The organism is Pseudoxanthomonas sp. JBR18, from assembly GCF_028198165.1.
Classification (GTDB): Bacteria; Pseudomonadota; Gammaproteobacteria; order Xanthomonadales; family Xanthomonadaceae; genus Pseudoxanthomonas_A.
In genome coordinates, this window is record NZ_CP116339.1 from 1,951,076 (window position 1) to 2,066,418 (window position 115,343).

89 protein-coding genes and 1 pseudogene (2 of these 90 running past the window's edge) are annotated in these 115,343 nt (G+C 68.6%); 52 read left to right on the forward strand and 38 right to left on the reverse strand.

What is annotated here, in order from left to right:
• Nucleotides 1-413, forward strand: the 3' portion of a protein-coding gene (gene eutC / locus PJ250_RS08825; protein ID WP_271648209.1) for an ethanolamine ammonia-lyase subunit EutC. 397 nt of this gene lie to the left of the window's left edge; the window shows 413 of its 810 coding nt (coding positions 398-810); its start codon lies off the left edge, out of view; it ends in the stop codon at nucleotides 411-413.
• Between the two features lie 16 nt (nucleotides 414-429).
• Here the strand turns inward: eutC and PJ250_RS08830 are convergent, their stop codons facing one another.
• Complete coding sequence (locus PJ250_RS08830) at nucleotides 430-1,089, reverse strand: glutathione S-transferase family protein (protein WP_271648210.1); 660 nt, start codon at nucleotides 1,087-1,089, stop codon at nucleotides 430-432.
• An 85-nt stretch (nucleotides 1,090-1,174) separates the two neighbouring features.
• On the reverse strand, nucleotides 1,175-2,137 hold the full coding sequence (locus PJ250_RS08835) for a LysR family transcriptional regulator (RefSeq protein ID WP_271648211.1): 963 nt from the start codon (nucleotides 2,135-2,137) through the stop codon (nucleotides 1,175-1,177).
• Nucleotides 2,138-2,214: 77 nt separating this feature from the next.
• Here PJ250_RS08835 and PJ250_RS08840 point away from each other — a divergent pair, with 77 nt between their 5' ends.
• The 4 genes from PJ250_RS08840 to PJ250_RS08855 all read left to right on the forward strand — a co-directional run bounded on the left by PJ250_RS08840 (nucleotide 2,215) and on the right by PJ250_RS08855 (nucleotide 6,524).
• Entirely contained in the window at nucleotides 2,215-2,820 is a 606-nt protein-coding gene (locus tag PJ250_RS08840; RefSeq protein WP_271648212.1) for an FMN-dependent NADH-azoreductase, read from the forward strand.
• 132 nt (nucleotides 2,821-2,952) lie between these two features.
• On the forward strand, nucleotides 2,953-5,040 hold the full coding sequence (locus tag PJ250_RS08845; RefSeq protein ID WP_271648213.1) for a pyrroloquinoline quinone-dependent dehydrogenase: 2,088 nt from the start codon (nucleotides 2,953-2,955) through the stop codon (nucleotides 5,038-5,040).
• Nucleotides 5,041-5,344: 304 nt separating this feature from the next.
• Entirely contained in the window at nucleotides 5,345-6,166 is an 822-nt protein-coding gene (locus tag PJ250_RS08850) for an NYN domain-containing protein (protein ID WP_271648214.1), read from the forward strand.
• Between the two features lie 22 nt (nucleotides 6,167-6,188).
• On the forward strand, nucleotides 6,189-6,524 hold the full coding sequence (locus PJ250_RS08855; RefSeq protein WP_271648215.1) for a thioredoxin family protein: 336 nt from the start codon (nucleotides 6,189-6,191) through the stop codon (nucleotides 6,522-6,524).
• Nucleotides 6,525-6,657: 133 nt separating this feature from the next.
• Here the strand turns inward: PJ250_RS08855 and stpA are convergent, their stop codons facing one another.
• Together stpA and PJ250_RS08865 are read right to left on the reverse strand one after the other, a co-directional pair.
• Entirely contained in the window at nucleotides 6,658-7,941 is a 1,284-nt protein-coding gene (gene stpA, locus PJ250_RS08860; RefSeq protein WP_271648216.1) for a glucosylglycerol 3-phosphatase, read from the reverse strand.
• A gap of 329 nt (nucleotides 7,942-8,270) precedes the next feature.
• The gene (locus tag PJ250_RS08865) at nucleotides 8,271-8,651 is read right to left on the reverse strand and encodes a winged helix-turn-helix transcriptional regulator (protein WP_271648217.1); all 381 of its coding nucleotides are present in this window, start codon (nucleotides 8,649-8,651) and stop codon (nucleotides 8,271-8,273) included.
• A 128-nt stretch (nucleotides 8,652-8,779) separates the two neighbouring features.
• On the opposite strand from PJ250_RS08865, the gene PJ250_RS08870 reads away from it, so the two are divergent.
• Nucleotides 8,780-9,394, forward strand: coding sequence for an NAD(P)-dependent oxidoreductase (locus PJ250_RS08870; protein WP_271648218.1), 615 nt, complete (start codon nucleotides 8,780-8,782; stop codon nucleotides 9,392-9,394).
• Nucleotides 9,395-9,416: 22 nt separating this feature from the next.
• Here PJ250_RS08870 and PJ250_RS08875 read toward each other — a convergent pair whose 3' ends face one another.
• The 5 genes from PJ250_RS08875 to hemB all read right to left on the reverse strand — a co-directional run bounded on the left by PJ250_RS08875 (nucleotide 9,417) and on the right by hemB (nucleotide 14,712).
• Nucleotides 9,417-10,022 (reverse strand): TetR/AcrR family transcriptional regulator, encoded by a 606-nt coding sequence (locus PJ250_RS08875; RefSeq protein WP_271648219.1) that lies wholly within the window; start codon nucleotides 10,020-10,022, stop codon nucleotides 9,417-9,419.
• A 75-nt stretch (nucleotides 10,023-10,097) separates the two neighbouring features.
• Nucleotides 10,098-12,233 carry an ATP-dependent DNA helicase DinG gene (dinG, locus tag PJ250_RS08880; protein ID WP_271648220.1) on the reverse strand — a complete coding sequence of 712 codons (2,136 nt, stop codon included), beginning with the start codon at nucleotides 12,231-12,233 and terminating at the stop codon, nucleotides 10,098-10,100.
• A 218-nt stretch (nucleotides 12,234-12,451) separates the two neighbouring features.
• A complete protein-coding gene (aroE, locus tag PJ250_RS08885; protein ID WP_271648221.1) occupies nucleotides 12,452-13,291 on the reverse strand; it encodes a shikimate dehydrogenase in 840 nt (279 codons plus the stop codon).
• Nucleotides 13,292-13,358: 67 nt separating this feature from the next.
• On the reverse strand, nucleotides 13,359-13,709 hold the full coding sequence (locus tag PJ250_RS08890) for a hypothetical protein (RefSeq protein ID WP_271648222.1): 351 nt from the start codon (nucleotides 13,707-13,709) through the stop codon (nucleotides 13,359-13,361).
• Between the two features lie 13 nt (nucleotides 13,710-13,722).
• Nucleotides 13,723-14,712 carry a porphobilinogen synthase gene (gene hemB, locus PJ250_RS08895; RefSeq protein WP_271648223.1) on the reverse strand — a complete coding sequence of 330 codons (990 nt, stop codon included), beginning with the start codon at nucleotides 14,710-14,712 and terminating at the stop codon, nucleotides 13,723-13,725.
• Between the two features lie 243 nt (nucleotides 14,713-14,955).
• Here hemB and PJ250_RS08900 point away from each other — a divergent pair, with 243 nt between their 5' ends.
• On the forward strand, nucleotides 14,956-15,423 hold the full coding sequence (locus tag PJ250_RS08900; RefSeq protein ID WP_271648224.1) for a hypothetical protein: 468 nt from the start codon (nucleotides 14,956-14,958) through the stop codon (nucleotides 15,421-15,423).
• Nucleotides 15,424-15,489: 66 nt separating this feature from the next.
• Here the strand turns inward: PJ250_RS08900 and PJ250_RS08905 are convergent, their stop codons facing one another.
• The 4 genes from PJ250_RS08905 to PJ250_RS08920 form a co-directional block, all read right to left on the reverse strand.
• The gene (locus tag PJ250_RS08905) at nucleotides 15,490-17,277 is read right to left on the reverse strand and encodes a DUF885 domain-containing protein (protein ID WP_271648576.1); all 1,788 of its coding nucleotides are present in this window, start codon (nucleotides 17,275-17,277) and stop codon (nucleotides 15,490-15,492) included.
• Between the two features lie 249 nt (nucleotides 17,278-17,526).
• Nucleotides 17,527-17,706, reverse strand: coding sequence for a hypothetical protein (locus PJ250_RS08910; protein ID WP_271648225.1), 180 nt, complete (start codon nucleotides 17,704-17,706; stop codon nucleotides 17,527-17,529).
• Nucleotides 17,707-17,789: 83 nt separating this feature from the next.
• Nucleotides 17,790-20,009 carry a S9 family peptidase gene (locus PJ250_RS08915; protein WP_333909511.1) on the reverse strand — a complete coding sequence of 740 codons (2,220 nt, stop codon included), beginning with the start codon at nucleotides 20,007-20,009 and terminating at the stop codon, nucleotides 17,790-17,792.
• A 141-nt stretch (nucleotides 20,010-20,150) separates the two neighbouring features.
• Entirely contained in the window at nucleotides 20,151-20,846 is a 696-nt protein-coding gene (locus tag PJ250_RS08920; protein WP_271648226.1) for a glutathione binding-like protein, read from the reverse strand.
• Nucleotides 20,847-21,255: 409 nt separating this feature from the next.
• Between PJ250_RS08920 and PJ250_RS08925 the strand changes: the two genes are divergently transcribed.
• The 7 genes from PJ250_RS08925 (at nucleotide 21,256) to PJ250_RS08955 (ending at nucleotide 32,193) form a co-directional block, all read left to right on the forward strand.
• Entirely contained in the window at nucleotides 21,256-24,384 is a 3,129-nt protein-coding gene (locus tag PJ250_RS08925) for a TonB-dependent receptor (protein ID WP_271648227.1), read from the forward strand.
• A gap of 104 nt (nucleotides 24,385-24,488) precedes the next feature.
• Nucleotides 24,489-26,045 carry a tryptophan halogenase family protein gene (locus PJ250_RS08930; RefSeq protein ID WP_271648228.1) on the forward strand — a complete coding sequence of 519 codons (1,557 nt, stop codon included), beginning with the start codon at nucleotides 24,489-24,491 and terminating at the stop codon, nucleotides 26,043-26,045.
• A 14-nt stretch (nucleotides 26,046-26,059) separates the two neighbouring features.
• Nucleotides 26,060-26,767 (forward strand): SapC family protein, encoded by a 708-nt coding sequence (locus PJ250_RS08935; RefSeq protein WP_271648229.1) that lies wholly within the window; start codon nucleotides 26,060-26,062, stop codon nucleotides 26,765-26,767.
• Nucleotides 26,751-27,764 carry a cupin-like domain-containing protein gene (locus PJ250_RS08940; RefSeq protein WP_271648230.1) on the forward strand — a complete coding sequence of 338 codons (1,014 nt, stop codon included), beginning with the start codon at nucleotides 26,751-26,753 and terminating at the stop codon, nucleotides 27,762-27,764. The genes PJ250_RS08935 and PJ250_RS08940 overlap by 17 nt, the downstream gene beginning before the upstream one ends.
• A gap of 20 nt (nucleotides 27,765-27,784) precedes the next feature.
• Complete coding sequence (locus PJ250_RS08945) at nucleotides 27,785-29,293, forward strand: tryptophan halogenase family protein (RefSeq protein WP_271648231.1); 1,509 nt, start codon at nucleotides 27,785-27,787, stop codon at nucleotides 29,291-29,293.
• A 58-nt stretch (nucleotides 29,294-29,351) separates the two neighbouring features.
• Nucleotides 29,352-31,562, forward strand: coding sequence for a DNA helicase II (uvrD, locus tag PJ250_RS08950; RefSeq protein WP_271648232.1), 2,211 nt, complete (start codon nucleotides 29,352-29,354; stop codon nucleotides 31,560-31,562).
• Between the two features lie 184 nt (nucleotides 31,563-31,746).
• Complete coding sequence (locus tag PJ250_RS08955) at nucleotides 31,747-32,193, forward strand: universal stress protein (protein ID WP_271648233.1); 447 nt, start codon at nucleotides 31,747-31,749, stop codon at nucleotides 32,191-32,193.
• Between the two features lie 348 nt (nucleotides 32,194-32,541).
• Here PJ250_RS08955 and PJ250_RS08960 read toward each other — a convergent pair whose 3' ends face one another.
• The 6 genes from PJ250_RS08960 to PJ250_RS08985 form a co-directional block, all read right to left on the reverse strand.
• A complete protein-coding gene (locus PJ250_RS08960) occupies nucleotides 32,542-33,846 on the reverse strand; it encodes an NAD(P)H-dependent oxidoreductase (protein WP_271648234.1) in 1,305 nt (434 codons plus the stop codon).
• A gap of 31 nt (nucleotides 33,847-33,877) precedes the next feature.
• Nucleotides 33,878-34,441, reverse strand: coding sequence for a dTDP-4-dehydrorhamnose 3,5-epimerase (gene rfbC / locus PJ250_RS08965; protein ID WP_271648235.1), 564 nt, complete (start codon nucleotides 34,439-34,441; stop codon nucleotides 33,878-33,880).
• Nucleotides 34,438-35,484 carry an NAD-dependent epimerase/dehydratase family protein gene (locus tag PJ250_RS08970; protein ID WP_271648236.1) on the reverse strand — a complete coding sequence of 349 codons (1,047 nt, stop codon included), beginning with the start codon at nucleotides 35,482-35,484 and terminating at the stop codon, nucleotides 34,438-34,440. The genes rfbC and PJ250_RS08970 overlap by 4 nt, the downstream gene beginning before the upstream one ends.
• 5 nt (nucleotides 35,485-35,489) lie before the next feature.
• A complete protein-coding gene (gene rfbF / locus PJ250_RS08975; protein ID WP_271648237.1) occupies nucleotides 35,490-36,263 on the reverse strand; it encodes a glucose-1-phosphate cytidylyltransferase in 774 nt (257 codons plus the stop codon).
• 137 nt (nucleotides 36,264-36,400) lie between these two features.
• Complete coding sequence (locus PJ250_RS08980) at nucleotides 36,401-37,585, reverse strand: CgeB family protein (RefSeq protein WP_271648238.1); 1,185 nt, start codon at nucleotides 37,583-37,585, stop codon at nucleotides 36,401-36,403.
• A gap of 332 nt (nucleotides 37,586-37,917) precedes the next feature.
• Nucleotides 37,918-39,525, reverse strand: coding sequence for an OpgD/OpgG family glucan biosynthesis protein (locus PJ250_RS08985; protein ID WP_271648239.1), 1,608 nt, complete (start codon nucleotides 39,523-39,525; stop codon nucleotides 37,918-37,920).
• Nucleotides 39,526-39,791: 266 nt separating this feature from the next.
• Between PJ250_RS08985 and PJ250_RS08990 the strand changes: the two genes are divergently transcribed.
• The 8 genes and pseudogenes from PJ250_RS08990 (at nucleotide 39,792) to PJ250_RS09025 (ending at nucleotide 49,082) form a co-directional block, all read left to right on the forward strand.
• Entirely contained in the window at nucleotides 39,792-41,621 is a 1,830-nt protein-coding gene (locus tag PJ250_RS08990; RefSeq protein ID WP_271648240.1) for a CHASE3 domain-containing sensor histidine kinase, read from the forward strand.
• On the forward strand, nucleotides 41,621-42,061 hold the full coding sequence (locus PJ250_RS08995) for a response regulator (protein ID WP_271648577.1): 441 nt from the start codon (nucleotides 41,621-41,623) through the stop codon (nucleotides 42,059-42,061). The genes PJ250_RS08990 and PJ250_RS08995 overlap by 1 nt, the downstream gene beginning before the upstream one ends.
• 5 nt (nucleotides 42,062-42,066) lie before the next feature.
• Entirely contained in the window at nucleotides 42,067-43,578 is a 1,512-nt protein-coding gene (locus PJ250_RS09000; protein WP_271648241.1) for a response regulator, read from the forward strand.
• 4 nt (nucleotides 43,579-43,582) lie between these two features.
• On the forward strand, nucleotides 43,583-44,179 hold the full coding sequence (locus PJ250_RS09005) for a DUF938 domain-containing protein (protein WP_271648242.1): 597 nt from the start codon (nucleotides 43,583-43,585) through the stop codon (nucleotides 44,177-44,179).
• A gap of 371 nt (nucleotides 44,180-44,550) precedes the next feature.
• Nucleotides 44,551-45,645: pseudogene (locus PJ250_RS09010) on the forward strand (lytic murein transglycosylase); the annotation flags it as partial.
• Nucleotides 45,646-45,671: 26 nt separating this feature from the next.
• The gene (locus PJ250_RS09015; RefSeq protein WP_271648243.1) at nucleotides 45,672-46,817 is read left to right on the forward strand and encodes an acyltransferase family protein; all 1,146 of its coding nucleotides are present in this window, start codon (nucleotides 45,672-45,674) and stop codon (nucleotides 46,815-46,817) included.
• Nucleotides 46,818-46,860: 43 nt separating this feature from the next.
• Entirely contained in the window at nucleotides 46,861-47,610 is a 750-nt protein-coding gene (locus tag PJ250_RS09020; RefSeq protein WP_271648244.1) for an ATP-binding cassette domain-containing protein, read from the forward strand.
• Nucleotides 47,607-49,082 carry an ABC transporter permease/substrate-binding protein gene (locus tag PJ250_RS09025; protein WP_271648245.1) on the forward strand — a complete coding sequence of 492 codons (1,476 nt, stop codon included), beginning with the start codon at nucleotides 47,607-47,609 and terminating at the stop codon, nucleotides 49,080-49,082. The genes PJ250_RS09020 and PJ250_RS09025 overlap by 4 nt, the downstream gene beginning before the upstream one ends.
• Nucleotides 49,083-49,803: 721 nt before the next feature.
• Here PJ250_RS09025 and PJ250_RS09030 read toward each other — a convergent pair.
• Nucleotides 49,804-50,985, reverse strand: a complete 1,182-nt coding sequence (locus tag PJ250_RS09030) for an aminotransferase class V-fold PLP-dependent enzyme (protein ID WP_271648246.1) — start codon at nucleotides 50,983-50,985, stop codon at nucleotides 49,804-49,806.
• 65 nt (nucleotides 50,986-51,050) lie between these two features.
• On the opposite strand from PJ250_RS09030, the gene egtB reads away from it, so the two are divergent.
• Genes egtB through PJ250_RS09045 form a run of 3 tightly spaced genes read left to right on the forward strand, consistent with a single transcriptional unit; the run spans nucleotide 51,051 to nucleotide 53,610 of the window.
• Entirely contained in the window at nucleotides 51,051-52,349 is a 1,299-nt protein-coding gene (egtB, locus tag PJ250_RS09035; RefSeq protein ID WP_271648578.1) for an ergothioneine biosynthesis protein EgtB, read from the forward strand.
• Nucleotide 52,350: 1 nt separating this feature from the next.
• On the forward strand, nucleotides 52,351-53,337 hold the full coding sequence (gene egtD, locus PJ250_RS09040; RefSeq protein WP_271648247.1) for an L-histidine N(alpha)-methyltransferase: 987 nt from the start codon (nucleotides 52,351-52,353) through the stop codon (nucleotides 53,335-53,337).
• Nucleotides 53,338-53,340: 3 nt separating this feature from the next.
• Nucleotides 53,341-53,610 (forward strand): DUF3253 domain-containing protein, encoded by a 270-nt coding sequence (locus tag PJ250_RS09045; protein ID WP_271648248.1) that lies wholly within the window; start codon nucleotides 53,341-53,343, stop codon nucleotides 53,608-53,610.
• 6 nt (nucleotides 53,611-53,616) lie between these two features.
• On the opposite strand, the gene ilvA is transcribed toward PJ250_RS09045, so the two are convergent.
• Both ilvA and PJ250_RS09055 read right to left on the reverse strand, forming a co-directional pair.
• Complete coding sequence (ilvA, locus tag PJ250_RS09050; protein ID WP_271648249.1) at nucleotides 53,617-55,161, reverse strand: threonine ammonia-lyase, biosynthetic; 1,545 nt, start codon at nucleotides 55,159-55,161, stop codon at nucleotides 53,617-53,619.
• A gap of 438 nt (nucleotides 55,162-55,599) precedes the next feature.
• Nucleotides 55,600-59,313, reverse strand: coding sequence for an indolepyruvate ferredoxin oxidoreductase family protein (locus PJ250_RS09055; protein WP_271648250.1), 3,714 nt, complete (start codon nucleotides 59,311-59,313; stop codon nucleotides 55,600-55,602).
• A 163-nt stretch (nucleotides 59,314-59,476) separates the two neighbouring features.
• On the opposite strand from PJ250_RS09055, the gene PJ250_RS09060 reads away from it, so the two are divergent.
• Nucleotides 59,477-60,394, forward strand: a complete 918-nt coding sequence (locus PJ250_RS09060; RefSeq protein ID WP_271648251.1) for an AEC family transporter — start codon at nucleotides 59,477-59,479, stop codon at nucleotides 60,392-60,394.
• A 21-nt stretch (nucleotides 60,395-60,415) separates the two neighbouring features.
• Here the strand turns inward: PJ250_RS09060 and PJ250_RS09065 are convergent, their stop codons facing one another.
• The 7 genes from PJ250_RS09065 to PJ250_RS09095 all read right to left on the reverse strand — a co-directional run bounded on the left by PJ250_RS09065 (nucleotide 60,416) and on the right by PJ250_RS09095 (nucleotide 68,317).
• Nucleotides 60,416-61,240, reverse strand: a complete 825-nt coding sequence (locus PJ250_RS09065) for a hypothetical protein (RefSeq protein ID WP_271648252.1) — start codon at nucleotides 61,238-61,240, stop codon at nucleotides 60,416-60,418.
• Nucleotides 61,241-61,401: 161 nt separating this feature from the next.
• Entirely contained in the window at nucleotides 61,402-62,652 is a 1,251-nt protein-coding gene (locus PJ250_RS09070; RefSeq protein WP_271648253.1) for an ABC transporter permease, read from the reverse strand.
• On the reverse strand, nucleotides 62,649-63,890 hold the full coding sequence (locus PJ250_RS09075) for an efflux RND transporter periplasmic adaptor subunit (protein WP_271648254.1): 1,242 nt from the start codon (nucleotides 63,888-63,890) through the stop codon (nucleotides 62,649-62,651). Before PJ250_RS09075 ends, PJ250_RS09070 begins: the two co-directional genes overlap by 4 nt.
• Nucleotides 63,887-64,843: an HlyD family secretion protein gene (locus PJ250_RS09080; protein WP_271648255.1), complete on the reverse strand. Its 957-nt coding sequence runs from the start codon at nucleotides 64,841-64,843 to the stop codon at nucleotides 63,887-63,889. Before PJ250_RS09080 ends, PJ250_RS09075 begins: the two co-directional genes overlap by 4 nt.
• Nucleotides 64,840-65,820 (reverse strand): HlyD family secretion protein, encoded by a 981-nt coding sequence (locus PJ250_RS09085; protein WP_271648256.1) that lies wholly within the window; start codon nucleotides 65,818-65,820, stop codon nucleotides 64,840-64,842. Before PJ250_RS09085 ends, PJ250_RS09080 begins: the two co-directional genes overlap by 4 nt.
• Nucleotides 65,804-66,478 (reverse strand): ABC transporter ATP-binding protein, encoded by a 675-nt coding sequence (locus PJ250_RS09090; RefSeq protein ID WP_271648257.1) that lies wholly within the window; start codon nucleotides 66,476-66,478, stop codon nucleotides 65,804-65,806. Before PJ250_RS09090 ends, PJ250_RS09085 begins: the two co-directional genes overlap by 17 nt.
• 354 nt (nucleotides 66,479-66,832) lie before the next feature.
• Complete coding sequence (locus tag PJ250_RS09095; protein WP_271648258.1) at nucleotides 66,833-68,317, reverse strand: AAA family ATPase; 1,485 nt, start codon at nucleotides 68,315-68,317, stop codon at nucleotides 66,833-66,835.
• Nucleotides 68,318-68,442: 125 nt separating this feature from the next.
• Here PJ250_RS09095 and PJ250_RS09100 point away from each other — a divergent pair, with 125 nt between their 5' ends.
• From PJ250_RS09100 to PJ250_RS09135, 8 genes are all read left to right on the forward strand, one after another.
• Nucleotides 68,443-69,072, forward strand: a complete 630-nt coding sequence (locus PJ250_RS09100) for a nucleotide-binding protein (RefSeq protein ID WP_271648259.1) — start codon at nucleotides 68,443-68,445, stop codon at nucleotides 69,070-69,072.
• An 18-nt stretch (nucleotides 69,073-69,090) separates the two neighbouring features.
• Entirely contained in the window at nucleotides 69,091-69,567 is a 477-nt protein-coding gene (locus tag PJ250_RS09105) for a SixA phosphatase family protein (RefSeq protein WP_271648260.1), read from the forward strand.
• Between the two features lie 77 nt (nucleotides 69,568-69,644).
• A complete protein-coding gene (locus PJ250_RS09110; RefSeq protein WP_271648261.1) occupies nucleotides 69,645-70,145 on the forward strand; it encodes a YceI family protein in 501 nt (166 codons plus the stop codon).
• Complete coding sequence (locus PJ250_RS09115) at nucleotides 70,142-72,148, forward strand: phospholipase D family protein (RefSeq protein ID WP_271648262.1); 2,007 nt, start codon at nucleotides 70,142-70,144, stop codon at nucleotides 72,146-72,148. Before PJ250_RS09110 ends, PJ250_RS09115 begins: the two co-directional genes overlap by 4 nt.
• Before the next feature lie 30 nt (nucleotides 72,149-72,178).
• Nucleotides 72,179-72,610, forward strand: coding sequence for a hotdog fold thioesterase (locus tag PJ250_RS09120; protein ID WP_271648263.1), 432 nt, complete (start codon nucleotides 72,179-72,181; stop codon nucleotides 72,608-72,610).
• Between the two features lie 93 nt (nucleotides 72,611-72,703).
• Nucleotides 72,704-73,495 carry a lysophospholipid acyltransferase family protein gene (locus tag PJ250_RS09125; RefSeq protein WP_271648264.1) on the forward strand — a complete coding sequence of 264 codons (792 nt, stop codon included), beginning with the start codon at nucleotides 72,704-72,706 and terminating at the stop codon, nucleotides 73,493-73,495.
• An 86-nt stretch (nucleotides 73,496-73,581) separates the two neighbouring features.
• Nucleotides 73,582-74,562 (forward strand): YheT family hydrolase, encoded by a 981-nt coding sequence (locus PJ250_RS09130; RefSeq protein WP_271648579.1) that lies wholly within the window; start codon nucleotides 73,582-73,584, stop codon nucleotides 74,560-74,562.
• Between the two features lie 147 nt (nucleotides 74,563-74,709).
• Nucleotides 74,710-75,324 (forward strand): YbhB/YbcL family Raf kinase inhibitor-like protein, encoded by a 615-nt coding sequence (locus PJ250_RS09135; protein WP_271648265.1) that lies wholly within the window; start codon nucleotides 74,710-74,712, stop codon nucleotides 75,322-75,324.
• A gap of 68 nt (nucleotides 75,325-75,392) precedes the next feature.
• On the opposite strand, the gene PJ250_RS09140 is transcribed toward PJ250_RS09135, so the two are convergent.
• The gene (locus PJ250_RS09140) at nucleotides 75,393-76,232 is read right to left on the reverse strand and encodes an undecaprenyl-diphosphate phosphatase (RefSeq protein ID WP_271648266.1); all 840 of its coding nucleotides are present in this window, start codon (nucleotides 76,230-76,232) and stop codon (nucleotides 75,393-75,395) included.
• 238 nt (nucleotides 76,233-76,470) lie between these two features.
• Here PJ250_RS09140 and glnA point away from each other — a divergent pair, with 238 nt between their 5' ends.
• The 7 genes from glnA (at nucleotide 76,471) to PJ250_RS09175 (ending at nucleotide 83,951) form a co-directional block, all read left to right on the forward strand.
• Nucleotides 76,471-77,880, forward strand: coding sequence for a type I glutamate--ammonia ligase (gene glnA, locus PJ250_RS09145; protein ID WP_271648267.1), 1,410 nt, complete (start codon nucleotides 76,471-76,473; stop codon nucleotides 77,878-77,880).
• Between the two features lie 335 nt (nucleotides 77,881-78,215).
• A complete protein-coding gene (locus PJ250_RS09150; RefSeq protein ID WP_271648268.1) occupies nucleotides 78,216-78,554 on the forward strand; it encodes a P-II family nitrogen regulator in 339 nt (112 codons plus the stop codon).
• Between the two features lie 22 nt (nucleotides 78,555-78,576).
• A complete protein-coding gene (locus PJ250_RS09155; protein ID WP_271648269.1) occupies nucleotides 78,577-80,040 on the forward strand; it encodes an ammonium transporter in 1,464 nt (487 codons plus the stop codon).
• A gap of 39 nt (nucleotides 80,041-80,079) precedes the next feature.
• Nucleotides 80,080-81,186 (forward strand): two-component system sensor histidine kinase NtrB, encoded by a 1,107-nt coding sequence (locus tag PJ250_RS09160; RefSeq protein ID WP_271648270.1) that lies wholly within the window; start codon nucleotides 80,080-80,082, stop codon nucleotides 81,184-81,186.
• Nucleotides 81,176-82,600 carry a nitrogen regulation protein NR(I) gene (gene ntrC / locus PJ250_RS09165; RefSeq protein ID WP_271648271.1) on the forward strand — a complete coding sequence of 475 codons (1,425 nt, stop codon included), beginning with the start codon at nucleotides 81,176-81,178 and terminating at the stop codon, nucleotides 82,598-82,600. The genes PJ250_RS09160 and ntrC overlap by 11 nt, the downstream gene beginning before the upstream one ends.
• A gap of 127 nt (nucleotides 82,601-82,727) precedes the next feature.
• Nucleotides 82,728-83,279, forward strand: a complete 552-nt coding sequence (locus tag PJ250_RS09170; protein ID WP_271648580.1) for a superoxide dismutase family protein — start codon at nucleotides 82,728-82,730, stop codon at nucleotides 83,277-83,279.
• 51 nt (nucleotides 83,280-83,330) lie between these two features.
• The gene (locus PJ250_RS09175; protein ID WP_271648272.1) at nucleotides 83,331-83,951 is read left to right on the forward strand and encodes a superoxide dismutase family protein; all 621 of its coding nucleotides are present in this window, start codon (nucleotides 83,331-83,333) and stop codon (nucleotides 83,949-83,951) included.
• Between the two features lie 80 nt (nucleotides 83,952-84,031).
• Here PJ250_RS09175 and PJ250_RS09180 read toward each other — a convergent pair whose 3' ends face one another.
• Nucleotides 84,032-84,919 (reverse strand): hypothetical protein, encoded by an 888-nt coding sequence (locus PJ250_RS09180; protein ID WP_271648273.1) that lies wholly within the window; start codon nucleotides 84,917-84,919, stop codon nucleotides 84,032-84,034.
• Between the two features lie 221 nt (nucleotides 84,920-85,140).
• On the opposite strand from PJ250_RS09180, the gene PJ250_RS09185 reads away from it, so the two are divergent.
• Both PJ250_RS09185 and PJ250_RS09190 read left to right on the forward strand, forming a co-directional pair.
• Nucleotides 85,141-86,430, forward strand: coding sequence for an acetyl-CoA C-acetyltransferase (locus PJ250_RS09185; protein ID WP_271648274.1), 1,290 nt, complete (start codon nucleotides 85,141-85,143; stop codon nucleotides 86,428-86,430).
• Between the two features lie 192 nt (nucleotides 86,431-86,622).
• Nucleotides 86,623-87,774, forward strand: coding sequence for an MFS transporter (locus PJ250_RS09190; protein WP_271648275.1), 1,152 nt, complete (start codon nucleotides 86,623-86,625; stop codon nucleotides 87,772-87,774).
• A gap of 81 nt (nucleotides 87,775-87,855) precedes the next feature.
• Here PJ250_RS09190 and PJ250_RS09195 read toward each other — a convergent pair whose 3' ends face one another.
• The 3 genes from PJ250_RS09195 to PJ250_RS09205 are packed head-to-tail and all read right to left on the reverse strand — an operon-like array spanning nucleotide 87,856 to nucleotide 90,965.
• Nucleotides 87,856-89,118, reverse strand: coding sequence for a heme biosynthesis HemY N-terminal domain-containing protein (locus PJ250_RS09195; protein WP_271648276.1), 1,263 nt, complete (start codon nucleotides 89,116-89,118; stop codon nucleotides 87,856-87,858).
• Entirely contained in the window at nucleotides 89,115-90,146 is a 1,032-nt protein-coding gene (locus tag PJ250_RS09200; RefSeq protein WP_271648581.1) for a uroporphyrinogen-III C-methyltransferase, read from the reverse strand. The genes PJ250_RS09195 and PJ250_RS09200 overlap by 4 nt, the downstream gene beginning before the upstream one ends.
• A gap of 57 nt (nucleotides 90,147-90,203) precedes the next feature.
• Entirely contained in the window at nucleotides 90,204-90,965 is a 762-nt protein-coding gene (locus PJ250_RS09205) for a uroporphyrinogen-III synthase (RefSeq protein ID WP_271648277.1), read from the reverse strand.
• A 20-nt stretch (nucleotides 90,966-90,985) separates the two neighbouring features.
• On the opposite strand from PJ250_RS09205, the gene PJ250_RS09210 reads away from it, so the two are divergent.
• The 5 genes from PJ250_RS09210 to PJ250_RS09230 all read left to right on the forward strand — a co-directional run bounded on the left by PJ250_RS09210 (nucleotide 90,986) and on the right by PJ250_RS09230 (nucleotide 94,184).
• A complete protein-coding gene (locus PJ250_RS09210) occupies nucleotides 90,986-91,444 on the forward strand; it encodes a YiiD C-terminal domain-containing protein (protein ID WP_271648278.1) in 459 nt (152 codons plus the stop codon).
• A 49-nt stretch (nucleotides 91,445-91,493) separates the two neighbouring features.
• Nucleotides 91,494-91,904 carry a hypothetical protein gene (locus tag PJ250_RS09215; RefSeq protein ID WP_271648279.1) on the forward strand — a complete coding sequence of 137 codons (411 nt, stop codon included), beginning with the start codon at nucleotides 91,494-91,496 and terminating at the stop codon, nucleotides 91,902-91,904.
• A 115-nt stretch (nucleotides 91,905-92,019) separates the two neighbouring features.
• On the forward strand, nucleotides 92,020-92,454 hold the full coding sequence (locus PJ250_RS09220) for a rhodanese-like domain-containing protein (protein WP_271648280.1): 435 nt from the start codon (nucleotides 92,020-92,022) through the stop codon (nucleotides 92,452-92,454).
• 125 nt (nucleotides 92,455-92,579) lie between these two features.
• Entirely contained in the window at nucleotides 92,580-93,098 is a 519-nt protein-coding gene (gene secB / locus PJ250_RS09225) for a protein-export chaperone SecB (protein WP_271648281.1), read from the forward strand.
• 54 nt (nucleotides 93,099-93,152) lie between these two features.
• A complete protein-coding gene (locus PJ250_RS09230; protein ID WP_271648282.1) occupies nucleotides 93,153-94,184 on the forward strand; it encodes an NAD(P)H-dependent glycerol-3-phosphate dehydrogenase in 1,032 nt (343 codons plus the stop codon).
• A 195-nt stretch (nucleotides 94,185-94,379) separates the two neighbouring features.
• Here the strand turns inward: PJ250_RS09230 and PJ250_RS09235 are convergent, their stop codons facing one another.
• A complete protein-coding gene (locus PJ250_RS09235; RefSeq protein WP_271648283.1) occupies nucleotides 94,380-94,754 on the reverse strand; it encodes a helix-turn-helix transcriptional regulator in 375 nt (124 codons plus the stop codon).
• A 371-nt stretch (nucleotides 94,755-95,125) separates the two neighbouring features.
• Between PJ250_RS09235 and PJ250_RS09240 the strand changes: the two genes are divergently transcribed.
• The 3 genes from PJ250_RS09240 (at nucleotide 95,126) to PJ250_RS09250 (ending at nucleotide 110,720) form a co-directional block, all read left to right on the forward strand.
• Nucleotides 95,126-97,258 (forward strand): hypothetical protein, encoded by a 2,133-nt coding sequence (locus PJ250_RS09240; RefSeq protein WP_271648284.1) that lies wholly within the window; start codon nucleotides 95,126-95,128, stop codon nucleotides 97,256-97,258.
• Nucleotides 97,259-97,338: 80 nt separating this feature from the next.
• Complete coding sequence (locus PJ250_RS09245) at nucleotides 97,339-107,064, forward strand: Ig-like domain-containing protein (RefSeq protein WP_271648285.1); 9,726 nt, start codon at nucleotides 97,339-97,341, stop codon at nucleotides 107,062-107,064.
• On the forward strand, nucleotides 107,061-110,720 hold the full coding sequence (locus PJ250_RS09250; protein ID WP_271648286.1) for a porin family protein: 3,660 nt from the start codon (nucleotides 107,061-107,063) through the stop codon (nucleotides 110,718-110,720). The genes PJ250_RS09245 and PJ250_RS09250 overlap by 4 nt, the downstream gene beginning before the upstream one ends.
• Before the next feature lie 242 nt (nucleotides 110,721-110,962).
• Here PJ250_RS09250 and PJ250_RS09255 read toward each other — a convergent pair whose 3' ends face one another.
• The gene (locus PJ250_RS09255; RefSeq protein ID WP_271648287.1) at nucleotides 110,963-113,911 is read right to left on the reverse strand and encodes an L-glutamate gamma-semialdehyde dehydrogenase; all 2,949 of its coding nucleotides are present in this window, start codon (nucleotides 113,909-113,911) and stop codon (nucleotides 110,963-110,965) included.
• 93 nt (nucleotides 113,912-114,004) lie between these two features.
• Between PJ250_RS09255 and PJ250_RS09260 the strand changes: the two genes are divergently transcribed.
• The gene (locus tag PJ250_RS09260) at nucleotides 114,005-114,484 is read left to right on the forward strand and encodes an Lrp/AsnC ligand binding domain-containing protein (protein ID WP_271648288.1); all 480 of its coding nucleotides are present in this window, start codon (nucleotides 114,005-114,007) and stop codon (nucleotides 114,482-114,484) included.
• A gap of 138 nt (nucleotides 114,485-114,622) precedes the next feature.
• On the opposite strand, the gene PJ250_RS09265 is transcribed toward PJ250_RS09260, so the two are convergent.
• Together PJ250_RS09265 and PJ250_RS09270 are read right to left on the reverse strand one after the other, a co-directional pair.
• Entirely contained in the window at nucleotides 114,623-115,048 is a 426-nt protein-coding gene (locus PJ250_RS09265; RefSeq protein WP_271648289.1) for an organic hydroperoxide resistance protein, read from the reverse strand.
• A 75-nt stretch (nucleotides 115,049-115,123) separates the two neighbouring features.
• Nucleotides 115,124-115,343, reverse strand: the end of a protein-coding gene (locus tag PJ250_RS09270; protein WP_271648290.1) for a MarR family winged helix-turn-helix transcriptional regulator. The gene runs 245 nt beyond the window's last position; the window shows 220 of its 465 coding nt (coding positions 246-465); its start codon lies off the right edge, out of view; the stop codon is at nucleotides 115,124-115,126.

Consider the following 115,343-nt stretch of genomic DNA (forward strand, 5'->3'; position numbering starts at 1 on the left):
CCGTGCAATCGCATGCGCTGCCGGTGTGCGAACAACTCCTGCGCCAGGCGCCCGCGGGCTGGCGCTGCGACACCGCCGTGCTCGCCAGCCAGGCACGAGTGGCGCTGGGCGACCCGTGTGGCGCGCTCCTGGGCGCCGGCATGGTCGCAGTGCTCATCGGTGAACGCCCCGGACTGAGTTCGGCCGACAGTCTCGGGATCTATCTCACTGCCCGGCCGCGTGCCGGCCTGACCGATGCCGACCGCAACTGCATCTCCAACATTCATCGGGCAGGCCTGAGCGCGGCCCAGGCGGCCGCCAAACTGTGGTGGCTGGCATGCGAGGCTCGCCGCCTGGGTCGTACCGGCGTGGACCTGAAGGACGAATCCGATGTCCTCTTGCCGGACGTCCGGCCCGCGTTGCCCGACATCTAGGCGATACATCGCCCACTCAGGCGCCGGGCTGCTGCGAGTGTTCGAACACCGCGCGCTGCGCGGCGAAGGCGCGCTGGTAGGCCGCTCGCGCCGTGGCGCGCGCGACATAGGCGGTGAGGTTGGGAGATCCGTCGATCAGGCCGCTGCTGCCCAGGCGCAGTAGCACCGAGACCATCATCAGGTCGCCGCAGCTGAAGTCGCCTTCCAGCCAATCGCGTTCTCCCAGGGCGTCGGACAGCTCACCCAGGCGCTGGCGCACGCGCCCATCCAGCTGCGCCAGCCGGTGTTCGAACCACGGCTGCTCGTGCTCGAACAGCGTGCACATCGACCGCTCCACGACCGGTGGTTCGACCGTGTTGAGCGCGGCAAACAGCCAGGCGATCGCGCGTATGCGTGCCTGCGGATCGCGCGGCAACAGCCCGGGCCGCTGCTCGGCAAGGTGCAGCACGATGGCACCGGATTCGAACAGCACCAGCCCGTCCTCGGTCTCCCAGGTCGGGATCTGGCCGAAGGGTTGCAGTGCCAGGTGGCTCGGCTGCTTCATCTGGTCGAAGGACAACAGGCGCACGGCATAAGGCTGGCCGGTCTCCTCCAGGGCCCAGCGCACCCGCATGTCGCGGGCCAGGCCACGACCCCGATCGGGCGAGTTGGCAAAAGCGGTCAGGATCGGGGGCATCGACGACTCCGTTACGCAGCGGGATGGATAGATGGGCGACGAACGACAGCAGGCAAACGCGACACAGGGCGACGGCAACCAATCGCTAGGCTGCCGCGTGCTTCTGCACCCGCTGCGCCCCCGGTGTGGGCACCGCCTCGTCGACCAGCGAGCTCAGGTGGGTGGCCAACCACTGCGCGGCCGGACCCAGCCGGGCGTCGCGGCGGTACGCCACCGACATGGGCAGGGTGCGGTGCGGATCCCAGTAGGGCGAGGGCAGCTGGACCAGGCGGCCGGCGGTCAGGTCGTCGCGGACCATGTGCTCGGGCATGCCGCCCCAGCCCAGTCCGGCCAGCAGCATCGAGTGCTTGGCGCCCAGGTCGTTGAGGCGCCAAGTCTGGCTGGAGAACACGCCGCGGTCCGGCTGCGACAGGCGGGTGGCACGGTCGGTGAGCACCAGCTGCACATGGTCGCGCAGGTCCTCGGTGAGCAGTTCGCCCTCGTGCCGGGCCAGCGGGTGATGCGGCGCGGCGACCGGGACCATGGTGATGAAGGCCGCCGGGCGCAGTTCCAGCTCAGGCGCCTGGGTCGCCACCGGATTGACCAGGCCCAGGAGGGAGTGGCCGTCCAGCACCTGCTCGACTGCCGCGCCCATATTGCCCACCAGTACGCGCGGCGAGACCGCCGGCCAGCGGTCGCGGAAGTCCAGCAGCGCCCGCAGCAGCAGGCACATGGGGTACATCGCATCGACGGTGATGCAGACCTCGGCCTCCACGCCGGCTGACAGCCCACGCGAGAGGGCGTGAAAGGCGCTGACCTCGCCGACGATGCGCCGCGCCCGTGGCAATAGGGCCTGACCGGCCTCGGTCAGGCGCGGACGATAGCCGGCGCGGTCGAACAGGACCAGCCCGACTTGTTCCTCCAGGCGCTGGACGGCATAGCTGATCAGCGACTGGGTGCGCCCGAGGGCGCGGGCGGCGGCGGAGAAGCTGCCGTGCTCGGCCGCCGCCATGAACACCTGCAGTTGGTCGATGGACAAGGTTTCTATATCAAGATCCTTGCTGGACATGATCGAATCCATCCTGGTTTTTTGAGTGGAGATGGGCGCGTACGTTACGCCATCCCTTCCCGGAACAGGCCTGCGCCATGACCCAGATCCTCGTCCTCCACAACAGCCTCAACCCGTCGGCCTCGGCCTCGCGCGCGATGACCGAGGCCTATCTGCAACGCGTCCGTGCAAGCGAACCCGATGTGCGCATCATCGAACACGATCTGGCCGCCCGGCCGCTGCCGCACCTGCCGCCGGAGATCCTGCCGTCCCTGTTCGGCCAGGTGCCCCAGCCTGGCCCGGAAGCCGAGGTGGCCGCGCGCTCGGACGCCCTGATCGGCGAGCTGGAGCAGTCCGATGTGATCGTGATCGGGGCGCCGCTCTATAACTTCACCATCCCCTCCACGCTCAAGGCCTGGCTGGACCACGTGATCCGCGGCGGGCGCACCTTCTCCTACACCGAGGCCGGCCCGCAGGGCCTGCTGCCACCGGGCAAGCGTGTGCTGGTATTCACCGCAAGCGGCGGCGTCTACAGCGAGGGCCCGGGCGCGGCACTGGACCACCTGGTGCCCTACCTGAAATCGGTGCTGGGGCTGATCGGCCTGAGCGACATTCAGGTGGTGCGCGCCGAGGGCATGAAGCTGCCCGACGGCCCGGCTCGCCGGGAGGCGGCCATTGCCGATGCGGCGGCCCTGGCGGACTGACGGTTCGTCCCCACGTTCGTCCCTCCGATCCCACGGCTGGTCCCAGGCCGCCGTGGGGTGGTCCCTTGTGGGTGGCCGGCGCCCGGTCGCGTCCTCAGACTCCGCTGCCAACGACAGGATGGGGAGCGGGACATGCGGCGATGGCAGGCGGGACTGGCGGGGGTGCTGCTGGCGGTTGGGGCGGCCAGCGGCCAAGCGGCCGAGGGCGACTGGGCGCACTACGGCGGTGCGCCGGGCGGCGGTCAGTTCTCGCCGCTGACCCAGGTCACGCCCGCAAACGTGCGGCGGCTGAAGGTCGCCTGGTCGTTCCACACCGGCGAGAAAGGTGCCGGGCTTCGCGATCCGGAGCGGATGCGGTTCGAGGCCAACCCGCTGGTCGTCGACGGGGTCATGTACCTGACCACCGGCACCGACATCGTGTTCGCGCTGGATGCGGCCACCGGCGCCAGACACTGGTCGTTCGATCCGCAGATCGCCCGCGACAAGCATTACAGCGACCCGGCCTCGCGCGGGGTGACCTACTGGCGCGATCCCCAGGCGGGCGCCGGCACGGCCTGCGCGGCGCGGATCGTGTTCGGCACCCTGGATGCGCGGCTGATCGCGCTGGATGCGGCCAATGGCCAGCCATGCGCCGGCTTCGGCAGGGGTGGAAGCGTCGATCTGCATGCGGGCATCGCCAGGATCGATCAGCCCGACCGTCCATGGCGCAATTACGCGGTGACCTCGCCGCCGGTGATCAGCGGCGACGTGCTGATCAGCGGCAGTTCGATCGGCGACAACCGCGCGCACACCCAGGAGCAGGGCGTGGTGCGTGGTTTCGACGTGCGTACCGGCGCCGAACTGTGGCGTTGGGACCCGGTGCCGCGTCGCGCCGACGATCGGCGCGCCGCCGGCTGGCAGGCCGACCAGGCCCACACGGTCGGTTCGGCCAACGCCTGGCCGCCGCTATCGGTCGATGTGGCTTTGGGACTGGTCTACGTGCCGACCGGCTCGGCCAGCCCGGACTACTACGGCGGTGAGCGTCTGGGCGACAACCGCGACGCCAACTCGCTGGTCGCGTTGGATGCGAAGAGCGGCCGCCGAGTGTGGGCGCAGCAGCTGGTCCACCACGACTTGTGGGACTACGACCTGGCCTCGCAGCCGGCGTTGGCCACCGTTCAGACCGCACAGGGCCCGCGCGCGGCGGTGCTGCAGGCGACCAAGACCGGCTTCCTGTTCGCCTTCGACCGGCGCACGGGGGAACCCGTGTTCCCGATCAGCGAGGTGCCGGTGCAGGCCTCGGATGCCCCGGGCGAACAGGTCTCGCCGACCCAGCCGATGCCCGAGCCGGCATTGCGCCTGGCGCGCCACGCGCCGGTGACCGCGGACGACGCCTGGGGCCCGACGCCATCGGAGAAGGCGGCCTGCGCCAAGCGCATCGGCGGCCTGCGCTCGGAGGGCATCTTCACTCCGCCCAGCGTGCGCGGGACCATCGCCTCGCCCGGCTGGGGCGGTGGCGTGAACTGGGGCGGTATTGCGGTCGATCAGGCGCGACAGCTGGCGATCGTGCCGGTGCTGGACCTGCCGATGCAGGTGGCGTTGATTCCGCGCGCGGACTACGACGCCCTGACGTCGGAAGAGGCCCGCACGCGTTTCCCGGGACAGGAGTTCACCGGTATGGACGGCACACCGTACGCGATGCGCCGTGGAACGCTGCTCTCGCCCAACAGCACGCCGTGCGTCGCTCCGCCATGGGGGCGCCTGGTGGCGGTGGACCTGCGTACGCGCACCGTCGCCTGGGAGCGTCCGCTGGGCACGCTGGAAGACGTGCTGCCGTGGCTGCCGCTGGAGGTGGGCATGCCGCTGCTCGGTGGCGCGGTGAGTACGCAAAGCGGGCTGACCTTGATCGCCGCGACCGCCGATTCCCGCCTGCGCGCGATCGACACGGTGACCGGCAAGACCCTGTGGAGCAGCAAGCTGCCCGCCGGTGGCCAGGCCACCCCATCGGTCTATGCGGTGAATGGCAAGGAATACATCGCCATCGCCGCCGGGGGGCGCGAAGGCATGGGCCGGCTGGACGATGCGTTGGTCGTGTACACGCTGGATGGCACCGGCAAGGCGCTGGTGTTCCAGCATGGGATTGCGGTGCGCATGACGGTACTGGCGCTGTTGGCCATCGCGATCCTGGCGTTGCCGATGCTCTGGTGGCGCAGGCGGCGACGCGCGAAGGCACGCGCCTGACCCGCGCCCGGGCCTGCCCGATGTTGTAGCGCCGAGCTTGCTCGGCTGCGCTCCGGCCGGGTCGTCATGTAGAGCCGAGCTCGCTCGGCTGCTCTCCGGCCAGGTTGTCGGGAAAGGCCCCAGCCGAGCAAGCTCGGCTCTACAGGGGGGGCGTGGGGAAAGGCCCAGCCGAGCAAGCTCGGCCCGACGATCAGGTCGCGGGGAAGGCTCCCGCCGAGCAAGCTCGGCGCTACAGGACGTGGCCCCGCCGACAGCCGCGTGCAGGGCATCGCAGTACGATGGGCTTCGTACTTCAGGAGCCCCCATGAGATCCAAGCCGCACATCAAGCCCGACATCGACGACGAACAGCAGCGCCTGGCGGTGTTGATCGATGCGGACAACGCGCAACCGTCGGTGATCGAGGGCTTGCTCGCCGAGGTGGCCAAGTACGGGGTGGCCAGCGTCAAACGCATCTATGGCGATTTCACCAGCACGCGCATGACCCAGTGGAAGCAGGCGCTGCTCAAGCACTCCATCGCGCCGGTGCAGCAGTTCGCCTACACCAGCGGCAAGAACGCCACCGACAGCTCGATGATCATCGATGCGATGGACCTGCTGTACACGCATCGCTTCGATGGCTTCTGCCTGGTGTCCAGCGACAGTGACTTCACCCGTCTGGCCCAGCGCCTGCGCGAGGAGGGTCTGGCCGTCTACGGCTTTGGTGAGCGCAAGACGCCCGATGCCTTCGTCCAGGCCTGCGACAAGTTCATCTACAACGACGTGCTGCGCGCCGAGCCAACCGCGGCGACCACCGAGACGCCCAAGGCCACCGCCCCGCGCAAACGAGCGAGCAAGAAGGCGGCCAACGCGCCGGCGCCCGAGCCGGTCGCGCCCAAGGGCAACACCCCGCCGCTGTCGCTGCTGCGCCAGGCCATCGAAGAGGCCTCCGACGAAGAAGGCTGGGCGCCGCTGGGCCCGGTGGGCAGTTATCTCAACAAGATCCGGCCGGACTTCGACCCGCGCCTGTATGGACACCGCAAGCTCAGCGAACTGTTCCGCAGCCAGCCGCGCCATTTCAACGTGCAGGAGCGCCCGGCCAGCGGTGGCGGTAGCGGCACGCGCGTGTTCGTGCGCATCGCCGGCTGAGCCACGCAGGAGGATTTGCACCATGCCGTTCACCGCCCGCCACGCCGCGCCCGACCAGGCGCCCACGCGTGAAGAGATCGACGCCATGCCCGGCCTGGTCGCGCTGGAGTTCGGCACCAACTGGTGCCCACACTGCATCGCCGCGCAACAGCTGTTCCAGCGAGCCCTGGATGCCCGCGAGGACATCACCCACCTGAAGGTCGAGGACGGACGCGGCCGCCCGCTGGGGCGCAGCTACCGGGTCAAGCTGTGGCCGACCCTGGTCCTGCTGCGCGATGGCCAGGAGGTCGCGCGGTTGATCCGTCCGCGCACCGACGACGAACTGGCGCGCGCGCTGGCCCTGCTCGACGCGGCGTAGCCCGCGCGACCGCGCACCCGGTCGAAGCGTGCGGAGCGCGGCGAGGGCGCGGTTGCAGTGCTGAGCCGCACCGGTATGCCAGCGAACAGGTGTCGTCATCACCCGAGCCAGGTGCTGGCACGGATCGGCGCGGTCAGCGTGCGGCAGCGCGCCGCGCGGCCAGCGCCTTGAAGAAGGCCACGTACTGTGTGTGCCCGCCGGGGAACACCACGTCCAGCCGCAGCGGATCCTGCGCATCGGTGATGCCTTCGGCGGCGGGAAACGGATCCACCGCCGTGTCCTGGACCGCGCGCTGCAGGTGCGCGGCATCCAGGGCCGGGCGCCAGACCTGGCCGCCGCTGCTGTCGACGAACACCACCGTGCTCGGCGTGTCCAGCGCCTGGCCAAGCTGCTGCACCAGGGTCAGGAAGCCACGATCGCTGCCGCCGCGCAGCCACACGTTCTGCCCTTCATGCTGGCGCCCCACGCTGGTGACGGTATCGCCCACGCCCACCAGGTGCGGCATCAGCGCCGGATCGAAGTGCGCGCGCGCCAAGGCGAGCAGCGCGTCGTGATCGCGCGGCGCCTCGCGTGCGTTGAAGCCCTCGCCCAGCGGCCATTGCCCGGTGCGTCGGTGGAAGTAGTGGTTGAGGATGACCAGCACGCCGACTTCCTTCACCGCACCGGTCAGCATGAACTGGAAATCGGTGGTGCCGGCGCTGTCGCCTTCGGCCGGCTTGAGCACTTCGTCGCCGTGTGCGTCGCGGCCCAGGTTGGGCGCGTAGTGGACGAAGAACGCCTGGTCCAACCCTTCGCGCGCGGCCTCTTGCAGCAGGGCGCGCATGAAGCCGGCCACATCGTCCTGCAGCTGCGCGTACAGGCCTGGGCGGTCGGCCAGATGGTGGTGCAGGACGTTGAGATTGAGCGTGGGCGAGGCGGGGTTGTCCAGCACCGCCGCGCCGCTGAGGGTGGCGAGGACGTGCGGCTCCAGGTGGAACGGCGCGCCCGCCAGGTGCGCGGCCAGGAAACGGCGCGCACGCACCGGCACCTCGCGCAGGAACGCCAGTTCCGCCTCGCTCACGCCCGGATGGCTGACCGTGCCGTACCGGTCCTGCAACTGCACGCCGCCTGCGGCCAGGCCGGGCAGATAACCGCCGTGCGTGCGCGGATGCGCCGCATCGCCGAAAGCCTGTTCGACCAGCGCATTCACGCCGCGAGGGCCGATGTGCTCGCCATTGGTGAGCACGTAGAAGGCGCCATCGAGCTGGCGCGCGGCCTGCAGATAGTCGCGCTCCAGGCGGCGAGTGAGGGGATCGTGGACCAGGTCCATGCACACGCCATCCAGGTCCTGGATGACCAGGAGGTCGCGCGCGCGGGCCAGGGTGTCGAGCAGGGCGGCGTGGTCCTGCGAAAAGCCGCGTGAGGCAGAAGACGTCATGCGCACAGGGTAACCCTCGGCCCGTGCACGCCCTGCGTTGCCTGAGCGCTCAGGTGCGCAGGGCAACCGCGTCGATGCGGCGCTGCGGCCAGGCCAGCGGTTCGGGCAGCAGGTGTGGGGCATCCCGACCCAGACGTTCGTGGCAAGTTGGTTTGGAGTGGTCCTGCCGTGGGGCGCGGCCGTTTTGGGCAGGCGTCGCGGGGCACGCTGGACACATGCGGCCTTGCGTCGAGGAGTCGTTCGAGAGGTATGGCGATGCACGTCATGCGCCCGTTGCAACACCGGGCTGCCTCATGCCCTGGTCGCAGTTCCACGGCACTGTGCCGATATCAGGCGGCGGTCGACTCGCTGGCACGGTAGGCGGCGCGCGCGGCGCGGATGGTGTCGTGGTGGGCAGCGGCCCATTGCACCAGTGCCTCGATCTGCGGCACGAAACTGCGGCCCAGCGGCGTCAGCGCGTACTCCACCGCCGGCGGCTTGCTGGGGAACACGGTCCGAGTAACCAGCCCGTCTTCTTCCAGCGTGCGCAGGGTCTTGGCCAGCATCCGCTTGGACACGTCGTCGACCTGCCGCTGCAGGGCCGAAAAACGCAGCGGCGCGTCCTTCAGCGCCTGCAGCACCAGCGTGCTCCAGCGATCGCCGAGGCGGTCGAGCACGTCGCGCACCGGGCATTGCGCGGCGTAGGGGGCGGGGGATCGGTGCAGGCTCATCGGGGGCTCCGGGCTGGGGAGGTAACACGCAGGTCACCTGGACACGCGCGGCTCCCTTCTTGGCAGGGCGCATCCGGTTCCCCATGATGCCATGGTTCCTTTTCGTAACCACCATAGGAGTTCTCACCATGGCATCCATCGCCCTCATCGGCGGCACCGGCAATGTCGGCCGCCGTCTTCTTGCCGAGGCCCTGCGCCGCGGCCACACCGTCACCGTCGTCGCCCGCACCCCGGTGACCGATCTGGGCGAAGGCGTGGCCTTCGTCCAAGGCGACATCAGCGCCGACCCGGCCGCACTGGGCGCCAAATTGACCGGCCATGATGTGCTGATCAGCGCGGCACGCTTTGCTACGGTCGATGCCGATCACGTGCTGGCCGCCGTGCGCGCGGCGAAGATCCCGCGTCTGGCAGTGGTCGGCGGCGCTGGCTCGCTGGAGGTCGCCCCCGGGGTGCGCCTGATCGATGCGCCGGAGTTCCCGGAAGCGTACAAGTCCGAAGCCGTGCCGGGCGCGGCCTTCCTGGACCAGTTGCGCGGGGTGAGCGACGTGCAGTGGACCTTCCTGTCGCCGGCGGCCTTCTTCAGCCCCGGCGAGCGCACCGGCCAGTTCCGCCTGGGCGGCGATGCCTTCCTCACCGACGCGGCGGGCAAGAGCGCGATCTCCTACGAGGATTTCGCCGTGGCCCTGCTGGACGAGGTCGAAAACCCCGCCCATACCGGCCGGCGTTTCAGCGTCGTCTACTGAGCCTGCGCCGCGGCCCGCCGTCTCAGGCGCGGCGTGTCGCGACTGGGCGCGGGCGCCGGGCCTTCGGCTTGGGTACGACGGGCTGGACGATGTCCATCGCAAAGCCCCACACGCGCTCGAACGGCGCCAGCGGCGCCATCATCGGCATGGCGCAGGCGCTGAACAGCTTGAGCAGCAGCAGGATGTCGGTGGGCGTCAGGTCGGGACGGCAGCGGCCCTGCGCCACGGTTTGCTCCACCACCGGGGCGAACACCGTCACCAGTCGCATCATCGCCGCCTCGATCTCGGGCTTGCCGCGTCCCTCGCTCTGCCAGTACTCCACCAGCGGGGCGTGGATCATCATCCGTTGCAGGACGAAATGCAGCAGCTGGAACAGGGCGTCCGGCGCCTCCTCCAGGCGCGCGGCCTCCTCGGCGATGTCGTCCAGGCCCCGGTCCAGCAGTGCCAGCACCAGCGTCTGCCGGTCGGGAAAGTTGCGGAACAGCGTGGCCCGGCCGACACCGGCGCGCCGTGACACCAGCTCCAGCGGCGCCTGCACGCCCAGCTCGGTGAAGACCGCTTCGGCCGCCTGCAGCAGCAGGGCGCGGTTGTGCTCCGCATCGGCGCGGCGCTTGGGCGGGGTGGGCATGGCACTCATCGGAAACGGCGGTGCGGTGACCCGGGGCACCTTACCGCCAAACCCCCCCATGCGCTGCCGTGTGGTTCAGCCAATCACCCGGGCGAACGGCGGCAGCGCATCGATGATCTGCCGGCCATAGCGGCGGGTCAGCAGGCGCGAGTCCAGGATCACCACCCGCCCGGTGTCGGTGGAGCTGCGGATCAGGCGCCCGGCGAACTGGGTGAGCGTGCGCAGCGCGTGGGGGATGGCAATCAGGCTGAAGGCGTTGTGCCCGCGGCTTTCCAGCCATTCGCTCAAGGTCGCGGTTTGCGGATCGGTGGGCACCGCGAACGGCACCTGGGTGATGACCACCGTGGTGCAGGCCTCGCCCGGCAGGTCCAGGCCCTCGCCGAACGAGTTCAGGCCGAACAGCACCGAGCCCTCGCCCGCGGCGATGCGGCGCAGGTGCTCGCCGATCAGCTGCGACTTGTTGCCTTCGCCCTGGACCAGCACGCGGTTGCGCTGGGTGACCGGGAGCAGGTCGGCGACCTTTTCCATCTTCCAGCGCGAGGTGAACAGCACCATCGAGCCCTTGCCCCAGTCCAGTTCACGCACCAGGTAGCGGGCGACTTCCTTCGGGTGGCCTTCGCGGTCGTCCGGCGCGCAGGGGAACTTGGGCACCACCAGCTGCGCCTGGGTGGCCAGGTCGAAGGGCGAGGTCAGGGTGACTGCCTCGGCGTGCTCGGGCAGGCCGGTGTCGATGGACAGTGCCGTAAAGCCGTTGCCGCCGGTCAGCGTGGCCGAGGTCATCACCACCGAATCGACTTCCTTCCACAGCAGCTGGCGCAGCACCTGCGCGGCCGAGACCGGCGAGCAGTGGCAGACCAGATCGCCGTCCTGGGCGCGGGTCAGCCAGCGCGCCATCGGCGGGGCGCCGTCCGGGTCCTCGCGGCGCCAGCCGGCCCACAGGTCGTACTGGGCCTGCACCATTTCCAGGGCCATGCCCAGGTTGCGCTGCACGCGCTCCTTGGTGGCGTCTTCCTGCTTGGCCTTGCCGACCAGGGGCGCGGCGGCGGTGACCCAGTTGAGCAGGCTGCGGGTGTCGTCGGCCAGCGCGTCGATGCTGGGCGACCACTCCGCCGGCAGGCGGCCGTTGGGCGCGCGCCACTGCGGCTCGCGCTCGGACGGGTCCGGCGTCCACGCGGCTTCCAGCACGTCGTGGAAGGCCTTGAGCTGGCGGCTGACGTTGACCGCCAGGTCGATGGCATCGTTGGGATGCAGCTGGGCGATGGTCTCCTTGTCGACCATGCGGTAGGTCGCTGCGATCAGCGTCTGCAGGCGGCTGGTGCGCCGGCTCATGTCGTCCAGCGGCAGCCGCGCGGCGCCCTGGTCAATGGCCACGCCGGCCACGTGGTGGCCTTCGTCCAGGACCAGCAGCATGTCGGCCGGTGCGGCGATCAGCGGCTGGCCGTTCTCGATGTCGCCCAGCGACAGGGTGGACAGCAGCAGCGCGTGGTTGGTGACCACGATCTGCGCCTCGCGCACGTTGTTGCGCGCCTTGAGCACCGGGCACTGGCTGGCGTAGGAACACTTACGGCCCGCGCAGCCGGCGGCATTGGTGGTGATGCGCCCGCGCAGCGCCGGGCTGACCGGCTCCGGGGAGGCGTCCAGGTCGCCGTTCCAGTGGTTGTCAGTGAACAGCTTGGCCAGGCGGCCGGCCAGGGTGGCGTCGGCCGGGGTCAGCGGGCGGTCGTACAGCGCGCCCTCGTCGCCGAACATGGAATCCTGCGCCGGCGCGCTGCCCTGCAGCTCGGCCACGTTGCGCGTGCACAGGTAGCGGGTGCGGCCCTTGGCCAGGGCCACGGTGGCCTCGATCCCGGTGGCCTTGAGGAAGGCCGGGATGTCGCGCTCGACCAGCTGCGCCTGCAGGGCCACCGTGCCGGTGCTGATGACCAGCTTCTTCTTGGTCGCCAGGGCGATGGGCACGCCCGCGGTGAGATAGCCCAACGATTTGCCCACGCCGGTCGGCGCCTCGACCACGCCCACCCCGCCGCTGCTGCCCAGCGCGCGCGAGGTCACGCCGATCATCTGGCTCTGCGCCCGGCGAGTGGTGAAGTTGGGGGTGTTCTCGCGCAGCGCCGCGTAGGTCTCGCGGATGCGCGTCTTCAGCGCCTCGTCGAGGTGCCGTGGCTGCCCCTCGCCCGTGTCCTTGCCTGCTGCTGGGCCGGTGCCATCGCTCATGCGGACATTTTCGCATGCGCGTGTCGCGGGGAACGAGATACCGGTTGGAACCTGGTGCTGCTCAGGCTTGGACTGCTCTGGGTCTTGGTTCCTGGCTCATCGCGCCTGGAACAGGCGCTTTCGTGCGGCCTAGCCGCCCGAAAGCCCTGCTTCTAGCCTGGGCCCAACCTCACAAGACAACGTTCAGGGCGCAGGCTACGTAATGCCGCCTCAAGCCCTCAAGCCGTCGCGGGCTCTGGCGCTCCCTTCCTCAGCTCCGCATACACCGCATCGGTCTGTGGCCGCACGCCGTGCCAGCGTTCGAAACTCTCGGCCGCCTGCTCCACCAGCATGCCCAGGCCGTCGACGATGGTGCGCAGGCGGGCGGTGCGGGCCCAGGCCAGGAAGGGGATCGCCACATCGCCGTAGTTGAGGTCCACCGCCGCGGTCATGTCGCTGCACAGCGCGAACGGCAACGACAAGGGGGCGCTGCCATGACGGCCGGCCGAGGTGGCGTTGATCACCAGTTCGAAATCGCCGATGTCGGCCAAGTCTTCCCAGTAGCGGGTATGGGCACGACCAGGCTGGCCCAGGGCGTCGGCCAGGGCATCGGCGCGCTCGGGGCTGCGGTTGACGATGACCAGTTCGCGCACGCCGGCGTCCAGCAGGGCCGGCGCCACGCCGCGCGCGGCGCCGCCGGCGCCGAGCAGCAGGGTGCGGCGTCCCCGCAGGTCCAGGCCGTGACGCCCGGTCAGGTCACGCACCAGCCCGGCGCCGTCGGTGTTGTCGCCGTACCACTGGCCTTCGTCCAGGCGCAGGGTGTTGACCGCACCGGCCAGGCGGGCGCGCTCGCTCAGCTGCGCGCAGCGGGCGAAGGCGGCTTCCTTGTGGGGTACGGTGACGTTCGCGCCGCGTCCGCCGCCGGCGACGAAGGCGTCCAACGCCGCGTCCAACGCCTCCGGCGCGACATCGATCCCGACGTACTCCATCGGGATACCGGTCTGCCTGGCGAAGGCGGTGTGGATCTGGGGAGAGGGCGACTTGGCCACGGACTGGCCAAACAGGGCGTAGCGACTCATGCACGAACACTCAGTGGAACACGGAGACCTAGTGTCCCACGCCGTGCTCGCGCTGGGGTTGGCACGCTCAGCGGGCGGCGCGGCCCCGCGCCGCGGCGCGGCTCGCGCGCAGGAAACCGCCGGCCAACAGGCAGATGCCGCTCACGGCGATTGCGGTCAGGCCCATCTGGGCCACGCCGAAGAGCATGGCGTTGTGCTGCAGGCTGGCCCCCGAGGCCAGGCTGCGCTGGATCAGGGTCGACTGGGCCAGCGCCAGGGCCAGCGCCCCGAGCTGCCCCAGCAGCATCAGGGCCGCGCCCCACCGCGCCAGTGAGCGGCCGGGCGCCGGTGGGGCCACCAGCGCGGCGATCAGCGCAAAGCCGGTGGCGCACACCATCGGCAGGCCCATCAGGGCCTGCAGGATCAGCCCCACGTTCACGCGCGCGGTCCGGTCATGCCTGGCGCAGCACGCGTGCCGCGTCCAGGGCGAAGTAGGTCAGCACCCCATCGGCGCCGGCGCGTTTGAAGGCCAGCAGCGATTCCATCATCACCGCCTCGCCATCCAGCCAGCCGTTGGCGGCGGCGGCCTTGAGCATCGCGTACTCGCCGCTGACCTGGTAGACGAAGGTCGGCCGGCGGAAGGTGTCCTTCACTCGACGGACCACGTCCAGGTACGGCATGCCCGGTTTGACCATGACCATGTCCGCGCCTTCCTCCAGGTCCAGCGCGATCTCGTGCAGGGCCTCGTCGGTATTGGCCGGGTCCATCTGGTAGGTGTACTTGTTGCCCTTGCCCAGGTTGCCGTCGCTACCCACCGCGTTGCGGAACGGGCCGTAGAAGGCCGAGGCGTACTTGGCCGAGTAGGCCATGATCCGGGTGTGGATGAAGCCGGCATGCTCCAGCGCAGCGCGGATGGCGCCGATGCGCCCGTCCATCATGTCGCTGGGCGACAGGATGTCCACGCCGGCCGCGGCATGCGAGAGCGACTGCTTGATCAACGCCTCGATGGTCTGATCGTTGAGGATGTAGCCGTCTTCGTCAGGCAGCCCGTCCTGGCCGTGGGTGGTGTACGGATCCAGCGCCTGATCGGTCATCACGCCCAGTTCGGGGAAGCGGCTCTTGAGCGCACGGATCGCGCGCTGGATGATGCCGTTTTCGTCCCAGGCCACGCGCCCATCGGCGGTCTTGGCGGCCGGGTCGGGCACGCCGAACAGGTCCAACACCGGCACGCCCAGTTCCAGCGCCTGCTCGCCCACGCGCAGCAGTTCCTCGATCGACAGCCGCTCCACGCCGGGCATGGACGGCACCGGGATGCGGCCTTCGCCCTCGTGCACGAACACCGGCAGGATCAGGTCGTTGGTGGTCAGGGTGTGCTCGCGCATCAGCCGGCGCGAGAAATCGTCGTGGCGCATGCGGCGCGGGCGCTGGGCGGGATAGGCCATGGGGAAACTCCGGTGGATCGCGTTCATTCTACGCCTGCCCTATGCCACGCCCAGTTCGCGATGCCATCGGGATTGACGCGTTGTCGCCTGCGGATGCGATGGAGCCCGGCGCCGCCGGATCCATCCTCACGCTGCGCTTGCGAATGCCGGCGCACGGTAGCATCCGGCCTGGATTCAGTGCGCCGGGCCGATCATGCCGGCACCGTCCGGCATCGTGCCGACCTTCCTGCCTTCAGGTGTGCCATGCGCTTTCGTCTTCCTCTCGCCGCCGTGTTGCTGTTCTCGCTGGCCGCCTGCGCCGGGACCTCCAAGGTCATGCTGTCCGATCCGCGCCCGCCGGTGGACCCGGCCAGCGTCAGGCTCTACAGCGCCGTGCCGCCGGGCGCGATCCAGATCGCCCAGCTGGAGTCCAAGAGCGCGGTGGGTTTCGGCACCCAGGGACAGACCGACGCAGTGGTGCGCAGGCTGAAGAACGAGGCCGCCAAGCTGGGTGCCAATGGCGTGGTCCTGATCGGCGTGGGCGCAGGTGCGCGCTCGCCGGGTGGACTGTCGGTGGGCGGTGGCAGCTACGGCGGCCATGTCGGCGGCGGGATCGGCATCGGAATCCCGACCCAGCAGAAGCAGGGGGCGGGCGTGGCGATCTACGTCCCACCCGGCACCGCGATTCCCGCCCAGGACGCCGCGCAGCTCCAGCCGCCGCGCAGCGAGTAAGGACGTCAAACCACAGCTGCACGCGGCGCTAGGCGCGCCGCGTGGGCTGCGCTTGGCCCTGGCCGGCTAGGGCTTGGCCTGGCGTGCGGGGACGAACTCGGTCTTCACCGCCTCGGCCAGCTGGTCCGGCGGCAGCAGGCCCTGGTCGAGCAGGAAGTCGTTGAAGGCCTTCCGGTCGAACTTCGGCCCCAGCGCCAGCTCGGTCTGCATGCGCAATTCCAGGATGCGGCTGTAGCCGTAGAAGTAGCTGCCGGCCTGGCCAGGTGCGTTGAAGGTGTAGCGGTCCAGCTCCTGCCGGGCCATGGCCGGGGAGAGCATGACGTCGTCCTCCAGCACCTGGCGGGCCCGCTCGCGGTCGATCAGGCCCAGGTTGAGCATCGGGTCGAGCATGGCGCGGGCGGCGCGCAGCAGGCGGAACTGCAGGGCGATCATCTGCCCGTCCAGGGGTTCGTAGGGGACCATCTCGGCTTCGGCGTACAGCGCCCAGCCCTCGACGTTGACCGAGTTGAAGGCGAACAGCGTGCGCGCCAGCGAGATGCCGCGCTCGACCATCGCCGCGAACTGCAGGTCGTGTCCGGGGCGCCCCTCGTGCGCGGTCAGCGTCCAGGCCCCCGAGCCGAAGTTGAAGTCGTCGTACTGACTGTCGGCCGCATCTTTGCCCGCGGAGGGATTGCCCACCGGCAGCACGAACTGGCCTTGCTGGCCGGTGTTGCCCACCAGCGGCGGCGGCAGGTAATGCGGCGCCGGCTGGGCCGCGCTCTCGGCCGCCGAGCCCAGGCGCATCTGCAGCGGGCGCTTGGGCACGGTCACGATGTGCTCGCGCTTCATGATCCCGTCGATCTGGTCGATCACCCCGTGGTACTTGGTCTCGAGCTGTTCATTGGGAATGGTGTCGCGCTTGAGCGCCTTGATCACCGCGCGGTAATCGGTGGCGCCGTCCAGCCCCTTGGCCTTGGCCACCAGCGGGGCCAGCTGCTGCATGGCGGCGCGGGTTTCCATGAACTCCACTTGCGCGCGCTGCATGAGCAGCTGCGGATCGATGTCGATGCCGTACTGCTTGAGCTGGAAGGCGTAGAGCTGCGGCGGCAGGCGCGTGTCGGTGCGCGCCTTGAGCAGGACCGTGGTCCGGGTCCAGTCGTTGTAGGCCTTCAGTTCGCTGGCCATGCGCTCCAGCGCCGCATCGGCGCCGGCGACCTTGTACTTGGCAAACAGCTCGCGGATGCCTTCGATGTAGGTGTCCACGTTGGAGACCGCGCGCTCGACTTCCAGCTTGGTCGGCTGCAGCAGCTTGGGATCGGACAGCTTTTCTTCGTAGCGCTGGCGGGCCAGGGTGGTAAATGCGGTCGTCCCCGGCGCCATGCCCACATAGGCCTTGAGCCGGTCCAGCGCTTTGGCCCGGCGCTCGGGCGGGGTCTGGTCGGAGAGCAGGCCGTTAATCCCATCAAAGACCGCCTGCGGCGCGTCCAGCCACGGCAGCAGGAGCTGTTCGTTGAGCGTGCTGCCCTCGATGCTCTGGTCGGCGGCGTGGATCAGGATCTGCAGGTCTTGGCGGACATTGGGGTCCTGCTCGGTCGCCAGCTTGGCCTGCAGGGCGGTCTTGGCCCGCTTGAGGGCGGCGCGGTAGCGCGCCGGGTTGTCCGGGCCCAGGTCGGTGACTTTTTCGTCATAGCCCGGGACGCCGAAGAAGCTGGCCATTTCCGGCTGGAACGGGGCCTGGGCATCAAGCAGGATCTGCGCGTCCTGGTTGCTGCGGGCGACCCAGGCGGGCGCAGTGGCGTCGGGCTTGGCCTGCTGGGCCAGCGTCGGCAAGGGGGCCGTTAGGGCCAGGGCAAGGGCAAGCACCAGGGGTTTGATCACGGGAGCATCCAGGCAGCGGTGAAGGTGCCGCGACCCTACGCATCCAGGCTCGCGTCGGCAATGCGGCGAAGGTCATGCCCTGGCCGTTGCACCAGCCAGGCCTCGGCGGCGGACGCTTCGGCCGGTTCGCCGCGTGCTGGGGGCAGCCGCGTTTCCCGTTATCCCGCCTTGCCAGGGCAATACCTGTGCAGGGCGTGTGGCCGCCTGCTGGTCACAGGCACCGAGCGGCGGCTGCGCGGCATTGACTCAATCTGTGGTCGTGAAGGCGGGTGGCGACGGTGCTTCGCGTCGCGCGGGCACGCCGAGCGTGGTGCTCATCAGGACGCGCAAGGCTTCGAGCTGGCGCGCCTGTTGCTGCAGGTACCAACGGCGTTGCTGTGGATCCAGCGACGCCAGGAAATCCGATTCATGGGTGATGGGCTGCATGGAGCGTTCGCGTGGACGCCGACACGCGGCGGGCCACGCAGGGGACCATCTGGCCGTCGCAGCGTCTGCGACTGGCGGACACCTCAGGTGTCTGGTCGCAAGCGCCGCGCCAGGAAGGCCTCGCTGCGCTTGTACCGGTACAGCAGGTCGCTGCCGGACAGCCCGTGTCGCGCACCCGGGAAGGTCATCAGTTCGAAGGCCGTTCCGCGCGCCTGCAGCGCGCCCATCAGGCGCGTGGCGTTGGAAAACAGAACGTTGTCGTCGGCCATGCCGTGCAGCAGGAGCAGGGCATCGTCGGCCAGCGCATCGAGGTGGGTGAACACACTGGCCTGCGCGTAGCCTGCCGCGTTGGCCTGCGGGTGATCCATGTAGCGTTCGGTGTAATGGGTGTCATACAGCGCCCAGTCGGTCACCGGCGCCCCGGCGATGCCAGCGGCATACAGCTCGGGCGCGCGGGCCAGCAGCATCAACGTCAGGTAGCCGCCATTGGACCAGCCATGCACGGCGATGCGCGCTGGGTCCACCCACGGCTGCGCCTGCAGCCAGGCCACGCCCGCGCGCTGGTCATCCACCTCCACCGTGCCCTGGCAGCGATGGATGGCGCCGCCGAAGGCGCGCCCACGGCGCGGCGTGCCGCGGTTGTCCAGGCTGAAGACCACATAGCCGCGCTGGGCCAGGTACTGGTTGAACAGCGCATCTCCGCGCGAGGGCCAAGCCTGGGTGACCGTCTGGGTCGCCGGCCCGCCGTAGACGTAGACCACCACCGGATAGCGGTGCGCGGGGTCGAAGTCCGGCGGGGTGATCAGGCTGTAATGCAGCGGGGTATGACCATCGGCCGCGGTCAGCGTGCCGAAGCGCACCGGCCGCTGCGCCGTGCGATACGGCGCGAACGGATGCGTCGGGTCGTCCAGGTCATTGTCCAGCAGGCGCGCCAGCCGCTGGCCATCGGCGCGATGCAGGGCCAATTGCGGCGGCACGGTGGGGCTGGACCAGCTGTCCACGTAGACCTGCGCGTTGGCGGCAAAGCTGGCCTCGTGCATGCCCGGCGCCTGCGACAGCTGCACCGGCGCACCCCCATGCAGCGACACGGCAAACAGCTGCGCCTGGGTGGGATCGGGCTGGCCGGCATGCAGGCCAGCGCGGAAAAAGGCCAGGCCCGCCGCTTCGTCGAGCGCGAGCAGGGCATCCACCGGCCAGGCGCCTTCGGTCAGCGCGGTGAGCCGTTGTCCATCTTCGCTCACCAGATACAGATGGGCGAAGCCGCTGCGCTCGGAGGACCACAACAGACGTCCGTCTTGCAGGAAGCGCAGGTCGTCGTGCAGCGGCACCCAGGTCGGCGAGGTCTCGGTCAGCAGCACGCGCTGGGCCCCGGTGGGCAGGGTGTGCTCGATCAGCTCCAGCGTGCGCTGGTCGCGCGCCTGGCGCTGGAAGGTGAGTCGCCGCGGGTCGCGCCACGCCACCCGGACCAGGTAGACATCTGGGTCCGGGCCCAGGTCGATCCATCGCGGCTGTGCGCCGGCGCGCGGCGCGATCACGCCTAGCGTGACCGCTACGTTGGGCTCGCCGGCGGCCGGATAGCGCTGGGCGACCACCTCGGTGCGATCGGCGTGGATCTCGGTACGCTGCTTGACCGGTACCGCCGATTCGTCGATCCGGGCGAAGGCGAAGGCGATGGCGCTGTCGTCCGGCGCCCACCAGTAGCCGGTGTGGCGTGCCATCTCCTCGTCGGCGACGAATTCGGCCGCGCCGTTGCCGATGACCTCGCTGCCGTCGCAGGTCAAGCGGTACTGGGTCCCGTCGGCCAGGTCCACCACCCACAGGTCGCGGGCGCGCACAAAGCTGACGAACCCGCCGCCAGGCGACACCTTGGCATCGGTGGCGAAGCCCTCGCCGTGGGTGAGCTGGCGCACGGCCGGCTCGGCCTGGGTCGCCAGATCGTAGAGGTAGAGCTCGCCGCCCAGCGGAAACAGCAGGCGGCGCCCATCCGGGGAGAACTGGTAATCGACGATGCCGCGATAGGCGGCGATGCGCTGGCGTTCGCGGCGGGCCTGTTCCTCGGCGCTGAGCACTTCCTGGCCCGGCAGCAGCACGTCGGCATCAACGAGCAGTTGGTGCGTGCCGCTGACTACATCGTATTCCCAAAGATCCAGGCGATAGCGGTCGGCCTGCTTGCCACGCAGGTAGGTGACCCGCGTACCGTCGGGCGACACCGCCGGCTTGAGCAGTGTGGGCCCACTGAGCGGTGCCGGGCCGGTGATGGCTTCCAGCGTCAGCGGGGATGGCGTCGGATCGGCGTGGGTCATGGACAACGCGAGGGCCCGGGGGGAACGCCCATCATCGGCGATCACGCATGGGAGCCGCCATGGCGGCGAGCACGGCTTTCCGAGCGGACCCGCATCGCCGCCGAGGCGGCGCCCACTGCTGCCCCGTGCCGGGGTGTGGATCTACCTGGCCGGCTGGCCGAACATGTGCCGGCGCTGTTCTTCGGTTAGCGGCTGGCCCAGGTCAGGATTGACCTGCGGCCCCAGCGCGTAGGCCTTGGCCGTGGCCGGGCGCGCGGTGATCGCATCGAACCAGCGCTGCACATTCGGGAAATCGGCCAGGTCCATTTTCTGCTTGGCGTGCGGGACGATCCACGGATAGGCGGCCATGTCGGCGATCGAGTACGCCCCGCCGGCGATGAAGTCACGCCCGTCCAGGCGCTTATCCAGCACCCCATACAGGCGCCGGGTCTCGTTGGTATAGCGGTCCTGCGCGTAGGGGATCTTCTCCGGCGCGTACTGGTTGAAGTGGTGGTTCTGGCCGAGCATCGGGCCCAGCCCGGCGACCTGCCAGAACAGCCATTCCAGCACCTCGACGCGCGCGCGCGGCCCGGTTGGAAGGAACTGCCCGGTCTTCTCGGCCAGGTACAGCAGGATCGCGCCGGACTCGAACACCGTCTGCGGCGCCCCGCCATCGGCCGGCGCATGGTCGACCAGGGCCGGCATCTTGTTGTTGGGCGAAATGGACAGGTAGTCGGCGGTGAACTGGTCCCCCTTGCCGATGTCCACCGGCTTGATCGTGTAGTCCAGTCCGGCTTCTTCCAGGAACAGGGTGATCTTGTGGCCATTGGGGGTCGGCCAGTAGTAAAGGTCGAACATACGTGCTCCGGTCTGCGGGAAGGGCACGCCGGGCCAGGGCAGGCCGCGTGCGCGATTGCCCGCCAGCATACGAAGAGGTGTGCGCAGATTGCGTGCAGCCGTGGCTCCACGGACGCGAGGGCAAGGAAAATCTCACGAAATTTTTGCGTTTATGTAACCGGTTTCTCACGTAGACCGCCTACCACGCGCGCATGCGCCAACCCGCATGGTGGCGGGCTTTGGCGCAATTGCCCCGACGCACGATGAGCAAAATGTGCGGCCCGCCGCACATTTGTCCTTGTTGCAGTGCGGTGTGACAACGCTGTCATGCTCTGCAATAACTGCGCCCGCTTAAGGCTGAGGCGCTTGTGCACCGGGCCATAAGAACGACCACACCAGTTCGAAAATTTCCCTGGGGAGGGCTAGCTCGATGAATCGCAACATTCCTGTGCCGCGCAAGCGGCTGCTCGTCTCTGCCCTGCTGGTCGCGCTGTCCGCGCCGGCCGCCGCGCAGACCGCCGATACGACCAACACGCCGATCAGCGCCGCCGATCAGGCTGCACCCGGTAATGCCAGCGCCAACGCCAATACCGATCCGACCCAGCTGGACACCGTGCAGGTCGTCGGTATCCGCGGCAGCATGATGTCTTCGGCCAACCTCAAGCGTGATTCGCTGGGCGTGGTCGACGGCATCGTCGCCGAGGACATCGGCAAGTTCCCCGACACCAACCTGGCCGAGTCGCTGCAGCGCATCTCCGGTGTGTCCATCGACCGCAGCAACGGCGAGGGCTCCAAGGTCACCGTGCGCGGCGTCGGCCCGGACTTCAACCTGGTGCTGCTCAACGGCCGCCAGATGCCGACCGCCACCGGCGGCCGTGCGTTCGAGTTCTCCGACCTGGCCTCCGAGTCGGTGTCGGCGGTGGAGGTCTACAAGACCAGCCGCGCCAGCACGCCGGTTGGCGGCATCGGCGCGACCATCAACATCAAGACCGCTCGGCCGATGGACAATCCTGGCTTCCACGCCAGCGCCGGTGCCAAGGGCGTGATCGATACCTCCGACAACGACCTGCCCGGTAAGTACAAGGGCCAGAGCGTGACGCCGGAAATTTCCGGCATCTTCAGCAACACCTGGGCCGATGATCGCTTCGGCGTCTCGCTGAGCCTGAGCCGTCAGGAGCGCGAGTCCGGCTCGGCGCGCGCCGAGGTGGCCTCGGGCAACGGCTGGCAGGCCTATATCGATACGCCGCAGGCCGATGGCGTGGGCGGTCCCAACGCCGCGCTGGCCGCATCGCCCAATGTCACCAACCGGCCCGGCCCCAATGACGTCTACTCCATGCCGCAGAGCCTGGGGTATTCGGTCAACGCCGTGCATCGTCAGCGCACCAATGGGCAGCTGACCTTCCAGTTCGCGCCCACCGACAACCTGACCGCCACGCTCGACTACACGTACTCGGAAAACAAGATCCAGTCGATGCGCAACGACATGTCGGTGTGGTTCAACTTCACCCCCGACCAAAGCGCATGGACCGACGGTTCTGGCTCCTCGCCGCTGTCCTACCACGAGACCTACGGCTGCACGCCGAAGATCTATCCATCAAGCGGTGCGATCGATCCGGGATGCTCGGACCTGGCCATGGGCGCCTCCAAGACCGCCGTGGTGCACGAGAACAAGTCGCTGGGCTTCAACGTCGACTGGCAGGTCAACGATGCCTTCAGCCTGAACTTCGACTACCACGACTCCTCGGCCGAGTCGCGCCCGGACAGCCCGTACGGATCCAGCAATACCCTGTCCACCGCCGGCTTCTTTCGCCAGGGCGCAGGCTTTGACATGAGCGGCGACTTCCCGGTTCTGATGTTGGACCTGCCGCCAGGCATGACCGCCATCGATCCTTCGTTGATGCAGGCCACCGGGTCGGTGTTCCGCAACGACTACCAGAAGGCCACCATCAAGCAGGGCCAGATCTCCGGCAAGTTCGACTTCGAGAACTACTCCACGTTGAACTTCGGCGTGGGCAGCACCGACTACAAGAACCGCTCGGCCTTCACCAACGTGCAGCTGGACACCTGGGGCGGCAACGTCCCGCCGCCGCCGGCTGGCGAGGACTATCCTTATCCCTACGGCTTCGAGGCCTACGACGACTCACTGTTCCAGTTGGCCCACATGGGCGATTACTTCGACTACAGTGGCGCCAACAGCCCGAACTTCTCCGACGCGTTCTTCCTGTTCGACTTCGAAGCCATGCGCGAGGCGGCCGCCAACGCCCGGACCAACGCCGGATTGGGCGTGCCCGAGGACTACCTGGCGTCCACCGATTACACCGGCGCCGCGGTGCCGGGCAGTTCGGCCAGCCGGACGGTCGGTGACAGCCGCGTGAGCGAGAAGTCGCATAGCGCCTATGTCGAATGGAGCAATACCTTCGATGTCGGCCTGCCGCTGAGCGTGAATGTCGGCATGCGCTACGAGGAGACCAAGGTCACCGCATCGGCATTGCAGCCGGCGCCGGTGGCGGTCAACTGGGCCGGTGCCAACGAGTTCAACCTGATCTATGAAGGCAACGAGTTCTACACGCTCAAGGGCGACTACAGCTACTGGCTGCCCAGCCTGGATCTGGCGCTGGACCTGACCGACGACATGAAGCTGCGCTTCAGCGCCGGCAAGACCATTGGTCGGCCGAACTGGGGCGACCTCAATGCCGCCCAGAGCCTGGGCAGCCCGGCCCGTTACGACGGCGGTAGCGGTGGCTCGGGCAACCCGGCGCTCAAGCCGCTGGTGTCCAAGAACCTGGACGTGTCCTGGGAGTGGTACTACGACGAAGGCAGCTACGTGTCGGTGGGCTACTTCTACAAGAAGATCGACAACTTCATCGCGCGCCAGACCCAGCGCGAGACGCCGATCCCCGATCTGTACACGCCGGCTGGTGGTGACTACTGGAACGAAGCGGTGGCCGCTGGCTGCGCCGAGACCGACCGTCCCTGCATCCGCGACTACATCTTCGCCAACCACGACGGCGATCCCGGCGTGAACGCGGCTGCGGGCAGCATCGTCGGCCAGCCGGGCGATCCGGTGCTGGATTTCAACCTGTCCAAGCCGGTCAACAACCGCTCGGACAAGCTGGACGGGTGGGAGCTCAGCGTCCAGCACGTGTTTGGAGAGACCGGCTTCGGTCTGGCGGCCAACTACACCAAGGTCGATTCGGGGCTGACGTACAACAACGGCGTGATCGGCACCCAGTTCGCGCTGACCGGTCTGAGCGATACGGCCAACTTCGTGGCCTTCTACGACAAGGGTCAGTGGCAGGTGCGCGCCGCGTACAACTGGCGTGACGAGTTCCTCAGCGGGCTGGGCGACGGCAAGGGCAACAACCCGCTGTACGTCGAACCCTATGGTCAGCTCGACATGAACGTCAGCTACCAGGTCAACGACCACCTGTCGCTGTCGCTGGAAGGCATCAACCTCACCGACCAGGACTACCGCGTGCACGGCCGCAACAGCAAGCAGCTGTATTCGCTGGAGCAGTACGGCCCGCGCTACATGTTCGGCGTGCGCTACAAGTTCTGATCCAAAGGTGGGATGGGCTGCGTCGCCTCGGTGGCGCAGCATGGGGAGGCCGCTGGCGATCAGCGGCCTTCTCGTTTGGGGCAACACGTGGATCGGGAGTCGGTGTGGCGGGTGAAGCAGTGCGCGAGGTGGTGATCGTCGGCGGCGGGTCCGCCGGCTGGCTGACCGCGGGTGTGATCGCCGCCGAGCATCGCGACCGCAATGGTCCCACCCTGCGGGTGACCGTCGTCGAGTCGCCCGACGTGCCGGCCATCGGCGTGGGCGAGGGGACCTGGCCGACGATGCGTGACACCCTGCGCCGCATCGGCGTGGGCGAGGCCGAGTTCGTGCGCACCTGCGATGCCACCTTCAAGCAGGGGTCGCAGTTCATCGGTTGGGTCGATGGACGGCCGCAGGATCGCTACAGCCATCCCTTTTCCCTGCCGCAAGGCTTTGGGGAGGTCCAGCTGGGCGCAACGTGGGCCGCGCGTGGGGACGAGGCCTCGTTCGCGCATCTGGCCAGCGTGCAGCCGCATCTGTGCGACGCCGGACGGGGGCCCAAGCAGTTCGCCACGCCCGAGTACGCGGCGGTCGCCAACTATGCCTATCACCTGGATGCCACTGCGCTTGGCGGCTTCCTGCGGGCGCACTGCGTCGATCGACTGGGCGTGCGCCACGTGGTGGGGCACATGGAGGGCATCGAGACGCACGACAACGGCGACATCGCGGTGCTGCGCGTGCGCGATCAACCCGCCATCGGCGGAGACCTGTTCGTCGACTGCACCGGGATGCGTGCGCTGTTGATCGGCGCGCATTACGGCATTCCGACCACGCCGGTGGATGAGGCGCTGTTCAATGATCGTGCGCTGGCGCTGCAGGTTCCCTATGCGGCCGCCGACACCCCCATCGCGTGCCAGACCCGGGCCACGGCGCAGTCCGCCGGCTGGATCTGGGATATCGGCCTGTCGGCGCGACGTGGCGTGGGCCATGTCTATGCCAGTGCGTTCATCTCTGATGATCAGGCCGAGGCCGAGCTGCACGCCTACATCGCCGCCAGCGGGGGAGCGCCGGCGCACCAGCTGCCGGCGGCGCGGCGCATCGACCTGCAACCCGGCTATCGGCGCACGCCCTGGCATCGCAACTGCGTGGCCATCGGCCTGGCTGCGGGCTTCGTCGAGCCACTGGAGGCCTCGGCCCTGGTCCTGGTCGAACTGGCGGCCGCGCGCCTGGCCGAGGAGATGCCGACCGACCGTGCCGACATGGATCTGCTGGCGGCGCGCTTCAATCACACCTTTGCCGAGCGCTGGCAGCGGGTGGTCGAATTTCTCAAGCTGCACTACCTGCTCAGTCGCCGCGACACCCCGTACTGGCAGGCGCATCGGGCGCAGGACAGCGTGCCGCAGGCGCTGCGCGAGCGATTGCAGTTGTGGCGTCACCAGCCGCCATCGCGCGCGGATTTCCCGCGCAGCGAGGAGATCTTTCCCTCGGCCAGTTGGCAGTACATCCTGTACGGGATGGGCGTGCGGCCGCAGCCGCGCCCGGCGCGCAGGACCGAGGACCCCGCGCAGGCCCAGGCGCGGTTCGAGGAGGTCGCCGCACTGTCCAGGCGCATGCTGCCCGCGCTGCCGGCGCACCGCGCGCTGGTCGAACACATCAAGGCCCATGGCCTGCCCCGTCTTTAGATTCGAGAATGCCGATGTCGCAACCTGTGCTGCTCAACAACCTCGACCATCGCGACCTGCGCGTGTCCACCGCGCGTGGGCCCGGCTGGGGGGACGAGGTCATGTCGGCGCTCACCTTCCCCGGGGAGTTCCGCGCGCTGCAGGCCTATTACCCGATCGTCTTCAAGAAGGACCCGCAGGGGCGCTTCCTGCCGCTGGCGCTGCTGGGGCTGGAGCCGGGGCAGAACCTGTTCCTGCGCGAGGACGGCTGGGACGCGCACTACCTGCCAATGGCCATCGAACGCCAGCCGTTCCTGATCGGCCAGGACGCCAGCGGTGAGCCGATGCTGCACGTCGACCTGGATCATCCGCGGGTGGTGCCCTCGGGCGAGGCGTTGTTCCTTGAACATGGCGGTTACACCGCACTGCTCGAGCGCATGGCCTCGTTGCTGCGGGCCCTGCACGAAGGGATGGGCACCACCGAGGGCTTCATAGCCCTGCTGTTGCAGCACGAACTGCTGGAGCCTTTCACCCTCGATGTGCGCTTGACCGGCGGCGCGCACGTGCAGCTGACCGGCTGCTACACCATCGCAGAGGAACGCCTGCGCGCGCTGCCGCCCGAAGCCCTGCAGGCGCTGGCCCAGGTCGGCGCCCTCGAGCCGATCTATATGGCGATCGCCTCGCTGTCCCATTTTCGCGACCTGATCGGCCGCCTCGAGCAGGCGCATGCTGGAGCACGCTGAAGCCATCGCCGAGCGCCGTGGCCTGCGCCCGGACACCCTGGACGCGACGCTGCTGGCGTCCACCCAGCCGGTGGTGCTGCGCGGGCTGGTCGCCGACTGGCCGATGGCCCGTGCTGGCGCGGCCTCGGCACGGGAGGCGGTGGACTACGTGCGCCGCTTCGCCCGCGCTGAACCGGTGGTGGCCACGGTCGCCGCGCCTGAATCGCAGGGGCGGTTCTTCTATGCCGAGGGCCAGCAGGGCTTCAATTTCCGGTCCGAGCGGGTGCCGCTCCCGGTGGTGCTCGACACGCTGCTGCGTTACCTGGACGAGGCCGCCCCGCCGGCGATTTACGTGGGTTCGACCACCATCGACACCTGGTTGCCGGGCTTCCGTGCCGAGAACGACCTGGACCTGGGGCCCAATACCCCGCTGGCCAGCATCTGGATCGGCAACCGCACCCGAATTGCGGCCCACCAGGACGTACCGGACAACATCGCCTGCGTCGTGGCCGGGCGACGCAGGGTGACGCTGTTCCCGCCCGAGCAGTTGGCCAATCTGTATATCGGTCCGCTGGATCGCACGCCGGCGGGCCAGGCGGTCAGCCTGGTCGACTTCGCCCACCCCGACCTGCAGGCCCATCCGCGCTTTGCCGAAGCCGCGCGCCATGCCCAGGTGGCGGTGCTGGAGCCGGGCGATGCAGTGCTGATCCCCTCGCTGTGGTGGCACCACATGGAAGGCCTGGAGCCGTTCAACGTCCTGGTCAACTACTGGTGGCGGCGCACGCCGGCGTACATGGATTCGCCGATGAACGCGCTGATGCTGGCCCTGCTGAGCATCCGCGACCTGCCGGCGCACGAGCGCGAGCACTGGCGCGAGGTGTTCCGGCACTACGTGTTCGATGCCGATGCCCAGACCGTGGCCCACATCGCCGAGGGCGCCCGCGGCGCACTGGCGCCGATGGACGAGGCGCGTGCCCGCGAGCTGCGCGCACGCCTGCTGCAGCGACTCAATCGCTAGGGCCGGGAGACCCTTTCCGCATGACCGAGACATCGATGGACCAGCCGATCAGGCGCGTGGTCATTGCCGGGGGCGGCACCGCCGGATGGATGGCCGCCGCGGCGATCTCGCGCATTCTCGGCAAGCATGTGCAGGTGACCCTGGTCGAATCCGAGGAGATCGGGACGGTCGGCGTGGGCGAGGCGACGATTCCCTCGCTGGCCACCTTCCATCGACTGCTCGATATCGATGAACGCCAGTTCATGGCCGCCGCCCAGGGCACCATCAAGCTGGGCATCTCCTTCGAGGGCTGGAAGACCGGGCAAGACCGCTACATCCATTCCTTCGGCTCCACCGGCAAGGATCACTGGAGCGCCGGTTTCCAGCACTTCTGGCTCAAGGGGCGCGAGCGGGGGCTGGCCGGTCCCTACGAGGATTACTGTATCGAGCTGAAGGCCGCGCTGGCCGACCGCTTCGCACACGTGAACGGGCAGCCGCTGAACTATGCCTACCACCTGGATGCCGGGCTTTACGCGGGTTTCCTGCGGGCGTTCAGTCAGGCCCACGGCGGCCGTCGGGTCGAAGGCAGGATCACCGAAGTGCTGACCGACCCGGACAGTGGCTTCATCACCGCGCTGCGCCTGGAGCGCGGCGAGGTGATCGAAGGCGATCTGTTCATCGATTGCACCGGCTTCCGCGCGCTGTTGATCGGGCAGACCCTGGGGGTGGGCTTCGAGGATTGGTCGCACTGGTTGCTCAACGATCGTGCCATCGCGATGCAGACCACGGCCGTGCGCGACGCGGTGCCTTATACGCGGGCCATCGCCGGCAAGGCTGGCTGGCAATGGCGCATCCCGCTGCAGCACCGGGTCGGCAACGGCATCGTGTATTCCAGCGCGCACCTGGACGATGAACAGGCCAAGGCCGAGTTCCTGGCCAGTGTCGAGGGCGAGGTGATCAAGGAGCCCTTCCCGGTGCGCTTCCGCCCCGGGCGGCGATTGCGCTGCTGGGAGAAGAACTGCGTGGCCATCGGGCTGTCCGGCAGTTTCATCGAACCCCTGGAATCGACCACGATCCATCTGATCCAGCGCGGCATCGTCAACCTGCTGCGCTCCTTCCCGCAGGTGATCCGCCAGGTCGCCATCGACGAATACAACGCCCAGCTCGACAGCGAGCTGACCCATGTGCGGGATTTCGTCGTGCTCCACTACCACGCCACCGAGCGTCGCGACACGCCGTACTGGGACTATGTGGCCAACATGCCCTTGCCCGGCACGCTGCAGCATCGCATCGACCTGTTTCGCGAGACCGGGACGGTCTTCCACGTCCCCGGCGAGCTGTTCGCGGAGAACTCGTGGATCCAGGTGATGCTCGGGCAGGGCATCGTACCGCGCCAGCGTCACCCGGCGCCGGACCTGATGGGCGATGCGGAACTGGGGCACTTTCTGGGCGCGATCCAGCGCCATGTCGATGAGGTGACCGCGAGGCTGCCGGCGCACATGGACTACCTGCGGCGCTACTGTCCGGCGGCCCCGCCGGTCCGGCCCTAGCGGGTCGGCGCCCCGCTAGGACGGCCGGGCTGGACAGGCCCGGTAGAATGGGTCGGCAATGGATGTCTCCCACCTGCTCGACGATCTGAACCCGGCCCAGCGCGAGGCCGTTTCCGCCCCTTCCGGGCATTACCTGGTGCTGGCCGGCGCCGGCTCGGGCAAGACGCGGGTGCTCACCCACCGCATCGCCTGGCTCAACGAGGTCCACGGGGTGCCCACGCACGGCATCCTGGCGGTGACCTTCACCAACAAGGCCGCGGCCGAAATGCGCCAGCGCACCGATGCGCAGCTGCGCAACGGTGGCCGAGGCATGTGGATCGGCACCTTCCACGGCCTGGCCCACCGCCTGCTGCGCCTGCACTTCAATGAGGCGCGCCTGCCCGAGGGCTTCCAGGTGCTGGACTCGGACGACCAGCAGCGCCTGGTCAAGCGCGTGGCCCAGGCGCTGGAGCTGGACGATGGCAAATATCCGCCGCGCCAGATCGCCTGGTGGATCAACCAGCAAAAGGACGAGGGCCGCCGTCCCGAGCACATCCAGCCAGAGGGGCGCGACGAATGGCTGAGCGCCATGGTCGCGGCCTATACCGAGTACCAGGCCCGCTGCGACCGCGCCGGGCTGGTCGATTTCGCCGAGCTGCTGCTGCGCGCGCACGAGCTGCTGCGCGACACCCCGGCGCTGCTGGCCCACTACCGGCATCGTTTCGGCGAGCTGCTGGTGGACGAATTCCAGGACACCAACGCCATCCAGTACGGCTTCATCCGCCTGCTGGCCGGCGACACCGGGCATGTGTTCGTGGTCGGCGACGACGACCAGGCCATCTACGGCTGGCGTGGCGCGAAGGTCGAGAACGTGCAGCGCTTCCTCAAGGATTTCCCCGGCGCGCAGACCATCCGCCTGGAACAGAACTACCGCTCCACCGCCAACATCCTGGGCGCGGCCAACGCGGTGATCGCGCACAACCCCGACCGCATCGGCAAGGAGCTGTGGACCGACGCCGGCCAGGGTGATCCGATCGATGTCTATGCGGCCTACAACGAGGTCGACGAGGCGCGTTACGTGGTCGAGCGCGCGCGCCAGTGGGTGCGCGAGGGCGGCAGCTACGGCGAGGTCGCGGTGCTCTACCGCAGCAACGCGCAGTCGCGCGCATTGGAAGAGTCGCTGCTGGCCGAGCAGGTGCCGTACCGCGTGTATGGCGGCATGCGCTTCTTCGAGCGCGCGGAAATCAAGGACGCGCTGGCCTACCTGCGCCTGGTATCCAATCGCGCCGACGATGCGGCCTTCGAGCGCGCGGTCAACACCCCGCCACGCGGCATCGGCGAGCGCACCCTGGACGAGGTCCGCCGCTGCGCGCGCGGCGCCGCGCTGTCGCTGTGGGATGCTGCGCGCCAATGCGCGCAAGGTGGCACCCTGGCCGGGCGCGCGCGCAATGCGCTGGCGGCGTTCGTCGAGCTCATCGATCAGCTCAATGCCGAAACGGCGGAGCTGGACCTGAAGGAAAAGATCGACCACGTGCTGGCGCGCTCGGCGCTGCGCGAACACTGGGCCAAGGAAAGCAAGGGCGGCCTGGATTCGGATTCGCGCACCGAAAACCTGGATGAACTGGTCTCGGTGGCCTCGCGCTTCGCCCGGGCCGAGGTCAACCCGCTGGAACTGGACGACACGCCCGATGCGGCCGAGAGCATGAACGAGCTGGTCGCCTTTCTGTCCTACGCCGCGCTGGAGGCTGGCGAAGGCCAGGCCCAGGCCGGCGAGGACGGCGTGCAGCTGATGACGCTGCATTCGGCCAAGGGCCTGGAGTTCCCGCTGGTGTTCCTGGTGGGGCTGGAGGACGGCTTGTTCCCGAGTGCGCGCTCGGTCGAGGAGCCGGGCAAGCTGGAGGAAGAGCGCCGCCTGGCCTACGTGGGCATCACCCGTGCGCGGCAGAAGCTGGTGCTGGCCTATGCCGAGTCGCGCCGCATCCACGGCATGGACAACTACAACGTGCCTTCGCGCTTCCTGCGCGAGATCCCGCGCGAGCTGCTCAACGAAGTGCGGCCCAAGGTGCAGGTCTCGCGTCCGGCCTCGCTGGGCGCGGCGCGTGGCGGCGTGGGCCATGCGCCGATCGAGACGCCGGCCATGAAGCTCGGCGCCAATGTGTCCCACCCCAAGTTCGGCCTGGGCGTGGTCGTCGATTACGAGGGCGCCGGCGCCCACGCGCGGGTGCAGGTGCAGTTCGACGAGGGCGCCAAGTGGCTGGTGCTGGCCTACGCCAACCTCACCCCGCGATAAGCCCGACCGCCAGCGGCTTTGGCAAGGCGGTTGTGGGAGCCGCCAAAGCGGCGAAGGGCTTCATCGGTAAAGCGCCATCGCCGCCATGGCGGCTCCCACGGGACGTCAGCGGGTTTGATCAGGATCAAGGTAGGTGCAGGTCCGCAGGCGTCCAATAATGGCCTCAACGCCCTGGGAGCACACCATGTACGCACGCATCCTGATTGCCATCGATGGCTCGGAACTGTCCCTGCGGGGGCTGGAGCAGGGCCTGATGCTGGCCGCCCAGCTGGGGTCCAAGGTCGACCTCCTCACCGTCTCCGAGCCGTGGGCCAGCGGCATGGCCGATATCCAGGGCTGGGCGGTGGGCTATGAATCGGGACCGGAGTACCGTGCCGAGCGCGAGCAGGCCGCCAACGCGATCCTCCAGCCGTGCCTGGACCGCGCCGCGGAACTGGAGGTCGAAGCCGAGCCGGTCCACGTCCTGGACCGCTTCGCCGCCGACGGCATCCTGGAGACCGCCGACGAACGCCGGGCCGAGTTGATCGTCATGGCCTCGCACGGCCGTCGCGGCCTGACCCGGGTGCTGCTGGGCAGCCAGAGTGCCGAAGTCCTGATCCGCAGCAAGATCCCGGTGCTGGTGGTGCGCTGACGCGTTCCCTGCGCGCCATGCGCTCTCGCCTTGTCCTGCAGAAAAAGGCGGAGACAGGCACACGCGGGGCCTTGTCACGTCGATTTCGGGCGGCCTCTCATGGATCCGGCGCGTCCGATCGATTCCGGTGCGTGTGTTCCGCTCGCCGACGATCTCGTGATCGTCGTTGGCCCAGCATGGAGGCCTGCTGTTGGACAGGCTCAAGCAGGCGGGTGGCCATTGCCTTCGCCATTACGAGCGATCCTTCGTCGCCCCGCACCGCCCATCGGAGCGACGCGGGCCGCGCCTTGCGGCATCCACACGGGGAAGTGCGCGGACCGCGGTGCGGCCCGGCACCTGGATAGCAGTTCAGGCCGTCGCGCCTGCCGCGGTGGTGGAGAAGGCGTTGGCCTGCTCGGTCCGCAGGCGGTCGATCAGGCGTCCGTGCGGCAGTTCGACATCGGCGTAGGTGAGCACCTGGTCCTTGGCCACCTCGTGCTTGAGCACGCAGCCCTCGGCCACGCCCATCGGCAGCAGCTGCTCGGCGGCGGTGACATCGGCGCGCTCGCACTGGCCGTAGGTCAGGTGGCCGCCCAGTGCATCGATGGTCTCGCCGGCGGCCAGGTCGCGCTTGGCGGTGGCCACCACTTCCACGAGCGGGCCGTCCAGCGGCTGCAGCACCGCGTCGCGCAGCAACACCACGCGCGCCACCGACAGCGGCACTTCGAAGTGGCACAGGTGGTAGGGCGTGTAGAAGCTGTACAGCGGACCTTCGCCCAGCTTGTACAGGTTGAGGTAGTGCTGCTGCTTGGGGTCGTCGTGCGTGGCCAGCACGTACACGCCCGGCCCGGGCTGGGCGCCGACCACGTAATCCACCGCGCCGCCGACGGCCTTGAGCGCGTCCACGTCGTAGACCTTGGTCAGCGTGTCCACGTGCTCGCGGTGGTCGTAGCCGGTCATGCCGCGCTTGAGGATGGACATGCCAGTGCCGTTGGCGACGATGGCCTGCTCGAAGCTGATCTTGGTGCCGTCGGCGAAGCTGGTGACCATGTACGGGTCCTGGCCCCACTTGGCGGCAAAGCCGGCCTGCGTGGTCGGCGTGCGATACGGGTCCTGCAAGCCCTTGATGTTGCCGCACATCAGCGGCGTGAGCCCGATGGACTTGACGAAGCGGAACAGGTTCATCTGCACGCCGGGCTGGTCGCCGTCGCAGGCGGTGAAGATCACCCCGGCCGCATCGGCCTTCTTCTTCAGCAGCGGGCCGACGGTGCCATCCAGCTCGGCGTTCATCGTGACCATGTCGCGGCCGTGGGCGATGGCGGCCAGCGAGATGTGGGCGCCATACTCGACCGCGCCGGTGGCGTCGATCAGGCAGTCCAGGTCGTCGCATTCGTAGAGCAGCGCCGGGTCATCGGTGACCACGGCGGTGCCGCTGGCGATGGCCTGGGACAGGGCGCGACCGGTGTCGACCACCTGGGCCTGGACGCCGGCCAGGGCATAGGCCGCCATGGCCTTGTCCACGTTGCGGTTGCAGATCACCGACAGGACCATGCCGGGCACCGAGTGCACGATCTGGTTGACGATGCCCTTGGCCATGAAGCCCGCGCCATACAGCCCGACGCGGATGGGCATGCCGGCGGCCTGGCGCTCGCGGAGCAGGCGGTCGATCACCATGGGGTTGTCCTCAATGCTGGGATATGGGGGTTCACAGGCCGCGCAGCTGCTCGACGCCGTGGAAGTCCGGATCGAAGTCCGGCCACGTGGCGTCCTTGTCGGAAATGATCTTTCCTTCGGCCGGCCACTGGATGTCGAAGGTCGGATCGTTCCAGCGCAGGCCGCGCTCGGCGCTCGGCTCGTAGAACGCGCTTGCCAGGTAGAACGCCTCGGTGTCCGGCGCCAGGGTCACAAAGCCATGGGCGAAGCCGCGCGGCACGTAATAGGCCAGGCGGTTCTCCGCGGTCAGTTCCACGCCGTGCCACTTGCGGTACGTGGACGAGTCCGGACGCAGGTCGACGATGCAATCCCACAGCGCGCCGCGCACACAACGCACGATCTTGACCTCCGGTGCCGGGGGCAGCTGGTAATGCATGCCGCGCAGCGTGCCGACTTCGGCGTTGTAGGAGTTGTTGACCTGGACAAAGCGATCGACCAGGCCGGCTGCGGCCATTTCCTTTTCGCAGAACACCCGGGCAAACCAGCCGCGGTCGTCGCCGCGCTTTTCCGGCTCGATGACATAGGCGCCCTTGAGCGGGGTTTCGTGGAACTTCATGCGGCGGCCCGCAGGTCTGCGGCCAGCACCCCACTGTCGACCAGCCCTTCCAGGATGCGCAGGCGGATGAAGCCGCTCTGGCGGAAGTTGCGGTCGGAAAAGGCGGTGCGCTGCAGCTCGTCGCGCAGCTCGGCGATGGTGCCTTCCAGCGTTTCGATCGGCTGGTGCTCGGGCGCCAGCTGCTCGAACAGGGTGAAGTCCACGCGGTAGGAGCGGTTATCGGCTGGTGCGTTGGTGGAGATGGACACCTCTGCGGTCGGGATCGCCACGCCCACGGCCTGGGCCAGGTCGCGGATCTGCACGTTCCAGCGGTCCGAGCCGGCATTGACGAACAGGTAGCGGCCGCCATTGTCGGCCGGGCGCTGGATCGCCCACTCGATGGCGCGCGACATGTCGCGCACGTGGATCAGCGGGCGCCACGGCGTGCCATCGGAGAGCACCTCGACCTTGCCGCTGGCCACCGCGCCGGCGACGAAGTCGTTGAGCACCAGGTCCAGGCGCAGGCGCGGCGAGGCGCCGCAGGCGGTGGCGAAGCGCAGCGCGGTGATCACCATGTCGGTGTCCATCGCCGCCAGGCCGGTCTCGGTATCGATCTTGGAGTGCGCGTAGGCGGTCAGCGGGGCGATGCCGCTGGTTTCGGAGCGCGGCGTGCCGTCGGCGGCGGCGCCGTAGACGCTACAGCTGGAGGCGAACACGAAGTGCTTCACCCCCGCCTCGGCAGCGGCCTGGGCGACCGACAGGCTGGCCTTGCAGTTGATCTGGTCGGTGACGATCTCGAACCGCTTGCCCATCGCGTCGTTGGACACCGCGGCCAGATGCACGACCGCGTCGAAACCGGTCAGGTCCTTCGCGGTCAGGTCGCGCACGTCGCGGAACCACTGTTCGTCCAGGACGACCTCGGGCAGGCCGCGCTTGTCCGACAGGCAGTGCGCGAACCAGCCGCGGTCCACGCCGACCAGGTAAGCCTCGGGGAAACGCTGGCGCAGGTGGCGGGCCAGGACCGGGCCGATATAGCCCATGTTGCCGGTGATCAGGATACGCATCGTCTTCATTCCCAGACGCGCCAGGGCGCCTTGTTGGTGGTCCACAGGTCGTTGAGGTAGTTCTTGTCGCGCAAGGTGTCCATCGGCTGCCAGAAGCCGGTGTGCCGGTAGACGCTGAGCTGGCGCTGGGCGACCAGACGTTCCAGCGGCGCGTTTTCCCAGACCGAGTCGTCGCCGTCGATGAAATCGACCACCTTGGGGGAGAGGACGAAGAAACCGCCGTTGATCAGGCCATCGCCATCGGCGGGTTTCTCGCGAAAGCCGGTGACCGCATCGCCTTCCACGTGCAGGGCGCCGAAGCGGCCCGGCGGCTGCACCGCGGTCACCGTCGCCAGGCGTCCTTCACGCCGGTGCAGCGCGATGCCCGCGCCGATGTCCACGTCGGAGACGCCATCGCCATAGGTCAGGCAGAACGCCTCCTCATCCTGCAGGTAGGGCATGACACGCTTGAGACGACCGCCGGTCATGGTGGCCGGACCGGTATCCACCAGCGTCACCCGCCAGGGTTCTGCGCGCGAATTGTGCAGGGTGGTGGTGTTGGTGGACAGGTCGCAGGTGATGTCCGAATGCATCAGGTGGTAATTGATGAAGAAGTCCTTGATGACCTCGCCCCGGTAGCCCAGGCACACGACGAAGTCGTTGATGCCGTGATGGCTGTAGATCTTCATGATGTGCCAGAGGACCGGCATGCCGCCGATCTCCACCATCGGCTTGGGTCTGACCGAGGTTTCCTCGGAGATCCGGGTGCCCAGGCCGCCGGCCAGGATGACGGCCTTCATGGATATGCCTTTCGCATCGCGCGCTTCGTCCTTCGCCGGAGGGCCGGCTGCATGCTTCCTGCGCGCACCGGAAACGATGCGCGCAAGGGGTGATGGCGGCCCTCCCGCCGCCGGATGGGTTGGGTCCTGCCGATCAGTCAGGCGGTGACGTCGTGCCTCCGCACCAGCGGTGCCCCGTGGGCGAGGTCCACCATCCCGGCCATGTGGGCCAGGCGATCAATGCGTTGCTGCAGGCGCGGGCTGCGCGCCAGACCGACGGTGTCGAGCAGCTGCCCCCAGCGATGGGCCCAGTCGTGCCGACGCAGGTTTTGGCTGACGTTCATCGCGCGGGCGCGCTCGAGGCGCGCGGTCTGCCCGCCCAGGTCGTTGAGGAATGCGCCGATGTCGGCCGTCTCTGGTGGCAGCTCGATGACCGCGTCGGGCCAGTCGAAGTGATGGGCGAACTCCAGGCAGTGCTGGGCCGAACCCAGGACGACGGCCCCGCCGGCGGTGCCTTCGAAGTACCGCGTGGCCAGCGCGTTCTTGCGCACGCCCTTGAACACGCCAAAGGTGTCCACCGTGAAGTCGTAGGCGATGAAGTACTTGGCGCGCTTGATCATCGCCGCGGTCTGGCTGCGATGCTCGGCCCAGTCGGCGACCGACGCCGCACGCAGGGTGTCGTGGACGTAGAAGAAGTTGCCGTCCTGGGCGGCCAGCGCGCTGAGCTTGGTGTGCAGCTCGGGCATGCGTCGGCCAATGCTCAATACATCGATGCTGCGCGGCGGAGCTTCCGGATAGGGGCAGGCCAGCAGCGTGTCGCACGCGCTGGGCAGGAACGAGATCGGCGTGGAGGTGTAGCGCTGCAGTGCCGGGATGCTTTCGGCATTGAGCACGAACACGTGGTCGAACTGATCCAGCATGCGCAGTTCGGCGGCCTGGTGGGGGAAGCGCTCGGGCCAGCCTTCCAGCAGATAGGCATAGGCCTTGTCGCAGCGCTGGCGCCAGCCGCGCAGCTTGCGCAACGCGGTCAGCTCATTGGGGAACTGGCACGCGTAGAGGAAGACATCGTAGTCGCGCTCGACGGTGACGGCCTGCGCATTGGAGAACCCGGGTTGCCCCAGTCGCCGCCACGACTGTGACACCACCCGGTGGCGCAACTCGTTCCACAGGTAGCCCATGCTCGGGTTGACCCCGCGCCCGGCGGCATGCGCCGAAGGCTCGGGCACGAGGACGTCCGCATCCTCCACCTGGGCGATGACGTTGAGAAATGCGAATGCCTGCCCGTTGAAGGGCTCGGGCCACGCGTTGTAGTTGGAAGACAGCAAGACAGACCGGTCGGCCATATCCAAGTCCCTCGCCGGGCTGGGGATGTTTGACGTAACACGCTTCCGCATCACGGGAGTACGCGCCCGCGCACCCGGCGCGATCGATGTCATCCCCTGTTGTGGATCACCGGCCGCGATATGCCTGCGGACGGCCCGCGATGTAGCCGATGTTACCGGTCGTCGCTGTCTTCCCCGCAAACGCAACGCTCACGCGGAAGTCGAACGCCTCGATGACCAGGAGCAATCCCCTGTACGGCTACACCGCGTTACAACGCAACAACCGGCCCGGACAGGACGCAGGCCGTGCATGGGTCGATATCACGGTGTGGACACGCCGTCCCGAGGCGTCCTCAGTAGAGCTTGCGTTCGGCTTCCGGTGGCGGACTGAACTGATACAGCCAGGTTTCGCTCAGGGCACCCTGATCGTTCTTCAGGTACAGGCGCAGGTCGATCTGGCTGCTGTCCGTTTTGTCAGGCACCACGTCGAACATCACCCGGTAGCCGTGGATCTCGTGCAGCGGACGGCAGGAGACGGTCTCCAGGCGGCCGCCGCTGATCTGCAGCTCGGGGGTGACCTCGGCGTTGGCCGCCTCCAGGGCGGCCAGCTTGCCGCCCTTGAAATCCACCGCGAAGCGCTGCGACCAGGTCTTGCGCTTCTGCCCGACCACGCCGCCCAGGCCGGTCCGGCTGGCCACGCAGATCGCGTCGGTCGGGGTGCTGGGCGCCGCCGAGCCCCAGTAGAGCTTGTAGCCGTACAGCAGTTCCTGGCCGGCCTGCGGTTTGTCCTTGGGGTTCCAGAACGCCACGATGTTGTCGAAGGTCTCGTCCACCGTGGGGATCTCGATCAGCTGGACCGAGCCCTCCCCCCAGCCGGCCTTGGGTTCCACCCACAGGCAGGGGCGCTTCTCGTAGAACACCCCGTCGTCCTGGTAATGGTCGAAGTCGCGGTCGCGCTGGAGCAGGCCGAAGCCCTTGGGATTGTTGTCGGCAAAGGCGTTGAAGCGCAGCTGTGGCGGATTGGTCAGCGGACGCCAGATCCATTCGCCGCTGCCGGTATGCAGGGCCAGGCCATCGGTGTCGTGGATCTCCGGGCGCCAGTCCCAGGCCATACGGCGGTCGTTTTCGCCGGCCTGGTACATGCTGGTGCACGGGCCCAGGCCCATGCGCTCGATGGTCGTGCGCGGGTACAAGGCGCAGTCGATGTCCATCAGCAGCGGCTCACCGGGGGTCAGCGCGAAGCGATAGGCGCCGGCGACGCTGGGCGAATCCAGCAGGCCGTAGATCACCAGCGTGTCCTGGCCCGGATCGGGGCGCTCCAGGTAATAGGCCACGAAGTCCGGGAATTCCTCCGGCTTGCCCATGCCTGTGTCGATCGCCAGGCCGCGTGCGGACTGGCCGTACTGGCCCTCCTTGCCGACCGCGCGGAAGTAGCTCGCGCCCAGGAAGGCGGCGAAGTCGCGGTCCGGGTCGGCCTTGGTGTTCAGACGGAAGCCGGCGAATCCGAGCGAGTCGGGCAGCTTGGCCTTGGCCAGGCCGCTGCTGCCGTAGTCGAACATGCCGGGGTTGTACTTGATCTCCCGGGCCTGGCCGTCGGCGACCTCGTGCATGGTCACCGGCTTCTTGAAATACAGGCCCATGTGGAAGAACTGGGCCAGGAACGCGTCGTCCTGGCCGGCCCACAGCGCATGGTCCTTGCGGTAACGAATCGCCTGGTACTGGTCCCAGGTCAGCCCTTCCAGCGCGGGAGGCAGCGGACCGCCATGCACGTGGTAGGGCTTGGACGCCAGGGCACGCGCCTGGCCCTTGAGGCTGGCGTAGTCGAAGGGCTGGGCCGGGCCGAACACCAGATGCCGCTTGCCCGTGGCGGCCAAGGCCGATGGGGACAACAGCAAGGCAGGGGGCAGGCCGAGGGCGGCCAAGGTGCCGGCAGCGCGGGTCAGGAACTGGCGTCGGATCATGGAAGAGAGGCAGTGGCGGGGCTGCCAACATGCTATCGGCCGTTAGGGGTGACGTGGTGAGGGCCGTCTTCACGGTGCGTTTCACCTGTTCAGGTTCTGCTTGTGGATCCTTTTGCTCAGCGGTCCGCGCGAGCCGCATCCCTGGTCCAGACCCGCAACATGAATAACGTGAACCCGGTACGATGTGCCTCAATCTTTGGACGTTCCGCATGCCGCCCGCTACGCGCGCGGCGGGCTGACGCCGCGCCCTGCCGCCTGGGAGCCTGATGCTGTCGCAAACTTCCAGAGAACAGTGGGTGAGCTGGCGCCTGCCGTTACTCGTGCTGATCGTGCTGCTGATCGTGGTGGCACCGACCTTGCTGCGCCAGCAGCTGCAGGACGACACGCTGGACGCGGTCGACCTGGTCACGCATACCCGCGAGGTCCAGGCAGACATTTCCAGGCTGAATGTGGAGATCCGCGAGATCGAGCAGTCCGCGCTGTTGGTCAATCTGGGCGCCACGCTGCCACGGTTGCGTGAGCGCGTGCAGGACGGCCCCAACGAAATCCAGCGCCAGCTCGATCAGATCACCCAGTTGACCCGTGACAACGCACCCCAGCAGGTCCGTCTTGGCCAGCTCAAAGAGGTGCTGCAACGGCGCGCCATGCTGGCCAACGAGTTGCTCGACGCTCCGCCCGAGCGTCGCGCGGAGGTCGTGCAGGCGCTTGCCAACGACTATCCCGTCCGCCCGCTCATGATGGACATCTATCAATCCGAACAGGGGCTGGCGCAGGGGCGTATCGCCCAGGCCGAGCGCTCGCGGCGGCTGGGTAACTGGGTCGGCTGGGGCGGATTGGCGGTCCAGCTGCTGCTGCTGGCGGTGATCACCATGCTGCTTGGACGCCAGATCGGACAGCGGTTGAGCGCCGAGCAGGCCAGTTCACGCGCCGACGCACGCGCCTCGGCGGTGCTGCAGACCGTGCGCGAGCCGATCGTGCTGCTGGACGGCGAGCTGCGGGTCTTGATGCATAACGCCGCCTTCGCCGAACTCTATGAAGTGGAGGGCGATCTGAACCACCATCCGCGGCTCGTCGAGGTCAGCGAGGCGTGGGAAGACGAGGTCGTGCGCCAGCGCCTGATCGATGTGCTGGCCCGCGGGCGCGAACTGTGGGACTACGAGGTCCAGCAGGAGACCGCGGGCGGCGTGGCGCGCATCCTGCTGCTCAACGCCCGGCGCATGGTGCTGCCCGACCTGGAGGACGAGGCGGTGCTGATGACGGTCAGCGACGTCACTACCCAGAAGGTCAGCCAGCAGCGCATCATCGACCTCAATCGACAGCTGGAAGGCAAGATCGAGCAGGTGTCGGACGTCAATCGCGAGCTGGAGGCCTTCAGCTATTCGGTCTCCCATGACCTGCGCGCGCCGCTGCGCCACGTGTCAGGCTTCTCCGACAAGCTGCAACGCCATCTGGGAGAATCGGCAGACGAGCGCAGCCGCCATTACCTGCAGGTGATCGGCGATTCGGCCCGGCGCATGTCCTCACTGATCGACGACCTGCTGGTGTACTCGCGCCTGGGTCGCAGCGCGCTGCGTCTGCAGGCGGTGGACATGCAGTCGCTGGTGGCCGAGACCCGGGCGATGCTCGATGCCAATGTCAGCGCCGACAAGCACGCCTTGCCGTTGCGCGTGGACTGGGACATCCAGCCCCTGCCGATCCTGGTCGGCGACGAGAACATGCTGCGCCAGGTCTGGCAGAATCTGCTCGGCAACGCGGTCAAGTACAGCGGCAAGCACGAAGTCGCCCAGATCCAGGTCGGTTACGCGCTGGAAGGCGAAGGCAACCATCACTTCTGGGTCAAGGACCACGGCGCGGGCTTCGACATGGCCTATGCCGGCAAGCTGTTCGGCGTGTTCCAGCGCCTGCACAAATCCAGCGAATACGCCGGCACCGGCATCGGGCTGGCCAGCGTACGTCGGGTGGTGGCCCGCCACGGCGGCCGAGTCTGGGCCGAGGCGGAGCCCGACAAGGGCGCCACCTTCCATTTCATCATCCCCACCGGCCAGGACACCGCAAGCCTGCCGGCGGCACCTTCACCCTCAGAGCTCAACGCATGATCCCTGCCATCCGCACCATCCTCCTGGCTGAAGACAGCAGCGCCGATGCCGAAATGGCCATCGATGCCCTGCGCGAGGCCAACCTGGCCAATCCCATCGTGCACGTGGAAGACGGGGTGGAGGCGATGGACTACCTGCTGAGCCGGGGGGCCTACGCCGACCGTCCCGAGGGTCTGCCCGCGGTGCTGCTGCTGGACATCAAGATGCCGCGCATGGATGGCATGGAGGTGCTGCGCAGCATCCGCGCCGACAACAAACTCAAGACCATGCCGGTGGTCATCCTGTCCTCCTCGCGGGAGGAGAGCGACCTGGTGCGTAGCTGGGACCTGGGCGCCAATGCCTATGTGGTCAAGCCGGTGGACATCGACCAGTTCTTCACCGCGGTCAAGACCCTGGGGACCTTCTGGGCCGTCTTGAACGAAGCGCCGGGTCTGGATTGAGCCCGATGCCGCACAGCGCCGATCCCATCGGTCCGGTCCGCATCCTGCTGGTGGAGGATTCGCCGGAAGATGCCGAGCTGACCTCGATGCAGCTGCTGGATGCCGGGCTGGAGGCGCGGTTCGAGCGCGTGGATTCCGGGGCGGAACTGGCCAAGGCGCTGGTGGATTTCAATCCGGACCTGGTGCTGTCGGACTTGAGCATGCCGGGGTTTTCCGGCTACGACGCGCTCAAGCTGGTGCGCTCGCAGAACCCGCCGGTTCCTTTCATCTTCGTGTCCGGCACGATGGGTGAGGACACCGCCGTCCAGGCCCTGCGCGACGGGGCGTCCGATTACATCCTCAAGGACAAGACCGCACGGCTGCCCGCAGCGGCCGCGCGCGCCATCCGCGAGTCGCGCAGCGAGCGTGAGCGCGAGCGGGTGGAAAAGGAGCTGCTGCGTTCCCAGCGCCTGGATTCGATGGCGATGCTGGCCGCGGGCCTCAGCCACGACCTGCGCAACATCCTGCAGCCGCTGCTGATCGTGCCGGACCTGCTGGCCATCCACAGCGACAATCCCAAGATCCGCAAGCTCGGCGAGGTGATCGCCGAGTCCGGCCGACGCGGGCACGAGATGGCCGAATCGATGCTGTCCTTCGTGCGCGGCGCGCGCAAGGCGCGCGAGCCGGTGTCGGTGAGCGACCTGTTCCAGGCCGTGCAGGTGCTGTTGCAGGGCAGTCTGCCGGACAAGGTCACGCTGGACCTGCAGCCCCCGGCGCAGGCCATGGTGATTGACGCCAATTACGTCGAACTGCAACAGGTGCTCATCAACCTGTGTCTCAACGGCATCCAGGCCATGCCCGAAGGGGGCGTCCTGACGCTGTCTGCCTGCGTGTCCTCGAGCGATGCGCAAGGCATGGCCTGCCTCTGTGTGCGCGACCAGGGCATCGGCATGGACGAGAAGACCCGCAAGCAGCTGTTCACGCCCTTCTTCACCACTAAACCTGACGGCACCGGCCTGGGGCTGATGTCCTGCCTGCGCATCGTCGAGCAGTACCAGGGGCGTATCGAGGTGGACAGTGCGCTGGGACAGGGCACCACCTTCTCCATCACCCTGCCGATGGCCGCAAGTCCTGCACCGTCGCCGGCCGAGGCTGCGCCAGGGCAGGGCCAACGCATCCTGTTGGTCGATGGCGACAACACCCGCCAGTCGCTGTTGTGCAACGCGCTGGAGAGCCAGGGCTATGCGCCCAGCAATGCGCCCGATGGCGCCTATGCACTGCGGGCGTCGGTGGTCGACGGCATGCCCGACCTGTTCGTCATCGACAGCGATTTCGTGCTGCTGCCGGCCGTTGCCCTGGTCAAGGCGCTGGCCCAGCGTGGTTACCGTGGTCCGGTGATCCTGCTGCAGGATCCGGCCAAGCCGTTTGATCGCGACGAGCTGCCGGGCGGGGTCAATGCCTACCTCCTGGACAAGCCGCTGGAAATGGGCCAGGTGTTCCACGCAGTGGCCCAGGCGCTGTCCGCCGGGTCGCCATGATCCCGTGATCGACAAGCCCTTCGCCCCGGCCTGCGAACGCAATCGCGACCCCATCCTGAAAGTCTTGCGCGGGGCTTTCGCGCAGGCGCGCAGCGTGCTGGAGATCGGCAGTGGCACCGGCCAGCACGCCGTGTATTTTGCCGGCGCCTTGCCGCAGTTGTGCTGGCAAACCAGCGAGCGCGCAGAACACCTGCCCGGCCTACGCGCCTGGCTGGACGAGGCGGACCTTCCCAATACGCCGGCTCCCTTGGGGCTGGACGTGGCCCAGGGGCCATGGCCGGCGACGCGCTTCGATGCGGTGTTCAGCGCCAACACGCTGCACATCATGGGCTGGCCGCAGGTGCAGGCGTTCTTTGCAGGACTCGACGCGGTGCTGGCCGCTGATGGGACCTTGGCGGTGTACGGACCGTTCAACGATGGCGGGACTTACACCAGCGACAGCAATGCACAGTTCGATCAATGGCTGAAAGCACGCGATCCGGTGAGTGGCATCCGTGATGTCGAAGCCGTGGACGCGTTGGCGCACGGGATCGGGCTGCGACTGGAGCATGATCATGCGATGCCGGCGAATAATCGACTGCTGGTGTGGCGGCGCGATTAGGTTTTAGTTCTTGAAGCAAAGGCTTTCGTGCCGCGTCGCGGCCCGACATACTTTCTTGCTCGTGCAAGAAAGGTAGGCAAAAAACGCCCCACATCCCTGTGTGGCGCCCCTCGGGTCTTTTCCTCAGCGCGACGCCGCGCCTCACGGAGGATTAAGGGCAAAGCCAAGGCCAAAACCAAGGCGCTTTTGGCCTGCGGATCTTATGCCTGCTTACAATCGGACGCTGGCAGCGAAGACGAGGGAGTGGGCGCATGTATCGCGGTGTAGTGGGCGTGTTGGCGGGAGTGATCGCGTGGGGGGCGCAGGCGCAGCAGCAGGCGGTGGAGGTCGGCGCGCCCAGCGCGGCCGAGCGGGCGGCGTACGCCAGTTGCATGGCGCGCGTGCGCGATGGCGCCACCGGGGTTCAACCCACGTCGTTCGATCGCTTCATGACCGGCATCGCGCCGGACATGAGCGTGCTGCCGCTACTGGATACGCAGCCCGAATTCTCCACCCCGATCTGGGACTACCTGGCGCCACTGGTCGATGATCAGCGCATCGCCGACGGCAAGGCCATGCTGGCCGAGCACGCCGAGACCTTCGCCCAGGTCGCCGCGCGCAGCGGCGTGGATGCCGCCACGGTGGCGGCGGTGTGGGGGGTGGAAAGCGACTATGGCCGGGTACAGGGCAAGCGCCCGCTGTTGGTCTCGCTGTCCACTCTGTCGTGCTTCGGGCGCCGCCAGGATTTCTTCCGCGGTGAATTGCTGGCCACGCTGCAGCTGCTGCAGGCAGGCGACCTGGATACCGATGGCCTGACCGGCTCGTGGGCCGGCGCATTCGGGCAGACCCAGTTCATGCCCAGTACCTACCAGCGCATCGCCATGGATGGCGATGGCGACGGGCGCCGCGACCTGGTGCACAGCGTGCCCGATGCCCTGGCCTCCACGGCGAACTATCTCAAGCGGGCGGGCTGGCAGAGCGGCCAGCCCTGGGGTTACGAAGTGAAGCTGCCGGCCGGCTTCGACGCCGATCGTGCCGGCCGCAAGGCACGGCGCCCGCTGCGCGCATGGATCGCCGACGGCATCACCCGCGTCGATGGCGCGCCGATCGCGCCCAGCGACACGCGCGCGGCAGTATTGCTGCCTGCCGGTACCGCCGGGCCCGCGTTCCTCGTGTTCGCCAACTTCGATGCGATCTACAGCTACAACGCGGCCGAGAGCTATGCGCTGGCCATCGCGTTGCTCTCCGACCGCTTGCGCGGCGGTGGGCCGCTGGTCGCGCGCTGGCCTACCGACGATCCGCCCCTGGATCGCGCCCAGCGCCGGCAACTGCAGACCCTGCTGCTGGCGCGTGGACACGCCATCGGCGAGGCCGACGGCATGATCGGCACGCTGACCCGCCAGGCGATCGCCGATGAGCAGCGCCAGCGTGGCCTGCAGCCGGTCGATGGCCGCGCTGGGCAGAAGATCCTGCAGGCGCTGCAGGCCGACGCGCCCGGTTCGTCCGCCACCCCGTGACGCCCACGGCGCGACGCAACCCGGGGATCGACGCCCTGCGTGGAGTGTCGATCCTGCTGGTGGTGTTGCACCACCTGGCGTTGCGCATCCCGCTGCGTCAGACCGCGCTGTCCGACGTGTTGCCGCAGCGCGTGCTGCGCGCGCTCAGCTACAACGGTTACGAGGCGGTGTTCGTGTTCTTCGTGATCTCCGGCTTCCTGATCACCGTGCATGCGCAGCAGCGCTGGCCGTCGCTGGCGCGGATCGAGTTGCGCGCGTTCTATGCACGTCGCCTCGCGCGCATCGGCCCGGCGCTGCTGCTGTTGCTGGCGGTGCTGTCGTTGATGCACGTGCTGAAGGTCCCGAACTATGTGATCGACAAGCCTGGCCAATCCCTGGGCGGTGCGCTGTGGTCGGCGCTGACCCTGCAGCTGAACTGGTACGAAGGCCGCACCGGCTGGTTGCCCGGCGGCTGGGACGTGCTGTGGTCGCTGTCCATCGAGGAGGCCTTTTACCTCGGCTTTCCCCTGGTCTGCCTGGGGCTGCGCCGCCAAGCGTTGCTGGTGCCGGCGCTGCTGTTGCTGGTGCTGTCGCTACCATTCACCCGCGCCGCGCTGGACGGTAACGAGATCTGGCAGGAGAAGGCGTATCTGCCAGGATTCTCCGCCATCGCCGTGGGCGTGCTCGCCGCACTGGCGGCGACGCGCTGGCAGCTCCCCGCGTCGACCGCGCGCTGGTTGCGCGTGCTGGGAAGCGTCGCCCTGATGGCCGTGCTGTTGTGCGGTGGCGAGCTATGGCGCGCGGTCGGCAACGCCAACATGCTGGTCCTGGTCGGCGGCGCCGGCGCCCTGGTGCTCGGCCTGCATGCCATGCCAGGGCACGCTCCGCTGCGCGCGCTGGCCGGCTTGCGTGCCTGGGGCCGGCTCAGTTACGAGCTGTACCTGACGCACATGTTCGTGGTGTTCGCGCTGGTGGGGCTGTATCGGGCGCTCGGCAGCGACGTGCGCCTGGGTGCGTGGTGGTATCTGGCCCTGCTGCCATTGTGCTGGCTGCTGGCGTGGACGTTCGCGCGCGCATGGACCGAACCGGCCGAGCGCTGGCTCAAGCAGCGCTGGCTGCACACGCCGTCCAGGGGTGGCACCGGCGTCCCCGCTACGGATTGATCGTCGCCCTTCGCAGCGCACGGCCGCGTGGTGTGCCAGCATCATGCCCATGTCGATCTTTTCCCTGCAGCGCGTCACGCGCCGCTACGGCAGCGCCGTGGCGCTGGACGCCGTCGATCTCGAGATCGACCAAGGCCGCACCACCGCGCTGATTGGTCCCAGTGGCGCCGGCAAGTCCAGCGTGCTGCGCATGCTGATCGGGCTGGAGTGGCCGGACGCGGGCGAGGTGCGCTTCGATGACCAGCCGCTGCGGCGCGACACCTTGCTGGCACAGCGCCGGCGCATTGGCTATGTCATCCAGGAGGGCGGGCTCTTCCCGCACCTGAGCGTGCGCGACAACGCCGCACTGCTGGCGCGCACGCTGGGCTGGTCGAAGTCCCGCATCGCGCAGCGGCTGGAGGAGCTGGCCGCGCTGTGCCAGTTGCCACCCGACTTGCTGGCGCGGTTCCCGGCCGAACTGTCCGGGGGGCAGCGCCAGCGTGTCGGCCTGGTGCGCGCGCTGATGCTGGACCCGCCGGTCCTGCTGCTGGACGAGCCGCTCGGGGCGCTGGACCCCATCGTGCGCCACGAGCTGCAGACCCAGATGCGCACGCTGTTCGCACAACTGGGCAAGACCGTCGTGCTGGTCACCCATGACGTGGCCGAAGCCGCTTACCTGGCCGACACGCTGGTGTTGATGCGCGATGGGCGCGTGCTCCAGCAGGGCACGGCGCGCGACTTGGTGGATACGCCTGTGGACGAATTCGTCACTGCCTTCATGACCGCCCAGCGCACCCTGGAAGACGCAGCATGAGGCGTGTGCTCTGGGGCTGGTTGTTCTTGCTGACGGCCCTGGTCGGACCGGCGCATGCGGCCGAGCAGGCGACCGTGGGCTCGAAGAACTTTACCGAGGCGGTGATCCTGGGCGAGATCGCCGTGGCCCAGGGGCGCAAGGCCGGCGTGGAGGTCACCCACAAGCGCCAGCTGGGCGGCACGCGGATCCTGTGGCGCGCGTTGGAGGAAGGCGACATCGACGCCTATGCCGAATACACCGGCACGCTCAAGCAGGAACTGCTGCAGCAGCCCGACGCCAGCGATGCGCAGGTCGCCGCGGCGCTGGCCCGGCGCGGACTGGGCATCACCCGCTCACTGGGCTTCCAGAACACCTACGCCTTCGGCATGCGCCAGACGCGCGCACAGGCGCTGGGCATCCGCACCCTGAGCGACCTGACCGCGCACCCATCCCTCAAGTTGGGGCTGAGCAATGAGTTCCTGCAGCGCGCGGACGGCTGGCCGGGCGTGCGCAAGGCCTATGGCCTGCCGCAGCAGGCCAACGGGCTGGACCACGATCTGGCCTATCGGGCCCTGCAGAGCGGGGCGATCGATGTGACCGACCTGTACAGCACCGATGCGGAGATTCCGTATTACCACCTGGTGGTACTCGACGACGATCGGCACTTCTTCCCCGACTACCAGGCCGTGTTCCTCTATCGGCTGGACCTGGCCCAGCGCGCGCCGGAGTTCCTGCAGGTGCTGAAGAAACTGCAGGGCCGCATCGACGCGGACACCATGCGCCACCTCAACGCGCAGGTGAAGCTGGAGCACCATGGCGAGGCGCAGGTGGCTGCGCAGTTCGTCGGTGTCGACGCGCCCCAGGGCAGCGGCCGGGCAGCGCGCATCCTCCGGCGTACCGGCGAGCATCTGGCCCTGGTCGGCATCTCGCTGGGGTGTGCTCTGCTGGTGGCCCTGCCGCTGGGGGTCTTTGCCGCGCGTCGCCCACGCCTGGGCCAGATCGTGCTGTCGCTGACCGGCGTCCTGCAGACCTTGCCCTCGCTGGCGGTGTTCGTCTTCATGATTCCGCTGTTCGGCATCGGCGCCAGGCCTGCGATCGCCGCGCTGTTCCTGTATTCGCTGCTGCCGATCGTGCGCAACACCCATGCCGGCCTGACCGGCATCCCGCGCGACCTGCGCGAGACCGCCGCGGCCCTGGGCCTGCCGCCGCGCACGCGCCTGTGGCGGGTCGAACTGCCGCTGGCCCTGCGCACCCTCCTGGCCGGGGTAAAGACCGCCGCGGTGATCAACGTCGGCACCGCCACCCTTGGCGCATTGATTGGCGCCGGCGGTTACGGGCAACCGATCCTGACCGGGATCCGCCTGGACAACCTTGGGATGATCCTGGAGGGCGCGGTGCCGGCGGCGGTGCTGGCGTTGGTGGTGCAGGGGGGATTCGAGGTGTTCGAGCGGATGATGACGCCGCGGGGCCTGCGGCTCGCCGCACGGGCTTAGCTCTTTTGCGTTGCTGTTGCCGTTGCTGTTTGCAGTTGTTCCGGCTGTTGCGTTTGCCGCTCGCTTCCACTGTCTGAGCCGTAAAGCGAGCCGAGCATCGCAGGAACGCGCGGCCGGAGAGTCGCCCTGTTTGAGCGTAGCGAGTTTGGGCGATGTGCCGCGTGTTCCGAGAAGCGCAGGGGACCGCCGCGCAGCGGCGGCGAGTGTCCGGCGAGTAGCGGTTTTGGTGACTTTTGCCGCGACAAAAGTCACTCGCGCTGCAAGCGCGAAAGCCTTGCACTTGTCGCGCCATCGGCGCGATGCCTTCCATCTCAATCAGGATGTCGAACGACATGCTCCGGTTACGCGAGCCTGAAGCTGCGGGCAGGATCAAGAGCTTTCACGCCCTTCGGGCGCGACTTCCTTTTGTCGCGGCAAAAGGAAGCAAAACCGCTTCTCGCCGGACACGCGCCGATGCTACGCATCGGTTCCCTGCGCTCCTCGCAAAGCAGGGCACGGCGCCCAAACTCGCTGCGCTCAGACAGGGCGCCTCTTCGGCCCTGCTTCGCTGCGGTGCTCGGCGCGCTTTACGGCTCGGTCAGGTGAAGCACCAGCAGCAGCACCAGCACCAGCACCAGCACCAGCAACCGCAATGGCAACAGCAACAGCAACAGCAACAGCAACAGCAACAGCAACAGCAACAGCGCCAGGAACAGGGACAGGAACAGCGAGCGTGATGCGCTTAGAAGCGGGCGTTGACCGCGACCTCAACCACCTCTTCCATTTGCCCCGCCTCCACCGCCAAGCACGGCGCCACGCGCAAACACGCCGGCTTGCGCGAACACATGATCCCGCGCTCCGCAAACGCCGCAGCGACCGCATCCAACCGATCCGCCGGCACCCGTAATCCGGTGAGATGCGGCGCATGCCCCTCCGTCTTCCACGCAGACAGGCCCCGTGCCTCGAGTGCCGCATCCAGCGCGGCGGTCACCTCACCCAATGCGGCGGCGACGCGCGCCAATCCCCAGGCCCCAAGCTGCGCCAGTCCGCCGCAGGTCATCGCCAAGCGCAGTGGATCGGCCACACCGCCCGCGTCGAAGCGACGTGCGCCGGGCAGATAAGGCGGCGCGGCTTCCATCGGATAGACCCAGTCCGGACCCGGATCCCGCGCGCCCCAGTGCTGTTCCAGCGGCACGCCTTCACACCGCCAGCGTGGCGACGCCCAAAGCCACGCCAGGCCGCTGGTCCCTAGCAGCCACTTGTAGCCGACCGAGACGATGAAATCCGGCCGCCACCGGGTCAGCTGCACGGGCAGCACGCCCAGACTCTGGCTGAGGTCCAGCACCAGCGCCGCACGGCGGTCCTGGACGGCGACGGCGATGGCATCCAGATCGAGCAGCTGCCCATCGTGCCAGTGGCAATGCGGCAGCGCGGCGATGGCCACGCGTGGCGTGTCGGCCAGCGTCCGCAGCACCGCGACGGTGATCGACTCGCCTTCGTGTGGCTTTACGACCGCGAGTTGTGCGCCGACCTCGCTGCATCGCTGCTGCCAGGCGAGCAGGTTGGAGGGGAATTGACCGTCCAGGACCAGCACGCGCTCGCCACGTTGCAGCGGCAGGTTGCGCGCGGCGGTGGCCACGCCATGGGCCGCCGAGGGCACCAGGGCCAGCCCGTCGACATCGGCTTCGAACAGCAGGTCGGCGGCCAGCGCGCGGGTGGCCTCGAGATGGCGCAGGAAGGACGCATAAGGCAGCCATCGCGGATTGACCTCGGCCTCCAGCAAGGTGTGCGCGGCATCCAAGGTGTGTCGCAGGCGCGGGCTTTTTGCTGCACCGTCCAGGTATATGACGCCGGGCGGGAGGGCGAAGGCGGCGCTGCGCTGCGCCCACTGCAACGGCGGCGGCGATGGAAATGGGTCGGGCATCGATGCAGCTTAGCGAGGCGTGAAAACGGTGACGTAACGAGGCGTTCACCGCCTCCGCCTAGCATATCGCCATGCATGCCATCGCCCCCGTGGACGCTTCCCCGCAACGCGACGCGCGTTCGGCCCTGCTGTTGCCGCAATTCCTCGACATGCGTGCGCTGACGCGCACGCTGGCTGCGCCGCTCGGCGCCGAGGACGCCATGGTGCAGAGCATGGACGACGCCAGTCCGGCCAAGTGGCACCTGGCGCACACGACCTGGTTCTTCGAGCGCTTCGTGCTGGCGCGCGATCCGCGGTACCAGGCCTTCGACCCGGCCTGGGACTACCTGTTCAACAGTTACTACAACAGCGCCGGCCCGATGCACGCGCGGGCGCGGCGCGGCATGCTCTCGCGACCATCGCTGGCCCAGGTGTGGGACTACCGCAAGGCGGTCGAAGCGACAATGGCTGAGCGCCTGCGCCAGCGCGCCCTGGACGAGGAGGCGCTGGATATCGTGCAGCTGGGCATCCAGCACGAGCAGCAGCACCAGGAACTGCTGCTCACCGACATCCGCCATGCGCTGTGGAGCAATCCGCTGCAGCCGGCCTACCGCGAGGACCTGCCCGTCGAGCGCGCAGGGCGCGCGCCCCTGCGCTGGTGCGCACGGGACGAGCAGATCGTCGAAATCGGTGCTGCGGCGTGGCCGGCGGCCGATGCGTTTGCTTACGACAATGAATCCCCGCGCCACCGCACCTTGGTGGCCGCTCATGCGCTGGCCAATCGCCCGGTGAGCAATGCCGAGTTCGCCGCCTTCATCGACGCAGGCGGCTACCGCGAGCCCGCGCACTGGCTCAGCGATGGCTGGGCCACGGTGCGCGCGCGCGGCTGGCAGCGGCCGCTTTACTGGCATGAGGATGGCGCGTGCGAATTCACCCTGGGCGGCTGGCGCGAGCGCGACCCCGATGCGCCGGTCAGCGGGCTGAGTTTGTTTGAGGCCGATGCGTTCGCGCGCTGGGCCGGCGCGCGCTTGCCGACCGAGGCCGAGTGGGAACTGGCGGCCAGCGGCGTGGCAGCTTCCGGAAACTTCGTCGAGAACGGCCTGCTGCATCCGCGCTCGCAGGCGGCGGCCGACGCCGGGATGTCGCAGCTGTTCGGCGATGTCTGGGAATGGACCGGTAGCGCCTATCTCCCGTATCCCGGCTTCGTGCCGTGGCCCGGTACGCTGGGCGAATACAACGGCAAGTTCATGAATGCGCAATGGGTGCTGCGGGGCGGAAGTTGCGCCACCTCCCGTACCCACATTCGCCCGACGTACCGCAACTTCTTTCCCTCCGACGCGCGCTGGCAGTTTGCCGGGATGCGCCTTGCCAAGGACGTGACCTGACGTGAATGCCGCTGCCTGTGCCCTGATGCGCGCCCGTGATGCGCTGACCGACCTGCGTCCCCAGCCCGACGACATCACCGCCGATGCGTTGGCCGGACTGTCACAGACGCCCAAGACCCTGCCGTCCAAGTATTTCTACGACGCCGAGGGCTCGCGGCTGTTCGAGGCGATCACCCGCGAGCCCGAGTACTACCTCACCCGCACCGAGCTGGCGCTGCTGGAAGCGCGGTTGCCGTCCATCGCCCAGGCCATCGGACCGGGCGCGCACGTGGTTGAATACGGCAGCGGCAGCGGTCGCAAGACCGAGTTGCTGCTCGATTGCCTGCGCGCTCCGGTGGCCTATACCCCGGTGGAGATCTCGCGCACGGCGGTGCTGGAAGCCACCGCGCGCTTGTCCCAGCAGTTCCCTGACCTGGAAATGCTACCGGTCTGCGCCGACTTCACCCAACCGCTATCCCTGCCCGAAAGCACGCGCCCGGCGCAACGCACGGTGATGTTCTTCCCCGGCTCGACCTTGGGCAATTTCACCGACGCCGGCGCGCTGGCGCTGCTGCGGGGCATGCGCCAGACGATGGGGGTCGGCGGCTGCGCGTTGGTCGGCATCGACCTGGACAAGGATCCGGCGTTGATCGAGGCCGCCTATAACGATGCCGCCGGCGTGACCGCAGCGTTCACCCTCAACCTGCTGGCGCGGCTGAACCGGGAGATCGGCAGCGACTTCGACCTGGACGCTTTCAGGCATCGGGCCGTGTATGTGCGCGAGCGCCTGCGCATCGAAACCTTCCTGGTCAGCCAGCGCCAGCAGACCGTGCACGTGGCCGGCCAGCCATTCGACTTTGCCGAAGGAGAGCCGATGCAGGTCGAATACAGCCACAAGTACACCGATGCCAGCTTCGCCGCGCTGGCAGCCAAGGCCGGGCTGAAGGTCACCCATGGCTGGAACGACGCGCAAGACTGGTTCGGCCTGCGGTTGCTGCAACCCGCCTGAGGGATGGCGGTTCCTTCCCAGGCCATCGGCGACACGCTCCTGAGGTTACTGGCTCAGCGCGATCCGAACGCCTCGTTGTGCCCGTCCGAAGTGGCGCGTGCGCTTAATGACGATGAAGATGGATGGCGCGCCCTCATGCCGCAGGTCCGCGAGGTAGCCGCGCTCATGATTGCCGACGGCCGCCTCCAGGCCTGCCAGCGCGGCCGCCCCGTGGACATCCATAGCGCCGTGGGCCCGATCCGGCTACGGCGCGGGCCGCGCTTCACGGAGTGAGTGGCTTCAGTTGCGCAGGAACAGCTGGTAGACCGGGTTATTGGTCTCTTCCACGTACGGATAGCCCAGCGCATCGAGGAAGCGCTGGAACGCGGCATCGTCCTTCGCCGGGACCTGCAGGCCGATCAGGGTGCGTCCGTAGTCCGCGCCCTGGTTGCGGTAGTGAAACAGGCTGATGTTCCAGGTTGGTTTGAGCAGGTTGAGGAACTTCAGCAGCGCGCCCGGGCGTTCGGGAAAGACGAAGCGCAGCAGGCGTTCGTCCTGGGCCAGGGCCGAGTGCCCGCCGACCATATGCCGCACGTGCTCCTTGGCCAACTCGTCATGGGTCAGGTCCAGCGTGGCAAAGCCGTGGCGGATGAAGCTGGCGGCGATCTTCTCCGATTCACCCTTGCCGTGCGTGGTTAGCCCGACGAACACGTGCGCCTGGGCCGCATCGCTGATGCGGTAGTTGAACTCGGTGACATTGCGCGGGCCGCCGGGCAGGTGATCGACCAGTTCGCAGAAGCGGCGGAACGAACCACGCTCCTCGGGGATGGTCACCGCAAACAGCGCCTCACGCTCCTCGCCGACTTCGGCACGTTCGGCCACGAAGCGCAGCCGGTCGAAGTTCATGTTGGCCCCGCACAGGATGGCTGCGAACGTCGCGCCCTTGACCTTGTGCGTGGCCACGTACTGCTTGATCGCCGCCACCGCCATCGCCCCGGAGGGCTCGACGATGCTGCGCGTATCGACGAAGACATCCTTGATCGCCGCGCACACCGCGTCGGTGTCGACGATGATGAAGTCATCCACCAGGTGCTTGGCGATGCGGAAGGTTTCCTCGCCCACCAGCTTCACCGCGGTGCCGTCGGCGAACAGGCCCACGTCATCCAGTGCCACGCGCTTGCGCGCAGCCACCGAGCGGGCCATCGCATCGGAATCGGCCATCTGGACGCCGATCACCTTGATCTCCGGGCGCACGGCCTTGATGTAGTTGGCCACCCCGGAGATCAGCCCGCCGCCGCCGATCGCCACGAACACCGCATCCAGCGGCCCCTGGTGCTGGCGCAGGATCTCCATGGCGATGGTGCCCTGGCCTGCGATCACGTCCGGGTCGTCGAACGGGTGCACGAAGGTCAGGCCCTGCTTGCGCTCCAGCGTCACCGCATGCTCGTAGGCATCCGAATAGCTCTCCCCGCGTAGCAGCACCTCGCCTCCCAGCGCCTTGACCGCATCGATCTTGAGTTGCGGGGTGGTCACCGGCATCACGATCACCGCGCGCGTGCCCAGCCGGTGCGCGCCCAGCGCCACGCCCTGGGCGTGGTTGCCGGCCGACGCACAGATCACCCCGCGCTTGAGCTGCTCGGGGGTCAGGTGCGCCATCTTGTTGTACGCACCGCGCAGCTTGAAGCTGAAGACCGCCTGCTGGTCCTCGCGCTTGAGCAAGACCTTGTTGTGCAGGCGCTGGCTGAGGGTGCGGGCGGGCTCGAGGGACGATTCGACCGCCACGTCGTAGACGCGCGCGGTGAGGATCTTCTTGAGGTAGTCGGCGGGTTTGAGGGGCTTGCTCATAGGGCCGTCATGCTACAGGCCAGGCGCACGCAACTGCGCCGTCGTTGCGGTTGCAACCAAGCGTGCTTGGCAGTGAGCCGTCATGTCGCCTGCGGCGGATTGCCGTGCGGTGCGGTGGGCCGCCTGCGCAGCGGTCAAGGCCGCGCGCCTGGGTGTCAGTCGCAGCCAGGCGCTGGAACGGGTGCTGGGGTCATCTTCAACCCGCTTGCTCCCGGGCCGACTGACACCGAGCTGGCTCGCGTCCATCGGCCTTCAGGCTCAGCACGGGGTAGGGCGACCCCTCCAGTGTCCCGAGGGGCCGCGTCAGGACGCCCGAGGAGATCGCTCCGACGGTGACGTTCCTGCCGAGCACGCTGGCTTACCGATCAGGTGCTTCATGTCGATGGCGGGGCTTCGAGCGGCAGGTCGTGTCCTGGCGTGGGTGGCTTGCTCCTCGGCTCAGGCGGCCTGGACGATGGGGATGGCCTTCGGATCGCACCACTGTTGCAGCAACCGGGCTTCCTCCGCCTTGGCCGTCTGCAGGTGACGCTCCTTGACGTGGCCGTAGCCGCGGATCTGCTCGGGAATGCTGGCGATGCGCACCGCCAGCGGCAGGCGCTGTGCATCCAGCGTGTCGAGCAGTCCAGCGACCGTGGCCCGGTAGTCGGCGATGAGCTGGCGCTCCATGCGGCGCTCGGCGGTACGGCCGAAGACGTCGAACGTGCCGCCACGCAGAACCTTGAGCCTGGCCAACAGGCTGAACGCGCGCAGCATCCACGGGCCGTAGGCGCGCTTGGTCAGCTCGCCCTTCTCGTTCTTCTTGGCCAGCAGCGGCGGGGCGAGGTGGAGCTGCAGGGTGTAGTCGCCTTCGAATTGCTGCTCCAGCTGACGCTTGAACGCGCCGCTGGTGTACAGCCGCGCGACCTCGTACTCGTCCTTGTAGGCCATCAGCTTGAACAGATAGCGCGCCACCGCCTCGGTCAGCGCAGTGGCGCCTGGCGCCCGGGCGCTTTCGGCTTCGCGCACCTGGGCGACGAAGTCGGTGTAGTGCCTTGCGTAGGCGCTGTCCTGGTACTGCGCAAGGAAGGCGCTGCGTCGGGCGATGGCTTCGTCCAGCGTGCGCGACAGGCGCGCGTCATCCAGCGGCAAGGCAGTCGCGCCGTCGACGGTGGCTGCGGTAGTGTCGGGCAGGCCGCGCACGCTGCGCGCGTTGTCCGGGTTGCGTGGCGCGCTGGTCGCGCCCCATTCGGTCCCTTCCCACTCGCCCGGCGGCAGCACGCGCAGGTTGCGTGGCAGGTGTTCCTCGCGGGTGTCGGTGTTGCGTACGATGCCGGCCGCCTGCTGTACCGCAGGCAGATCGATGGCGGCCAGTCGGCCCCAGGCGAAGGCGGTCTTGTTCATCTCGATGGCCGCGCCGTTGAGTTCGATCGCGCGCATCAGCGCGTCGAACGAGATCGGCACCAGACCCTGCTGCCAGGCATAGCCAAGCATGAACAGATTGGTCGCGATCGCATCGCCCAGCAATGCGGTGGCCAGCTGGGTGGCATCGAGCAGCAGCGGATCGCGTCCGCCAAGGGCGACCTTGACCCCGGCGATGATCTCGGCGGCGGGGAACTGCATGTCCGGATGGGTGGTGAAGGTGCCGGGCATGGCCTCGTAGGTGTTGAGCACCACCTGCGCGCGCTCGCCGCGCACCTTGGACAGCACCCAGTAGTCATTGACCACGACCATGTCGCAACCGAGCACCAGGTCGGCATCGCCGGCGGCGATGCGCACGGCATGGATATCCGACGGCTGGCGCGCGACGCGGATGTGCGTGGTGACCGCGCCTCCCTTCTGCGCCAAACCGGTTTGGTCGAGCACGCTGGCGCCCTTGCCTTCCAGATGCCCGGCCATGCCCAGCAGTGCGCCGATGGTGACCACGCCGGTGCCGCCGACGCCGGTAATCAGGATGTTCCAGGGCGTCTGCAGGTCTGACTTGAATTCCGGGGCCGGCAGGTCGTCCAGCAGCGTGGCCGCATCGCTCTTCTTGCCCTTGCGCGGCTTGCCCCCATGCACGGTGACGAAGCTTGGACAGAACCCATTGACGCAGGAATAGTCCTTGTTGCAGTTGGACTGGTCGATGCTGCGTTTGCGGCCGAATTCGGTCTCCTTGGGCAGCACCGAGACGCAGAAACTCTTTTCCCCACAGTCGCCGCAGCCTTCGCACACCAGTGAGTTGATCAGCACGCGCTTGGGCGGATCGATGAGCTTGCCGCGCTTGCGACGGCGGCGCTTCTCGGTGGCGCAGGTCTGGTCATAGATCAGGATCGACACGCCCTTGACCTTGCGCAGCGCGTCCTGCACGGCGTCCAGCTCGCTGCGGTCGTGGAACCCGGTGTCGGCCGGGAACAGGTCGCGCCGACGCGACCACTTGGCGATGTCATCGGACACCAGCACGATGGTGTGCACGCCTTCGGCGCGCATCTGCGCGGCGATGTCCGGGACGGTCAGCGTACCGTCCACCGGTTGCCCGCCGGTCATGGCGACCGCGTCGTTGTACAGGATCTTGTAGGTGATGTTGACGCCGCTGGCGATGGACTGGCGGATCGCCAGCGAGCCACTGTGGAAATAGGTGCCGTCGCCGAGGTTCTGGAACACATGCGGCGTGTCGGTGAACGGCGCCTGCCCGGACCAAGTCACGCCTTCCCCGCCCATATGGGTGAAGGTCTCGGTGTTGCGATCCATCCAGGTGACCATGTAGTGGCAACCGATCCCGCCCATCGCGCGCGAACCCTCGGGCACGACCGTGGAGGTGTTGTGCGGGCAGCCGCTGCAGTAATGCGGCACGCGCGGGAAGCTGGCGCGGGGCAGGGCCATTTCCGCTTCCTTGGCCTCCATCCAGCGCAGGCGCTGCTCGATGGATTCCAGGCGCGCGAAGCGCTGGATGCGCGCGCCGATCACCCCGGCAATGGTGGCCGGGGTGAGTTCGCCGGTGGATGGCAGGATCCACTCGCCGGCCTCGTCGTACTTCCCCACGATGCTCGGGCGCGCGCCTGCGCTGGCCGGCCAGTTGTAGAACAGTTCCTTCATCTGGCGCTCGATGAACGCCTTCTTTTCCTCCACCACGACGATGTCGTCCAGTCCCCGCGCGAAGGCGGTGATGCCCACCGGTTCCAGCGGCCAGCTCATGCCGACCTTGTAGACACGGATGCCGATCTGCGCACAGGCCGCCTCGTCCAGGCCCAGGTACTCCAGCGCCTGCAGCACGTCCAGATAGCTCTTGCCGGTGGTGACGATGCCTAGTCGCGCGCGCGGCGAATCCAGCACGATGCGGTCGATGCCGTTGGCGCGGGCGAAGGCCTGCGCCGCGGCGACCGCATAGCGGTGCAGGCGCATTTCCTGCTCCAGCGGCGGATCCGGCCAGCGGATGCTCAGGCCACCTGCTGGCATCATGAAGTCCTCGGGCAGCACGATCCGGCGTGCGAACGGATCGACGTTGACCGAGGCGGAGGACTCGACGGTTTCGGCGATCGTCTTGAAGCCGATCCAGCGCCCGGTGTAGCGGCTCATCGCCCAGCCCACCAGGCCCAGGTCGAGGATGTCCTGCACGCCGGCCGGATTGAGCACCGGCATCATCGCGCTGACGAATTCCTCCTCGCTGCCGTGCGGCAGGGTGGAACTGCGGCAGGCGTGATCGTCCGCCGCCAAGGCCAGGACCCCGCCCAGCGTCGAGGTCCCTGCCGCGTTGGCGTGCTTGAATACATCGCCGCTGCGGTCCACGCCGGGGCCTTTGCCGTACCACATGCCGTACACGCCATCGACCGTGGCGCCGGGAAACAGCCCGGTCTGCTGGGTACCCCACACCATGGTCGCGCCCAGATCCTCGTTGAGGCCGGGTTGGAACTTCACCTTGGCCGCGTCCAGATGCCTGCGCGCGCGCCACAGTTCCAGGTCGAAGCCGCCGAGCGGGCTGCCGCGATAGCCGCTGATGAAGCCCGCGGTGTTCAGGCCCGCCGCATCGTCGCGCAGCCGCTGCATCAGCGGCAGCCGCACCAGGGCTTGGACCCCGGACAGGTAGATGCGCCCGTCGGTGCGCGTGTACTTGTGTTCCAGCGTGTAGTCGGCGTCGAGCGTGTCGATGGCCGGCGTGTCGGCGGATGAAGGCGAAATCAGTTCGGCGGTGCTGGTCATGGGCGGCCCGAATTGGCGGGTGGCGAGGCATCGGCCTGAGTCTAGCAATGCATTCATCTGCAACTGTCTTGTGCGGCGCCATGTGGCGTTTGCGGCCGCGCTGACGGGCACCGACAATGTTGCAACGCGGCGCATGTGCGCAATCTCCCGATAGGAACCCGCCGTGGCCTTTGACGCCTTCGCCCTGATCCTGGCCATGCTGGCGCTTGGCATGCTGTTCGCGCGCTTGCGCTTGTTTCCGGACGGGTCGGCCAATGTCCTGAATCTGGTGGTGCTCTACGTCTGTCTGCCGGCGGCGGTGCTGACCTTCGTCCCGCGCCTGCACATGGACCGTTCGCTGTTGGGGTTGAGCGTGACCCCGTGGATCCTGATGGCGGCCACCTGGGGCCTGGTCACGCTGGCCACGCGCATCTTGAAGCTGAGCCGAGGGGAGCACGCGGCGCTGCTGGTGTGCGTGGGCTTCTCCAACTCCAGCTTCATCGGTTATCCGATGGTGCGGGCATTGCTGGGCGACCACGCGCTGCCTTACGCGGTGGTGTACGACCAGTTCGGCACCTTCCTCATGCTGTCCACGCTGGGCATCGTGATCCTGGCGCGCTATTCGGGTGAGACCACGCCCAGTGCCCGCCACGTGCTGCTGCGCATCGCCAAGTTCCCGCCCCTCTGGGCACTGTTGTTTGCCCTGACCGCGATGCCGGCCGATCCGCCGAAATGGATCGGTGGTGGCCTGCAGCGCCTCTCCGACGCGATGCTGCCACTGGTGATGCTGTCGGTGGGCCTGTCCATCCAGTTGCGCCTGCCGCGACGCGAATTCAAGCCGCTGGCGGTGGGGGTGGTGTTGCGCCTGCTGGTGATGCCACTGCTGGCGCTGCCGCTGTCCTACGCATTGGGGATGCAGGGAGAGGTCTTGCAGGTGAACGTGCTGGAGTCGGGCATGCCGACCATGATCACGGCCGCGGCGCTGGCGATTTCACACGATCTGGCCCCGCGCCTGTGTGCGGCCATCGTGGGGTATTCCATCGTGGTCTCGCTGGCCACGCTGCCGCTGCTGGCGTGGGCGCTGCATGCCCTGGCGGGCTGATGGTGGCCGAGCGCCCTGTGCTCAGGCTTCCTGGGCCAGTGCGATGGGCGGGACGATGGGAGCGGGCTGCGTCGGGACGTGGCGCTCGGTGTGTGCCAGCAGGGCACGCAGCTGGTCGGTCACCGGGTCGAAAACCGCATCGGGAATGGCGAGCATCAGCAGTTCGGCGCCCAGGGTGTAGTCGGCCGGCTCAGGCCTGCGGGCGGTCGCCGTGCTCCAGGCGGCCAGGTCCGACAGCGCGATCATGTTCAGGCGCTGGCCGGCCCCGGAAGGGTTCTCCAGCTCGGGGGCGGCATGCGTGCGGATCACGCTGATCGCGCGATCGCGGAAAACGGCATCGGTCGCGAAGCGCTCGGCGAAGCAATGCAGGTCCACCACGCGGGCGAAGCGGGCCACGGCGGCGTCCGCGGCGTGCTCGACCAGGGTGAAGGCGCGCACGCCCAGGCGGTCGCTCGCGCGCAGGCGCACCCAGGCGTACCGGGAGCGGCCGAGCCGGTAGCGCGACCAGCGCACCGGCGGGAGGGCGTCGAACAGGCGGTACACGCAGCTCTTGCGACGCCAAGGCGCGCGCGGCGCCAGACTGGCCGGCGGGAACACCCCGGCCAGGCGACGTGCGGCGGGAGGCGGAAGCTGCGAGACCACCGCGCGCAGCAGCTCCGGCGGCTGGACGTTGCAGGCTCGCGCCGCGGTAGGCAGCTGCCGTGCCAGCCCCTGCGTGGCGACGCTGCCGTCCTGGCGCTGGTAGGTCAGGATCAGGCGCGAGGCCACCCGCCTCAGCGCTGCCGCGCCGTCGTCAGGCACGATCGCATTCGGGTTTTCCTGGAGGTGCTGCGGGGAGGGCTCCATCGCCGTCGTTCCGTTCCATCGGACCGTGTGGGAAACCCCAGCGTAAGACAGGGCGCGAACTCCCGGCAAGCGGCAAATGCTTGAAAATCCGGGGGTTTGTTGAGCATCGGTAACGCTTTTTTACGGAGTCACGGTTTCCGGCGTTTCATGGCGTCCGATGCCTACTCATGGCGCAGGGCAGCGATGGGATCCAGGCGCGCGGCCTGGCGTGCCGGATAAACGCCAAAGGCCAGGCCGACCGCGCCGCAGAACAGTGCCGATCCCAGGATGGGCAGTGGCGCCCAGGCCACCTGCCAGCCGGCGAACACCGCGATCGCGTAGGCCAGGGCCGTGCCGAACAACAGCCCCAGCAGCACCCCGGCCACGCAGATCACCGTGGCCTCGCGCAGGAACTGGGCGACCACATCGCGCCGGCGCGCGCCCAGCGCACGCAGCAGGCCGATCTCGCGCCGACGCTCCAGCACGTTGGCCAGCATGATGTTCATGATGCCGATTCCGCCCACCAGCAGACTCACCCCGGCAATGGCCCCCATCACGACCTGGAAGATGCGCTGGGTCTTCTGGTGCTGCTGGAACAGCTGCTGCGGCACCACCAGCGTGTAGTCCTCCTCACCGGCGTGGCGCTGGGCCAGTACCTTGGCCATCACCTGCGCGCTGGCGGCCAGCTGGTCCGGATCGGCAATGCGCAGGGCGAAGCGGTCGACCTCGTCCTCCTGATCCTGGAACTTGAAGCGGTTCAGTGCGCTGTCCAGCGGCAGATAGATGCGGTTGCTCTCCAGGCCCAGCTGCACGCCCTCGAACGCGTTCTTACCCAAATCCCGATCGGCCAACACGCCGATCACTTCCAGCCAGACGTGGTTGACCTTGATCAGCTGGCCCAGGGCTTGGCCCTGCGGGAACAGGCTGTGCGCCGCCTGCGCGCCGAGCACCGCCACCGGCGCCAGATGGTCGTTGTCCTGCGTACTCAGGCCTCGTCCCTGGGTTACGCGCAGCGAGGACAGGGCGAAGAAGTCCGGGCTCACGCCATAGGCCTGGGCATCGCTGTGCCCGTGCTCGCCGAAGACCGAATAGGTGCGCACGGCCTTCTCTGCCGCGAAGCGCTCCGCGCCGGGGACCACGGCCTGTACGGCCTCGGCATCGGCGACCGACAGGCCCAGGCTGCGGGTGCGCGTCTCGCGCAGGGTGTCTGCGTCCTGCGACTTGGCCTGGGCGATCAGATTGTGCAGGCCCAGGCTCTCGACCAGACGCAGCGCCTCGCGGCGACTGCCTTCACCCACCGCCTGCATGGCCACGATGGCACCCACCCCGAAGATCAGGCCGAGCAAGGTCAGCAGGGTTCGCAGGCGCCGCCGCCAAAGCTCCTCGATGGCCTCGCGCCAGATGGGCGGCACGCGCCGCATCAGGCGGCTCATGGCCGGCCCCCGTCCTCGTCGGTCTGCGGTGGCTCGTCTGGTGGCGCGCCGGCCGCGCTGAGGATCACCTCATCGCCCGGCTCGAGTCCCTCGAGCACCTGGGTCCGCGCCGGGCCGCGCACGCCGAGCTTCACCGCGCGGCGGGCCTGGCCGTTGCCATTGCGGACCTGCACGTAGGACTGGCCCCTGTCCTGCGCCAGCGCGATGTTGGGGACATCGATGGCCTGGCGGGCCTGCAGCAGCACCACGCGGGCCTGCGTCTGCTGGCCGGGCACCAGATCCAGGCGCTTGAGCGCCGCGTCGGGGACCGGGGCGCGCATGGCCAGATACTTGACCGGGTTCTGGCGACTGAGCGATTTGGCCGCGCTGGCGATCCACGACAGCGTGGTGGTGAAACGCTGTTCGGGATGGCCGATCGGATACAGCTCCACGGCATTGCCCTTTCGCACGCCCTGCGCCTGCTGTTGCGGCAGGGTGATCTCGACCTCCAGCGCGGCCAGGTCCGGCAGGCTGCCATAGGGCGTGCCGGCGTACAGGCTGCTGCCGACCATGGGCTTTTCCCCGGACCAGTTGGTTTCCAGCAGGACCACCCCATCAGTGGGCGCGCGCAGCTCCAAGGCATTCATGTCGTGCTGGCGGGATTGCGCGGTCATGTCGAAGGTGGCGCGCTGGGCATCCAGCACGCCCAGCTCGGCCGCGCCGCGCTCACCGGACTGCGCGCGCTGCCAGCGCAGGGTGTCCTGGCGCTCGCCGAGGTAGTGCACGTCCTGCACCGCGTCGAGCACGTCATTGCGCGCCAGCGTGGACAGATCCGCATGGGCGTAGCGTTGTGCAATTCCCAACTGGGTCGCCACGTCGGACAGATCCACATCCACCCGCCCCTGGGCCGAGGCCAGTTCGGCCTGCTTGGCCAGGCGTTGCAGCGCATTGCGGCGCAGATCGATCTGCGCCTTGTCCAGTTCCTGCTCGCCCTGGGGCGAGGCGAAGCGCGCGATCAGTTCGCCCTGCTTCACCCGCGTGCCCTCCGGCAGCATCCATTCCAGTTGGCGGCTGTCCCAGTTCGATCCTGGGACCGACAGCGCGGTGGCCTGGGCAGCGCGGACCTGTCCCAGGCCGCTCACGCTGAGCGTCAGTGCGTGTCGCCGCACCGTTTCGGTGCTGACGGAGGTCTGGTCGTCGTGGCATCCCCCCAGCACCGTCGCGCAGGCGAGCAGGAGCGCAAGGCGCGCGGCGTTCATGATGACCCCTTGGCGTCGGTGTTCACCTCGACCCGCACGCTCATGCCAGGCTTGAGCCGGGCGTCGGCCTTGTCCAGCCGCAGCTCCACATCCAGGATGGGGATCGGCTGCACGCCCGACTTGCTGCGCACCGTGCGGCCAATGCCGACCACGCGGGCCGGGAACACCGCCCCGCTGCCTTCCAGCCGGATCTGCGCGGTCTGGCCGGGGTGGATCCGGCGGAAGTCGCGTTCGGGCAGTTCGGCACGCACGGCCACGGTGGACAGGTCGGGGATCTCGGCCACGCTCTGGCCTTTCCAGACCTTGGCGCCGATGTCGAACTTCTCGCCGCTGAAGGAACTCTTGTGCAGCATCAGCCCAGGGCGGGGAGCGGTCAGGGTCATCGCCGCCAATGAGGTCTTGAGTCGGGTCACATCATTGTTGAGCTGCCGGGTCTGCGCATCCAGCACGCGGCGCTCGGCCGCGCGCGCGGTGGCCTTGGCGGCCTCGGTCTGCTCGGCCAGCGTGTAGCTGGCTTGGGCCAGGGTGCGGGCGTTGACCAGTTTCTGGTAGTCGACGCCGGCGATCAGTTCCTTGGGCTGGGCGGTCTTGCGACGCGCCTTGTCCAGCTCCGCCCGCGCCTGCTCGGTGACCAGGTGTGCGGTGCGCGCGCGTTCGGCCTGGTCGAGCGTGAGCTTGTCCAGCTCGCGCCGTTTCTCCTGCAGCTTGCTGCTCTTCTCGGCGAGCGTCTTGGCCAGCTCGCTGGTGTCGAAGGCCACCACCACCTGGCCGCGCTCGACCATGCTGCCGTCCGGCGCCAGCTGGGTGATGGTGAACTCGTAAAGCTCGTCGACCTGCGGCGGCAGCAGCTGTGCGCTGCTGCGTGCGTAGACTTCACCATCGATGGCCAGCGTGGTGGCATGCAGCGGCGTGGCCGACAGCGCCAGGATCAGGCCGAACAGCCAAGCCCTCACTGGCGCGCCTCGGCGGCTTGGGGCGTCACGCGCACGCTCATGCCGGGCAGCAGGCTGGCCGTGTACGGCGCCGGGTCCAGGTCAATGTCGACCTGGAAGTAGCGCCCGCGGCCCCAGGCCGGGCGGGACTCCGGGGCGCCGGCGATGCGCAGGATGTGGCCGCCGCCGTGCTCGCCTGGCAGCGCGTCGAAATCCAGTCGCACCGCCTGGCCTTGGCGCAGGCCGGCCCGGTCGGCTTCCAGGACCCAGGCGCGGACCTGTCGGGTGCCGCCGGACACGACCTGGCCGGCCTCGCTGCCGACCATGGCCGAAGACCCCTCGTCGATGCGTCCACCCAGCCAGCTGGCCGTGTTGAAGCCATGGACCACGATGCCGTCGCGCTGCGCGCGCACCTCGGCATTGGCGGCCTGCCAGCGGGCAAAGTCGCGGTCGATCTCCAGCTTCTTCACTTCGAGCGCGGCGTCGCTGCGTCGCTGCTCCACCGCCGCGCGGGCCGTGGCGGCATCGCGGCGCTTGAGCTCGGCCTCCTCGGTCGCGCGCTTCAGTTCGCCCTGATAGCGGTCGTAGTCCAGTCCGGACACCAGCTCCCGGGGCAGGGCCGCATCGACCTTGGCGTCGGCCAACTTGGCGTCGGCCTTGGCCTGTTCCAGTGCGGCCTCCAGCGCCTTGACCTCCAGATCGGCGGTTTCCTTGTCGGCCTTGGCCCGGGCCTGCTCGATTTCCACGTCTTTTTCCTGGGCCTGCGTGGCCGCCGTGCCTGGATCGACGCGCAATACCACCTCGCCCTTCTTCACTGCCTGGCCTTCGGGCAAGAAGAAGCGGATCACCGTGGGCGACATGTTGGAACGGGGGACATAGATCGACTGCGCATCGACGACTCGCACCTCGCCGGTCAGGGCGATCACCGCGCCGGCCGGAGCCGCGCAGGCGGCCAGCGCCAGCAGCAGCAAGGCGGGGAGCTCAGTGCGTCGAGTCATGTTCCACCCGGCCATCGCGCAGGCTGACCTGGCGCGGTGCATGCGCGGCCACCTCCTGGTCGTGGGTGACCAGCACCACGGTCTGACCGTCGGCGTGGACCTCGTCCATCAGCGCCATCACGTCGGCCGCGCTCCTGGAATCCAGGTTGCCGGTCGGCTCGTCCGCCAGTAGCAGGGCCGGGCGCAACAGCAGGGCACGGGCGATCGCAGCGCGCTGCTGCTGTCCGCCTGAGAGCTCGTTGGGGCGATGCGTGATGCGCGAAGACAGTCCCACCCGCTCCAGCAATGCCAATGCACGCGCATGCGCATCGGCCGGTGGGGTGCAGTTGAAGCGTAGCGGCAGCAGCACGTTCTCCAGCAGAGTCAGCCGCGGCAGTAGGTGAAAGCTCTGGAAGACAAAGCCGATGCGCCGGTTGCGCATGTCGCTGCTGGCCTCGTCGTCCAAGCCGGCCACGTCGCGGCCTTCGATGAGGTAGCGGCCGCTGCTGGGCCGGTCCAGGCAGCCCAGGATGTTCAGCAGGCTCGACTTGCCCGAGCCAGACGGACCGGTAATGGCGACGAACTCGCCCGCGGCCACTTTCATGTCCACGCCCGCCAGCGCATGAACGGTCTGTCCGCCCGTCGCGTAGCGACGATGGACCGCCTGCAACTCGATCATTCCCGCACCAGCTCCGTCCCTGTCGCTCCACTCCAGGTCCCGACTCTCGCACGCGCGAGGCCGGTGGGCAACGCCAATGCCGGTCGCCCTGCAGGAGCGGCGACGCCGACGATCCAACAAACTCGCCGAGTCGCGCCCGCGGGGCGTCCACCTTGTGAGAACTGGCTCGGAATGTGCCGGACGAGCAAAAGACGGCGGTGAACGCGACATTCTTCCGTGGTGCTCTATGTCGCCATCTCGTTGCCGGTGATGGCGCTGGGAGTACAGCAGGTCGGCGTCGCCGCGGCGACCATGGTCTTCACCGGGCTGATTGGGGTGATCGCGCGGGTGACAATCATGTTGCCGACGGTGGTTTCAGTGCGCCGGGACGGTGCGTCCGCGGGCCCAGTCGCGCAGTCCCTGGACCTGTTCGGCCATCAGCACCGACAGCGGGCGGGTACCGCGGATCTCGTGCATCAGGCCTTCGGTGTCCAGTGGACGCGCGCCGGCGTGGGCGGCGTACAGGCCCGAGACGATGGCCTGCTCGATCTCCGCGCCAGAGAACCCGTCGCTGGCCGCGGCCAGGGCCGGCAGCGCGAAGGCTTCGGCGTGCAGCTGGCGCCGTCCCAGGTGCAGCTTGAGCAGCTCCACCCGGGTGTCCGGATCGGGCAGGTCGACGAAGAAGATCTCGTCGAAGCGGCCCTTGCGCAGCAGCTCCGCCGGCAGGTGCTCGACCTGGTTGGCGGTGGCGACCATGAACACCTGCGCCTTGCGTTCGGCCATCCAGGTCAGCAGCGTGCCCAGGACCCGGCGCGAGACCCCGCCATCCTCGCCGCCCCCGCTGGCCAGGCCCTTCTCGATCTCGTCGATCCACAGCACGCACGGTGCCAGCTGTTCGGCGGCCGCAAGCGCCTTGCGCAGGTTCTTCTCGGTTTCGCCGTGGTACTTGTCGTACAGCGCGCCCATGTCCATGCGCAGCAGCGGCACGCCGAATCCGGCGGCGGTGGCCTTGGCCAGCATGGATTTGCCGCAGCCCTGCACGCCCAACAGCAGCATGCCCCGCGGCGGATCCAGGCCCGGCGGCGGGGTGGTGGAGGTGAACACGCTACGACGCTGGGCGATCCAACGCTTGAGCCGGTCGGCGCCGGCGACCTCCTCCATCCGCGTGCCGTCGTACTCGTACTGCAACTGGCCGCCCCGGCCGAGCAGTTCGAACTTCAGTCTGGCCAGCTGCGGCAGGTCGTCGGGGCCCAGGGCGCCGTCGGCGTAGATCAGATGGCGCGCGATGCGGCGCGCATCGATCAGATCCAGGCCGGCCAGGTTGCGGATGATCTGCTGGGCGGCGTCGGTGTCGACCTCGACCCGGCGTCCGCCGTTCTCGGCCGGGTAGGCGGCGACCTCCTCGCGCAGCATCTTCAGCAGCGCGGCGGCGTCGGGCAGGCGCGGCGTGAAACGGACCGCCAGCGGTTCCAGTTCCTCGGGCAGGGTGACCCGCGCGCCGACCAGGACCACCACGTGGGCCTGGCAGTGGCGGCGCTGCAGGATGTCGCGCAGGCCGCGCTGGTGGCCGGCGTATTCCAGGTATGGGTCGAAATCCAGCAACAAATAGATGCCGCGCTGGGTGGCTGCCTTGATCGCCTGCAGCGCCGCGCCGGCTTCCGGCGCGCCTTCCGGCGGATCCTCGCGGTCCATGTCCAGGCGCCGCAGACCCTCGGTGGACGACCAGCGGAACAGGGCGCGCCAGACCTGGGACAGGGCCTGCCGGAACAGCTCGATCACGCGGCCTTCGTCCTGGGTTTCAATCACGATCAGCGGCGTATCGGCGCGGATCAGGGCGGTCAGGTCACGCAGGTCGCTCATGGGGGCATCCGTTCGGGGCGAGCGCACGTTAGCAGACCCCGGCAAGGGGCAGGCAGGCGGCGGTTCTCGCATTCACGGCGCTCGGTGTACGCTCCAACCCCCGGATGAGTGCAAGGCGCGCGTGCATGAAGACGATCCTGGTCGCCAGTTCCAAGGGTGGTGCAGGCAAAACCACCGTGGCCACCAACCTCGCTGCCAATTTTGCGTTGCAGGGCAGCGCGACCGTGCTGGTCGATGCCGATCCTCAGGGGTCGTCCACGCGCTGGGCCCAGCGTCGCGCCGATCTGGACAGCGCCGTGCTGCCAATCGACGGGACCGGCAAGAAGTGGGCCTCCAAACTGCCCTCCGGCACCGAGACGGTGATCGTGGACGGGCGCGCGGGTGCGATGGCCGACGACCTGACCTCCTTCCTGGAAGCCGCCGATGCGGTGGTGGTGCCGGTGCTGCCGTCCGGCCTGGACATCGAGGCCACCGTGGGCTTCCTCAACTCCCTGTCAAAGGTCTCACGCGTGCACAAGCGCAAGCTGCCGGTGGGATTGGTGCTCAATCGGGCCAAGCCCTGGACCAATGCCGCCCAGCAGGCTTTGGAAATGATGGGTCAATGGCCGTATCCGGTGCTGACCACGCTGCGTGATACCCAGGGCTATGTGGTCATGGCCGGGCTGGGTCGCAGCCTGTTCGACTATCACTCAGCCAATGTGCGCGACCACCAGGATGACTGGCAGCCGCTGATGAAATGGCTCGCCCAGGCCTGACGGCAAGGTGGTTGTCCCATGCGTGAACTGATCCTGTTGCGCCACGCCCACGCCGAGCCGGCATTGGTCGGCCAGGCCGATTTCGATCGCCCCCTGTCGCCGCATGGCATGGCCGAGGCCGAAGCCGCCGGGCGCTGGATCGCCGAGCAGCGCCTGGTGCCCGACCGGGTACTGTATTCGCCGGCCCGACGCACGCGCGAAACCCTGGAGGCCGTGCTGGCCATCACCGGGTACGTGGAGCAGCGCCTGGAACCGAGCATCTACGAGGCCACCGCCGGCACCCTGATCGGCTTGACCGACGCCCACCGTGACGTGGACCGGCTGATGCTGGTGGGCCACAACCCGGGCCTGGAGCGCGTCGCGGCCCTGTTGCACAGCGGCCGAACCGGCGACTACCGCGGCATGCCCCCCGCCGGGGTGGCGGTGCTGACCCTGTCTGGGGAAGGTCCGGTGGAACCGGGCGTGGCGACCCTGTCGGCGTTCTGGTGGCCGTGAGGCTGGTGCGCTGGCGCCATGCATGCGCGACCATCGCGCTGATGACATGCGCCACGGCGTCGGCGCAGTCGCGTGCCATGTCCCTGGACAAACAACACACACAGCTGGGCTTCGAGCTGTCTACCCGCTGGGGACAGAGCCTGGAAGGCTCGTTTCCCCGCTATGATGGCGTGGTCAGCGTTTTACCGGATGGGCGGCACCAGGTGTCGCTGCGCATGTATACCTCGGACGTGCAGATCGAGGACCATCCCCGCTATGCAAAGTGGGCGCGTGGCAGTGCGTTCTTTGATTCGGACAAGTGGCCTGAAGTGGTCTTCATCTCCCACCCCTACGACACCGCCGTACTGCGCGACGGCGGGCAGATCCGCGGCGAGCTGGTCATCCGCGGCATTCGCCGTCCAGAAACCCTGAGCGTGCAGCCGGCCCAGTGCCCGCAGCCGGCCGTGGACTGCGATGTGGTGCTGACCGGCGCGGTCCGCCGCAGCGACTACGAAATGGATAGCCTCAGGCTGGCGGTGAACGATCGGGTGGTGTTCGTGCTGCGCGCCCGCGTGCTGGCCCAAAGGGAGACGCCTTGAAGCACCTGATCGGGGGCCTGGCCCTGCTGCTGGCCCTGTTGGGAAGCGGATGCGCCAGCCTGTCCCAGGCCCAGCACGCCCAGGCCGTGGCGATTGCCCAGCAGGCGCGCTCGCAGGTGATCGACTGCGATGCGGCCAACGCCTGCGCGCAGCCCTCGGCCCTGCGCACGCTGGCCGACACGGCCGATGCCGATTCCACGCCGCAGGTGCCGCGCCACTACGCGCTACTGCTGGACCGCGGTGAGAACTCGCTGCTGGCGCGCCTGAACCTGATCCGCTCGGCGCGCACCAGCGTGGATGTGCAGACCTACATCTTCGATACCGACGACAGCTCCCGGATGATCCTGGACGCGCTGCTGGCGGCGGCCAGGCGCGGAGTGAAGGTGCGCCTGCTGATCGACCAGCTCTCGGCCATCTCCGATCTGGACGTGTTGGCTGCCCTGTCCGGCGTCCACCGCAACTTCCAGCTGCGCATCTACAACCCGACCTTCAATCAGGCTATGCCGGGTTACCTGGACTATGCGGCCAGCGTCATCTGCTGTTTCCGCCGCTTCAACCAGCGCATGCATACCAAGCTGCTACTGGTCGACGACGCGGTGGGCATCACCGGCGGGCGCAACTATCAGGACGACTATTACGACTGGGATGCGGAATACAACTTCCGTGACCGCGACGTGCTGGTCGCCGGCCCGGAAGGGCGCGACATGGGCCGCAGCTTCGAGCAGTTCTGGGAGGCCCCACGCAGCATTCCGGTGGAGCGGCTCAACGATGTGGCCCGCACGCTGCTGGACAAGGGCGTGCCGCCGATGCCGGCCGATGCGTTCAAGCGCCCCCAGCGCGTGGCGCAGATGGACCGCGACGCCAGCGACCCGGCGGTGATCCAGGACCGTCTGGCATCGCGCGCGATGGCGGTGGGGACGGTGAGCTACATCGCCGATACCCCGCGCAAGCATCGCGCCGAAGATCCCGAGGCGGCCGCGCCCTCGGACTGGGAACTGGGCACGCTGCTGCGGCGCGCACAGCGCGAGATCCTGATGCAGACGCCGTACCTGGTGATGTCCGACCAGGCCGAGCGCTTCTTCGCCGGGCTGCGCAAGCGCGAGGACCCGCCACGGGTGGTCGTGTCGACCAACAGCCTGGCGGCGACCGACAATCCGATCGTGTATTCGGTCTCGGCCAAGTACAAGCGCATGTACCTGCGCAAGTTGGGCTTCCATCTGTACGAGTACAAGCCCTTCCCCGAGGACGCGCCGGTGGATTACGCCACCCTGTTGTCAGCGCCGCCGGTCGCGCTGCCCGGACAGGCGGTCGCCGACACCCGCGAGGACGACCGCAGCGACACGCGGATCCGCACCTCGATGCCGGGCAGCCGCCCGTTCGGGGTGGTCGATCGTGACGAACAGGCCGACCGTGCCGCGCGTCGCGCGCGGATCAACAATCGCGTGGACCGGCGCCTGCAGCGCACCGAGACCCGGCCCTCGTTCCTCAGCAAGGGTCCGGAAAGCGAGCCGGTGCCGCTGAAGCGGGCGGGCGTGCGCATGGGCCTGCATGCCAAGTCGATGGTGATCGACGGCGATATCGCGGTGATCGGGACCCACAACTTCGACCCGCGCTCGATCGATTACAACACCGAGGCGGTGGTGGTGATTCCCAACCGCGCTTTCGCTCAGGAACTGGAGGCCAGCATCCACCGCGACATCGAGCCGGAAAACTCCTGGGTCATCGCCCCGCGGGAGAAGCCGCCGATCCTCTCGGGCCTGAACTACAGCCTGGACAAGGTGTCCTCCTCGCTGCCGGTCTTCGACATCTGGCCCTGGCGCTATGCCACCAGCTACGAGTTCATGCCCAGCGAGCAGTGCCCCGAGCCACTGCAGGTCAACGATCCGATGTTCCACACCTGCTACAAGTCGGTTGGCGACTTCCCCGAGGTCAGTATCGGTCCCAAGCGCCTGTACGCCCGCATCCTGATCGCCTTCGGCGCCGGCCTGGTGCCCATCCTCTGACCCGCTTCCCGCAAGACGCAAGGAATTACCATGGCTTTTCGCGCCCCGGTCGATCTCGACGCCCTCAACGCCCTGTCCGCCGGTAATCTGGTCGGCCATCTGGGCATCATGATCACCGAAGCCGGCGAGGATTGGCTGCGCGGCACCATGCCGGTGGAGCCGCGTACCCACCAGCCCTTCGGCCTGCTGCATGGTGGCGCGTCGGTGGTGCTCGCCGAGAGTCTGGGCAGTTTGGCCGGGGGACTGTCGGTGATCGACCCGGAGCGCTTCGGCGTGGTCGGCCTGGAGATCAACGCCAACCACATCCGCGGCGAGCGCACCGGCATGGTGACCGGGACGGCGCGGGCGGTCCACATCGGACGCACCACCCAGGTCTGGGACATCCGGATCGAAAACGCCCGCGGCAAGCCGGTCTGCGTCTCGCGCCTGACCCTGGCCGTGGTGCCCAAGCCTGCCGACTGAGGGCGCTGGCCAATAAAGCTGCACGATGGGAACGCTGCTTCCGTGCTGTTCTAGTAGCAGGACACCAAGGCCATCCGGTATCGTGCCGGGATGATGTCGACCCCCTCCCCGGCGCTGCAGTCCAGCGGCCCGGGCCGCGCCTTCCGCTATTTCCTCCGTAGCCCACTGCTGGTGGTGCACCTGGTGGTCATGCTGCCGTTGCTGCTGCTGACCATGGTGCCGCTGTGGGCGGGCTTGCCGGTGGCCGGGCGCACCTTCAAGCAATTCTCCGTCGAGCACTGGTCGGCCGCGCTGATGCGCATCTTCGGCTTTCGCCTGCGGCGCTCGGGCACGCCGCTGAAGGGCGCGGTGATGTTCGTCTCCAACCACGTCAGCTGGGTGGATATCGAGATGATGCACAGCCAGCGCATGGTCGGATTCGTGGCCAAGCAGGAGATCGCCGGCTGGCCGGTGGTCGGCTGGCTGGCCCAGCGCGGCGAGACCATCTTCCATCAGCGCGGCAGTACCGAATCGCTGGGTGGGGTGATGGAGGCCATGCTCGAGCGGCTCAGGGAAGGGCGGCCGGTGGCGGTGTTTCCCGAAGGCCGTACCCGCGACGGGACCGAGGTCGGGCCGTTCCACGCACGCATCTTCCAGCCCGCGGTCGAGGCGGCCGTGCCGGTGCAGCCGGTCGCGCTGCGCTACGGCGATGGCGGTGAGGCCCAGCAGCTGGTGGCCTTTGGACCGCATGAGAGTTTCTTCGCGAACTTTCTACGCCTGCTGGGCGAGCCTTCCCGCGTGGCCGACATCTGCTTTCTCGAACCCATCTATCCCGACCAGGTGCAGGGCCGGCGGCAGATCGCCGAGACCGCCCGTGCCCGCATCGTCGCGGTGATGGGCGCCTGACGATGTTGGGGTTTGGCGGACGTCCGGACCTGATCGAGGCCTCGCCGGCCCCGGCCAAGCGCGCCAGCGCGAGCTCGGCTGGGCCCCTGCAGGCCAGTGAGTACGTCCCGCCGCGCTGGCTGCGCAACGCCCATCTGCAGTCGTTCCTGAGCTCGAGCAATCTGCGCCGACGGCGTGGCCTGCGCCGGCTGCAGGCACTGGGTACGGTCAGCACCGAGCACATCTTCGACGGCGGCGCCGGGGTGCGCCTGCAGGGCTGGCATACCGTGATCCCCGGCATGGACATCCAGGGGCTGGCGCTGTTGTTGCACGGTTGGGAGGGCAGCGCCGAGTCCAGCTATATGCGCATGACCGCCGCCAGCCTGCTCGAGCGCGGCTACGAGGTCGTGCGCCTGAACTTCCGCGACCACGGCAACACCCACCACCTCAACGAAGAGATCTTCCATTCCTGCCTGCTGCCCGAGGTGCTGCACGCGGCCTGTGATGTGGCCGCGCGCTTCCCGCAGCGGCCGATGGTGGCCGCCGGATACTCGCTGGGCGGCAACTTCGCCCTGCGCCTGGCGCTGCGCGCGCCCGAGGTGGGCCTGCCACTGGCGCGGGTGGCCGCGGTCTGCCCGGTGCTGGACCCGCATTCGGCGCTGACCGGGATGGAGCAGGGCCTGCCGCTGTATCACTGGTATTTCCAGCGCAAGTGGCGCCACTCATTGGAGATCAAGCGCCAACTGTTCCCCGAGCGCCATCTGTACGACGACCAGGTCCTCTCACTGAACGTGCGCGAGCTGACCCGTTGGATGGTCGAGCACGAGACCGAGTACGGCACGCTGGAGAACTACCTGGATGGGTATTCGGTCGCTGGCGATCGCCTGGCGGGCATGCGCGTGCCGGCGCACATCCTGATGGCGCAGGACGACCCGGTGATTCCCTTCGCCGATTTCGCCCGCTGGCAGCTGCCCGATACGGCGCAGTTGGAAGTCGCGCGCTGGGGCGGCCACTGCGGCTTCATCGAGAACGCGCACGGCGATGGCTTTGGCGAACGCTGGGTGACCGATCGCCTGACCCGCGCCTGAGGTCGCCGCAGGCCGGGCCGTTAGAATCAGGGGGTTCCCACCGGCAGATGGCCACACAGGCGTCATGACCGGCCTTTCGTCTTGCGGCCGGTCGCGACCCGGCTGGGCTATCCAGCCGATTGATTTCCCCCAAAAGGAGCTTTGCGCATGCGCATTCACAGTGACAGCTTCAAACGCGGCGCCCCGATCCCGGTTGAATTCGCCGGCGGCGATGCCTCCGGTTTCGCGCCCGACCGCAATCCGCATCTTGCCTGGGACCAGGTGCCTGCCGGGACCCGCTCCTTCGTGCTGGTCTGCGTTGATCCGGATGTGCCGACCGTGGCCGAGACCACCAACCGCGACGACATGGAAGTGCCGGCCGACCAGCCGCGCTGCGACTTCTTCCATTGGGTGATGGTCGACCTGCCGGCCGATCTGCGGCAGATCGACGCGGGCAGCTGCAGCGACGGCTTTGTCGCCAAGGGCAAGTCCTCGCCGCCCGGGCCGGCTGGCGCGCGCCAGGGGCTCAACAGCTATACCGGCTATTTCGCCGGCAGTGTGGACCTGGGTGGCGAGTATTTCGGTTACGACGGTCCCTACCCGCCGTACAACGATGCGTTGCTGCATCACTACCACTTCCGCCTGTTCGCGCTGGACGTGGAGCAACTGGCGGTGTCCGGCGCCTTCACCGGCGAGGAGGTGCTGGCGGCCATCGAAGGCCATGTGCTGGACCAGGCCGAATGGATGGGGACTTACACGCTCAACCCGCGCCTGGCCGGTTGAGCGCGATCCAGCCCCGACAAAAAAGCCCGCGTAGAACGCGGGCTTTTTTGTATCCGTCAGCGCCGTGCTCAGGCGCCGCTGGGCAGGAACAGCAGCAAGGCCGCGCCCAGGATCATGCGGTAGACCGCGAACACGGTGAAGCGATGGCTCTGGATGTAGCCCAGCAGCCACTTGACCGCGATGAAGGCGGTGATGGCGCTGGAGACGAACGCCACGGCGAACAGCCCCCAGGGCTCATGCGCCGCCTGCCCCGAGCGCACCACGTCGATCAGCTCGTAACCGCTGGCGGCGAACATGGTCGGGATGCCGACCAGAAAGGCGAACTCGGTGGCCGAGGACCGTTTGGTCGTACCTGCCAGCAAGGCCACGAAGATCGTTGCGGCCGAGCGTGAGGTGCCGGGGAAGACGCCGGCCACGACCTGGGCGATGCCCACCAGGATGGCCACCGTCCAGGTGATGCGGGCGCGTTCACCCAGGGTCAGGGCGCGGCGCCCGGCGAAGTATTCGGCCGCGATCATCCAGACGCCGCCGATGATCAGCGCCCAGGCGATCGGCGTCACCGTCTCGGGCAGCTCGAAGCCGAGCTTCTTGACCACCAGGCCCAGGATCGCGGTGACCACGAAGGCGGCCGCCAGCTTGAATGCATAGACCCGCGGGGTGTCGCCGTCGACCTTGGGCAGGGAGGACTGGTCGACCTGGAGGACGCCGCGGGTGAGTTCGACCAGGCGTTCGCGGTAGATCAGCACCACCGCCAGGATCGCGCCGGCCTGGATGCCGATATTGAACAGGTCGCTGCGGTGGCCGAGCCAGCGCTCGGCGATGAGCAGGTGTCCGGTGCTGGAAACAGGGAGAAATTCGGTCAGGCCTTCGAGGATGCCGAGCAGTAGCGCGGCGAACAGGTCATACATGGGCGAGCGGTTGCGACGTGGGGAGCTGCGAGCATACGGGGAATTGGGTGCTGTATCGCGTGTGCACCAAAAAAGTGCTTATTGAAGATAAATGCACCGAAATTGCGCATTTGCTTGCCAGGACGCGTGAACGCGGTGTATACAAAACAGGCACTTAGTCGTGCTCGACAGTTGGCACGTGCTTTGCGTTGCAACCGTCACATATTCCACCTCACCCCCTGAATTTCGAGGAGCAAAGATGTCCGCGGACAAAGTCGAAAAGCTGATCAAGGATTCCAAGGCCGAGTTCGTCGACCTGCGATTCGTTGACATGCGCGGCGTGCAGCAGCACGTGACCTTCCCGGCCAGCATCGTCGAGCCCGGCCTGTTCGAGGAAGGCAAGATGTTCGACGGCAGCTCGATCAGCGGCTGGAAGGGCATCAACGAGTCGGACATGGTCCTCATGCCTGACGCCGACACCGCGTACCTGGACCCGTTCTACGCCGATCCGACCATCAACCTCACGTGCGACGTGCTGGATCCGGCCACCATGACCCCGTACGCACGCTGCCCGCGCGGCGTCGCCAAGCGCGCCGAGGCCTACCTGCAGGCCTCGGGCATTGCCGACCAGGCCTTCTTCGGCCCGGAGCCTGAGTTTTTCATCTTCGACTCGGTCCGCTTCGCCAATGACATGGGCAACACCTTCTTCAAGGTCGACTCCGAGGAAGCGGCCTGGAACACTGGCGCCAAGTACGAAGGCGGCAACAGCGGCTACCGCCCGGGCGTGAAGGGCGGCTACTTCCCGGTCCCGCCGACCGACTCGCTGCACGACATCCGTGCCGAGATGGTCAAGACCCTGGAGCAGGTGGGCATCGAGACCGAGGTGCACCATCACGAAGTGGCCACCGCGGGCCAGTGCGAGATCGGCACCAAGTTCAACTCGCTGGTGAAGAAGGCCGACGAACTGCTGATGATGAAGTACATCATCAAGAACGTCGCCTTCCGCAACGGCAAGACCGCCACCTTCATGCCCAAGCCGATCGTCGGCGACAACGGCAGCGGCATGCACGTGCACCAGTCGCTGGCCAAGGGCGGCACCAATCTGTTCACCGGTGACGGCTACGGTGGCCTGTCGCAGATGGCGCTGTGGTACATCGGCGGCATCTTCAAGCACGCCAAGGCCATCAACGCGTTCTCCAACTCCGGCACCAACAGCTACAAGCGCCTGGTCCCGGGCTTCGAGGCGCCGGTGATGCTGGCCTACTCGGCCCGCAACCGCTCGGCCTCCTGCCGCATCCCGTGGGTCTCCAACCCGAAGGCCCGTCGCATCGAGGTGCGCTTCCCTGATCCGCTGCAGTCCGGCTACCTGACCTTCACCGCGCTGATGATGGCCGGCCTGGACGGCATCAAGAACCAGATCGATCCGGGCGAAGCCTCGGACAAGGATCTGTACGACCTGCCGCCGGAAGAAGAGAAGAAGATCCCGCAGGTGTGCTCCAGCCTGGATCAGGCCCTGGCCGCACTGGACGCCGACCGCGAGTTCCTCAAGGCCGGCGACGTGTTCTCCGATGACCTGATCGATGGCTACATCGACCTGAAGATGCAGGAAGTCACCAAGTTCCGCGCCGCGACCCACCCGCTGGAATACCAGCTGTACTACGCCAACTGAGCAATCGCGGCGATGGCGGTGGGCCTCCCCTCCCACCCGCCGCCATCGTCGCATCCTGATTGGCCCCGCCGTTGGCGATCGACGGCGCAGGGCGCGTACCGGGGCGATCGCAACGCTGTAACGCAACACGGGGAATCCACGGGAACACCCGGAAGGCGCACGCCCTCCCTCCCAGGCCGTACCGCCGGTCCTTGCCCGGTGCTTGTCCGGCGCGTCCTCCGGGTGTGCTCCCACATGACTGCCGCGGAACCCGCGCTCGCTGCCGGGCGCCACCACCAAGCGCAGCAACGTCGGCCGGCCATGCCGGTCGTTCCATCCACCATCGGGGAATGTGCATGAAACTGATCACCGCCATCATCCGCCCGTTCAAACTGGACGAGGTCCGCGAGGCACTGTCGCAGACAGGCGTCTCGGGCATCACCGTCACTGAAGTCAAAGGCTTCGGGCGCCAGAAGGGACACACCGAGCTGTATCGCGGCGCCGAATACGTCGTGGATTTCCTGCCCAAGATCAAGCTGGAAACCGTGGTCACCGAGGAGCGCCTGGATGCGGTCATCGAAGCCATCCAGCAGGCTGCCGGCACCGGCAAGATCGGCGACGGCAAGATCTTTGTGACCTCCATCGACCAGGTCATCCGCATCCGTACCGGCGAAGTCGGCGCCGACGCGCTCTAATCCAACTCGGAGAGAACCCCCCATGAAGACTCGTCTGCTCTCCGGGTTGAAGACCCGCCTGCAGGTGCTGTGCCTTGCCGCCGTGTGCGGTGTAGTGGTTGCTGGTTCCGCCTTCAGTGCCGCCGCGCAGGACACCAGCGCGCCGGCCACCACCGAGGCGCCCGCCGCCGATGCCTCGGCCGCCACCGCGCCAGAGCCGGTTGCCGCGCCGGCAGCGGAAGCTCCGGCCGAAGCCGCACCCGAGGCCGCCGCGCCGACGGTCGACAAGGGTGATGTGGCCTGGATGCTGACCTCCACCCTGCTGGTGCTGTTGATGACCGTGCCCGGTCTGGCGCTGTTCTACGGCGGCATGGTCCGCGCCAAGAACGTGCTGTCGGTGCTGATCCAGGTGATCACCGTGTTCTCGCTGATCGCGATCCTGTGGGTCGTCTATGGCTACTCGCTGGCCTTCGACGGTGGCAACGCGTGGATCGGCACGACCGGCAAGGTCTTCCTCAAGGGGGTCACCGGCGACAGCCTGGCCGATACCTTCACCGAGGCGGTCAAGCTGCCCGAATACGTGTTCATCGTGTTCCAGCTGACCTTCGCCGGCATCACCGGCGCGCTGATCGTCGGCGCCTTCGCCGAGCGGGTGAAGTTCGCCGCGGTGCTGCTGTTCTCGGTGATCTGGTTCACCTTCGGCTACATCCCGCTGGCCCACATGGTCTGGGGTGCCGGTGGCTTCCTGCTGGAAAAGGGCGCGCTGGACTTCGCCGGCGGCACGGTGGTGCACATCAATGCCGGCGTGGCCGGGCTGGTGGGCTCCTACTTCGTGGGCAAGCGCCTGGGCTTCGGCCAGAGCGCGCTGAAGCCGCACAACGTGACCCTGACCTTCGTCGGTGCCTCGCTGCTGTGGGTGGGCTGGTTCGGCTTCAACGCCGGCTCCAACCTGGAAGCGACCTCCGGCGCGGCGCTGGCCTTCCTCAACACCATGCTCGCCACCGCCGCGGCGGTGCTGGCCTGGGCGCTGGCGGAGAAGGTGCTCAAGGGCAAGTCCTCGGCCCTGGGCGTGGCCTCCGGCGCGGTGGCTGGCCTGGTCGGCATCACCCCGGCCTGCGGCACCGTCGGTCCGTTCGGCGCCATCGCCATCGGCGCGATCGCCGCCGTGATCTGCGTGTGGGGCGTGACCGGCCTGAAGAAGCTGCTGGGCGCCGATGACTCGCTGGACGTGTTCGGCGTGCACGGCATCGGCGGCATCGTCGGCGCGATCCTGACCGGCGTGTTCACCGCGCCGGGCCTGGGCGGCACCGGCGCCGCGGATTTCAGCATCGGCGGCCAGGTGGCAACCCAGGCACTGGGCGTGGGCATCACCATCGTGTGGATCGGCATCGTGTCGATCGTGGGCTTCCTGATCGCCAAGCTCGTCTTCGGGCTGCGCGTGAGCGAGGAGGCCGAGCGCGAGGGCCTGGACATCACCTCGCACGGCGAATCGGCCTACGAGGCCTGATTCGATCCCCGGAAGGCGGCATTGCACTAAAATGGTGCAATGCCGCCGCCGGATGCCGAAAGACCTGATGTCGAAGACTTCGCAGGACTCGTGACCGACGCTCCCACCCCGGACGCCCTCAGCACGCCGGTGGCCTGGGCCGACGCAACCGGCACGATTCTCGGGGCCAACGACGCGTTCGTGCGCTGGCTTGGGGTCGGTCCCCGTCGGTTGCTCGGGCGCCCGCTGGCCACACTGGAAATGGACGGCGATGCGATGGCCCGCTTTCTGGGCAACACCGATCGCGACCTGCTGCGACTGCACCGGGTCGCCCTGGGATTTCCTGGCGAGGCGCCGCGTTTTGCCGAAGGCTGGCTGTCGCGGACCGAGCAGGGCGGCTGGCTGCTGGAAGCCCAGCCGGTGGAAGACTTCCCCGCGTTGGACCCGGCCCGGGCCATGCCCAGTGCGCTTACGGCGGCCCTGCGCGGACTGGCCCATGAGTTGCGCAATCCGCTGGCCGGCCTGAAGGGCGCGGCCCAGCTACTCTCGCGGCGTGCCCAGCTGCGCAGCGACAATGACGACGAGCGTGAACTCATCGGCCTGATCGAATCGGAAGCCGAGCGCCTCAATGCCTTGCTTGATCGGTTGCTCTCGCCGACCTCGCAGCGGCCGCACGCCTCGCTCAACATCCATGCCGTCCTCGAGCGCGTGCTGCGCCTGGCCGAGGCCGAGGGCAGTTGGACCGTTCGCCTGCAGCGCGACTACGACCCGAGTCTGCCGGAGATTCATGGCGATGCCGACCGGCTCACCCAGGCGGTCTGGAACCTGGTCGGCAATGCCATGCAGGCCGGCGCCAGCCTGATCACGCTGCGCACGCGCGTCGAGCACGGCCTGCGCATCCACGACCAGCTGCACGCCCGCACGCTGCGGCTGGAGATCATCGACGATGGACGCGGCGTGCCGGAGGCCCTGGCCGAGCACCTGTTCCTGCCGCTGGTCTCCGGGCGTGCCGAAGGCAGTGGGCTGGGCCTGGCCCTGGCCCAGCAGGTCGCACGCGAGCATCGCGGTTCGCTGGGCTTCCGCTCGCGGCCGGGCCATACCGTTTTCACCATGCTGCTGCCGCAATCGCGCGATGCAGGCGCGGAGGAGATCCACGATGTCCATTGAGGAAGGCCAGCGCATCTGGGTGGTCGATGACGACCGCTCGGTCCGCTTCGTGCTGGCCACCGCGCTGCGTGACGCCGGCTACGATGTCGATGGCTTCGACAGTGCTGCCTCGGCCCTGCAGGCCCTGGGAACGCGCGGCGTGCCGGACTTGCTGTTCACCGACGTGCGCATGCCGGGCGAAGACGGCCTGAAACTGCTGGACCGGCTCAAACACGCGCATCCGCAGTTGCCGGTGATCGTGATGTCGGCCTATACCGATGTGGCAAGCACGGCCGGTGCCTTTCGCGGCGGCGCACAGGAGTTCCTGTCCAAGCCTTTCGACCTGGATGATGCGGTCGCGCTGGCCGCGCGCACGCTGCCCAGCGTGGAGGCCAGCGACGCGGCGCTGGCCCAGGCCGCGCCCGAGCGTTCTTCCGGCACGCCCGAGCTGATCGGGGACACGCCGCCGATGCGCGCGCTGTTCCGCGCCATCGGCCGATTGGCCCAGGCGCCACTGTCGGTCCTGATCACCGGGGAGACCGGTACCGGCAAGGAACTGGTCTCGCGCGCGCTGCATGACGAATCGCCACGTGCGCGCAAGCCGTTCGTGGCCCTCAACACGGCGGCCATCCCGGCCGAACTGCTGGAAAGCGAGCTGTTCGGCCATGAGGCCGGGGCTTTCACGGGGGCCCAGCGGCGCCATATCGGCCGCTTCGAGCAGGCCGACGGTGGCACCTTGTTCCTGGATGAGATCGGCGACATGCCGCTGCCGCTGCAGACCCGTCTGCTGCGCGTGCTGGCCGAGAACGAGTTCTTCCGGGTCGGCGGGCGCGAGTTGATCCGGGTGGACGTGCGGGTGATCGCGGCCACCCACCAGGACCTGGAAGGACTGGTCCGCCAGGGACGTTTCCGCGCGGACCTGTTGCATCGCCTGGACGTGGTCCGGCTGCAGATGCCGCCCTTGCGCGAGCGTCGCGCCGATGTGCCGCGCCTGGCCGAGAATTTCCTCGCCCAGGCCTGCATCAAGCTCGGCACGCCGCCCAAACGCGTGGCCGCCTCCGCCCGCGAGGCCCTGCGTGCGCACGACTGGCCAGGCAACGTGCGCGAACTGGAAAACGTCTGCTGGCGCCTGGCCGCGCTGGCACCGTCGGACACGATCACCGTGGGGGATGTCGAACAGTCCATGACCCAGACCACCGCGCCGCTGGCCCAGGGGGCGGCCGAATGGGACGTGGTCCTGGGGCAGTGGGCGCGCACGCGCCTGGCCGAAGGTGCCGAAGGCCTGCATGCCCAGGCCCGCGAGCGCATGGACCGCGCGCTGCTGGAGGCGGCCCTGCAGTTCACCAACGGGCGCCGTGCCGATGCCGCTGCCCGGTTGGGCGTGGGGCGCAATACGGTCACCCGCAAGCTGGGATCGGGGCGGCGCCGCAGCTGACCGGCGCACGGCAGCCTCTGACCGGATGGTCAGGGGTAGCAGGCGACGCTTCATTGCAAGTGAACGACACCGCCGCTAGCGTGTCCCGGTCATGTCCGTTCCATCCATCCCCCGCGCCCTGCCTCCGATGGGCCTCGTGCTCCTGGCCTTGGCCCTGACGGCATGCAGCAGCGCGCCGGCGCCCAAACCCGCGCCGCCTCCGCCGCCGCCCCAGGGCAGTACTGCCAAGGAAGCCCAGGCGATCATGATGTCCGCCTCGGCCAGCCTGGTCAGCGGCAAGCTCACGCTCACGCCAGAACCCGGCGGCGTGCATCTGGCCGGTACGATCGGTGGCCTGCCGCCCTCCGGCAGGTTCGGCTTCCATGTCCACGACACCGGTGATTGCAGCGCGGTCGATGCCAGCTCGGCCGGTGGCATCTTCAATCCCACCCATCAGCGCCACGGCAACGCCAAGATCGGCGCCCATCAGCTCGGTGACCTGGACAACCTGATCTCCGACCTGGAGGGCGTGGCGCATGTCGATGCCGATCTGGGCGGCGTCACCCTCGGTGGTGGCGCGCCGACGGATATCGCCGGACGCGCGCTGATCGTCCATGCAGACCCCGACGACTACGCGACCCAGCCGGATGGCAAGTCCGGCCCCCGCGTGGCCTGCGGGGTCATCAAAGTACTGCGTTAGGCCGCAAGGCCGGCGCGTTCGACCTACCCGAAGCGAAGAGAGGATCTTCCGATGCGATTGACCCGTACCCTGCTCACCGCCGCGACCGTGCTTGCCCTGGCCGCCTGCAGCAAGCCCGAGCCCGAAGCCGCGCCTGAGCCGGTCACCGAGGCCGCCGCGCCGGAGGCTGCCCCCCAGGCCACCGAGCCCGCAGCCGAGGCGGCCACTGCCACCGCCACCCTCAAGCCGACCGAAGGCAACCAAGTCGCCGGCGAGCTGACCTTTACCACGGCCGATGGCGGGGTCCATGTGACCGGCACCGTGACCGGCCTGACGCCGGACAGCCAGCACGGCTTCCACATCCACGAGACCGGCGACTGCAGCGCGCCCGACGGCACCAGCGCCGGCGGCCACTTCAATCCCGATGGTGTCGCCCACGGCCAGGTCACCGCCGACCCGCATCACGCCGGCGATACCAACAACATCACCGCCGATGCGCAGGGCACGGCCACCATCGACCAGATGCTGTCCAGCAACGTGGACATCGGCAAGGGCGACAAGTACGACATCGTCGGCAAGGGCGTGATCGTGCATGCCAAGCCGGACGACTACACCAGCCAGCCCACCGGCGAGGCGGGCGCGCGTCTGGCCTGTGGCGTCATCCAGGCGGGGCAGGCTCCGGCCTCGATGTAAGCCGCACACGGAGCGAGGTTGCAAACGAGGCGCCCATCGGGCGCCTCGTTCGTTTCAGGCCTGGGCGCGTTCCGCCAGGCTCAGGGCGTGCGCAGGTGGTCGCAGAGATCGCCCTCGCCCGGACAGTGGGCGAAGGTCACCGGGATGCCGTGGGCGCTGAGCACGGCCGCCAACTGACGCTGGCGCATGAGGTAATGCTCGTAGCCCCGGCTCAGGCGCTCGGGATCATCGGTCGGTGGGGCATTGCGCGTCTGCCAGGCCATCGCATCGAGCAGCGCCATCTGCACTTCGCCGCCGCTGTAGCGCAGCAGGGGTTCGGGCGGGGCGTCCAGCCACTGCTCGTCCTCGGGGGCCAGCAGCGCGGTTTCGATCACCGGCCACAGCCCGTCCAGGTTTTGGTGCTGGTACTGCAGGGCCATCATCGCGGCCAGGTCGTGCAGGGTCATGTAGCGCACGTGCTCCACCCGGGCACCCAGCCCGTCCTGCAGCTGCATCGCGGTGTCGGCGCCGGCCATGCCGCGCTCGATCAATACCTCTTCCAGCGCCTCGCCAACGGCATCGACATCCTCGGGCGTGCCGCTGAGCAGGAACGGCAGCACGCGCAGTGCGCCACCGACCAGATCCGGGTCGGCCTGGAACGGGCGGGGCACCTGGCCATCGGCCGAGGCGCCGAAGGCGATCACCAGCGGGCCCTGGTCACGGCCGGGCGCCCGCTGGCGCAGTTCGTCCAGGCGCCGATGCAGTGGCCAGCCCGGGCGCAGCGCCTCGGCCGGGTCGAAATGGGCGGCGGCGAGGGTCAGTTCCAGCGTGGCCACCTGCGGGACCAGCCCGACCAGGTCGCGCGCGACCCGACCGGCCAGCTCGCCGGCCGCGTCCTGTGCCAGGGCCGCCACGCGTGGCGGGGCGCCGCCGGCCAGTTCCAGGGCCACCAAGCCCATGACCTGGGCGGTGTGCTGTGCGTGCGTCATGCCTTGCTCATCTTGCTTGGGCGCGCCAACGGCGCGTGTCGGGCGCCATTCTAGCCAAGGCGCGTGCCGGACCCGTGACCGGCGCTCTTCGGCACGGACCATTCACGCCCGGGCGTGCAAGGTCGGCCTCGTGGTTGGCCGGTCTCCTGTTGCGCCGCTACACTTCGCCATACGCCCGCGCATGCGCGGCACTCCACCTCACCGCACACGGCCGTCCACCGATGTCCTCCACGCAAGCCGCTCGACCCGTCGCCATCCTCGGTGGCGTCCGCATTCCGTTCTGTCGCCAGAACACCGCCTATTCGGACGTCGGCAACCTGGGGATGTCGGTGCGCACGCTGGGGGCGCTGGTCGAGCGCTTCGGCCTGCATGGGCAGGTCCTGGGCGAGGTGGCCATGGGCGCGGTCATCAAGCACGCCAGCGACTGGAATCTTGGGCGCGAGGCGGCGCTGTCTTCCGGCCTGTCGGCGCTGACTCCTGGCATCACCATGCAGCGTGCCTGCGGCACCAGCCTGGACACCATTGCCTACATCGGCAACAAGATCGCCCTGGGCCAGATCGAGTCGGGCATCGGCGGCGGTTCGGACACCACCTCGGACGTGCCGATCGTGTACGGCAAGCAGCTGCGCGCGCGCCTGCTGGCGGCCAACCGGGCCAAGACCCCGCGCGACAAAGCCAGGGCGCTTCTGAAGGGGTTCCGCCTGTCCGAGCTCAAGCCCGAGTTCCCCGGCGTGGGCGAGCCGCGCACCGGCAAGTCGATGGGCGAGCACTGCGAGGACATGGCCAAGGAGTGGAACATCTCGCGCGATTCGCAGGACGAGTGGGCGGTGTCCTCGCACAAGAAGCTGGCTGCCGCCTACGAGCGTGGCTTCTTCGATGACCTGATCGCGCCGTTCCGCGGGGTGAGCCGCGACAACATCCTGCGTCCGGACACCTCGCTGGAGAAGCTGGCCACGCTCAAGCCGGCCTTCGACAAGACTTCCGGGCGCGGCACCCTGACCGCGGCCAATTCCACGCCGCTCACCGATGGCGCCTCGGCGGTGCTGCTGGCCAGCGATGCGTGGGCGGCCGCACACGGGCACACGCCCCTGGCCTATCTGCGCGACGTACAGAGCGCGGCGGTGGACTTCGTCCATGGCGAGGGCCTGCTGATGGCGCCGACCGTGGCCGTGCCGCAGATGCTCGCCCGGCACGGGCTGACCCTGCAGGATTTCGACATCTACGAGATCCACGAAGCCTTCGCCGCCCAAGTGCTGTGCACCCTGCGCGCCTGGGAGAGCGAGGACTATTGCACCCGTCGCCTGGGCCTGCCTGGGGCGATGGGCCGCATCGACCCGACCAAGATCAACCCGAACGGGTCCTCGCTGGCGACCGGTCACCCGTTCGCCGCCACCGGCGGGCGCATTATCGCCACGGTGGCCAAGGAACTGGCCCAGCGCGGCGGTGGCCGCGCGCTGGTGTCGATCTGCACGGCCGGTGGCATGGGCGTGGTGGCCATCGTCGAGCGCTGATCCCGGCCGGGGGCCCGTGGCCCGGCGCGGTGAGGGGATCTCGGCAACGCCGGGGCGCCATCGCCGACGCACTGGCGCATCATGGGCCGCCCCCTGGTCACCTCAGCCGCGCCCGCACCCGCGCGCTGTCTTCCGTCATTGAACGACGCGTCCTCTTCCCGCCCAGCGTCGAACCCGACGCCTGTCCCCGTCATGCGCCGCGTGCTGGGCATCGTGGTGTTCAACTTCGTTGGCTATTGCTGTGTCGGACTGCCGTTGGCCGTGGTCCCCGGCTTCGTCCACGGTGCGCTCGGCTACGGCACGGTGCTGGCCGGCCTAGCGGTTAGCCTGCAGTACGTGGCCACCCTGCTCAGCCGCACGATGGCGGGGCGTCTCTGCGACCACCGCGGGCCCAAGGTCTCGCTGCTGGTCGGCCTGTTGGCCTGTGCGTTGTCCGGTGCCTGCACGCTGGGCGCGGCACTGGCCGGCGCGTGGCCGCTGGCAAGCCTGTCGATCCTGTTCGTCGGCCGCCTGCTGCTGGGCTGCGGGGAAAGCCTGGTCACCACCGCGACCATCCTGTGGGGCATCGGCGCGGTGGGAGGCCTGCATACCGGCCGGGTCATCTCCTGGAATGGCGTGACCACCTATGGGGCGTTGGCCGTCTCCGCTCCGGTCGGCGTGTTCCTGGCGGCGCGCTTCGGGCTGGCATCCCTGGGCGTCGCGACCCTGCTGATGACGTTGGTCGCACTGGTCGGTGTGGCGGTCCGGCGGGGCGTGCCGCCCATCCATGGCGAGCGCATCCCGGCGCGCCAGGTGCTGCGCCGGATGCTGCCCTTCGGACTCTGCCTGGGCCTGGGGTCGGTGGGTTTCGGCGCGATCACCGCCTTCATCGCGCTGTACTACGCCGATCACGGCTGGCCGCACGCGGCCCTGGCCGTCACCCTGCTCGGCGTCGCTTTCGTGACCACCCGGCTCATCCTGCCCAACGCGATCAACCGGCATGGCGGCTACCGCGTGGCGGTGGTGTCGCTGGGGGTTGAAGCCCTGGGACTGGTGTGCATCTGGCTGGCGCCGAGCCCGTTATGGGCAGCATGCGGAGCCGGGATCACCGGCGCCGGCTTCGCCCTGGTGTTTCCCGCCCTGGGCATGGAGGCGGTGAAGCGGGTCAGTGACAGCAACCGCGGCACCGCGCTGGGCATCTACTCGCTGTTCCTGGACCTGGCACTGGCCATCACCGGCCCTGCGGCCGGTGCGCTCGCCGTGGTCTGGAGCTACGGGGCGATCTACCTGGTGGCTGGCTTTGCCGCGCTGGGCGCTGCCGCCGCCAGCCTGTTCCTCGCACGACGCGCATACGCCCTGGCCTGAGTGTCCTGGCGGTTGTTGACCGAATCAGCGTCGATCGCCCGCACGCCGCCGAGCGGGCCCGGCCGACGCAACACGGCGTGATCAGTTGCGCAGGCGCGGCATGCCGTGTTCGTCGCGTTCCTCGCCCACGGCGTGGTCATGGATCTGCTGGCGCAGGTCGCGTTCGGGCAGCGCGGTGGCGACCTCACCGCGGCTGGCGGCCAGGGCGTTGGCGTAGCTGCGCCGGGCCAGCAGATCCTGCCCATCGGCAGCGTAGCCATCGCCGAGTTCCTCCCATGCGTCGGCACCGGCGCCCTGGGCCAAGGCGCGGTGCAGGAAGTCCTGCGCCTGCGGCCACTGACCCTGCTGCCGGGCGAGCCGCGCCAGGGTGAGCAGCAGGGCCGGGCTGTCGGAATGCGTTTGTATCCAGCGCTGGGCGCTGGCCCGGCGAGAATCGAGCTTGCCGACCGGGAGCTTGCCGTACAGGGCGATCAGCCCTTCGTCCCAGCGGCTGTCCAGCGCGTGTTCCAGCGCATGGGTCGCCGCATCGTCCCAGTGCAGGACGGCGGCCCGCGCGGCATAGGCGGCGACCACCGCCGGCTCCACCCGCAGCGGCTTGGGCAGGGCTTCCCAGCGCTCGGCCAGGACGTTGGCATCGCCGGCCTGTTCCAGAGTGCGGGCCGCCAGGTCGCGTTCGAACCGGGCCTGTGCTTCCGGGGCCAGGGCGCGCTGCTGGCGCAGCGGGCCGAGCAGGCCCCAGGCATCGCCGGCGCGTCCGATCTCGGACAGGGCCTGGGCCCGCAGGTAAAGGCCGCGCGGAGGCAGCGGCTGGGCTGCGGGTGCATCCAGCGCGACCAGCGCCTGCGCGGGCTGCGCGCCGCGCAGGGCATCTTCGGCGACCAGCAGGGCGTGGCTGGTCGGGTTGCGTTCGGCCAGCGCCTGCAGATGGCGCTCGGTCGCGGCAGGGTCCTCGCGCGCCTGGGCGCCGCGCACGGCGCCGGCGCGGGCGATCGCACCGACTTCGGCATCCTGCGCGGCGCGGTCCAGGGATTTTTCGGCGCGCTGCCAGTGGCCGTGGTGCAGTGCTTCGAGTCCTTCGATCAATTGGGCCCGCGCGCGCTTGCGCCGGTGTCGCCCCCAGGTCCGGAACGGCAAGGCCAGCAGCGACCAGACGATCCACAGCAGCAGGGCGGCGGCGACCAGGGCCAGGATGGCGCCCGGCACCGTGGCGGTGATGTCGTAACCGCCGACCCGCACGAAGACTTCGCCCCAGTCGCGAATGTCCTCGCGCGCGAGCCACTGGGCGCCGATGACGCCGATGGCCACCAGGACCAGCAGAACGATGGCAAGGCGCAGGGTCTTCATGGCGTGGTGTCCTCACCGGTGGAGGGCGCGGGGTCGGCCGCCGGGGCGGCGGGCAGCGGTGGCGCGGCGGGCTTGCCACGGAAGGCCTGCAGCTGGGTCAGCGTGCTGCCCAGCTCAGGCAGCGCAGGCTGCAGTGGCAGCGCGGCGATCTGGGAGAATTCCTTCTCCAGCGCATCGGCCTGTGGCGAGTTAGGCCACAGGCGCGGCAACCAGCTGGCCGCGCGCTGGACCGAGGCCTGAAAGGCCGGCCGGTCGTTGCGCTCGAGCGCGGCCCGGGCCAGGGTCAGCTCCAGTTGCAGGGCGTTTTCGAAGGCCGCGCGCTGGGCCGGGGCGACTGCCACGCGGCTGCCGCTGGGCCGCACGTCGATGACCGGCGCCAGGATGCGCTGCCAGGCCGGGCGCGTGGCCGGATCATCGACCACCTTCTGCGGCAGCTTGGCCAGGGCTTCGGAGGCCCGGCTCAAACGGGCTTCGACCTGGGCATGCGGCCCGGCGCCCAGACGCAGCACCGCGGCGCGCTCCTGCTCCAGGGCCTGCTTGACGTTGAGCAGACGGGGATCGTCCACGCCCTCCAGGGTGTCGGCGGCCAGCGCGTAGGCCTCCCGCGCGCCGGCGACATCGCCGGCGATGCTCAGGCGCTGGGCCGCCAGGTGCAGTTCCAGTTCGGTCTGGTCCAGGCGCAGGGCGGCCGCGCCCTGGCGGGTGGAATCGGCCAGCTTGGCCACGCTGTCTTCCAGCAGCGCGCCGCGCTGACTCAGGCCCAGCACCTCGTCGCGCAGCACGCGGTTGGTGGCGGCCGCATCCTGGAGACGCTCGCCCTGGGCGCGCTGGTCCTGGCGCAGGGTGTCCAGGCGCTCTTCCAATGCACTGATCTGCTCGCGCGCCGCGTCCTGTTGCTGAGTGCGCCAGGCTTGCCAGCGCTGCCAGCCGTACCAGCCCGCTGCCGCCAATGCCACCAGGACAAGAAGCCCGAACACCCAGCCCCACGGACGGCGGCGCGGACGCGGAAGCTGCTCGCTGTCGGTCAGGGTGTCGTTCAAGGGGAGCTCCTGGGAGGTGAGGGGCCGCCACGGCGGGCCCGCATGCTAACGGAAGCGGCGTGAGAACACGGCGTGCGCTGCCTCCACCAGCTGGCCTGGCCGCGGTCCCTCGGCCTGCACCACCGTCCTGAAACCCGCCTGTCCTGCCAGGTCGGCCAGGCGGGCGCTGGCGGCGATGGCGGTCGCGCCGCGCAGGGCGGCGGCCGCGTCCGAGGGAAGCCGGTCCAGCACCTGTCCCAGGGCTTCGCCGCTGCTGAGGGCCAGGAATGTCGGTTGGTCGAGGGCCTGGAGCTTGTTCACGGCCTGCGGCGACAGGGGGATCGGCGTGCGGGCATAGACGTCCGCACGGAGCACCTGCGTGCCGCGTGCGGCCAGGGCGCCTGCAAGGACGCCGCGCCCGCCTGGCGCGGTGACCAGGCCGACCGGGGAGGCCTGCAGTGCCTCCAGTTCCAGCAGGCCTTCGCTATCCATGCGCGCTGGCGCCAGCGCGCCGTCGATGCCCGCGCGGCGCAGCGCCTGGCGGGTACCCGCGCCGGTCCCGATCCAGGCCTGGCCCGCGCCGGATCGCAGCGGAAGCAGGGCATGGGCAAAGTGCACGGCGGCAGGACTGGTGAACACCACGGCCGGTGCCTGCAGTGCGGCGCGCAGTGCGTCACAGGTAGGCGCGTCGGCGCGTGGCGTCAGGGTCCAGGGGGACAGCGCCAGCACGCCCGCGCCCGCCCTGGCCGCCGCGTGGCGCAGGCCCGCGTGTCCGCCCTGGGGCCGGAGCGAGATGACGTACCATGCGCGCGCTTGACGTGGACCCATGACCGGCAAGAGTACCTGCGATGGATGCCCAACCCCTGCTCGATCCGCTGCGCGCGCTGTGCGCATCCATGCCTCCGGTGGCGGCGATGGCGGTGAGCCTTGACCGTTTCGATGGCACCTGCCTGCATGCCTCGGCGCCGTTGTCGGCCAACGTCAACGACAAGGGCAGCGCGTTCGGCGGCAGCCTCACCGCCTTGATGACCCTGGCCGGCTGGGCGCTGATGACACTCAGGCTCCGCCAGGCGGGGCTGGACGCGGAGGTCTATGTCGCTGACAGCAGCGTGCGCTACCGCGCGCCGCTGCTGCACGACCTGCATGCGCAGGCCTGGCTGGCGCCCGAGGCCGACTGGGACGAGGTGGTGTCGGTCTTCGCCCGACGCGGCAAGGCCCGCGCCTCGCTGCAGGCCAGGATTTGCTTGCCCGAAGGGGGCGTGGCCGCCGAACTGTCCGGACGATACGTAGCGCTGTCCAAGGGTTAGGATGCAGCCGGTTCTGTCGGGGAAGTCGCACGTGGCGAGAATTCTGTGGATGGCGCTCATCGCGCTGGTCTTGGTCGGGTCGGCGCTGCCGGCGCAGGCCGTGGGCAAGCGCGCCAAGCAGCGTCAGCTGACCGAGACCCAGATGCTGTTCACCAAGGCCATGCGCTGGGGCGAGTTCGAACAGGCCTGGAGCGTGGTGGACCCAAAGGTGCGCCAGGAGCGCATGCTCAGCGCGCTGGAGCTCTCGCGCTACGAGCAGATCGAGATCAGCGGTTACAGCGAAGTGGGCAGCATGAGCGAACCCGACGGCACGGTGGTGCGGCTCATCGACGCGCGCATGGTCAACCGCAACACCATGACCGAACGCACCGTGCGGCTGCGCGAGCGCTGGCGTTGGGACGACCAGGACGAGCAGTGGTGGCTGCAGGACGGCTTGCCGGATCTATGGAAAGGGCGCTAGTGCCGGTGTCCACAGGGGACACCCCGGCGTCGAGGGAACTGGCGCCAGTGCCTGCGGCGGGGCGGCGTGTGCGACAATCGCCGGTCTTTTAGCGCCCTGCATCCTTCATCCTGTCGTGAACTTCGATCAACTCAAGGCCTTCGCGGCCGACAACGCGATGCTGTCCATGGCCCTGGTGGGCCTGACCATCGCCATCATCGTCACCGAGATCATGCGCCTGTTCCGGGGCTATGCCGGCCTGCGTCCGGCCCAGCTGACCGGGCTGATGAACGCCGAGAACGCGCTGGTCGTGGACCTGTCGGCCAGCGGTGACTTCGAGAAGGGCCACATCCCCGGCAGCAAGAACCTGTCCGGCAAGTTCGACCCCAAACACAAGCTGCTGGCCGGTGCCGGAGAGCGTCCGGTGGTGCTGGTCTGCCGCAATGGGCAGTCCTCCTCCACGGCCGCCGCCCAGCTCAAGAAGGCCGGGTTCACCAAGGTCTACGTGCTGGAGGGCGGCGTGGCGTCGTGGCAGAGCGCCGACCTGCCGCTGGTCAAGGGCCGCGCCTGATCCCCTTCGCCTGAACAGGCGTGCCGACGTCGGCGGGGCTTGAACCCGGCCGGTCGCGCCGCCACCCCATGCGATAATCCCGGGTTTTCCACCCATCACTGCAACCGCACTTTCCGGAGTACATGATGTCCGACGAGACCACCAACGGCGCCGCCGAGGCCGCCAACCAGGCCACCGGCCCGAACTTCACCGTCGAAAAGATCTACGTCAAGGACGTGTCTTTCGAGGTGCCTGGCGCCCCGGGGATCTACTCGGAGAACATCTCTCCGGAGCTCAACCTCAACCTCAACCAGCGCGTCCAGCGTCTGGGCGAGAACGCCTTTGAAGTGGTCCTGGGCGTGACCCTGACCTGCAAGGCCGGCGATAAGACCGCCTACGTGGCCGAAGTGCAGCAGGCCGGCGTGTTCGGCCTGGCCGGTTTCGATGCGCAGACCATCGACGCGCTGCTGGGCACCCAGTGCCCGAGCATCCTGTTCCCCTACGTGCGTCAGCTGCTGAGCGACCTGATCCAGGCCGGTGGCTTCCCGCCGTTCTTCCTGCAGCCGATCAACTTCGACGGCCTGTACGCCGAAACGCTGCGCCAGCGCCAGCAGCAGGGCGCCACCGGCACGCTCGAGAACGATCCGCCGGTCGGCAATGCCTGATCTTGATGCGGGCTGTGGTAACACTTGGTCCCCTGTTCAATGCCAGGGGATGAGATGACAAGTTTGAAGGTTGCAGTGCTCGGTGCCGGTTCCTGGGGTACCGCACTGGCTGCATTGATCGCCCGGCACGGCCACCAGGCCGTGCTGTGGGGGCGAGATCCGGGCGTGGCGCAGGCCATCGACACCTCGCACGAGAATCCGCGTTACCTGCCGGGCATCGCCTTGCCGGAGACGTTGCGCGCCACCACCGAGCTGGCGGTCGCCATGGCCGACGCCGACCTGATCCTGGTTGTCGTGCCGTCCCACGCCTTTACCGAAACCCTACGCCTGCTGGCGCCGTTGCGCCCCGACGGCGTGGGCGTGAGCTGGGCGACCAAGGGGTTCGAGCCCGGGTCCAGCCGCTTCCTGCACGAAGTGGCCGAGGACGTGCTCGGGCCCGAGGTGCCGTTGGCCGTGGTCACCGGGCCCTCGTTCGCCAAGGAAGTCGCGCAGGGCCTGCCCACCGCGTTGACCATTCACGGCGCCGACGAGGTCTTCAGCCAGCAGGTCGCCGACGTCTTGCATGGTCCGGCCTTCCGCGCCTACACCGGCAACGACATGATCGGTGCCGAACTGGGCGGGGCGATGAAGAACGTGCTGGCCGTGGCCACCGGCGTGGCCGATGGCATGGGCCTGGGGCTGAACGCCCGTGCCGGCCTGATCACCCGCGGGCTCAACGAGATGCTGCGACTGTCCGCGGCCATCGGGGCGCGCCCGGAAACGCTCATGGGCCTGGCGGGCCTGGGCGACCTGGTGCTGACCTGCACCGGCGACCTGTCGCGCAATCGCCGGCTGGGCCTGGCCCTGGGCCGTGGCCAGTCCATCGCCGAGGCGGTCAAGGAGATCGGGCAGGTGGTCGAGTCGGTGCAGACCGCCGACGAGGTCATGCGGCAGGCGCGCAAGCACGGGATCGACCTGTCGATCTCCGAGGCGGTCAGCGACGTGCTGCACGGCGACATCACTCCGCGCGACGCGCTGGAGCGCCTGCTGGCACGGGAGCAGAAGCCGGAATATCCCGAAACCCTGTTCAAGGATGCCGCGGTGTGAAGGTCGAGCCAGTCTGTCAGCAAATGTCAATTAAGAAAGAAAACCCGCCGCCGGCGGGTTTTTTCTTGTCCAAACGCCGCATCGAAGCAACGCGAGTGAGAGACATAATGCGCGAATATGAATTCTTCGGGGCGCCTGCTGTAACCGGTTACAAAACAAAAATGCCGGAGACTTAATGCTTGATCGGGTTGTTCTTCAACCGACCATGGCGCGTAGCAGCTGATAGGCGGCTGAGCGCCGACGCGGCGACAACTTGCGCATCAGTTGCAGGACATTGCTCTCGACCTCGTCTCTTGCGACGTTCTCCGCCATGTTAGCGAGTAGCTCGCTGTGCTCGGTGGGCGCACTGGCTTCCGCGCTGATCTGGCCGCGCCCGGTGGCCAGCCACTCGAACAGCACTTGCGTGGTGACTGCGATCTGCGCCAGATGCTCGACGCTGGGGTGCGTCCCGCCAGCCCGCTCCCACTGTGCGACCGCGCTGCGCTGGACGCCGACGGTCTGTGCCAGTTGTGTCTGCGAGAGACTCCTGAGCCTGCGTGCCTGCCGGATGCGATCTGCCATGACGTGCATGTGTGAACTCCCTTGGGTGATGTTGCCTGCGGCGCGAGCTGTGGCGGCGCGTGTCGGGTTTTACTAACACAGGCAAGTTTCCAAGTCATCAGAAAGCTGGATTACCCGGCGTGTTAGTGAAACTGACGCCCTCCGGGCGCTCGCTGATTTGGACAAACGCCCGATTTGAATTATCAAAAAAAAAGAGGGCGCCGCGCAGTCACCGACGCGCGGCGTCATGCCTGACCTTTCATTTCATTCGTGGGGGCGGCTTGAACAATATTGCAGACGTCCGCGCACATTCGCGTTGATGCCGGGCCGCATCCCGCGCCTGCCACGCAGGCATCGATTAGGACCCGGGTATCGGATTCAGCGCAAGGATGGGGAAGCCGGTGAAGACATCCCAAAATCACGGCCGGGGGCTGGGCGTGTCGATGCGCGCCTTCGCATTGGCGGTCCTGCTCGTCGCATGCTGGCCTTTCGCATCCGCCCAGGCGCAGACCGGTTGTACCGCCGGCGCCTGCGTGTCGGCTGGCCCGCGGCTGGTGAGCGTAGACAGTACGCAGGGACCGCTGCTGAATCTCCTGTTCCGCCTGCTGCTGCCCGGTACCACGGTCAATGCCAGCGTCCTGGACTGGAACGCGCTGGCGCAGTCGGATGTCAATCTCAATGCACTGATCACCCAGCTTGGCGCCAACCTGGGGCTGAGCGACACCAGCCAGATCCTCAATAGCCAGTTGACCTTGGCCCAGCTGCGGCTCGCGCTGGTGCAGGTGGCCCAGGCCGATGGCAACACCGCGGCAGTCAGTGCGCTCAACGCGCTCTCGCCGGCACTCAGTGGGCTCTCGGGCACCGTCCGCCTGTCGAACCTCTTGCAGGTCAGCCTGCCGCAGGGATCGCTGGCGGATATCGATCTGGATCTGCTGGATGTCGTGACAGGCAGCGTCCAGCTCTACAACTTCTCCAACGTGGCCACCACGCCGCAACCGATCACGGTAGACACCGCGGCGCTGGGTCTGTCGGGAGTCACGGCGCTGCAGCTGTGGGCTCAGGTGGTCGAGCCGCCGACGTACGTCTGCGGTGGCGCGGGAAGCGCGTTCCACACCGGCGCCATCCGGATCAAGCTCAACGCGCAGGCGATCAGCAACTTCGATCTTGCATCGCTACGCATGGCCATCAACGGGCTGGGGGTCAGCAACACCCAACTCTCGGCCAGCGTGCTGACCGTGCAGGCCTATGCCGACATCGCGCGGGCCGAGGGCACCATCACCGCCGTCGATGGGCTGGCCAATACGGTGAGCTTCACCGGGCGCCCTGGCCTGGTGAACCTGTACATCGGCAGCATCCCGGATGCGACGTTCTTCAACCGCAGCCAGGTGATCACCAGCGCGGTGGTGACACCGACCACCCTGACCACCCTCAACCTACGGTTTCAGACCAGCGTATTGGGACTGGGGCTGGTGACCGCACAGGTGCCGCTTGCCGTGCAGGCAAAGGCGGCGGCCACCGGATCGCCCGGCATGCAGTCGTTCACCGTTTCGGCGCCGTTTCCGCAGACGCGCACTGCCAGCGCGGGCACGGTCAGCGCTGGATCCCTGATCACCAGCCTGCTGCAGAACCTGACCCTCACCACGACGGCCGGCGCAGTCTCGGCCACGTTGTTGGGCTCGCCGATCACCACGCCCTCGGCCGTCACCACGCTGGTGGGTCAGGTCGTCAGCTTGACCACCAGCACGCTCTCCACCCAGGTCGTCTCCCTGCTCACGCCGATCCTCAACACGGTCCTGGGTGGACTGGTCGACAACCTGCTGGCGCTGCTGGGCATCCGGATCGGCGAGGCCGTGTTCACCGTCGAGGGCATCGCCCGCTCCTGCGCCGTGGTGCTCAGCCTGCAGAAGGTACTGGCGCCGACCAACGATGCCGGGCGCTTCGACCTCAACATCAGCACCGGCGGCAGCGTGGTCGCGTCTGCGAGCAACGTTGGCAACGGGGGAACGACCACGCCGTTCGTGACCACGCCGCAGAGCACCTACGCACTGGCCGAGGCGGCCGCCAATGGCACCATCTTGAGCCGCTACACCACCACCTGGTCATGTGCCGACCAGGACAACAACAGCGTCGCCAGCGGCGCGGGCACCAGCTTCGAGTACGTCGCACCGGCCCTGAGCAACGTGCCGACCACCGTCGTGTGCCGGATCACCAACAGTGCGCGGCTGGCCGACCTGAGTGTGACCAAGAGCGATGCCAGCAGCAGCTACACGCCGGGCGGCGGCGGCACCTATGTGATCACGGTGAGCAACGCTGGACCAGCCGACGTCACCGGGGCCGTGGTCAACGACACGCTGCCGACCGGTGCGGCGCTGTCCGGCCCCTGGGCCTGCGCCTCGACCGGCGGCGGCAGCTGCCCGGCCTCGGGCGGCAGCGCGGGGGGCACGGTGATCGCCATCAGCGTGAACCTGCCCGCCGGTGCCCAGGCCGTCATCAACGTCCCCGTCAGCTACAGCGCTGACGCGGCGGGTTACTGAGGCGCAAGGCGACGATGCGCCGGCCTTTCCAACCGCAGCCAGCGCGCCCGAACGCGATCGCCCGGCGGCGCGCGGGCTGCATGCTGTGGCTGACAGTTCTGCTGCTGATGCCGGCCATCGCAGCCGCGCAGACCTATCCGACCACGCTGTCCAACACCGCCAGCCTGACCCTGCCGGCGGACACCACCGACCCGAATACCAGCAACAACAGCGCCACCGACCAGAATGCGTTGGCGCTGCAGGCCGACCTGTCGCTGAGCAAGACCCTGCTGAGTGCCACGCCGGTCGCCGTGGGGGGGGGCGTCCGCTACCAGATCGCGGTGTCCAACCTCGGGCCGTCGCGCGCGCCGGGCGTGACCTTGAGCGATGCGGTCCCTGCGCAGCTGCAGAACGTCACCTGGACCTGCGCCGCCGGTAGCGTGGCATCGGCCTGTGGTGCCCCCAGTGGGAGCGGCAGCGTGTCCCTGCAGTTGGATGTCGGGCCGGCCGACACCGTCACCGTGGTGGTCAACGCCACGGCCCCGACCACGACGCCGGCGACCATCGGGGCCAACACGGCCAGCCTCAGCCTGCCGCCCACCATCACCGACCCCGACCCGGGCAACAACACGTCCACCTCGCCGGCCGTGCCGGTGACTCCGGACAGCATCGTTGCCAACGATGACAGCCTCGGCCCGGTGCAGGGGCGCGCCGGCAGCGCGAACGCCGGCAACGTGCTCACCAACGACACCCTGGCCGGTGCGTCGGTCAGTCCCGGCACGGTCACGCTCAGCCTGCAGACGCCCCCGTCCATGCCCAGCATCACCCTGGACACGGCGACCGGCGTGGTGTCGGTCGCGGCAGGCGCTGCGGCAGGCAGCTATCCGCTGGTCTACCAGATCTGCCAGACCAGCGACCCATCCAACTGCGACATCGCCTCGGCCACCATCGTCGTGGCGGCCGCGACCCTGGTGGCGAACAATGACACCGCCGGTCCGGTCGACGCGGCCAGCGGGGCGACGGCGGTCATCAACGTGCTGGGCAACGACACCCTGGGCGGGGCGGCGGTCAACGCCGCCGAGGTCACGTTGACGTCCACCCCGGTCGGCCCGGTCACCATCAATGCCGACGGCAGCGTTGATGTGGCGCCCGGTGCCGCGGCCAACACGTACACGCTGAGCTACCAGCTGTGTGAAGTCCTCAATCCCAGCAACTGCGCCAGCGCCACGGTCGTGGTCACGGTCGCCGCGACCGCACCGACGATCGACGCGGTCGATGACGGCGGTACGGTCGGCGGCGCGGCGGGCGGAACCGCGGTCGCCAACGTACTGGCCAATGACACGCTCGGCGGTGTGCCGGCTCAGGCGTCCAGCGTCGTGCTGACCGTGCAGGGCGGCTCGAATCCGAACGTGGTCCTCGACCCGGCCACGGGTGCGGTCACTGTCGCCGCCGGCACCGCGGCGGGCAGCTACAGCGTGCTGTATCGCCTCTGCGAGGCAGGCGCGCCGACCAACTGCGACGACGCCGACGTGGTGGTGACCGTCACCGCCGCCGTGCTGGTCGCCAACGATGACGCCGCCGGTCCGGTGGATGCGGCCACCGGTGCGACGGCGGTGAGCAACGTCCTGGACAACGACACCGCCGATGGCGCGGCGCTGACGCCCGGCGCGGTGACGCTGACCTCCACGCCCAACGGCCCGGTCAGCATCAACGCCGATGGCACGCTGGACGTCGCCGCCGGCGCCATGCCGGGCACCTACACAGTGAGCTACGCGATCTGCGAGGTGCTCAACCCCTCCAACTGCGCCAGCGCGCAGGCGGTGGTGACCGTCGCGGCGTCGCCTTCCGCATTGGACGCGGTCGATGACGCGTTCACCGGCCTGGCCGGCAACGCGAGCGTCGGCAACGTGCTGGTGAATGACAGCCTGGCCGGCGCCACCCCCACGGCTTCCAACGCGGTGCTCACCCAGACCAGCGGCGGGTCGGCGATCACCATCGCCCCCAATGGCACGGTTGGCATCGCCGCAGGCACCGCATCGGGCACATACACCGCGACGTATCAGCTGTGCGAGGCGGCGGTGCCCGCCAACTGCGATCCCGCTACGGTCACGGTGACCGTCAGCGCGCCGCCGGTCACCGTGCATGCGGTGGACGATGCGGTCTCCAGCCTGGCCGGCAACGCCAGCGCCGGCAACGTGCTGGGCAACGACAGCGTCGATGGCGTCGGCGCGACGACGGCCAATGCGACGCTCACCCAGACTGGTGGCGGGCCGGCGATCGCCATCGCGGCCGACGGCACCATCGGCGTGGCTGCCGGCACCGCGGCCGGCACCTACACGGCGACCTACCAGCTGTGCGCGCAGGCCTCCCCGACCAGTTGCGACACCGCGACGGTCACGGTGACCGTCAACACCGCACCGCCGGCGGTCGATGCCGTGGACGATGCGTATGCCGTCGTCGCGGGAGGCAGTGCCAGCGGCAGCGTGCTGGACAACGACACCGTCGGCGGCGCCACCGCGACAACGGGTAACGCCTCGCTGAGCCAGACCGGCGGGCAACCGGCGATCACCCTTTCCGCGGACGGCACCGTCAGCGTGGCGCCGGGGACGTCGCCCGGCACTTACGTTGCCAGCTACAGTCTGTGCGCGCAGGCCGCGCCGACCAGCTGCGACACGGCGACTGTGACGGTCACGGTGACGGCGGCACCGGCGGTGGTGGACGCGGTGGACGATGCGTTCTCCGCCACGGCGGGGAGCAGTGCGGGCAACGTGCTGGGCAACGACACCGTCGATGGTGCCGCGGCGACCACTGCGACGGTCAGCGTGAGCCAGACTACGGGCGGGCCGGCGCTGAGCATTGGCGCCAATGGCGTAGTCACCGTGGCGGCCGGTATGACAGCCGGCACCTATACCGCCAGTTATCAGCTGTGCGAGCTGGCGTATCCCGCCAACTGCGATACCGCTGCGGTGACCGTCACCGTCGTGGCGACGGTCGCGCCGATCGACGCGGTGGATGACAGCTTCCACATTGCCGCAGGTGCGGCCAGCGCCGGCAGCGTCCTGTCCAACGACGAGGTGGGTGGAAGCCAGGCCACCTCGCTCAACGTCACCCTGAGCCAGATCAACGGTGGCCCGGTGCTGACGATCAATCCGGGCACCGGCACGGTCAGCGTCGCCGCGGGCACGGCCGCCGGGAACTACACCGCGACCTACCGGATCTGCGATATCGCCTCGCCCGGCGACTGCGACAGCGCGACGGTGACGGTCAACGTGCCGGCACCCGTGCTGGTGGTCGACGCCGTCCATGACGTGTTCTCTGCCAGCGCGGGGTCGATGGCCGGCAACGTGCTGGACAACGACACCCTGGGTGGCACACCGGCGACACCCGGCATCGTAGCCCTGACCCAGCTGGGCGGCACCCCGGCGATCGTCATCGCCGCCGACGGCACGGTCACCGTGGCGGCCGGCACGGCTGCAGGCAGCTACACGGCTAGCTACCAGCTGTGCGAGACCGCGGTGCCGACCAACTGCGACACCGCCACGATCACGGTCAACGTGAGCGCCACGGTAGCCATCGTCGCCAATGACGATAGCTATTCCAGCGCCATCACTGGCACGGTTGGCAACGTACTGGACAACGACAGCGTCGGCGGCGCGGTCGCCACAACGGCCACGGTCAGCCTGGTGCAGACCACCGGCGCGCCGGTGCTCTCCATTGCCGCCAACGGCAGTGTGAGCGTGGCTAGCGGCGCGCCCGCGGGAATCTACACCGCGACCTATCGCATCTGCGATATCGACGATCCCAGCAACTGCGACACCGCGCAGGTCAGCGTGACGCTGACGACAGTCGCAGCGGTGGTCGACGCGGTGAGCGACAGCTACTACGTGGCGGCGGGGACCGCGAGCATCGGCAATGTGCTGGACAACGACACCGTCGATGGCGTGGCGGCCAGCGCAGCCACGGTCAGCGTTACCCAACTGGCAGGAAGCCCGGATCTGGTGATCGGCAGCGACGGCGCGCTGGCGCTGTCCAACGCCGCTGGCGGGACCTACACCGCTAGCTACCGGATCTGCCTGGTCAGTGATCCGGGCCATTGCGACACGGCAAGTGTGCAGGTCACCGCGGCCGCGGCCATCGTCGCGGCTGATGATGCCTTTGCTGCGGCCGCCGGCACGGCCAATGCCGGCAATGTGCTGGACAACGACACGCTTGGCGGCGCGCCGGCGACCACCGGGACGGCCACGGTCACCCAGCTCGGCAGTGGGCCCGCCGTGCTGATCGCCCCAGACGGAACGGTCTCGGTCACGACCGGGGCGGCGGCGGGGACGTACACCGCCACCTACCAGCTGTGCGAGACCGCCGTGCCGTCGAACTGCGACACGGCCAGCGTCAGCGTGGTCGTCAGCAGCGCCAGTGTTGTCCTGGCCGTGGACGACACCTTCTCAAGCGTGGCCGGCAACGCCAGCGTCGGCAACGTGCTGGGTAACGATACGGTTGACGGCGCACTGGCGACCACGACCGAGGTCAGCGTCAGCCAGCTGAGCGGCAGCCCGCAGCTCACCATCGACAGCAGCGGCGTGGTCGGCGTCGCTGCCGGAACCGCGCCGGGCAGCTATACAGCGACCTACCGGATCTGCCTGCTGTCCGACGCCAGCGTCTGCGGCACCGCCACGGTGACCGTCACCGTGACCGCTGCCGTTGTGCCGATCGATGCGGTGGACGACAGCTTCAGCGCGTCGGCGGGCACGGCCAACGTGGGCAACGTGCTGGGCAACGACACCGTGGCCGGCGCGCCGGCCACCCCGGCCAATGCCACGGTGGTCCAGCAGGCCGGATCGCCGGAACTGCTCATCGCCGCCGATGGCACCGTCTCGGTGGCCGGTGGCACGGTCACAGGCACCTACTCGGCCAGTTATCAGCTCTGCAGCATTGCGGCACCAGGCGACTGCGATACCGCCAGCGTCACCGTGTCGGTCACCGCGATCCCGGCGGTGGCCGTGGATGCGGTGGATGACAGCTACGTGGTCACCACTGGCGCGACCACGGTCGGCAACGTGCTGGTCAATGACGCCGTGGACGGCGCGGTGGCTTCGGCGTCCAGCGTCGACCTCACCCAGACCGGCGGCACACCGGCAATCAGCATCGCGGCCGATGGCACGGTCACCCTGGCACCGGCCACGCCAGCGGGTAGCTACACCGCCACTTACCGGATCTGCGAGGCGGGCGATCCGGGCAACTGCGACACCGCGACGGTGGCCGTCACGGTCAACGATGTCGCCCCGGCCATCGTGGCGGTGGACGATGGTTTCTCCCTCGCCGCAGGCGGCACCAGCGCCGTCAGCGTGCTGGGCAATGATTCGGTCGGTGGCGTGGCGGCCACGCCGACCAACGTCAGCTTCACCCAGAGCAGCGGCGGACCAACGCTGACCATCGCGGCCGACGGCACGGTGGCCGTGGCCACCGGGACCGCGCCAGGCAGCTACACGGCGACCTACCAGATCTGCGCCGTCGCCAGTCCAACCAGCTGCGCCACCGCGACGGTGACCGTGACCGTGACGGCGGCGGCGAACCCGGTCCTGGCCCAGGACGACGCGTTCGCTGCCACGCCAGGCGCGCCGGATGCCGGCAACGTACTGCTCAACGACACGCTGGGAGGCGTGCCCGCGACGCCGGCGACCGTCACGCTGACCCAGCTTGGCGGCAGCCCGGTGGTGTTGATCGCCAGCGACGGGACGGTCTCGGTCGCGGCGGGCACGGCGGCCGGATCGTATACGGCCACCTACCGGTTGTGCGAAACCGCCAGCCCATCCAACTGCGACACCGCCACGGTCACGGTGACCGTCAATGCGACGGCTGCGGCCATCGGCGCGCTGGACGACAGTTTCGGCGGGTCGGCGGGCAGTCCGGCCATCGGCAATGTCCTGGGCAACGATCAGGTGGATGGCGCGGCGGCCACCACCGCCACGGTGACCCTGACCCAGCTGGGCGGCGGCCCGGCCATCGCGATCGCGACCGACGGGACGGTGTCCATCGCTGGCGGGACCAGCGCCGGGACCTACACCGCCAGTTACAGGATCTGCGTCACCGCGCAGCCCACCGTCTGCGATACCGCCAGTGTGACGGTCACGGTGACCGTGGCGGAAGCCGTGATCGTGGCGGTGCCCGACAGCTTCTCCGCCACCGCCGGCACCGCCAATGCCGGCAGCGTGCTGGTCAATGACACGGTCAACGGCGTGCCCGCATCGCCCGCCAGCGTGACGCTGGGCCAGACCGGGGGTGCGCCGGCAGTGAGCCTGGCCGCTGATGGCACCGTCTCGGTCGCGGCTGGCACCGCGCCGGGCAGCTATCCGGCCAGTTACCAGATCTGCCAGGTCGACGCGCCCACCAACTGCGCGACCACCACCGTGACTGTGGTGGTCAATGCGACCGCGCCACCGGTCGAGGCGGTGGACGACGCCTTCAGTGCCAGCGCCGGTACGGCCAATGCCGGCAACGTGCTGGTCAACGATACGGTCGCCGGTGCCACGGCCACTGCGGGCACCGTGAGCCTGAGCCAACTCGACGGCGGGCCCGCGCTGCTGGTCGCCGCCGACGGCGGGGTGGCGGTCGCTGTGGGCGTCGCGGCTAGCACCTACACGGCGCGTTACCGGATCTGCGTGACCGCCTCGCCGACCGAGTGCGCGACCGCCACCGTGACCGTGAACGTCGGTGCGACGCCGGTCGTGGTCGATGCCGGGGACGATGTGCTCACCAGCGCGCCGGGCAATCCCAATGCCGGTAACGTGCTGACCAACGACACGTTGGATGGCACGCCCGCGACGCCGGCCACCGTGACGCTGACCCAGCAGGGCGGCGGCCCGACGATCGCGCTCGGCGCCGATGGCACCATCGCCGTGGCGGCCGGCACGCCGCCCGGCACCTATACGGCCACCTACACCCTGTGCGCGGCCAGCCAGCCGGCCCGCTGCGACACCGCCAGCGTCACGGTGACGGTCACCGCCAGCCCGGTCACGGTGGTCGCGGCCGACGACAGCTTCACGGTGCCGCCCGGCAGCACCACCGCCGGCAACGTGCTGGGCAACGACACGGTGGCCGGCGCCGCAGCCAGCCCGGCCAACGCGGTGCTGGCCCAGACCGGCGGTGGCCCGATGATCACCCTGGCGCCCGATGGCTCATTGGGCATCGCTACCGGCACTGCGCCTGGCACCTACACGGCCAGCTACACCCTGTGCGAGGCCGCAACGCCGGCCAATTGCGATACCGCCACCGTGCAGGTCACCGTCAGCGCGGCGACGGTCGTGGCCAATGACGACACCGGCACTCCGGTCACCGGCGCCAGCGGCGGTGCCGCGGTGGCCAACGTGCTGGTCAACGACACGCTCAATGGCGCCGCCGCGACGCTGGCCATGACCACGCTGACCCAGGTGTCCTCGACCAGCCCCGGCGTTACGCTGGTGCCGGCGACCGGTGCGGTGAACGTCACGGCCGGGACCGCATCAGGCAGCTACACCCTGGTTTACCGCCTGTGCGAGACCGCGACCCCGGCCAACTGCGATACCGCGCAGGTCAGCGTCGTGGTGCAGGCCGCAGCGCTGGCCGCCAACGACGACCGCGTCGGGCCGGTGAATGGCGCGGCGGGGGCTCGGGACGTGATCAACGTCTTGGCCAATGACCAGTTCAATGCCCAGCCGGCAACCACCGCCAACGTGACCCTGGCACCCGTGTCGCAAGGGCCGCTGTCCATCGACGCGAACGGCCTGCTGGACGTAGCGGCCGGAACGGCGGCGGGCACCTATCTCATCACCTATCGGATCTGCAGCGTCACCGACCCGGCCAACTGCGACACCGCCACGGCCACCGTGACGGTGCAGCCCGCGCTGCTGCAGGCGGTCGACGACACGGCGCAAACCCCGCAGAACACCGGACAGCTGATCGCCGTCCTGGGCAACGACACGCGCGGCGGCGGCGCCCTGAATGCCAGCACGGTGAACATCACCCAGGTCACCAGGCCAGGCTTCGGTGCGGCGGCCAGCAACGGGCAGGGCGGCATCGTCTACACCCCGCAGGCCAATTACAGCGGCAACGACAGCTTCCAGTACACCGTGTGCGAGACGGCCAGTCCGACCAACTGCGCGACCGCCACGGTCACCATCACCGTGCTGGGAAACCGGATCACGCTCAATCCCGACACCGCCGAGGCGACATCGGCCGCAGCGGTGGAGAGCGCGACGTCCGAGCCGGTGCTGATCAATGTCCTGGGCAACGACACCACCACCGGCGCGCCGCTGGATCCCGTCTCGCTGTCGCTGGCCACCCCCGCACAGCACGGCACGGTCAGCTGCGATGCGTCAGGCTGTACCTACACGGCCAACCGGGGCTTTGTCGGCACCGATCGCTTCACCTACCGCGTCTGCGATCGATCCACTCCCACGCCGCGCTGCGGGACCGCGGCGGTGACGATCGACGTGGAGAGTCCGGACTTCATCGTCCGACTGCAGCTGTCGGTTGCCGAGCGCATGGTGAGCGTGGGCGACGTGGTGCGCTACACCGCGGTGGCCGAAAACGTCGGTCGCACCCAGCATTTGGACGACGAAGTCATCATCGTTCCGCCTGCGGGCTTCACCTATGTCGAAGGCACGATGCGCCTGGACGGCACCTTGCTGTCGGCCCGCCAGGCTACCGCGCAGGCGCAGGCCGTGCGCCGCAGCAGTCCGGTTGCCGCCGCCGCGCCGCCCACCGCGGCCGACCTTCCCAGCCCCAACGCGCGGGTGACGACCAGCTCGCCGATCACCATCAGCGGCGTCAATTTCGATCCTGGGCAGGCGGTGACCTTCTCCTATTACCTGCGTATCGGCGCGGCCGCGGGGACTGGCGTGCACGTCAGCCAAGGCGTGGTCCGCGAAGGCCCGGAGGAGGCTGAAGTGCAGATCAGCAACTGGGCCAGCGCCGAGGTCGAGATCGAAGGCGAGCCACGGCAGGAAGAGAGCCTGGTCCTGGGCTCGGTGTTCAACGATCTGGACGGTAACGGCGTGCAGAGCGCAGGCGAGCGCGGCATCGCCGGCGTGCGTATCGGGTCGGTCGAAGGCCTGGTGACCACCACCGATGGCCAGGGCCGGTTCCACATGATCGGCATCGATGCGGGCAACGCGCTGCGCGGGCGCAACTACATCCTCAAGGTCGATGCCGCCACGCTGCCGCCGGGCACCACCTTCACCACGCCCAACCCGCGCGTACGCCGGATCACCGCTGGACTGCCGGTGCGCTTCGACTTCGGCGTCCGCGTGCCGCAGCGGACGGCGCAGCAAGACCCTGCCATGCGCCAACTCACCCTGTCGCCGGCCTTGTTCGACCCGACGGGGCAGGCCGAAGCGGCCCATGCAGCCACTTGGGCGGAGATCGCCGCGCAGCTACGGCAGTCCCCGGCCGACGTCACCGTGGTGCTGGATGCCGGCGGCGCAGCGCCTGCGGTGGCACGCGCGCTGGCGGCACAGGCCGCGCTGCGTGCGGCGGGCGCGGACAGCGATGCCGTGGTGGTGCGCGACCCGCAGCGCGGTGCGCGGGTCCGGCTGACCAACGGGCAGGCGACGCTGTCGGAGACCTGCTTCGATGGCGATGCATTGGCCGATGACGCATCGGCCCTGCTGCGCGCCCTCGGCGAGGCATTGGCCGAGGGCCGGCTGACAGCCGTGCAGGCCAGCGCGGTCGACCCGGTGCACCTGCAGGCGCGACAGGCCGCGCTGGACGCCCATCTGCCGCAAGGGCCACGCGTGCTGCCGGCCGCCGGTCGCGATGTTCCGGCTGCGTCGACCACGGGGGGCACGCCATGAAGCGCCGCCGTCTCTCCGGCCCGCTGCTGGTGGTGGTCGTGACCATCGCTCCGGCGCTACGTGCCCAGCAGGTGCAGCCGCAGGTCACCGACTGCCAGATGCCGCCGTGCCCGGCGCCCGCGCCGCTGTACACGATCAGCGATCCCGACCGGACCATCGTGCAGCCCGGGACCGGGAGCGATCCCCTGGCGCCGACCCAAGCCACCACGCCCGAGGCCTACACCAGTAGCCCGAGCCCGGTCGCGATGCCGGTGGGCGGCGCGCTGGAACTGCCCGGCGGCGGCGTGCTGTGGGCGACAGAGGATCCTGCCCTGGCCGAGCCGGTGCTCAACGTGCAGGCCGGGTCGATGATCCCGTTCGAGGCAGGCCGCATCACCCGGGCGGTCCGCTTCCACAGCTACAGCAACTACACCGCTTTCATTGACCGGCTGCAGGTGAGTGTCTATCGCGCCAGCGACACCGACCTGGTGACGCCGCTGGCCACGGTGAACCTGCCGGTGACGCCGCTGGGCGACGCCACCTGGGATGGCACGCTGCCCGAGCGCCTCAACCTGCGCGAAGGCGATGCGCTGCTGTATGTGGCGCGCGCCTATGGCGCCGGCGGCGCGTTCGACGAAACACGTGCGCAGCGCATCGCGCTGGTGACCGAGGCTGACTACGCGCGCGGCACCGAACTGGCCAGCACCACCGCGCTGCGCCAGGACGGCCAGGCGCTGGGCGGCGAGGCCGCGCTGGACCAGTCGCTCACCGACGCGGTCTACGGGGTCAACGGACTGCGCCTGCAGAACATCGCCATCCGCGGCTCGCGTGTGCGCATCCAGGGCACCGACATCCCGCGCGGCACGCGCTTGAGCATCGACGGGCGGAACTTCCCGGTGCTGCCGGACGGGCAGTTCGCCGCCGAATTCCTCGAGCCAGTGGGCGCGCATCGCTACCAGGTGCAGGCCATCGCGCCGGGCCAGGCGCCGGTGCGCGAGACGGTCGATGTGCAGGTCAGCGGCACCTATGCCTATGCGGTGGGCATCGCCGATGTGACCCTCTCGCGCAACACGGCCAGTGGCAATACCGAGCCGATGGCGGCCGACGATGGCAGCACCGGTGACGGATTCCTCAAAGAAGGCCGGCTGGCGTTCTATGCCAAGGGCAAGTGGCGCGGGAAGTATCTGATCACCGCGCATGCCGATACCCAGGAGAAGCAGCTGGAGCATCTGTTCGATGGCTTCTTTGAGGCCGAGGCCGACGACGTCTTCTGGCGACTCGACCCGGACTTGTACTACCCGACCTACGGCGACGACTCGGTGACTTATCGCGACGTGGACACGCAGGGCAAGCTCTACGTGCGCGCCGAGTGGGACCAGAGCCAGGCGCTGTGGGGCAACTTCGCCACCAACTTCTCCGAGACCGAATACGGCCAGTACAACCGCGCGCTGTACGGCGCGGCGCTGGATTGGCGCTCGCGCGCGACCACGCCGCTGGGCGAGGCGCGCAGCCAGGTCAAGGCGTTCGGCTCGCAGGCGCAGACCGCGCTGGGCCACAGCGAATTCCTCGGCACCGGCGGCAGCCTGTATTACCTGCGCCACACCGACGTGCTGCGCGGCTCCGAGCAGGTCACCATGGAGGTGCGCGATCCCACCACCGGCCTGACCGAGGCCAGCGTCGGCCTGCAGCGCGGCGTGGACTACGAGATCGACGAACTGCAGGGACGCCTGTTCCTCACCCGGCCGCTGGCGCAGATCACCCGCGAGAACGTACGCAGCCTGACCCGCGACACGCCGCTGGATGGCTATGAGCAGATCCTGCTGGTGGACTACGAGTATGTGCCAGACAACTTCGACACCGACGACCTCAGCCGGGGCGTGCGAGCCAAGCGATGGCTGGGCGATCACTTCGCGGTCGGCGGCACCTACGTCGACGAGAGCCGCGGTGGTGATGACTACACGCTGAGAGGCGCCGACGTCACGCTGCAGGCCGGGCGCGGCACGTATCTGAAGGCCGAGCTGACCCGCACCGAGGCCACGGCCGCGCCGATCTTCTATTCGGACAATGGCGGCCTGAGCTTCATCCAGCGCAATCCTGACCAGGGCGACCGCTCCGGCCAGGCGTGGGCGGTGGAAGGACGCGCCAATTTCAAGGAACTGGGCTGGACCGAGCGCGAGTGGACCGTGGGGGCCTGGTGGCATGAGGTGGACGCGGGCTTCTCGATCTCGCGCTACGACACCGGTCAGCCGGTGACCGAATACGGCGCCGAGTTTCTGGGCTATGTCACCGACGACTTCAACCTCTACGGGCGCTATACCCGGGCCGAACTGGGCGCGCAGTCGCTGAGCCAGACCCAGCTCACCGCCGACTGGCGCCTGGGCGACAAGGCCACCGTGGGCGGCGAGCTGCGCCGGGTGGAGGAGCGCGGCACTTCCACCCCGTCAGATGCGATGCTGGGGGCGCTGAGCTATCGCTACCGGCTGACCCGCGCGCTGGAGTTGTATGGCGTGGGCCAGCTGACCCTGGACGACGATGGCGGCGCCTACGCCCGTAACAACCTGCTCACGGTCGGTGCCGAGTACCAGTTCGGTGACCGCTCCACCATCGGTGGCGAACTCAGCGGCGGCAGTCGTGGCCATGGCGCGCAGGTGCAGGCCGAGTACCGCGTCAACCGCGACCAGACCGTATACGGCGCCTACCGCTACAGCAGCCATCAACTGACCGACGCGCTCTGGTACGACAGCAGCACCACCGCGCAGAACGGCTGGACGCTGGGCCAGCGCTGGCGGGTGACCGACCGGCTCAACGTCTACAACGAGAGCCAGCAGCTCAAGGACATCGACAGCGAGACCTCCGGGCTGACCAACACCCTGGGCCTGGACTACGCGCCGGCCGATGGCTGGACGATTGGCGGCACGCTGATGGACGGGCGCCTGGACTCTGCCAGCGGGCAGGTGCGGCGCCGCGCCTACAGCGTCAGCGGCGGGCGCAATGATGCGCGTACGCAGTGGTCGAGCAAGCTGGAATACCGCCGCGACAGCGGCGCCGAGCAGCGCACCCAGTGGGTGACCACCAACCGCCTGGCGATCAAGCTCAACGAGGATTGGCGCCTGGCCGCGCGCGCCAACTACGCCGATACCGATGACAAGCTCAATCCGCAGGCCGGCGCCAAGCTGGTGGAGAGCAACGTCGGCTTCGCCTGGCGCCCGCACGACAACACGCGTTGGGCGGCCTTCGGCAAGTACACCTATCTCTACGACGTGGCCTCGCTGGGCCAGGTGGGGGGACAGACCTATGACCAGCGCTCGCACGTGCTCTCGCTGGAGGGCGTGGTCCAGCTCAACGAAGACTGGGAACTGGCCGCCAAGCTGGCCGCGCGCCGAGGCGAGCAGCGCCAGGGCCGTGGCACTGGCGACTGGCTGGACAACCGCACGCAGTTCAGCGCCCTGCAGCTGCGCTATATGTTGGTCGCCCAGTGGGAGGCCATGGCCGAATACCGCGTGCTCGACGTGCACGACGGCGGCAAGCGCATCGGCTGGCTGGTGGGACTGGATCGGCAGGTCGGCGAGAACTTCAAGATCGGGATCGGCTACAACTTCACCGAGTTCAGTGACGACCTGACCGAGCTGGAGTACGACCAGCGCGGATTCTTCCTCAACCTGGCGGGCTACTACTAAAAAAAAGCCCGGCCTGAGAAGGCCGGGCTTCAGCGCGATGCACGATGGGAGAGAGGTCATCGCGTCGCGTGCGTTCGCCAGAGCCACCCCAGCGAGCACGGGACCAAGTCTCCTCCCCCAAAGAGAAATCAAACGTTAATTTTTGAACTTAACGGTTTATGAATTCAGGCGGCAGTTCAGGACCTCAAGAATCCGTGTCAGCCGTGCGTCGCGATGTGTCATCGGCTGTGACGCCTGCAGGCTCAACGGCTCCCCATCAGCAACTCAACATCACCCCCGGCAGCGGTGGTATTGATCGTCACCACCGACTCGGCGCAGAAGCGCGGCAGGTAGTTGGGGCCGCCGGCCTTGGGCCCGGTGCCAGACAGGCCCTCGCCGCCGAACGGCTGCACGCCGACCACCGCGCCGACCATGTTGCGGTTGACGTAGACGTTGCCGACCTCGGCCTGCGTGGCGATGGCCTGGGCGCGGGTATCGATGCGGGTCTGCACGCCCAGGGTCAGGCCGTAGCCCAGTGCATTGATGCGTTCGACCAGGGCCTCGACATCGCCCTTCCAGCGCAGCACCTGCAGCACCGGGCCGAAGATCTCCTCGCGCACGTCCTCCAGGCGCTCGACCTCGAACGCCACCGGCGCGATCGCGGTCGCGGGCGCATCGAAGGCCAGGGGCGCCCGCGCGATCAGTCGGCCGCGTCCTTCCACTTCGGCGATCTGCCGTTGCAGCGTATCGAAGGCGTCCTGGTCGATCACCGGGCCCAGGTCGGTGGCCAGGTACGCCGGATCTCCCACGCGCAGCAGGCCGATGGCCCCGGCGAGCATGTCGATCACGCCGTCGGCGATGTCCTCCTGCACGCACAGCACGCGCAGGGCCGAGCAGCGCTGGCCGGCGCTGCGGAAGCTGCTCTGCACCACCGCGTCGATGACCTGCTCGGGCAGGGCGGTGGCATCGACGATCATCGCGTTGAGGCCGCCGGTCTCGGCGATCAGCGGCACGATCGGGCCGTCCTTGTCGGCCAGGGTGCGGGCGATGGCCTTGGCCACCGCGGTGGACCCGGTGAACACCACGCCGCCGGTCTTCGGGTGGGCGACCAGCGCCGCGCCGGTCTCGCCGGCGCCGTACACGCCGGCCAGCGCATCGGCCGGCACGCCGCAGCGGTGCAGCAGCTCGATCATCGCCGCGCCCACGCCCGGGGTCTGTTCGGCCGGCTTGGCGGCCACCGCATTGCCGGTCACCAGCGCGGCCACGACCTGGCCGGTGAAGATCGCCAGCGGGAAGTTCCACGGGGAGATGCAGACCCACACGCCGCGTCCGCGCAGGGCATAGGTGTTGCGCTCGCCGGTGACGCCCGGGAGGACCTGCGGGGCCATCAGGGTGCGTGCCTGGGCGGCGTAATAGCGGCAGAAGTCCGCGGCCTCGCGGACCTCGGAGACCGCATCGCCCCAGGTGCGTCGGCCCTCGCGCACGATCAAGGCGCACCACTGGGCCAGATCGCGTTCCAGTACATCGGCGGCCTGCTCCAAGGCGGCGGCGCGGGTCTCCACCGGCGTGGCGTTCCAGGCCTTCTGGCCGGCGGCCAGGCGCTGCATCAGCGCGTCGATCTGGTCGATCGGGGTCAGCGCCGGCGCGGGCAGCGATGCCTGGGCGTAAGCGGCGGTCAGCGCCTGGGCCATGTCCGCATCGGCGGTGTCGGTACCGGCGGTATTGCGGCGTGCGCCCAGGATGTCCAGCGGCAGGGTCACCGCGCTGTCCGCGGTGACGTGCAGCGGCGAGGTCACCAGCGCACTGGCCGGCAGCGTGTCATCGGCCAGCTGGTGGACGAAGGAGGAATTCGCCCCGTTCTCGAGCAGGCGACGCACCAGGTAGGCCAGCAGGTCCTTGTGCGGGCCGACCGGCGCGTACACGCGCAGGCCCACGTCCGGGTATTGCCGGTGCGCGGCGTCATGCACGGCCTCGCCCATGCCGTGCAGGCGCTGCAGCTCGAACGGCACACCGGCCGCGCGCGCCAGATGCAGCACGGCGGCGATCGTCCCGGCGTTGTGGCCGGCGATCTGCGGGTAGATCGCGTCGGGCATGCCGAACATCGCCTGCGCGCAGGCCAGATAGGACAGGTCGGTGTGGTGCTTGTGGGTGAACACCGGAAAGGCGTCCAGGCCCAGCTCCTGCGCGCGCTTGATCTCGTAGTCCCAGTAGGCGCCCTTTACCAGGCGCACCATGAAGCGCAGCTTGCAGGCCCGCGCGATACGCGCAACCTCCTCGATCGTCTCCAGCGCGCGGGTCTGGTAGGCCTGCACGGCCAGGCCAAAGCCATTCCACTGCGGATACTTCGCCGACACATGCCGGGCAACGGCTTCCAGCACGTCCAGCGACAGGGCCAGGCGTTCGCTTTCTTCCGCGTCGATGGTCAGGTTGAGGTCGGCCTGGGCCGCAACCTCGGCCAGCTCGCACACGCGGGGCACCAGGTGCGCCATGACGTGGTCGTGCTGCACGGCCTCGTAGCGCGCCTCGATGGCCGAGAGCTTGATCGAGACACCGTCGGCCTGCTCCACCGGCACGCTGCGGTCGCGCCTGGAGGCCAGCGCGGCGATGGCCGCGTGGTATTTGCGCATGTAGGTCTGCGCGTCCGCATCGGTGCGCGCGCCCTCGCCCAGCATGTCGTAGGAAAAACGCAGGCCCTTGCGCGCCTTGCGCTGCTTGCGGGCGTCATCCAGCGCCTCGTCCAGGGTCTCGCCCATGACGAACTGTTTACCCATCAGCTGCACCGCGCGCACCGTCGCGGCGACCACCGCCTTGGCGCCCATCCTGGAGAAGAACCCCGCCTTCTGGCCGTCCTCGCCCAGCATCTTCTTGGACAGGCTGATGGCTTGGTTGGACAGCGTGGCCAGCCAGGACTGCGAGGCGCCGGAGAAATCGGCGCGGCCCAGTTGGTCGGCGGTCAGGGCCATGGCCGTGTCGGCATCGGGCACGCGCAGCAGGGCTTCGGCCAGGCGCATGAGGGCCAAGCCTTCGGCGCTGGAGAGCGGGAATTCGCGCAGCAGCGTTTCCATGGCGAAGGCCGAGGGCTTGGATGCGCGGACCTGGCCGATCCAGCTGATCGCATCGCCGCTGGCCAAGGCCCAATCCAGTCCCTGCAGGCGCTGCAGCAGCGCGGTGGTGACCTCGGCTTCAGGACGATAGGGACTAGGTAACCGCATGATTGACCACCTGTTAGCGAGGGTGCTGGAGATGTGCCATTCTCATCCCGGATTCGCCGTGCTTTGTTCGGTTGACGGGACTATGATCCGGCGATGAGCCAACTTCCTGCTGCGCTGGACCGGACCGACCGCAGAATCCTCGCCCTGCTGCAGCAGGACGGCCGGATCACCAATCTGAAGCTGGCCGAGGCGGTGCATCTGTCGCCGACCGCGACCCTGGAGCGGGTGCGGCGGCTGACCGCCGAGGGTTACATCATCGGCTACCGGGCGCGGCTGAATCCGCAGAAGCTCGGCGCCGGGATGCTGGTGTTCGTGGAGATCCTGCTGGACCGCACCACCCATAACATCCTGGAGCAGTTCCAGGCCGCGATCAAAGACCAGCCCGAGGTCATGGAATGCCATCTGGTGGCCGGCGGCTTCGATTACCTGATCAAGCTGCGCGCGGCCGACATGGCCGACTACCGCGAGCTGGCCGGCCGCGTGCTGTGGAAGCTGCCGGGCGTGCGCGAGGCCCGGACCTACGCGGTGATGGAAGAGGTCAAGAACAGCGCGGACCTGTATCTGGATATCTGACAGGTCTGCGCGTGGGGGCCGCCACGGCGGCGATGTGGCTTCCCCGGTGAAGCTTTCGCCGCCATGGCGACTCCCACGTAAGACAGAGACGGCGCCTTGCGGCGCCGTCTCTGTCTTTCGCAATGTGCAGCGCCTGGATCAGACCAGGGTCAGCACCACGTCCACGTTGCCGCGGGTGGCGTTGGAGTACGGGCAGACCTGGTGGGCGGTGTCGACCAGCTTCTGCGCCACTTCGCGCTCCATGCCCGGCAGCTCGATCTTCAGTTCGACAGCGATGGCAAACGCGCTGCCGGCCGGGCCGATGCCAACGTGGCTTTCGATGGCGACGTCATCGGGCACCTTGATCTTCTCGCGCGCGCCCACCGCCTTCATGGCGCCGATGAAGCATGCCGCGTAGCCGATGGCGAACAGTTGCTCGGGGTTGGTGCCCGGGCCGCCGGCGCCGCCGAGTTCCTTCGGCGTGGACAGCTGCAGGTCCAGCGGACCCTCGGGGGTGATGCCGCGGCCTTCGCGGCCGCCCTTGGCGATGGCGGTGGCGGTGTAGAGGATCTTGTCGGGTTGCATGATGAACTCCTTGGTTGTATGCGATTGAATCGCGTGCGATTTGATGGGTGGAGCGAGGGAGCGGGGTGGGGTGAATCAGGGAGCAGGAGCGGCGCGGCCGAGCTTGTCGCGCAGGTCTTCGAGCTGGGTCTTGAGCTGCACCAGCTGGTCCGGGCTGCAATCCATGGCGCAGAACAGGCCTTCCGGGACCGCCTGCGCCTGCGTGCGCAGGGCGCGACCGGCGTCGGTCAGGTGGATCTCGACCTGGCGCTCGTCCTGTACGGCGCGGGTGCGCGTCAGCAGACCAGCGACCTGC

Bases quoted from the DNA above. Each gene is read 5' to 3' on its own strand.
- PJ250_RS08830 (WP_271648210.1), bottom strand. From the start codon at position 1,089: ATGCCCCCGATCCTGACCGCTTTTGCCAACTCGCCCGATCGGGGTCGT.
- PJ250_RS08980 (WP_271648238.1), bottom strand. From the start codon at position 37,585: ATGGCCGACCGGTCTGTCTTGCTGTCTTCCAACTACAACGCGTGGCCC.
- hemB (WP_271648223.1), bottom strand. From the start codon at position 14,712: ATGGCCTATCCCGCCCAGCGCCCGCGCCGCATGCGCCACGACGATTTC.
- PJ250_RS09250 (WP_271648286.1), top strand. From the start codon at position 107,061: ATGAAGCGCCGCCGTCTCTCCGGCCCGCTGCTGGTGGTGGTCGTGACC.
- PJ250_RS09025 (WP_271648245.1), top strand. From the start codon at position 47,607: ATGAGGCGTGTGCTCTGGGGCTGGTTGTTCTTGCTGACGGCCCTGGTC.
- PJ250_RS09090 (WP_271648257.1), bottom strand. From the start codon at position 66,478: ATGATCGAGTTGCAGGCGGTCCATCGTCGCTACGCGACGGGCGGACAG.
- PJ250_RS09125 (WP_271648264.1), top strand. From the start codon at position 72,704: ATGTCGACCCCCTCCCCGGCGCTGCAGTCCAGCGGCCCGGGCCGCGCC.
- PJ250_RS08985 (WP_271648239.1), bottom strand. From the start codon at position 39,525: ATGATCCGACGCCAGTTCCTGACCCGCGCTGCCGGCACCTTGGCCGCC.
- PJ250_RS08845 (WP_271648213.1), top strand. From the start codon at position 2,953: ATGCGGCGATGGCAGGCGGGACTGGCGGGGGTGCTGCTGGCGGTTGGG.
- PJ250_RS09235 (WP_271648283.1), bottom strand. From the start codon at position 94,754: ATGCACGTCATGGCAGATCGCATCCGGCAGGCACGCAGGCTCAGGAGT.
- PJ250_RS09135 (WP_271648265.1), top strand. From the start codon at position 74,710: ATGCGCATTCACAGTGACAGCTTCAAACGCGGCGCCCCGATCCCGGTT.
- PJ250_RS09260 (WP_271648288.1), top strand. From the start codon at position 114,005: ATGAGCCAACTTCCTGCTGCGCTGGACCGGACCGACCGCAGAATCCTC.
- PJ250_RS09190 (WP_271648275.1), top strand. From the start codon at position 86,623: ATGCGCCGCGTGCTGGGCATCGTGGTGTTCAACTTCGTTGGCTATTGC.
- PJ250_RS09120 (WP_271648263.1), top strand. From the start codon at position 72,179: ATGGCTTTTCGCGCCCCGGTCGATCTCGACGCCCTCAACGCCCTGTCC.
- PJ250_RS09155 (WP_271648269.1), top strand. From the start codon at position 78,577: ATGAAGACTCGTCTGCTCTCCGGGTTGAAGACCCGCCTGCAGGTGCTG.
- PJ250_RS09160 (WP_271648270.1), top strand. From the start codon at position 80,080: ATGCCGCCGCCGGATGCCGAAAGACCTGATGTCGAAGACTTCGCAGGA.
- PJ250_RS08915 (WP_333909511.1), bottom strand. From the start codon at position 20,009: ATGACCCACGCCGATCCGACGCCATCCCCGCTGACGCTGGAAGCCATC.
- PJ250_RS08840 (WP_271648212.1), top strand. From the start codon at position 2,215: ATGACCCAGATCCTCGTCCTCCACAACAGCCTCAACCCGTCGGCCTCG.
- PJ250_RS09085 (WP_271648256.1), bottom strand. From the start codon at position 65,820: ATGACTCGACGCACTGAGCTCCCCGCCTTGCTGCTGCTGGCGCTGGCC.
- secB (WP_271648281.1), top strand. From the start codon at position 92,580: ATGTCCGACGAGACCACCAACGGCGCCGCCGAGGCCGCCAACCAGGCC.
- PJ250_RS09210 (WP_271648278.1), top strand. From the start codon at position 90,986: ATGGATGCCCAACCCCTGCTCGATCCGCTGCGCGCGCTGTGCGCATCC.
- PJ250_RS09175 (WP_271648272.1), top strand. From the start codon at position 83,331: ATGCGATTGACCCGTACCCTGCTCACCGCCGCGACCGTGCTTGCCCTG.
- dinG (WP_271648220.1), bottom strand. From the start codon at position 12,233: ATGAGCGATGGCACCGGCCCAGCAGCAGGCAAGGACACGGGCGAGGGG.
- PJ250_RS08935 (WP_271648229.1), top strand. From the start codon at position 26,060: ATGTCGCAACCTGTGCTGCTCAACAACCTCGACCATCGCGACCTGCGC.
- PJ250_RS09100 (WP_271648259.1), top strand. From the start codon at position 68,443: ATGAAGACGATCCTGGTCGCCAGTTCCAAGGGTGGTGCAGGCAAAACC.
- uvrD (WP_271648232.1), top strand. From the start codon at position 29,352: ATGGATGTCTCCCACCTGCTCGACGATCTGAACCCGGCCCAGCGCGAG.
- PJ250_RS09070 (WP_271648253.1), bottom strand. From the start codon at position 62,652: ATGAGCCGCCTGATGCGGCGCGTGCCGCCCATCTGGCGCGAGGCCATC.
- PJ250_RS09215 (WP_271648279.1), top strand. From the start codon at position 91,494: ATGGCGCTCATCGCGCTGGTCTTGGTCGGGTCGGCGCTGCCGGCGCAG.
- PJ250_RS09095 (WP_271648258.1), bottom strand. From the start codon at position 68,317: ATGAGCGACCTGCGTGACCTGACCGCCCTGATCCGCGCCGATACGCCG.
- PJ250_RS09000 (WP_271648241.1), top strand. From the start codon at position 42,067: ATGCCGCACAGCGCCGATCCCATCGGTCCGGTCCGCATCCTGCTGGTG.
- PJ250_RS09020 (WP_271648244.1), top strand. From the start codon at position 46,861: ATGCCCATGTCGATCTTTTCCCTGCAGCGCGTCACGCGCCGCTACGGC.
- PJ250_RS08955 (WP_271648233.1), top strand. From the start codon at position 31,747: ATGTACGCACGCATCCTGATTGCCATCGATGGCTCGGAACTGTCCCTG.
- PJ250_RS08850 (WP_271648214.1), top strand. From the start codon at position 5,345: ATGAGATCCAAGCCGCACATCAAGCCCGACATCGACGACGAACAGCAG.
- rfbC (WP_271648235.1), bottom strand. From the start codon at position 34,441: ATGAAGTTCCACGAAACCCCGCTCAAGGGCGCCTATGTCATCGAGCCG.
- PJ250_RS08875 (WP_271648219.1), bottom strand. From the start codon at position 10,022: ATGCCCACCCCGCCCAAGCGCCGCGCCGATGCGGAGCACAACCGCGCC.
- PJ250_RS09150 (WP_271648268.1), top strand. From the start codon at position 78,216: ATGAAACTGATCACCGCCATCATCCGCCCGTTCAAACTGGACGAGGTC.
- PJ250_RS08990 (WP_271648240.1), top strand. From the start codon at position 39,792: ATGCTGTCGCAAACTTCCAGAGAACAGTGGGTGAGCTGGCGCCTGCCG.
- PJ250_RS08855 (WP_271648215.1), top strand. From the start codon at position 6,189: ATGCCGTTCACCGCCCGCCACGCCGCGCCCGACCAGGCGCCCACGCGT.
- PJ250_RS08920 (WP_271648226.1), bottom strand. From the start codon at position 20,846: ATGTTCGACCTTTACTACTGGCCGACCCCCAATGGCCACAAGATCACC.
- rfbF (WP_271648237.1), bottom strand. From the start codon at position 36,263: ATGAAGGCCGTCATCCTGGCCGGCGGCCTGGGCACCCGGATCTCCGAG.
- PJ250_RS09185 (WP_271648274.1), top strand. From the start codon at position 85,141: ATGTCCTCCACGCAAGCCGCTCGACCCGTCGCCATCCTCGGTGGCGTC.
- PJ250_RS09230 (WP_271648282.1), top strand. From the start codon at position 93,153: ATGACAAGTTTGAAGGTTGCAGTGCTCGGTGCCGGTTCCTGGGGTACC.
- PJ250_RS09255 (WP_271648287.1), bottom strand. From the start codon at position 113,911: ATGCGGTTACCTAGTCCCTATCGTCCTGAAGCCGAGGTCACCACCGCG.
- PJ250_RS09245 (WP_271648285.1), top strand. From the start codon at position 97,339: ATGCTGTGGCTGACAGTTCTGCTGCTGATGCCGGCCATCGCAGCCGCG.
- glnA (WP_271648267.1), top strand. From the start codon at position 76,471: ATGTCCGCGGACAAAGTCGAAAAGCTGATCAAGGATTCCAAGGCCGAG.
- PJ250_RS09205 (WP_271648277.1), bottom strand. From the start codon at position 90,965: ATGGGTCCACGTCAAGCGCGCGCATGGTACGTCATCTCGCTCCGGCCC.
- PJ250_RS09075 (WP_271648254.1), bottom strand. From the start codon at position 63,890: ATGAACGCCGCGCGCCTTGCGCTCCTGCTCGCCTGCGCGACGGTGCTG.
- ilvA (WP_271648249.1), bottom strand. From the start codon at position 55,161: ATGAGCAAGCCCCTCAAACCCGCCGACTACCTCAAGAAGATCCTCACC.
- PJ250_RS08925 (WP_271648227.1), top strand. From the start codon at position 21,256: ATGAATCGCAACATTCCTGTGCCGCGCAAGCGGCTGCTCGTCTCTGCC.
- PJ250_RS09170 (WP_271648580.1), top strand. From the start codon at position 82,728: ATGGGCCTCGTGCTCCTGGCCTTGGCCCTGACGGCATGCAGCAGCGCG.
- PJ250_RS08910 (WP_271648225.1), bottom strand. From the start codon at position 17,706: ATGCAGCCCATCACCCATGAATCGGATTTCCTGGCGTCGCTGGATCCA.
- PJ250_RS09105 (WP_271648260.1), top strand. From the start codon at position 69,091: ATGCGTGAACTGATCCTGTTGCGCCACGCCCACGCCGAGCCGGCATTG.
- aroE (WP_271648221.1), bottom strand. From the start codon at position 13,291: ATGAGTCGCTACGCCCTGTTTGGCCAGTCCGTGGCCAAGTCGCCCTCT.
- ntrC (WP_271648271.1), top strand. From the start codon at position 81,176: ATGTCCATTGAGGAAGGCCAGCGCATCTGGGTGGTCGATGACGACCGC.
- PJ250_RS09140 (WP_271648266.1), bottom strand. From the start codon at position 76,232: ATGTATGACCTGTTCGCCGCGCTACTGCTCGGCATCCTCGAAGGCCTG.
- PJ250_RS09065 (WP_271648252.1), bottom strand. From the start codon at position 61,240: ATGGAGCCCTCCCCGCAGCACCTCCAGGAAAACCCGAATGCGATCGTG.
- PJ250_RS09030 (WP_271648246.1), bottom strand. From the start codon at position 50,985: ATGCCCGACCCATTTCCATCGCCGCCGCCGTTGCAGTGGGCGCAGCGC.
- PJ250_RS08865 (WP_271648217.1), bottom strand. From the start codon at position 8,651: ATGAGCCTGCACCGATCCCCCGCCCCCTACGCCGCGCAATGCCCGGTG.
- PJ250_RS09055 (WP_271648250.1), bottom strand. From the start codon at position 59,313: ATGACCAGCACCGCCGAACTGATTTCGCCTTCATCCGCCGACACGCCG.
- PJ250_RS08970 (WP_271648236.1), bottom strand. From the start codon at position 35,484: ATGCGTATCCTGATCACCGGCAACATGGGCTATATCGGCCCGGTCCTG.
- PJ250_RS09195 (WP_271648276.1), bottom strand. From the start codon at position 89,118: ATGAAGACCCTGCGCCTTGCCATCGTTCTGCTGGTCCTGGTGGCCATC.
- PJ250_RS08960 (WP_271648234.1), bottom strand. From the start codon at position 33,846: ATGGTGATCGACCGCCTGCTCCGCGAGCGCCAGGCCGCCGGCATGCCC.
- PJ250_RS08940 (WP_271648230.1), top strand. From the start codon at position 26,751: ATGCTGGAGCACGCTGAAGCCATCGCCGAGCGCCGTGGCCTGCGCCCG.
- PJ250_RS08835 (WP_271648211.1), bottom strand. From the start codon at position 2,137: ATGTCCAGCAAGGATCTTGATATAGAAACCTTGTCCATCGACCAACTG.
- PJ250_RS09265 (WP_271648289.1), bottom strand. From the start codon at position 115,048: ATGCAACCCGACAAGATCCTCTACACCGCCACCGCCATCGCCAAGGGC.
- PJ250_RS08870 (WP_271648218.1), top strand. From the start codon at position 8,780: ATGGCATCCATCGCCCTCATCGGCGGCACCGGCAATGTCGGCCGCCGT.
- PJ250_RS08945 (WP_271648231.1), top strand. From the start codon at position 27,785: ATGACCGAGACATCGATGGACCAGCCGATCAGGCGCGTGGTCATTGCC.
- PJ250_RS09180 (WP_271648273.1), bottom strand. From the start codon at position 84,919: ATGACGCACGCACAGCACACCGCCCAGGTCATGGGCTTGGTGGCCCTG.
- PJ250_RS08900 (WP_271648224.1), top strand. From the start codon at position 14,956: ATGCGCTTTCGTCTTCCTCTCGCCGCCGTGTTGCTGTTCTCGCTGGCC.
- PJ250_RS09045 (WP_271648248.1), top strand. From the start codon at position 53,341: ATGGCGGTTCCTTCCCAGGCCATCGGCGACACGCTCCTGAGGTTACTG.
- PJ250_RS09110 (WP_271648261.1), top strand. From the start codon at position 69,645: ATGTCCCTGGACAAACAACACACACAGCTGGGCTTCGAGCTGTCTACC.
- stpA (WP_271648216.1), bottom strand. From the start codon at position 7,941: ATGACGTCTTCTGCCTCACGCGGCTTTTCGCAGGACCACGCCGCCCTG.